The organism is Burkholderia sp. AU31652, assembly GCF_002223155.1.
Lineage (GTDB): Bacteria > Pseudomonadota > Gammaproteobacteria > Burkholderiales > Burkholderiaceae > Burkholderia.
The window spans coordinates 1,648,094-1,763,436 of the sequence record NZ_NKFG01000005.1; the positions used below are offsets into that span (position 1 = coordinate 1,648,094).

General features: G+C 67.0%; 84 protein-coding genes and 2 riboswitches (2 of these 86 running past the window's edge). Of the genes, 56 read left to right on the forward strand and 28 right to left on the reverse strand.

All coding sequences use genetic code 11. The features are described 5' to 3' along the window. Window positions 1–1,855, forward strand: the 3' portion of a protein-coding gene (locus tag CFB40_RS24975; protein WP_089432678.1) for an ATP-dependent DNA helicase. The gene continues 446 nt to the left of window position 1, outside the view; only the last 1,855 of its 2,301 coding nucleotides appear in the window; its start codon lies off the left edge, out of view; the stop codon is at window positions 1,853–1,855. Window positions 1,856–1,915: 60 nt separating this feature from the next. Here CFB40_RS24975 and CFB40_RS24980 read toward each other — a convergent pair whose 3' ends face one another. Further along, window positions 1,916–2,686 carry an IclR family transcriptional regulator domain-containing protein gene (locus CFB40_RS24980; RefSeq protein WP_089427504.1) on the reverse strand — a complete coding sequence of 257 codons (771 nt, stop codon included), beginning with the start codon at window positions 2,684–2,686 and terminating at the stop codon, window positions 1,916–1,918. Window positions 2,687–2,982: 296 nt separating this feature from the next. On the opposite strand from CFB40_RS24980, the gene CFB40_RS24985 reads away from it, so the two are divergent. Next, on the forward strand, window positions 2,983–3,594 hold the full coding sequence (locus tag CFB40_RS24985; RefSeq protein WP_089432679.1) for a hypothetical protein: 612 nt from the start codon (window positions 2,983–2,985) through the stop codon (window positions 3,592–3,594). An 87-nt stretch (window positions 3,595–3,681) separates the two neighbouring features. Here the strand turns inward: CFB40_RS24985 and CFB40_RS24990 are convergent, their stop codons facing one another. Together CFB40_RS24990 and shiA are read right to left on the reverse strand one after the other, a co-directional pair. Beyond that, window positions 3,682–4,983, reverse strand: a complete 1,302-nt coding sequence (locus CFB40_RS24990) for a UDP-N-acetylglucosamine 1-carboxyvinyltransferase (RefSeq protein ID WP_089432680.1) — start codon at window positions 4,981–4,983, stop codon at window positions 3,682–3,684. A gap of 217 nt (window positions 4,984–5,200) precedes the next feature. Then, a complete protein-coding gene (shiA, locus tag CFB40_RS24995) occupies window positions 5,201–6,508 on the reverse strand; it encodes a shikimate transporter (RefSeq protein ID WP_089427502.1) in 1,308 nt (435 codons plus the stop codon). Window positions 6,509–6,864: 356 nt separating this feature from the next. Between shiA and CFB40_RS25005 the strand changes: the two genes are divergently transcribed. Beyond that, window positions 6,865–7,992 carry a 4-hydroxyphenylpyruvate dioxygenase family protein gene (locus CFB40_RS25005; RefSeq protein WP_089427501.1) on the forward strand — a complete coding sequence of 376 codons (1,128 nt, stop codon included), beginning with the start codon at window positions 6,865–6,867 and terminating at the stop codon, window positions 7,990–7,992. Between the two features lie 60 nt (window positions 7,993–8,052). Here the strand turns inward: CFB40_RS25005 and CFB40_RS25010 are convergent, their stop codons facing one another. After that, on the reverse strand, window positions 8,053–9,288 hold the full coding sequence (locus CFB40_RS25010) for an NADH:flavin oxidoreductase (protein ID WP_089427500.1): 1,236 nt from the start codon (window positions 9,286–9,288) through the stop codon (window positions 8,053–8,055). A gap of 217 nt (window positions 9,289–9,505) precedes the next feature. Between CFB40_RS25010 and CFB40_RS25015 the strand changes: the two genes are divergently transcribed. Then, window positions 9,506–10,735, forward strand: a complete 1,230-nt coding sequence (locus CFB40_RS25015; RefSeq protein WP_089432681.1) for a DUF2252 family protein — start codon at window positions 9,506–9,508, stop codon at window positions 10,733–10,735. A 26-nt stretch (window positions 10,736–10,761) separates the two neighbouring features. On the opposite strand, the gene CFB40_RS25020 is transcribed toward CFB40_RS25015, so the two are convergent. The 4 genes from CFB40_RS25020 to CFB40_RS25035 all read right to left on the reverse strand — a co-directional run bounded on the left by CFB40_RS25020 (window position 10,762) and on the right by CFB40_RS25035 (window position 14,745). Further along, a complete protein-coding gene (locus tag CFB40_RS25020) occupies window positions 10,762–12,102 on the reverse strand; it encodes a type II toxin-antitoxin system HipA family toxin (protein ID WP_089432682.1) in 1,341 nt (446 codons plus the stop codon). A 2-nt stretch (window positions 12,103–12,104) separates the two neighbouring features. After that, window positions 12,105–12,533: a helix-turn-helix domain-containing protein gene (locus CFB40_RS25025; RefSeq protein ID WP_089427498.1), complete on the reverse strand. Its 429-nt coding sequence runs from the start codon at window positions 12,531–12,533 to the stop codon at window positions 12,105–12,107. Between the two features lie 152 nt (window positions 12,534–12,685). Next, on the reverse strand, window positions 12,686–13,810 hold the full coding sequence (gene ribBA, locus CFB40_RS25030) for a bifunctional 3,4-dihydroxy-2-butanone-4-phosphate synthase/GTP cyclohydrolase II (protein WP_089427497.1): 1,125 nt from the start codon (window positions 13,808–13,810) through the stop codon (window positions 12,686–12,688). After that, window positions 13,807–14,745, reverse strand: a complete 939-nt coding sequence (locus tag CFB40_RS25035; protein ID WP_089432683.1) for an alpha/beta hydrolase — start codon at window positions 14,743–14,745, stop codon at window positions 13,807–13,809. The genes ribBA and CFB40_RS25035 overlap by 4 nt, the downstream gene beginning before the upstream one ends. 281 nt (window positions 14,746–15,026) lie before the next feature. On the opposite strand from CFB40_RS25035, the gene CFB40_RS25040 reads away from it, so the two are divergent. Continuing rightward, window positions 15,027–16,217, forward strand: coding sequence for a helix-turn-helix transcriptional regulator (locus CFB40_RS25040; protein WP_069251570.1), 1,191 nt, complete (start codon window positions 15,027–15,029; stop codon window positions 16,215–16,217). 199 nt (window positions 16,218–16,416) lie between these two features. On the opposite strand, the gene CFB40_RS25045 is transcribed toward CFB40_RS25040, so the two are convergent. Together CFB40_RS25045 and CFB40_RS25050 are read right to left on the reverse strand one after the other, a co-directional pair. After that, window positions 16,417–17,082 (reverse strand): cation diffusion facilitator family transporter, encoded by a 666-nt coding sequence (locus CFB40_RS25045; RefSeq protein WP_089432684.1) that lies wholly within the window; start codon window positions 17,080–17,082, stop codon window positions 16,417–16,419. Between the two features lie 288 nt (window positions 17,083–17,370). Next, complete coding sequence (locus tag CFB40_RS25050; protein WP_089433310.1) at window positions 17,371–18,555, reverse strand: thiolase family protein; 1,185 nt, start codon at window positions 18,553–18,555, stop codon at window positions 17,371–17,373. A 254-nt stretch (window positions 18,556–18,809) separates the two neighbouring features. On the opposite strand from CFB40_RS25050, the gene CFB40_RS25055 reads away from it, so the two are divergent. Continuing rightward, complete coding sequence (locus tag CFB40_RS25055) at window positions 18,810–19,004, forward strand: hypothetical protein (RefSeq protein WP_089432685.1); 195 nt, start codon at window positions 18,810–18,812, stop codon at window positions 19,002–19,004. A gap of 69 nt (window positions 19,005–19,073) precedes the next feature. Further along, complete coding sequence (locus tag CFB40_RS25060; protein WP_089427493.1) at window positions 19,074–20,096, forward strand: DNA-binding protein; 1,023 nt, start codon at window positions 19,074–19,076, stop codon at window positions 20,094–20,096. A gap of 116 nt (window positions 20,097–20,212) precedes the next feature. Here the strand turns inward: CFB40_RS25060 and CFB40_RS25065 are convergent, their stop codons facing one another. Continuing rightward, on the reverse strand, window positions 20,213–21,784 hold the full coding sequence (locus CFB40_RS25065; protein WP_089432686.1) for a hypothetical protein: 1,572 nt from the start codon (window positions 21,782–21,784) through the stop codon (window positions 20,213–20,215). A gap of 306 nt (window positions 21,785–22,090) precedes the next feature. Between CFB40_RS25065 and CFB40_RS25070 the strand changes: the two genes are divergently transcribed. The 7 genes from CFB40_RS25070 (at window position 22,091) to CFB40_RS25100 (ending at window position 30,130) form a co-directional block, all read left to right on the forward strand. Continuing rightward, window positions 22,091–22,711, forward strand: coding sequence for a TetR/AcrR family transcriptional regulator (locus CFB40_RS25070; protein WP_089427491.1), 621 nt, complete (start codon window positions 22,091–22,093; stop codon window positions 22,709–22,711). Window positions 22,712–22,945: 234 nt separating this feature from the next. Beyond that, entirely contained in the window at window positions 22,946–24,004 is a 1,059-nt protein-coding gene (locus CFB40_RS25075; RefSeq protein ID WP_089427490.1) for an NADP-dependent oxidoreductase, read from the forward strand. Window positions 24,005–24,104: 100 nt separating this feature from the next. Then, a complete protein-coding gene (locus CFB40_RS25080) occupies window positions 24,105–24,404 on the forward strand; it encodes a putative quinol monooxygenase (protein ID WP_089427489.1) in 300 nt (99 codons plus the stop codon). Window positions 24,405–24,538: 134 nt separating this feature from the next. Continuing rightward, window positions 24,539–24,994 carry a (2Fe-2S)-binding protein gene (locus CFB40_RS25085; RefSeq protein ID WP_089432687.1) on the forward strand — a complete coding sequence of 152 codons (456 nt, stop codon included), beginning with the start codon at window positions 24,539–24,541 and terminating at the stop codon, window positions 24,992–24,994. A gap of 1 nt (window position 24,995) precedes the next feature. Continuing rightward, window positions 24,996–27,218 (forward strand): xanthine dehydrogenase family protein molybdopterin-binding subunit, encoded by a 2,223-nt coding sequence (locus CFB40_RS25090; RefSeq protein WP_089432688.1) that lies wholly within the window; start codon window positions 24,996–24,998, stop codon window positions 27,216–27,218. A 15-nt stretch (window positions 27,219–27,233) separates the two neighbouring features. After that, on the forward strand, window positions 27,234–28,532 hold the full coding sequence (locus CFB40_RS25095) for a c-type cytochrome (protein WP_089427486.1): 1,299 nt from the start codon (window positions 27,234–27,236) through the stop codon (window positions 28,530–28,532). A gap of 152 nt (window positions 28,533–28,684) precedes the next feature. Beyond that, on the forward strand, window positions 28,685–30,130 hold the full coding sequence (locus CFB40_RS25100; protein ID WP_089427485.1) for an NAD-dependent succinate-semialdehyde dehydrogenase: 1,446 nt from the start codon (window positions 28,685–28,687) through the stop codon (window positions 30,128–30,130). 15 nt (window positions 30,131–30,145) lie between these two features. On the opposite strand, the gene CFB40_RS25105 is transcribed toward CFB40_RS25100, so the two are convergent. Further along, window positions 30,146–31,669: an OmpA family protein gene (locus CFB40_RS25105; protein ID WP_089432689.1), complete on the reverse strand. Its 1,524-nt coding sequence runs from the start codon at window positions 31,667–31,669 to the stop codon at window positions 30,146–30,148. Between the two features lie 401 nt (window positions 31,670–32,070). On the opposite strand from CFB40_RS25105, the gene CFB40_RS25110 reads away from it, so the two are divergent. Further along, window positions 32,071–33,549 (forward strand): sensor domain-containing diguanylate cyclase, encoded by a 1,479-nt coding sequence (locus CFB40_RS25110; RefSeq protein ID WP_089432690.1) that lies wholly within the window; start codon window positions 32,071–32,073, stop codon window positions 33,547–33,549. Between the two features lie 54 nt (window positions 33,550–33,603). Here the strand turns inward: CFB40_RS25110 and tagH are convergent, their stop codons facing one another. Together tagH and CFB40_RS25120 are read right to left on the reverse strand one after the other, a co-directional pair. Beyond that, window positions 33,604–35,067 (reverse strand): type VI secretion system-associated FHA domain protein TagH, encoded by a 1,464-nt coding sequence (tagH, locus tag CFB40_RS25115; protein ID WP_089432691.1) that lies wholly within the window; start codon window positions 35,065–35,067, stop codon window positions 33,604–33,606. 44 nt (window positions 35,068–35,111) lie between these two features. Further along, window positions 35,112–35,498 (reverse strand): TssQ family T6SS-associated lipoprotein, encoded by a 387-nt coding sequence (locus CFB40_RS25120; RefSeq protein ID WP_089427481.1) that lies wholly within the window; start codon window positions 35,496–35,498, stop codon window positions 35,112–35,114. A gap of 629 nt (window positions 35,499–36,127) precedes the next feature. On the opposite strand from CFB40_RS25120, the gene tssJ reads away from it, so the two are divergent. The 21 genes from tssJ to CFB40_RS25225 all read left to right on the forward strand — a co-directional run bounded on the left by tssJ (window position 36,128) and on the right by CFB40_RS25225 (window position 71,625). Further along, complete coding sequence (gene tssJ, locus CFB40_RS25125) at window positions 36,128–36,643, forward strand: type VI secretion system lipoprotein TssJ (RefSeq protein ID WP_089427480.1); 516 nt, start codon at window positions 36,128–36,130, stop codon at window positions 36,641–36,643. After that, complete coding sequence (gene tssK / locus CFB40_RS25130) at window positions 36,640–38,052, forward strand: type VI secretion system baseplate subunit TssK (protein ID WP_089432692.1); 1,413 nt, start codon at window positions 36,640–36,642, stop codon at window positions 38,050–38,052. Before tssJ ends, tssK begins: the two co-directional genes overlap by 4 nt. Window positions 38,053–38,067: 15 nt before the next feature. Further along, complete coding sequence (locus CFB40_RS25135) at window positions 38,068–39,390, forward strand: DotU family type VI secretion system protein (protein ID WP_089427478.1); 1,323 nt, start codon at window positions 38,068–38,070, stop codon at window positions 39,388–39,390. A gap of 2 nt (window positions 39,391–39,392) precedes the next feature. Then, window positions 39,393–43,019: a type VI secretion system membrane subunit TssM gene (gene tssM / locus CFB40_RS25140; protein WP_089432693.1), complete on the forward strand. Its 3,627-nt coding sequence runs from the start codon at window positions 39,393–39,395 to the stop codon at window positions 43,017–43,019. Then, window positions 43,001–43,696 carry a type VI secretion system-associated protein TagF gene (tagF, locus tag CFB40_RS25145; RefSeq protein ID WP_089432694.1) on the forward strand — a complete coding sequence of 232 codons (696 nt, stop codon included), beginning with the start codon at window positions 43,001–43,003 and terminating at the stop codon, window positions 43,694–43,696. Before tssM ends, tagF begins: the two co-directional genes overlap by 19 nt. Window positions 43,697–43,779: 83 nt before the next feature. Beyond that, entirely contained in the window at window positions 43,780–46,143 is a 2,364-nt protein-coding gene (locus tag CFB40_RS25150; protein ID WP_089432695.1) for a serine/threonine protein kinase, read from the forward strand. Continuing rightward, window positions 46,130–47,245 carry a type VI secretion system protein TssA gene (gene tssA / locus CFB40_RS25155; RefSeq protein WP_089432696.1) on the forward strand — a complete coding sequence of 372 codons (1,116 nt, stop codon included), beginning with the start codon at window positions 46,130–46,132 and terminating at the stop codon, window positions 47,243–47,245. The genes CFB40_RS25150 and tssA overlap by 14 nt, the downstream gene beginning before the upstream one ends. 73 nt (window positions 47,246–47,318) lie before the next feature. Then, window positions 47,319–47,873 carry a type VI secretion system contractile sheath small subunit gene (gene tssB, locus CFB40_RS25160; protein ID WP_089429096.1) on the forward strand — a complete coding sequence of 185 codons (555 nt, stop codon included), beginning with the start codon at window positions 47,319–47,321 and terminating at the stop codon, window positions 47,871–47,873. Further along, the gene (tssC, locus tag CFB40_RS25165) at window positions 47,866–49,374 is read left to right on the forward strand and encodes a type VI secretion system contractile sheath large subunit (protein ID WP_046547841.1); all 1,509 of its coding nucleotides are present in this window, start codon (window positions 47,866–47,868) and stop codon (window positions 49,372–49,374) included. The genes tssB and tssC overlap by 8 nt, the downstream gene beginning before the upstream one ends. Window positions 49,375–49,445: 71 nt before the next feature. Continuing rightward, window positions 49,446–49,937: an Hcp family type VI secretion system effector gene (locus CFB40_RS25170; RefSeq protein WP_027791618.1), complete on the forward strand. Its 492-nt coding sequence runs from the start codon at window positions 49,446–49,448 to the stop codon at window positions 49,935–49,937. Window positions 49,938–49,953: 16 nt separating this feature from the next. Next, the gene (tssE, locus tag CFB40_RS25175; protein WP_089429095.1) at window positions 49,954–50,511 is read left to right on the forward strand and encodes a type VI secretion system baseplate subunit TssE; all 558 of its coding nucleotides are present in this window, start codon (window positions 49,954–49,956) and stop codon (window positions 50,509–50,511) included. Window positions 50,512–50,515: 4 nt separating this feature from the next. Beyond that, on the forward strand, window positions 50,516–52,387 hold the full coding sequence (gene tssF / locus CFB40_RS25180) for a type VI secretion system baseplate subunit TssF (RefSeq protein ID WP_089432697.1): 1,872 nt from the start codon (window positions 50,516–50,518) through the stop codon (window positions 52,385–52,387). Further along, the gene (gene tssG / locus CFB40_RS25185; protein WP_089432698.1) at window positions 52,384–53,487 is read left to right on the forward strand and encodes a type VI secretion system baseplate subunit TssG; all 1,104 of its coding nucleotides are present in this window, start codon (window positions 52,384–52,386) and stop codon (window positions 53,485–53,487) included. The genes tssF and tssG overlap by 4 nt, the downstream gene beginning before the upstream one ends. A 12-nt stretch (window positions 53,488–53,499) precedes the next feature. Continuing rightward, entirely contained in the window at window positions 53,500–56,157 is a 2,658-nt protein-coding gene (gene tssH / locus CFB40_RS25190; protein ID WP_089432699.1) for a type VI secretion system ATPase TssH, read from the forward strand. Continuing rightward, window positions 56,154–58,427, forward strand: coding sequence for a type VI secretion system Vgr family protein (tssI, locus tag CFB40_RS25195; RefSeq protein WP_089432700.1), 2,274 nt, complete (start codon window positions 56,154–56,156; stop codon window positions 58,425–58,427). Before tssH ends, tssI begins: the two co-directional genes overlap by 4 nt. A gap of 55 nt (window positions 58,428–58,482) precedes the next feature. After that, window positions 58,483–59,106 (forward strand): hypothetical protein, encoded by a 624-nt coding sequence (locus tag CFB40_RS25200; protein WP_089432701.1) that lies wholly within the window; start codon window positions 58,483–58,485, stop codon window positions 59,104–59,106. A 17-nt stretch (window positions 59,107–59,123) separates the two neighbouring features. Then, window positions 59,124–60,422, forward strand: coding sequence for a tetratricopeptide repeat protein (locus tag CFB40_RS25205; RefSeq protein WP_089432702.1), 1,299 nt, complete (start codon window positions 59,124–59,126; stop codon window positions 60,420–60,422). Further along, the gene (locus tag CFB40_RS25210) at window positions 60,419–64,918 is read left to right on the forward strand and encodes an RHS repeat-associated core domain-containing protein (RefSeq protein WP_089432703.1); all 4,500 of its coding nucleotides are present in this window, start codon (window positions 60,419–60,421) and stop codon (window positions 64,916–64,918) included. Before CFB40_RS25205 ends, CFB40_RS25210 begins: the two co-directional genes overlap by 4 nt. Before the next feature lie 117 nt (window positions 64,919–65,035). Next, window positions 65,036–69,544, forward strand: a complete 4,509-nt coding sequence (locus CFB40_RS25215; RefSeq protein ID WP_089432704.1) for an RHS repeat-associated core domain-containing protein — start codon at window positions 65,036–65,038, stop codon at window positions 69,542–69,544. 13 nt (window positions 69,545–69,557) lie between these two features. Next, window positions 69,558–69,968, forward strand: a complete 411-nt coding sequence (locus tag CFB40_RS25220) for a toxin-antitoxin system YwqK family antitoxin (protein ID WP_089427467.1) — start codon at window positions 69,558–69,560, stop codon at window positions 69,966–69,968. Window positions 69,969–70,209: 241 nt separating this feature from the next. Then, window positions 70,210–71,625, forward strand: a complete 1,416-nt coding sequence (locus tag CFB40_RS25225; RefSeq protein WP_089434293.1) for an ISNCY family transposase — start codon at window positions 70,210–70,212, stop codon at window positions 71,623–71,625. Between the two features lie 297 nt (window positions 71,626–71,922). Here CFB40_RS25225 and CFB40_RS25230 read toward each other — a convergent pair whose 3' ends face one another. Next, window positions 71,923–73,383: an efflux transporter outer membrane subunit gene (locus tag CFB40_RS25230; RefSeq protein ID WP_089432705.1), complete on the reverse strand. Its 1,461-nt coding sequence runs from the start codon at window positions 73,381–73,383 to the stop codon at window positions 71,923–71,925. A 77-nt stretch (window positions 73,384–73,460) separates the two neighbouring features. Here CFB40_RS25230 and CFB40_RS25235 point away from each other — a divergent pair, with 77 nt between their 5' ends. The 4 genes from CFB40_RS25235 (at window position 73,461) to CFB40_RS25250 (ending at window position 79,260) form a co-directional block, all read left to right on the forward strand. Next, window positions 73,461–74,078: a TetR/AcrR family transcriptional regulator gene (locus CFB40_RS25235; protein WP_089432706.1), complete on the forward strand. Its 618-nt coding sequence runs from the start codon at window positions 73,461–73,463 to the stop codon at window positions 74,076–74,078. 82 nt (window positions 74,079–74,160) lie between these two features. After that, the gene (locus tag CFB40_RS25240; RefSeq protein ID WP_089432707.1) at window positions 74,161–75,279 is read left to right on the forward strand and encodes an efflux RND transporter periplasmic adaptor subunit; all 1,119 of its coding nucleotides are present in this window, start codon (window positions 74,161–74,163) and stop codon (window positions 75,277–75,279) included. Continuing rightward, window positions 75,276–78,416 (forward strand): efflux RND transporter permease subunit, encoded by a 3,141-nt coding sequence (locus CFB40_RS25245; protein ID WP_089432708.1) that lies wholly within the window; start codon window positions 75,276–75,278, stop codon window positions 78,414–78,416. The genes CFB40_RS25240 and CFB40_RS25245 overlap by 4 nt, the downstream gene beginning before the upstream one ends. Window positions 78,417–78,453: 37 nt before the next feature. Then, on the forward strand, window positions 78,454–79,260 hold the full coding sequence (locus tag CFB40_RS25250; RefSeq protein WP_089433311.1) for an oxidoreductase: 807 nt from the start codon (window positions 78,454–78,456) through the stop codon (window positions 79,258–79,260). Window positions 79,261–79,547: 287 nt separating this feature from the next. Here the strand turns inward: CFB40_RS25250 and CFB40_RS25255 are convergent, their stop codons facing one another. Next, a complete protein-coding gene (locus CFB40_RS25255) occupies window positions 79,548–80,522 on the reverse strand; it encodes an NAD(P)H-dependent flavin oxidoreductase (protein WP_089432709.1) in 975 nt (324 codons plus the stop codon). A 335-nt stretch (window positions 80,523–80,857) separates the two neighbouring features. Between CFB40_RS25255 and CFB40_RS25260 the strand changes: the two genes are divergently transcribed. Both CFB40_RS25260 and CFB40_RS25265 read left to right on the forward strand, forming a co-directional pair. Further along, a complete protein-coding gene (locus CFB40_RS25260; protein ID WP_089432710.1) occupies window positions 80,858–81,853 on the forward strand; it encodes a GlxA family transcriptional regulator in 996 nt (331 codons plus the stop codon). Between the two features lie 214 nt (window positions 81,854–82,067). Next, window positions 82,068–82,523, forward strand: a complete 456-nt coding sequence (locus tag CFB40_RS25265) for a VOC family protein (protein WP_089427460.1) — start codon at window positions 82,068–82,070, stop codon at window positions 82,521–82,523. A gap of 117 nt (window positions 82,524–82,640) precedes the next feature. Here the strand turns inward: CFB40_RS25265 and CFB40_RS25270 are convergent, their stop codons facing one another. From CFB40_RS25270 to CFB40_RS25295, 6 genes are all read right to left on the reverse strand, one after another. Continuing rightward, window positions 82,641–83,549, reverse strand: coding sequence for an ABC transporter ATP-binding protein (locus CFB40_RS25270; protein ID WP_089427459.1), 909 nt, complete (start codon window positions 83,547–83,549; stop codon window positions 82,641–82,643). Between the two features lie 45 nt (window positions 83,550–83,594). After that, entirely contained in the window at window positions 83,595–84,569 is a 975-nt protein-coding gene (locus tag CFB40_RS25275; RefSeq protein ID WP_089432711.1) for an ABC transporter permease, read from the reverse strand. Window positions 84,570–84,633: 64 nt separating this feature from the next. Beyond that, a complete protein-coding gene (gene atzF, locus CFB40_RS25280; RefSeq protein ID WP_089432712.1) occupies window positions 84,634–86,541 on the reverse strand; it encodes an allophanate hydrolase in 1,908 nt (635 codons plus the stop codon). Beyond that, window positions 86,538–90,131, reverse strand: a complete 3,594-nt coding sequence (gene uca, locus CFB40_RS25285) for an urea carboxylase (RefSeq protein ID WP_089432713.1) — start codon at window positions 90,129–90,131, stop codon at window positions 86,538–86,540. The genes atzF and uca overlap by 4 nt, the downstream gene beginning before the upstream one ends. A 151-nt stretch (window positions 90,132–90,282) precedes the next feature. After that, window positions 90,283–90,939 carry an urea amidolyase associated protein UAAP2 gene (locus tag CFB40_RS25290; protein ID WP_039357735.1) on the reverse strand — a complete coding sequence of 219 codons (657 nt, stop codon included), beginning with the start codon at window positions 90,937–90,939 and terminating at the stop codon, window positions 90,283–90,285. A gap of 13 nt (window positions 90,940–90,952) precedes the next feature. Further along, the gene (locus CFB40_RS25295; RefSeq protein ID WP_089427455.1) at window positions 90,953–91,708 is read right to left on the reverse strand and encodes an urea amidolyase associated protein UAAP1; all 756 of its coding nucleotides are present in this window, start codon (window positions 91,706–91,708) and stop codon (window positions 90,953–90,955) included. A gap of 57 nt (window positions 91,709–91,765) precedes the next feature. Beyond that, window positions 91,766–91,899, reverse strand: a riboswitch (guanidine-I (ykkC/yxkD leader). Window positions 91,900–92,331: 432 nt separating this feature from the next. Further along, window positions 92,332–92,453: riboswitch (guanidine-I (ykkC/yxkD leader) on the forward strand. 137 nt (window positions 92,454–92,590) lie between these two features. On the opposite strand from CFB40_RS25295, the gene CFB40_RS25305 reads away from it, so the two are divergent. The 3 genes from CFB40_RS25305 (at window position 92,591) to pal (ending at window position 95,967) form a co-directional block, all read left to right on the forward strand. Next, window positions 92,591–93,613, forward strand: a complete 1,023-nt coding sequence (locus CFB40_RS25305; protein WP_089427453.1) for an ABC transporter substrate-binding protein — start codon at window positions 92,591–92,593, stop codon at window positions 93,611–93,613. A 233-nt stretch (window positions 93,614–93,846) separates the two neighbouring features. Further along, the gene (locus tag CFB40_RS25310; protein ID WP_373452687.1) at window positions 93,847–95,058 is read left to right on the forward strand and encodes a porin; all 1,212 of its coding nucleotides are present in this window, start codon (window positions 93,847–93,849) and stop codon (window positions 95,056–95,058) included. Between the two features lie 417 nt (window positions 95,059–95,475). Then, entirely contained in the window at window positions 95,476–95,967 is a 492-nt protein-coding gene (gene pal / locus CFB40_RS25320; RefSeq protein ID WP_089432715.1) for a peptidoglycan-associated lipoprotein Pal, read from the forward strand. A 145-nt stretch (window positions 95,968–96,112) separates the two neighbouring features. Here the strand turns inward: pal and CFB40_RS25325 are convergent, their stop codons facing one another. Continuing rightward, window positions 96,113–96,577, reverse strand: coding sequence for a hypothetical protein (locus tag CFB40_RS25325; RefSeq protein ID WP_089427450.1), 465 nt, complete (start codon window positions 96,575–96,577; stop codon window positions 96,113–96,115). 210 nt (window positions 96,578–96,787) lie between these two features. Between CFB40_RS25325 and CFB40_RS38790 the strand changes: the two genes are divergently transcribed. Beyond that, window positions 96,788–96,952 (forward strand): hypothetical protein, encoded by a 165-nt coding sequence (locus CFB40_RS38790; protein ID WP_179255092.1) that lies wholly within the window; start codon window positions 96,788–96,790, stop codon window positions 96,950–96,952. An 89-nt stretch (window positions 96,953–97,041) separates the two neighbouring features. On the opposite strand, the gene CFB40_RS25330 is transcribed toward CFB40_RS38790, so the two are convergent. The 3 genes from CFB40_RS25330 to CFB40_RS25340 are packed head-to-tail and all read right to left on the reverse strand — an operon-like array spanning window position 97,042 to window position 101,872. Further along, window positions 97,042–98,301 carry a cytochrome c gene (locus CFB40_RS25330; protein WP_089432716.1) on the reverse strand — a complete coding sequence of 420 codons (1,260 nt, stop codon included), beginning with the start codon at window positions 98,299–98,301 and terminating at the stop codon, window positions 97,042–97,044. Continuing rightward, complete coding sequence (locus CFB40_RS25335) at window positions 98,298–98,999, reverse strand: (2Fe-2S)-binding protein (RefSeq protein WP_089427448.1); 702 nt, start codon at window positions 98,997–98,999, stop codon at window positions 98,298–98,300. The genes CFB40_RS25330 and CFB40_RS25335 overlap by 4 nt, the downstream gene beginning before the upstream one ends. Beyond that, window positions 98,996–101,872: a xanthine dehydrogenase family protein molybdopterin-binding subunit gene (locus tag CFB40_RS25340; RefSeq protein WP_089432717.1), complete on the reverse strand. Its 2,877-nt coding sequence runs from the start codon at window positions 101,870–101,872 to the stop codon at window positions 98,996–98,998. The genes CFB40_RS25335 and CFB40_RS25340 overlap by 4 nt, the downstream gene beginning before the upstream one ends. Before the next feature lie 498 nt (window positions 101,873–102,370). Between CFB40_RS25340 and CFB40_RS25345 the strand changes: the two genes are divergently transcribed. From CFB40_RS25345 to CFB40_RS25390, 10 genes are all read left to right on the forward strand, one after another. Then, on the forward strand, window positions 102,371–103,921 hold the full coding sequence (locus tag CFB40_RS25345) for a sensor domain-containing diguanylate cyclase (protein WP_089427446.1): 1,551 nt from the start codon (window positions 102,371–102,373) through the stop codon (window positions 103,919–103,921). Between the two features lie 244 nt (window positions 103,922–104,165). Next, on the forward strand, window positions 104,166–104,441 hold the full coding sequence (locus CFB40_RS25350) for a hypothetical protein (protein WP_089427445.1): 276 nt from the start codon (window positions 104,166–104,168) through the stop codon (window positions 104,439–104,441). Between the two features lie 257 nt (window positions 104,442–104,698). Beyond that, complete coding sequence (locus CFB40_RS25355; protein WP_089432718.1) at window positions 104,699–105,739, forward strand: succinylglutamate desuccinylase/aspartoacylase family protein; 1,041 nt, start codon at window positions 104,699–104,701, stop codon at window positions 105,737–105,739. Next, on the forward strand, window positions 105,740–106,135 hold the full coding sequence (locus CFB40_RS25360; protein WP_089432719.1) for a type II TA system antitoxin MqsA family protein: 396 nt from the start codon (window positions 105,740–105,742) through the stop codon (window positions 106,133–106,135). A 316-nt stretch (window positions 106,136–106,451) separates the two neighbouring features. Further along, window positions 106,452–107,012: a GNAT family N-acetyltransferase gene (locus CFB40_RS25365; RefSeq protein ID WP_089427441.1), complete on the forward strand. Its 561-nt coding sequence runs from the start codon at window positions 106,452–106,454 to the stop codon at window positions 107,010–107,012. Between the two features lie 54 nt (window positions 107,013–107,066). After that, window positions 107,067–108,014, forward strand: coding sequence for an ABC transporter substrate-binding protein (locus tag CFB40_RS25370; protein ID WP_089427440.1), 948 nt, complete (start codon window positions 107,067–107,069; stop codon window positions 108,012–108,014). A 63-nt stretch (window positions 108,015–108,077) separates the two neighbouring features. After that, entirely contained in the window at window positions 108,078–109,127 is a 1,050-nt protein-coding gene (locus tag CFB40_RS25375; protein WP_089432720.1) for an LLM class flavin-dependent oxidoreductase, read from the forward strand. Between the two features lie 7 nt (window positions 109,128–109,134). Continuing rightward, on the forward strand, window positions 109,135–110,487 hold the full coding sequence (locus CFB40_RS25380; RefSeq protein WP_089427438.1) for an LLM class flavin-dependent oxidoreductase: 1,353 nt from the start codon (window positions 109,135–109,137) through the stop codon (window positions 110,485–110,487). Window positions 110,488–110,551: 64 nt separating this feature from the next. Then, window positions 110,552–112,342 (forward strand): amino acid ABC transporter permease/ATP-binding protein, encoded by a 1,791-nt coding sequence (locus CFB40_RS39420; protein WP_089427437.1) that lies wholly within the window; start codon window positions 110,552–110,554, stop codon window positions 112,340–112,342. Between the two features lie 34 nt (window positions 112,343–112,376). Beyond that, complete coding sequence (locus CFB40_RS25390; protein ID WP_089432721.1) at window positions 112,377–113,312, forward strand: ABC transporter substrate-binding protein; 936 nt, start codon at window positions 112,377–112,379, stop codon at window positions 113,310–113,312. 98 nt (window positions 113,313–113,410) lie between these two features. Here the strand turns inward: CFB40_RS25390 and CFB40_RS25395 are convergent, their stop codons facing one another. Beyond that, window positions 113,411–114,505: an LLM class flavin-dependent oxidoreductase gene (locus CFB40_RS25395; protein ID WP_089432722.1), complete on the reverse strand. Its 1,095-nt coding sequence runs from the start codon at window positions 114,503–114,505 to the stop codon at window positions 113,411–113,413. A gap of 52 nt (window positions 114,506–114,557) precedes the next feature. Beyond that, a protein-coding gene (locus CFB40_RS25400; RefSeq protein ID WP_174974265.1) for an ABC transporter substrate-binding protein crosses the window boundary here: on the reverse strand, window positions 114,558–115,343 show its 3' portion. The gene runs 180 nt beyond the window's last position; 786 of the gene's 966 nt are visible here — the last part of the coding sequence; the start codon falls outside the window, past its right edge; the stop codon is at window positions 114,558–114,560.

The window sequence follows — 115,343 nt, forward strand, 5'->3', positions numbered from 1 at the left end:
CGAGCAGTGCGCGTGCTTCGTCGGCTGGGCCGAGCGCGAGACGGCCCATCGGGCGGCGCGCGATGCGGCGCTGCGCGCGCTGGCGTTTCCGCACGGCCGGTTCCGCAGCGGCCAGCGCGAGCTGGCGGTGGCCGTCTATCGCGCGGCACGCGACGAGCGGTGCCTGATGGCGCAGGCGCCGACCGGCATCGGCAAGACGCTCGGCACCGTGTTTCCGCTGCTGAAGGCCTGCGGCGAGGGCGAGCTCGATCATGTGTACTTCCTGACCGCGAAGACACCCGGCCGCGCGCTCGCACTCGAGGCGGCGACGACGCTCGGCGTCGGCACGCCCGTGCTGCCGCTGCGCGTGCTGGAACTCGTCGCGCGCGACAAGGCGTGCGAGCATCCGGACAGCGCATGCCACGGCGAATCGTGTCCGCTCGCGAAAGGCTTCTACGACCGGCTGCCGGCCGCGCGCGATGCGGCCATCGAGGCCGGGCTGCTCGACCGCGACACGGTGCGCGCGGCCGCGCTCGCGCACGACGTCTGCCCGTACTACCTGTCGCAGGAGCTCGCGCGCTGGTCCGACATGGTGATCGGCGACTACAACTACTACTACGACGGCAGCGCGATGCTGCACACGCTCGCGCAGCAGAACCAGTGGCGCGTCGGCGTGCTCGTCGACGAAGCGCACAACCTGCTCGATCGCGCGAGGAAGATGTACAGCGCATCGCTCGACCCGTTCGCGTTCGCGGCGGCGCGCGAGGTTGCGCCCGCGGCACTGCGCAAGGCGTTCGACCGGCTCGCCCGCGCCTGGGGCTCGGTCAGTCGCGCGCAGGCCGAGCGCTATGCCGCGTATCCGGAGATTCCGGGCCCGATCGTGTCGGCCGTGCAGAACCTCGTTGCGGCAATCGGTGAACACCTGGCCGACGCGCCGCGCGCGAACGGCGATGCACTGCTGCGGTTTCATTTCGAGGCGATCCAGTTCGGCGTGCTGGCCGAAGCGTTCGACAGCGCGTCGATCTTCGACGCGACGCTGCACGGCGAACCGATGCCGCGCCAGCCGGCGCTGGACGGCGTGGCGTCGGCCGGCCGCCGGCGCCGCGTCCAGTCGACGCTGTGCGTGCGCAACGTGATTCCGGCCGGCTTTCTCGCGCCGCGCTACGAAGCCGCGTGCGCGACCGTGCTGTTCTCGGGCACGCTGAGCCCGTTTCATTTCTATCGCGACACGCTCGGGTTGCCCGGCGACACGGGCTGGCTCGACGTCGACGGGCCGTTCCGCGCCGAGCAACTGACGGTGCGCGTCGCGAGCCACGTGTCGACGCGCTGGCGCGACCGCGACCGTTCGCTCGAACCGATCGCCGACCTGATCGCCGCGCAATACGCGACACGGCCCGGCAACTACCTCGGCTTCCTAAGCAGCTTCGACTACCTGGGGCGCGTGGTCGCGCTGATGCAGACGCGGCATCCGGACGTGCCCGTCTGGGCGCAGGCGCCCGGCATGGCGGAAAGCGAGCGCGACGCCTTTCTCGCCCGCTTCGACGCAGGCGGGCGCGGCGTCGGCTTCGCGGTGCTGGGCGGCGCGTTCTCGGAAGGCGTGGACCTGGTCGGCGAGCGGCTGATCGGCGCGTTCATCGCGACGCTCGGGTTGCCGCAGGTCAACGACGTCAACGAGCAGATGCGGCGTGCGATGGACGCGCGCTTCGGCAACGGCTACGACTACATGTACCTGTACCCGGGCTTGCAGAAAGTCGTGCAGGCGGCAGGGCGCGTGATCCGCACCGAGCACGACGAAGGCGTCGTGCACCTGATCGACGACCGTTACCGGCGGCGCGAAGTGCGCGATCTGCTGCCGCGGTGGTGGCGGATCGGGTGACGGTGACGATGACGCTGCGCGGCCCGTTCCGGCGCACGGCTTCCCCGTCTCCGCGCCTCGCTACAGCACGTTGAGCATCGCGAGCGCGGCTTCCTGCAGATGCGGCAGGACGCGCCGCACGGCCGCGTCGGTCGTCTCCGCGCCGATCGGCATGTTCGTGCTCAGCGCGGCGACCACTTCACCATGACGGTTCTTCAGCGGCACCGCGATTCCGCGCACGCCGACCTGCAATTGCTGTTCGATCGCCGCGAAACCGGCGTCGCGTGCCTGGTCGACCTGTTCGAGCAGGCGCGCCTTGTTGGTGATCGTGTGCGGCGTGAACGGCGGCAGTTCGGTGTCGTCGAGCCACGCGCGCACGGCTTCGCGATCCGGATGATGGGCGAGCAGCACGACGCCGGGCGACGTCAGCGGCGCCGGCACGCGCGCGCCGAGCACGAAGCCGGTCGTCATCACGCGCGACACGCCGTTGCGCGCGATGAACACGAGTTCCCAGTCGTCGAGCACGCTCACGTACGCCGACTCGTTCAGCGACGCGCTCAATTGCTGCAGATAGGGCTGGACCGTGCGCGGCAGGCGGGCCGAATCGAAGTACGACCAGCCGACCCGCAGCACGCGCGGCGTGAGACCGTACAGCTTGCCGTCGGTGTACACGTAGCCGAGTGATTCGAGCGTCAGCAGGTAGCGCCGCGCGGCCGTGCGCGTGAGGCCGGTGCGCGCGGCGGCCTGGGTGGGCGTCATGCGCGCATGCTGGCTGTCGAATGCCTCGAGGATCGCCAGGCCTTTTTCGAGGCCGGCAATCCAGTCGCGTCGGTCGAGTTCGGGCTTTTTCATCGTCGTGATCAGGCGTCGGAATGCGCGGTCATCGCGCGTGAATGGGCGATTATCGCGCAGTTCTGATCTCCACGACGCTTGATCAGGGCTCGTTTCATTCGACGGTGGATGCGTGCTCCAGGCCCGGAACATGACCGTCGACGACAATCGGCACCACGCCGAACTATTGGGCCAGCCTGACTTGCGCAACCTGTGTGGAAGACATGCCGCAGGCTTTGCCGCTGTTCCGCAGCATCGCAGGCACGATTACGCTGGCGAAGCCGCGCTAGAATCGGCGCCTCGACTGGAACAGAACAATGACAATTCGCGAATCCGTATTGGCCGTGCTCGTCGCGGCCGTGCCGCTGCTTGCCGCGGCGAATCCTTCGTCCGGAACACTCCTCCCGAAGCCGACCGCCGACATCCGCGCGTGGCCGCGCATGACGTCACCGAAATTCGGCTGCTACGTCGAAACGTCCTTCGGCTACCGTGACAAGCGCTTCAATTGCGCGCTGAAGCAGTACCGGAACACCGGCGACGCGTGCAAGAACACGAAGGCCTACTACGAGGGCCCGGCGTTCCCCGACCGGCTCGCGGCCAGCGTGCATCCGCTCGCGACGAAGGTCGATCTCGACTGGGAGCAAGGCAGGCTGCAGATGGTCACCGTCACGCTGAAGGGGACGTGGAACGAAGCGGACGTGCGCAAGGCGTTCGGGCTGCCGCGCGCGGAAGGAAGCAAGCTGACCGAAGCGGAGTTGCGCTCGGAGCCGGGCAACCTGATGGACACGAGCGTCCAGTACCCGTCGTCTCCACTCGATGAAAGCCTGGCGAAACGCCCGAGCAACCCCGCGCGCGGCACGACGGCCGTGATGCTTTACGGGTTCGACCACATGGGCGGCGGCGATGTCGATTGCGGAGGAGGCGAGTAACGCGGGAAGGCGCGGCCGGCGCAGGTGCCGGCCGGGTGGGGAGGATGGTACGGCTGTTCGCAGCGCTTGCGCCGTACCGTCAGGGCTTTACTCGCTGCTCGTCCACTCGACGTTCGCGCCGACCGAGCGCAGGTTCTCGACGAAGTGCGGGTGTGCGCGGCGGATCGGCAGCGCGTTCATGATTTCCGAGCGGCCTTCGATGCTCGCGGCCACCATCAGCAGCGCGATCGCGACACGGATGATGTACGGGCTCTCGACGCGCGCCGGCGTCAGTTGCAGCCCGCCGAACGTGATCAGCCGGTGCGGATCGGACAGCAGCACGTGCGCGCCGAACTTCGACAGTTCGCCGGACCAGCCGAGCGCGCCGTCGTACACCTTGTTCCAGAACATCGCGCTGCCTTCCGCACGCACGCCGAGCGCGATGAAGATCGGCAGCAGGTCGACCGGCAGGTACGGCCACGGCGCGGCTTCGACCTTGGTGAGGATGTTCTGCGTGAACGGCCGGCGCACGCGCAGCGGGCCGTCGCGCTCCGCGCGCGACCAGCCGTCGCGGTGCGTGACGTTGACGCCGAACTTCGCGAACGTGCGGTCGATCAGCGGGAAATGTTCGGGCGAAGAGTTGCGCACCGTGATGTCGCCGCCGGTGATCGCACCGAGCGCGAGGAACGTCGCGATCTCGTGGAAATCCTCGGCGAAGCGGAACTCGCCGCCGCCGAGCTTGCGGCCGCCCGTCACGCACAGCCGCGACGTGCCGATGCCCTCGATCGCGACGCCGATCATCGCGAGGAACTGGCAGAACTCCTGCACGTGCGGCTCGGACGCGGCGTTCATCAGCGTCGACGTGCCGTTGGCGGCCGTCGCGCACAGCGCGAAGTTCTCGGTGGTCGTGACCGACGCGTAGTCGAGCCAGTGGTCGTTGGCCGTCAGCGGGCCGTCGGTGCGGACGATCAGCGAATCGGGCGTGCGCTCGATGTGCGCGCCGAAGCGCTCGAACACCTCGACGTGCGGATCGATCTCGCGCACGCCGAGCGTGCAGCCCTTCACGTCGTTCTCGAGGCGCGCGACGCCGAAGCGCGCGAGCAGCGGCGGGATCAGCATGATCGACGAGCGCATCGCTTCCGGCAGCCGGTGGACGGCCGGATCGAATTTCGTGTTGCGATGGTGGAGTTCGAGCAGGCCCGTCGTGAAGTCGACCGACACGTCGCTGCCGAGCGTGCGGAAGATGTCGAGGATCTTGCGCACGTCGGTGATGTCCGGCACGCCGATGAGGCGCAGCGGCTGATCGGTCAACAGGGTGGCGCACAGAATCGGCAGGACGGCGTTCTTGTTCGCGGACGGCTTGATGTCCCCGCGCAGCGGAGTGCCGCCGTGGACGATGAGATTCGACATGATATGGGGGCGTATCGGTGACTGACGTAGGCCCATATGATGCCATTGGTCGGCGGGCGGCGTGGCATGTTCAGCGGGGAAAAGGGCGAATCGACGCGTGTAACTGACAGTGTTTGACGTCGTGCGCTCGAACGCGAGGCCGTGGCACCATTGCAGGTCATCGTCGAGCCACGCGGGATGGCCGGCCGCGCATCGGGCCGGCCATCCGGTCAGGGTGTTACTGCGCCGCCCGCATCCGCGCGGCGACCACCAGCGAGATCAGGCAGCCCACCGCAAGATAACCGGCGACGAGGTGCCACGAGCCGCCGGCCATGCTGACGAGGCCGACCGCGATGAACGGCGTGAACCCGCCGCCGACCACGCTCGCGAACTGGTAGCCGACGCCCGCGCCGCTATAGCGGTATTCGGCGCCGAACAGCTCGGTGAACAGCGGCTGCTGGACGCTCACGACCATGTCGTGCGCGGCATTCGCGAGCAGGATCGAGAAGATCACGATCCACGCGATCGAGCGCGCTTCCAGCGCGACGAAGAACGGCACCGCGGACGCCAGGCCGATCAGCGCGCCGATCAGGTAGATGCGGCGCAGGCCGTAGCGGTCGGCCAGCCACGCGAAGCACGGAATCGTCACACAGCTCACCGCGCCCACCAGCAAGCCGATGTTCAGGAACAGGTCGCGCGACATGCCGAGGTTCGTCGTCGAATAGCTGAGCGCGAACGCGGTGACGATATACATCGTGAACAGTTCAGCGAGGCGCAGCGCGATGATCAGCAGGAATGCCTTCGGATGGCGCGTGAGCGCTTCCAGCACCGGCAGGCGCAGCTTGCGGTTGCCGTGTTCGACCTTCTCGACGAACTCCTGCGATTCGTCCATGTTCTTGCGCACCCACAGCCCGATCAGCACGAGCACGATGCTGAACACGAACGGCAGGCGCCAGCCCCACGACTTGAATGCGGCCTCGCCGAGCGTGTGGCTCAGGATCGACACGATGCCCGTGGCCAGCACGAGGCCGACGCCGTAGCCGACCTGCACGCCGCTGCTGTAGAACGCCTTCTTCTGCTTCGGCGCGCTTTCGACGGCCATCAGCGCCGCGCCGCCCCATTCGCCGCCGACCGCGAAACCCTGGATCGCGCGCATCAGCACCAGCAGCACGGGCGCCCACCAGCCGATCGTCGAGAACGCCGGCAGCAGGCCGATCGCGACCGTCGACAGCCCCATCAGCATCACGGTCAGCACCAGCATCCGCTTGCGGCCGAGCCGGTCGCCGTAGTGGCCGAACACGACGCCGCCGAGCGGCCGGAACAGGAAGCCGACGCCGAAGGTCGCGAACGCCGCGAGCGTGCCCATCGTCGGGCTGACTTTCGGGAAGAACTCGGAATTGAATACCAGCGCGGCGACGATCCCGTACAGCAGGAAGTCGTACCAGTCGACGACGGCGCCGACGAAGCTGCCGATCGCGGCCTTGCGGGCCTGGCTGCGCGCGCGGGCGCCGGCTGCGGCGTCGAGGGTGTCGAAGGTTGGGGTCATGGCGATGTCTCCTGGCACGGCGCATCGTGGAATCGTGGCGGCGCCGCGTCCGATGCTGCATTGAAGTCGATGAGTGAACGGAGAATAGGGCGCGCGCCGCATGGCGGCAATTGGCCAATCGGACAGAGTGCGCGATTATCGTTCAAATCCGTGCGATTATCGAACGCTTTCCGGGTTTGCACTAGGCGGCGTGACGATATCCCGTTTGGCCAGGGTGTGCCGCCGTGAACGAACTGGTTAAAATTGGCAGCATTGAAAACTCGCCCGTTCGGGGCGGACGCGCGGTCGCCACCCTGGCCGCGCATCCCGCACGCAACGAGCGCCATCCCCATCGACGCATGCCCCCGGAGACTGGAATGCCCGGCACTTCCCACCCCCTGTCCAGCGATACGCCGCCCGTTGCCGATCCGGTTGCCAATCCGCTTGGGATGGCCGGCCTCGAGTTCGTCGAATTCGCGGCGCCCGTGCCGGAAGCGCTTGCGCAGCGCTTCGAGCAGCTCGGCTTCAAGGCGATCGCGCGGCACGTCAGCAAGAACGTCACGCTGTACCGGCAAGGGCAGATGCACTTCCTGATCAACGCCGAGCCCGATTCGTTCGCCGCGCGCTACGCGGAGGAATACGGGATGGGCGTCTGCGCGATCGGGCTGCGCGTGGCCAGCGCCCGGCGCGCGTTCGAGCGGGCGATCGAGCTCGGCGCGTGGGCGTTCGAGGGCGAGAAGGTCGGCGTCGGCGAGCTGAAGATTCCGGCGATCCAGGGCATCGGCGATTCGCACCTCTATTTCGTCGACCGCTGGCGCGGGCGTGACGGCCAGCGCGGCGGCGTCGGCGATATTTCGATCTTCGACATCGATTTCCGGCCGATCGACATCGCAACCGCACATACCGATCTCGACTGCGTGGGTGTTGGGCTGCAGCAGGTCGATCATTTCACGCAGACCGTCGGCGCGGGGCGCATGCAGGAGTGGCTGGATTTCTACCACGACCTGCTGCATTTTCGCGAGATCCACGAAATCGATGCGCACTGGCATGTGTCCGAGGAATCGCGCGTGATGGTGTCGCCGTGCGGCGCGGTGCGGATTCCGGTCTATGAGGAAGGCACGCGGCGCACCGAGCTGATGCATGCGTACCTGCCCGACCACCCCGGTGAAGGCGTGCAGCACGTCGCGCTGGCCACCGACGACATCCTGTCCTGCGTCGATGCGCTGCGGGCGAACGGCGTCGAATTCGTCGAGCCGCCGGCCCGCTATTACGACGAGGTCGACGCACGGCTGCCGGGGCACGGCGTCGACCTCGACGCGCTGCGCCGCCGCGCGGTGCTGGTCGACGGCGAGATCGGCAGCGACGGCGTGCCGCGCCTGTTCTTCCAGACCTTCGTCAAGCGCCGGCCCGGCGAGATCTTCTTCGAAATCGTGCAGCGCAAGGGGCACCACGGGTTCGGGGAAGGGAATCTCGCCGCGCTCGCCCGCGCACGCGACGCCGGCTGAGCGGCCGCGGCGCCCGCATCAGGCATCGGGTGTCGGGCATCACGCGTTACACGTCAAACCTCAGATGCCGGCGGCCGGCACGCGGTTCGGCGCGGGGTCGTTCGGCTCGCGCAGCACGCACGCGGTGCCGCCCGGCGTGTACATCGACACGACACAACGGTTGCACGACGTGCAGCCCGACTGCGCGAGCCGGCCGTCGCGCAGCCCGTTGACGAAATCCGGCTCGAACACGAGCGCGCGTGCGAGCGCCACCGCGTCGAACCCTTCGCGCATCGCCCGCTCGACGTTCTCGCGCGAACGTACGCCGCCGAGGTAAGCGAGCGGCATCCTGACGGCCGCGCGCACCTTCCTCGAGTGTTCGAGGAAATACATCTCCCGAAACGCGCCCATCTTCGGCTCGGTGAGCTTCTGCAACGCCATTGCCGCGCGCACGATCGCGTTGTCGGCATTCGCGCGCGCCTCGCCGGGCAACGGGCTGCCGAACAGCTGCCACACCGATTCGACGTTCATCCCGCCGCTGAGCACGAGCAGGTGCGCGCCTTCGGCTTCGAGCCGCCGCGCGACTTCGCAAGCGTCGTCGGCGGTTCCGCCGCCGCGCACGCCTTCGGTCACGCCGATCTTGCAGACGACGGCGAGGTCGCGGCCCACCGCATCGAGCACGCGGCGCAGCACCTCGACCGGGAACGCGGCACGCCGCGCCGCGTCGCCGCCATACGCGTCGCGGCGGCGGTTGTACAGCGGCGACAGGAACTGGCTGAGCAGATAGCCGTGCCCCATGTGGATCTCGACTGCATCGAAGCCGGCGTCGCGCGCATGGCGTGCGGCCTGCGCGAATTCGTCGGCGATGGTCGACATCTGGTCGTGCGTCATCGCCTGCTTCAGGAAGCGGCCACTCATCACGCCGACCTTGTTGAAGCCGCCCGACGCGCTCAATGGCCGCTTGGTCGACAGCGACGGCAGGAACGTGAAGCAGCCGCCATGCGTGATCTGCGCGGATGCGGCGGCACCGTGGCGATGGACGGCGTCGGTCAACGCGCGGAACTGGCGGACCGTCGGCGCGTCGAGCCGCGCCTGGTCGACGAACGTGCGGCCGTCGTCGCTGATCGCGCAGTACGCGACGGTCGTCAGCGCGGCGCCGCCTTCGGCGATGCGTTCGTGAAAACGGACGAGCGCGCGCGATGGCACACCGTTCGGCGTCATGCCCTCGTTGGTCGCGGACTTGATCAGGCGGTTGCGCAGCGTCAGCGGGCCGATCTGCAGCGGGTTGAACGCGAGGGACAATTCGGTGGGTTCCATGTCGGGGAGACGTCGGGAATGGGTTCGACGGTCATTGTGCGCAACCCGCGCCGGCGCACATCGTCCAGGTGGATGGCCCCGATCCGGCCGAACGAAGCATGAGACGGCAGGCCGGGGAGCGGACATTGGCGACGCTGCCGGTTTGCAGAAAGGCATCGATCAATGGCATCGTGACGAAGCCGCATGCCGCACACGACAGGAACATCCGGAGAACCGAATGAGCAACCAGTCACAGCCGAAGCAGAAACACAAGCAGAAGCGCATGCCGAAACCCGCCGGGCGCCAGGCGATCCTGACCGAACAGCGCCGCCGGAAGATGGCGCGCTCACCTCACGCGTACGTGCGCGGCAATACGGCGCGTTTCTACGAATGGCTCGTCGAGACCAACGGCAGCGCACTGCCGCACGGGCCGTCGATCTGGATCTGTGGCGACTGCCATACCGGCAATCTCGGCCCGGTCGCGAACAGCGAAGGGAAGGTCGACGTGCAGATCCGGGATCTCGACCAGACGGTCGTTGGCAATCCCGTTCACGACCTGATCCGCCTCGGGCTGTCGCTGGCGACGGCCGCGCGCGGGTCCGCACTGGCGGGCCTGACGATCGTGCACATGATGGAGGCGATGACGGCGGGTTATGCGTCGGCATTCGGCAGCCGCCACGCGAAGCTGCCCCAACGCCCCGAACCCGTGCACCTCGTGATGAAGCAGGCCATGCGCCGCTCGTGGCGGCAACTCGCGATCGAACGGATCGAAGGGCTCGCGCCGACGATTCCGCTTGGCCGTCGCTTCTGGCCGCTGAGTGCGAAGGAATCCCGCGCGATCGGCAAGCTGTTCAGCGACGATGCGATCGCGACACTCGCAACGAGCCTCAAGGGCCGCAAGGACGGAGGCAAGGTCGACGTGCTCGACGCGGCGTACTGGGTGAAAGGCTGCAGTTCGCTTGGACGACTGCGCTACGCGGTGCTGCTCGACATCGACGGCGACGTGCGCGACGGCGACGACCTGTGTCTGATGGACATCAAGGAGGGCGTGACAGCCGCTGCACCGCGCGACGAAACGGCCACGATGCCGCGCGACAACGCCGAGCGCGTCGTGGAAGGCGCACGGCATCTGTCGCCGGCCCTCGGCGAGCGGATGCGGGCCGCGCGCCTGCTCGATCGCGCGGTCGTGATCCGCGAACTGCTGCCACAGGACCTGAAGCTCGACATCGATCTGCTCGCCGAGGACGATGCGCGTGACGTCGCGCGCTATCTCGGTGCGGCGGTCGGCGCCGCCCACGCGCGCCAGATGGACAAGCCGACACGCACGGCATGGCGCACCGAACTCGGCCGCAACCGCGCGAAGACGATCGACGCACCGATGTGGCTGTGGAACAGCATCGTCCAGCTCGTGAGCAGCCATGAAGCGGGGTATCTGGAGCATTGCCGGCGCTTCGCCGCCGGCGAGTAGCGTGTCGCCGCGGGCGACGGCCGAGGCTACCCGGTCGCGCCCAGCTTGAGGCTCTGCCGACGCATGCCGTCGAAGATTGCATCCGCCACGTCCGCCGGAAACTCCGCCGGGATCTGCGCTGCAGCCTCGGCGATCGCGGGTTCCGTGCGCGCGACGACGGCTGCCATCGCGGCGTGCACGTCATCTTCGGTCAGGCCGACACGCCGGCCCTGCGCGATCCAGTGGCGCGGCTGGATCTCGCCGATCACGTAGTGCCGGTTATTCCCGCACACGGCCATCGCGAGCCGCGCGCGGCGCGGCGGAAGCTGGTTGCGGCGCGTGCCGATGATCGGATGCGCGGACAGCACGTCGTACAGCGGCGTGCTGCGGTAGGTGTTGCCGGGCAAATGCGCGATGCTGAAGTTCTTCGCGTGGCCGTCGATCGCCGCCAGCACCCAGAACACGAGCTGCGTGACGAAGAAATTCATCCGGTCGCGCGCAGCGTCGGCCGAATGCGCGAGGATGCCCATGATCGTCTCGATGCCGGGGCCGCCGTCGGATTCGTATTTCGCGCCTGCGGGCGTGCCGGTCGCCTGGCACATGTCCTCCTGCGGCAATCGCAGGATCCATGTGCGGTCGCGCGATGGACGCCGGTCGAAGCGCTCGACGATCAGCGCTTTCTGGTCATCGAACCGGCCGATCTCGCACGGTGCGACCGGCAGGCCGTACGCGGCGACGAGCGTCGAGCACAGCCATTCGTTTTCGACGGACGTCCGCATGTCGGCCTGCATGTTCCCGACACGTCCGAGCGGCAGCTTGAAGATGTGCGTCGTCGGCGTGCTGCCCAATGGTCGCAGCCAGCGGTTTCCGTGACGCAGCAACGCGGTCTTTTCCTGCGCGCCGGCAATCGACAGGCTCAGGTCGCCTTCCAGCTCCGCGCGGCCGGGCAGCGGCGTGGCGGTCGCGTGGCGCAGCACGTCGGCGACGGCCGCGTCGTCAAGCGTCATGCCGTCGATCGCCTCGAGATCGACGGGCGTCTCACCGGCCGGCAGCATCTGAATCGCGCCGACGCAATCGCGGCCGATCGACGCGAGCAGTTCGAACGGCGCCGTCGAGCGGAGCCCGTAACGCTGCGCGATGCGACGGCGGATCGGCTCGCTGTCCGGCAGCAGGTTGTCGAAGTAATCGGCGACGATCGCGCCCTGGTGCGGCTGGTTGCCGGGCGTGAAGGGCAACGACAGCGACAGCGACAGCGGCCGCCCCTGTGGATCGTCGAGCCATTCAGGCAGGTAGACGAGGCGCTCGACGCCGCGCCGGACTTCCCAGTAGCCGACCGGAATGCCATTCATCCACAGGTCGAGCCGGTCGTGGCGGACACGCGTGGCCATCGTCACCAGTCCTCCCGCTTCGCAACCCTGGGCTTGCCGGGTGCTGCGTCAGTGGGCCGTTTGCGCTTGGCGCCGGTTGCGGGTTTGGCTGGATTTTTGGCGGGCGTGGTGCCGCGGGACGTTTCCTGCTTGCGTTTGCTCGAAGCCGGTTTCCGAACCGCCGGCGTGGCATCGGGCACAGGCACGGGATCCGCCGATGCCGCCGACACGTCCTGCTTGCCCAGTGCGAGTGTCATGTGAACGCCGAGCGCGTTCAGCACTTTGAAGAGCCGCTCGATGCTGACCGCCGACGGGTTGGCCTCGAGCTGCGCGTAGGATTGTTGCGTGACGCCCAGACGGGCGGCCAATTGCGCCTGCGTGAGGCCCGCGGCTTTCCGGAAGCCGACGAGTATCGGCCGCAGTTGGGTCAGGGTCTGGACAGGAAAGGACATCGGGCGCTCCGCAGGATGACAAGCGATCGTTTGTAATCGAAAAATACAGCCTATAGCATGTATTATCAAAATACAAACCAAAGACTGTATCCACCAAAAACAAGCGATAGCCTGTCAGGCGTAAAGCCGACCCGCCATCCTGCGTCAACGCCTCACGCCGCCCGCAGCGGATTCGCCTGCACGCTCCGCGCGCTTTCCGGATCGTCGTCGCCGAGCGGAATGAACGCCATGATCTCGAGGTCGTGACCCGACAGCGCCGGCAGCCGGAACGGGCTCGACAGCACGTTCAGCCGCCGCACGCCAAGCTCGCGCAGGATCTGCGAGCCGATCCCCGTCACGCGTCCGTCGCGGCGCGCATGGCTGGTCGGCATTCGCATCGCGTCGCCACGCATGTCGCAGTCGAGCAGCACCGCGACCCCGCAGCCGGCCGCGTCGATTCGTTGCAGCGCGGCGTGCAGCGGCCACGAGTGCGCGGACGGCTCCGCATCGAGCAGGTCGAGCAGCGAATGGCATTCGTGCACGCGCGTCAGCACCGGCGTCGACGGATCGGGCTCGCCGCGCACGAGCGCGAGATGCGGCGCGCCGTGCACGGTGTCGCGATACTCGATCGCGCGGAATCGTCCCCACGGCGTATGCAGCGGCCGCTCGCCGACGCGTTCGACGAGCGATTCGTGTTCGCGCCGGTAATGGATCAGGTCGGCGATCGTGCCGATCTTCAGCCCATGCTGCGCGGCAAACGCCTTCAGCTCGGGCAGCCGCGCCATCGTGCCGTCGTCGTTCATCACCTCGCAGATCACCGACGCGGGCGTGAGCCCCGCGAGCGCGGCGAGATCGCAGCCGGCCTCGGTGTGCCCCGCACGCACGAGCACGCCGCCGGGGCGCGCGGCGATCGGGAACACGTGGCCGGGCTGCACGAGATCGTCCGGGCGGGCGCCGGCCCGCACCGCCGCCCGGATCGTGTGTGCGCGATCGGCCGCCGAAATGCCGGTCGTCACGCCTTCGGCCGCCTCGATGCTGACGGTGAACGCGGTGCCGAACGGCGTGCCGTTGTGATCGGCCATCGGCGGCAGCTTCAGCTGCTCACAGCGCTCGGCGGTCAGCGTGAGGCAGATCAGCCCACGCCCGAAGCGCGCCATGAAATTGATCGCGTCCGGCGTCACGTGATCGGCCGCGATCACGAGATCGCCTTCGTTCTCGCGATCCTCTTCGTCGACGAGCAGGACCATCCGGCCCGCCCGCAGTTCGTCGACGATCTCCAGCGTGCCGGCGAGCGTCATCGTGCCTCCGTCAAATCGAACGCGCGGCGCAGCGCATCGGCGCCGAAGGTCAGCACGCGGTCGGCTGCATCGATCGCGCCGAGCATGCTCGCGAAACCATGAAGCTGGCCCGGCCAGCGCACGAGCGTCACCGGGGTGCCGGCCTGCGCGAGGCGCAGCGCATAGGCTTCGGCCTCGTCGCGCAGCGGATCGAATTCGGCGCTGACGATCGTCGCCGGCGCCACGCCTGCGACGTCCGGCGCGGCGAGCGGGCTCGCGAGCGGCGACGCGCGATCGGCGCCGTCGTCGAAATAGTGGCGCTTGAACCAGCGCATCGCGTCCGCCGTCAGGAAATAGCCGTTGCCGAGCGTTTCGTACGACGGATGCTCGGTCGCGCAATCGACGACTGGATACAGCAGCAACTGGTGCGCGATCGCGATGCCCGAGCCGCGCAACTGCAGCGCGGCGACCGCCGCGAGATTGCCGCCGGCGCTGTCGCCGGCCACGGCGATCGCCCCGGCGCGCGCGCCGAGATCGCGCGCACTGGCGGCGGCCCACCGCACCGCGTCGCATGCGTCGTGCGCGGCCGCCGGGAAGCGTGCCTCGGGCGCAAGCCGGTAGTCGACCGACAGCACGAGCGTGCGCGCCCGGGTGGCGAGGCTGCGGCACAGGTTCGCATGCGTATCGATCCCGCACGACACGAAGCCGCCGCCGTGGAAGAACACGGTCAGCGGCAACGGCCCATCAGCGGCGGGCCGATACAGCCGTGCGGACAACTGACGGCCCGACAGCGGAATCCGCCAGTCCTCTTCGGCGGCGACGGCATCGCCCGGGGCGAACGCGCCGCCGGCGGCAAGGCTCGCGCGATACGCGGGAACGGTCAGTTGCGCGAAATCGATCGCGGGTGCCTGGGCGAACGCGGCGAGCAGCGCCTGCGCCTGTGGGTCGAGCGGCATGGGGACTCCTGTCTGAATCGGATGCGTTTTGAATCAGGTAAACCCGTGTCGCGGTTTTCCCTGAGTCCGCGCCGGACGCTTGCCGGCACGGCCTGACGGGCATTCCAGCGCAGCGGGCAGGGCGCCACATCATCCGATCGGACGATGGTTCGTTCGCACGGATGGCCAATTCTCACCATTCAGTGAATCTCCCGATGACGCCGGAATTTAGACGCGTCTTAATCATGGCGGCGCGGTTGGGTCGCGCCGGAAACATGTCGTATGGAGGATGGAGCGTGCTGATGGAGACGAGATGGGCTCCGCAAGAGAGCCAGGCAACCAGTGACGAGGCCGACATCGGCGTCGCGGATTTCAGCGAACTGATGGCGCGCATCTACCAGGGGCCGCTGGAGACGCCGCCGTGGGCCGGCGCGCTCGAACTGGTCCGCCGCTGGCTGCAGGCGAACTACGTGACGCTGATCCTGCGCGCGGCCGCCAGCGACCGCCGCGCGCCGCTGTCCGTGCACGCGTCGGAATTCGGCCCGGTGGTGCCGGGCGACGGCGAGGCGTCGTACAACAACTACTACTATTCGCTCGACCCGTTCGTCGGCCTGCCGGCCGATCGGGTGGTTACGGTCGACGACGTGTTCGGCGACACGGGCTGGCTGTCGAGCGAGCTGTACAAGCAGTTCCTGAAGCCGCAGGACGTGCGCTATATCCTCGGCGCCGACCTGCGCACGGCATCGGGCGTCGAGTGCCGCTTCCGCGTGTGCCGCAACCATGCGTCGAAGCAGTTTTCCGCGCGCGACAAGGCGATCTGCGCGCTGCTGCTGCCGCACCTGAAACGCGCGGTGGAATTGCATTCGCGGCTCGACACGGCCGAGGTCGAGCGCTCGATCTATGCGAATGCGATCAACCGGATGCAGATCGGCACGATCACGCTCGACGAGAACGGCACGATCATCGACCTGAACAGCGTGGCCGACGAGATCCTCAAGCAGAACAACGGTCTGACGATTGCGCGCGGCACGATCGAGGCGACCGATGCGCAGGAGAACCGCACGCTGAAACGGCTGATCCGCCATGCGGTGATGGGGCACCACGGCACGGCCGCGGCGACCGTCGAGGCGATGCCGATCACGCGCAGCTTCGACAAGCCGCGCCTCGGGCTGCTGGTGCGCACGGTGCTGCTGTCCGACTGGTCGGAGGACAACAAGCGGCGGCCGGCCGTCACGCTGTTCCTGCGTGATCCCGACCGCAAGCCGCAGGGCGCGCAGGAGATCATCCGCAAGCTGTTCGACCTGACGCCCGCCGAGACGTCGCTCGCGCTGCTGCTGACGAACGGGCTGACGCTCGAGGAAGCCGCGGAGGAATCGGGGATCAGCAAGAACACGGCGCGTACGCACCTGCGCGCGATCTTCTCGAAGACGGGTGTCACGCGCCAGGCGACGCTCGTGCGGATTCTGCTCGGGAGCGTCGTGCCGCTCGGGTAAGCGACCATCAAGGTCGATCCATCGGAACCGGCCGCATTCGTCGGGCGATACATCGACTTCGGTCAACGCGTCGCGTATAGCACGATGATGGCGGCGACCTCATGCAAAAGAGGCTCGCACCGCGCGAGCCTCTTCTTCATTCATCGCCGCAGATAGCGACTACTGTGCCGCTCGCGATGCGGGACGATGCCCGCTGCGTTCACGAGCCGCGCGTCGACCGATCCGCCCATGCCGTGAGCGCCGGCCACTGCGCGCAACCACGTCGGATGAAACCGACACCCGTGCGGATCACGAGTGCGCCGATCGCCAGCGCGGCCAGATCGTCGAGACGACCGAAGCCAACCAGTGCCGCGCTCATCGCGAGCGCCGCCAGCAGCGACGACAGCGCATCGGTCCGCACATGCCAGCCGCTCGCCTCGAGCAGCGCGGAGCCGGTTTCGCGCGCCTTGCGCAGCATCCAGTGCGACAGCGCGGCCTTGCCGGCGAGCGTGACGGCGACGAGTGAGAGCGTCGCCGCGCCCGGCTGCACGACGGGCGGCGTCGCGAACCGGTTCGTTGCATGCCAGATCATCTGCGCGCCGGTTATGACGAGCAACGCGCCGAGGCCCGCGAGCGCGAGCGGTTCATAGGTCGGGCGCCGCTCCGGCGGCAGGCGTGCGTCGAGCCGGCACGCGACGAGAATCAGCGCATCGGCGGCGAGATCGATCGCCGCGTGGACGACGTCCGCGAGCAGCCCCGACGAATGCGCGGACCACGCCGCGGCCGTCTCGACGGCGAGCAGCAGCAGGTTGATCGCGAGGCTGACGGCGAGGGCGCGGGACGTGGCCGCATAAACATGGGGCGTGGCGCGCGACGTGCGCTGCATGGCGGATTCGTCTGTCGAAAGCGTGGGTCAGCCCCGAACGCTACCGGTCGACGGTGGCAGATCGGTGACACGGGGGCAATCGCCGAATCCGTGCGCGATGCGTACGGAAGCCTCCGGGCCGCCCGCCGACTTGGCGCGGTGCGCGCCGAGCAGGTGACTGGCTGCACCGTGACTCGGGAAGCCCGCGCCGCGAGCCGCATCGCCCGCGGCTTTTCCCTTTCGTCCGAATCGTCGATGCGCCGATGCGCCGATGCGCCGATGCGCCGATGCGCCGGCGTCAGCGTCGACTCAAAGCGCCTCGATCGCCAGCGCGATGCCCTGGCCGCCGCCTATGCACAGCGTGACGACGCCGCGCTTGATGCCGTCGCGCCGCATCGAATGGATCAGGCGAGTCGTCAGCACCGCGCCCGTTGCGCCAATCGCATGGCCGTGCGCAATCGCGCCGCCTTCGACGTTGACGATCTCCTCGGCGATGCCGAGCTGGCCCGCCACCGCGATCGGCACGACCGCAAACGCTTCGTTGATCTCGAAGCGCTCGACGTCGGCCAGCGTCCAGCCCGCCCGCTGCAGCGCGATCCTGACGGCCGGCACGGGGCCGAGCCCGAACATGCCGGGTTCGACGGCAGCAACGCCGAATGCAACCAGCCGCGCACTCGGCGCAATCCCGTGCGCGTCGGCGAATGCGCGATCCGCGACCAGCATCGCCGCCGCGCCGCTGTTCAGGCCCGGTGCATTGCCCGCGGTAATCGTGCCGTCCGGGCGGAACGCGGGCTTCAGCTTCGCGAGCGCTTCGAGCGTCGTGTCGGGGCGCGGCGTCTCGTCGCGCGCAAACGCGACGCGCGTCTTGCGCTGCAGGACATCGACCGGCACGAGCTCGGCGTCGAACTTGCCGTCCGCCAGCGCGGTGGAAAAGCGCTGCTGCGAGCGGAGCGCCCAGCGATCCTGGCGATCGCGCGAGATGTCGAGCTGGCTCGCGAGATCCTCGGTATGCCAACCCGAATGCTGGTCGGAAAACGCATCGACGAGGCCGTCGCGCAGCATGCTGTCGCGGATCGGCGCGTCGCCCATCCGGTAACCCGAGCGTGCGCCGTCGAGCAGGTACGGCGCACGCTCCATGCTTTCCATGCCGCCGGCAATCGCCGCATTCGCGTAGCCCAGCAGGATTTCCTGCGCGGCGTTGACGACCGCCTGCGCGCCGGAGCCGCAGACGCGGTTGACCGTGAGCGCCGGCACCTTGACCGGCAGGCCCGCGGCGATGGCGGCCTGCCGGGCCGGATTCATCTTGTTGCCGGCCTGGATCACGTTGCCCAGCACGACCGCGTCGATCGCCGCGCCGTCGAGGCCGCTGCGCCGCAAGGTTTCGCGGATGGCGATCGCGCCGAGCTCGGTGGCCGGCGTGTCCTTCAGGGATCCGTTGAACGTACCGATCGGTGTCCGGACGGGGTGGCAGATGACGACTTCGCGTGTGCTCATGATGCATTCCTGGATCGCGTTGCAAGTTGCGCGGACGAGTCGGTGGCGAACGAGGGCGCGCCGCGCCATTCGCGTCGCCGGTTCGATTGCGCCGTGACGCCGGCAGGAACGCCGGCGCGGTGCAATGCGGCCGCCTCCGATGACCGGATCACGCGCCGCTCTTGAGGGAACGGTATCTATGCATATGCATACTGTCAACGGGGGCTTTGCGTAGGAGATTGAGGAGCGGGGTACGTCATCGGGGAGAAGGGCGCATGACGATGCGCACGTCGCGGCCGGCGGTCGGCTTTCGATCTCTCAGCGTTGATGACGGTTTTTGCGCCGATTGCAGAGGCGTTTTGGTGTGCGGGCGGGTGGGGATGGAATTGGAGCGACGTGTCGTGCTCGGCGATTTCGTACGCGATGCCGACTTCGTCGATATCGACATTATAGAAATAATGTCAAATTAAAAGGCGCGGTTAATTGGATATTTAACGGTTTACGTTATATTATTGACGAAATCACCAGCCCAACCCGCCATGTCCGATCTCGCCGCCGACGAATCCCGCCTGACCGCCGAAATCGAGCGTCTCAAGGCCGACTTCCCGAAAACCCGCGAGCTGTATCGCGAAGCCTGCGCGCTGCTGTTCTTCCGCTTCGGCATCACGCCCACTGCGAACCGCCTGTACCAGCTCGTCCGCAAGGGCAGCATGAGCACGCCGACGGCCGTCCTCGGCGAGTTCTGGGCCGAGCTGCGGGAAAAGAGTCGCGTGCGCATCGAGCATCCCGATCTGCCGGCCGATCTGCAGGCGGCCGCCGGCGAACTGGTGGCGGCGCTGTGGAATCGATCGAGCGCCGACGCGGCCGGCGCGCTCGACGCATTGCGCGCGGAGGTCGAGGCCGAGCGGGTAGCAGCGAAGGCGGAAGTCGCGGCATTGCAGGCCGAACTGGCCCGCACCGAAACCGCGCTGGAGCAACGCACGGCCGCGCTGCTGGCCGCGCAGGTGCGCATTCAGGAACTGGAACAGGCGAGGGCGGCGGACGACGCATCGCGGCAAGCGCTGCAAGCGGACATCGAACGCCTCACGGCCGACAACGCGGAAGGCGACCGCGCACTTGCGCAGGCGCGGGCGGATTTCACCACCCAGCTCGACCGGCTGCGCGACGACGCCGGCCGGGCCGAGGAGCGCTTGCGCGCGTCGGAGAAGCGGGCGCTTCAGGAGATCGATCGCGAGCGGCTCGCGGCCGCGCGGCTGCAGAAGGAACTCGAGGCAGCGGCATTGCGCATGGAGCAGCGCGATGCGCAACAGCGCAAGGAAATGGCCGCACTGCAGGCGCAGCTCGGCGACGCGCTGCATCGATGCGGCGTGCTTCAAGGGCAGCTCGACGGCGCGCTGGCGACCGATGCGGCACGGAGCAAGGAGCTCGATGCGCTGCGGCGCGAAATGACAGCGCTCTCGCGCCGGTCGGCGCTGCGTGGCGCCAAGGCTGCGCCAGCCGCACAACGGGACGAGCGGAGGGCGCGCACGCGAAAGCGCGCGGACGAAGCGCCGTCTCGTTGAAGTAGAAACCGCAAGCGTGCGTCAGCCGAAGGCGACGCACGCCGAAAGCCTGAAGCGGCAAGGCAAGCGACCGAGCCCCTCACACCCCCGATCGCCCGCCCATCCCCCGATACCGATCAACTCGACACATACCGCGACGGCAACGCCGGCGCATCCGCCGGAATCGTGACGAGCGACGTATTGAGCCAGCCCTGCGGCGACCCATTCGACTGCGCATAGGCGCCGACGTACGGCATCATCCGCGTCGTCTGATAGACCTGCGGCGTCCACCCGGCGGGCGCGAGGAAGATCGACGTCGCACGCTTCTCGCTATACGCGGACGCCCCATACGTCGAGATGTTCCACAGCGTCTGCTGATACGTCGCATAGTCGGCGTTGTGCCGCGAACCGCCGGCCTGCCAGCCTTCGAGCTGGATGAACGTGTTGTACGTGCCGGCGCCCGCGAGCAGGTTGTTCACCGTGCGCCCGTACAGGAACGACAGGATCAGCCCGCAGTTCGCCGGCGCGAAATCACTGCCGACGCTCAGGTAATAGCGGCCCGTCGTGTTCAACACCGATGCGTAGTGCGAGTTGCCGATGTCCGTCGACGTCGTCAGCCCGCTCGCGCCCATGAAGCTGTCGAACGCCTGCATCGTGACGCCCGCCGGCAGGTCGCTCGTCGCGCTGATCGCGACGATGTGCGAGCCGGCCGCCAGCAGCGTCAGGAACGCGGACAGCGTGCTCGTATTCCAGTTGCCCTGCGCATCGACGAACGGAAACGCGCGATAGCCCGTCAGCGCGAACACCGCCGGATCGGAGCCGGCCTGCCACGTGATCTGCGGCACCCACATCGTCAGCGGGCCGGCGTTCGACGCGCCGGATACGTACTGTTTCAGCGCGTCGACGAGTTGCGCATCGGCAGCGGGCAGCACGCCATAGGCCGCGCCGCTCTGCCAGCGCCGCACCCATTGCGCGACGAAGGCCGCCAGTTGGCCGCCGGTGAAGTCGGCGGGCGGCACGTAGCCGAGCGGGCCGGTGCCTTGGTACGCGGACTGGATGGCCGCGGCCGTGCGCACGTTGCTGCCGAACATGCTGTTCGCGAAATCCTGGCAGTTGTTGGCCGGCGGCGTCGCGAGCTGCGCGAGCGGGACGACCCACGCGCCGTTCGCGGTCGGGACGCCGCGATACAGCGTGAGATTCGCGACCGAGTCGTGACCGGGAAACGTGGCGGCGTCGGCGCCCGACACGTAGCCGGCGGACGGCGTGACGCTGACGGTGGTCGGCTGCGACCCGAACGGATGCGTGTACGAAATGGCAAACGATGCGTCGCCGCCGGCGAGGCTGAACGATCCCGTGCAGTCACCCCAGCTGTTCGACGCACTGACGGCGGTCGATTGCCCGGTGGCGACCTGCGCTTGCGACGCCTGCGGCAGCGAGCCGCTCTGGCTCGCCGCGTTGCCGTACGCGAGCGTCGTCGACGGGATCGCATTGACGACGTTGATCGTGATCGAGCGGTCGGCGATGCCGTAGCTGCGCGCGGATGCATCCGCGGCGCCGGCGGCGGCGAACGACGACGCGGACGTCGGGTTGCCGTCGCCGCCGCAGGCAGCCAGCGAGCCGACGAGCGGCGACAGGGTCAGCGCGGCGCCGCGCTGGATGAAGCGCCGGCGGTTCGGCTCGGACGGGCGTTCGGGTTTCGAAGCAGTCATGGGCGTTCCTGGTCACGGGTTCGGGAGGCGACAACGACGATCCGGCGCATTGCACACGTGTGCAATGCCGGTCGAAACGGCTCGATCACCGGCACATGCGCCGCGCGTATTTATGCGGGAGATCGATGAAACGCCTGCGACGAAACCGAGTCGGGCGTGTGACGCCGCGCGCTCGGCGGAGCGGGAAGGAGGGAGGCATGCCGGCGCGACGTTTGGGCGCCGGGCGGGGATCGGGTAAAGTGCCGCTCAACATGCCGGCTCGACGTTACTAGACGACCGGTCTAATCGTTGCTAACATACGCCATCATGAATGCATCTTCGGGCGCGGAAGTCCGCCAGCACATCCTGAATATCGCCAAGCCGATCATGCTCCACAAGGGGTTTTCGGCGGTCGGCCTGAACGAGATTCTCGCTGCGGCGGGCATCCCGAAGGGCTCGTTCTACCATTACTTCGGCTCGAAAGAGGCATTCGGCGAAGCGCTGCTCGAATCGTATTTCGACGGCTATCTCGCGCACCTCGACAATCTGTTCAAGCATCAGGCCGGCACGGGCGCCGAGCGCCTGATGACGTACTGGCGCAACTGGCTGCACACGCAATGCGCGGACGATCCGGAAGGCAAGTGCCTCGCGGTGAAGCTCGGCGCGGAGGTGTCGGACCTGTCGGAAGCGATGCGCGCGGTGCTGCGGAACGGCACGAGCCAGATCATCGAGCGGCTCGCGGGCGGCATCGAGGCCGGGCTGGCCGACGGTTCGCTGAGCGGGGTCGCCGATCCGTCGCATACGGCCGCGATCCTGTACGAGCTGTGGCTGGGCGCGACGCTGCTGGAAAAGATTCACCGCAATCGCAAGCCGCTCGAAAGGGCGATGGTCGAAACGCGGCGCATGCTGAACCTGCCGCCGCTCGAGCCGGGCGACGTGCAGTCATAACCCGGGCGCGCATCGGCGCGCCTTGTTTTTACCCTGATACTAGACGACTGGTCTACTCAACACCGCATGACGAACGTGCCACGCCGCGTTACGCTGTCCCGATTGATTCAACCGCATGCACGCAGCCGCGCCGGCCTGAGCGCCGATGCAGCCGCCCGCGTGCGTCTCCCGCTGGTCCATCCCTGATCCGATCGTGCCCACGAAGCACGTCCATTCCTGTTGACGGAGGCTCACATGCCGCAAAGCAAAACCGCTAATCGCCAGATCATCCTGAATTCGCGCCCGGTCGGCGCGCCGACACCGGGCAACTTCCGCACCGAATCCGGTGACGTGCCGACGCCCGGCGCCGGCCAGGTGCTGCTGCGCACGGTCTGGTTGTCGCTCGACCCGTACATGCGCGGCCGGATGAGCGACGCACCGTCCTATGCGCCACCGGCCGAACTCGGCCAGCCGATGGTCGGCGGCACCGTCAGCCAGGTCGTCTCGTCGAACCTGCCGGCGTTCCGCGAAGGCGACCTGGTGGTCGCAGGCGCCGGCTGGCAGGACTATGCGTTGTCCGACGGCAGCGGCCTGATTCCGCTCGGCCGCGACTTCGCCCATCCGTCGTACGCGCTCGGCGTGCTCGGCATGCCGGGCTTCACCGCCTATACCGGACTGCTGACGATCGGCGAGCCGAAGGCCGGTGAAACCGTGGTCGTCGCGGCGGCGAGCGGTGCGGTCGGCGCGGTGGTCGGCCAGATCGCCAAACTGAAGGGCTGCCGCGTGGTCGGCGTCGCGGGCGGCGCCGACAAGTGCGCGTACGTGACCGATACGCTCGGTTTCGACGTGTGCGTCGACCACCGCGATCCGGCGTTCGCCGCGAAGCTGAAGGAAGCGTGCCCGAACGGCATCGACATCTATTTCGAGAACGTCGGCGGGGCCGTGTTCGACGCGGTGTGGCCGCTGCTCAACGACCATGCGCGCGTGCCGGTGTGCGGGATCATCGCGCACTACAACGACGCGGCTTACGACGACAAGGCCGTGTCGACCGGCCGCGACCGCGTGCCGGCACTGATGGGCACGATCCTGCGCAAGCGCATCCGGATGCAGGGTTTCATCATCATGGATCACTATGCCACCGGCTACGCGACGTTCATGAAGGACATGAGCGAATGGGTCGCGCAGGGCAAGGTGAAGACGCGCGAGGACGTCGTCCCCGATCTCGCCGATGCGCCGGAAGCGCTGATCGGCCTGCTGGCCGGCAAGAACTTCGGCAAGGTCGTCGTGCGCGTGGGCCCGGACGAACTGGCCTGACGCCTCCGCACGGCGACACACAACGGCTGCACGCCGGCGTCACGCGACGCCGGCTTGTGGCATGCTCGATTCCGCTATCGACGACTAGGAGAGTGACAAGATGGCGCTTCACGTGATGGCTTCCCTGTTCCTGAAACCCGAACACGCGGCGGCCGCCGAGGCCGAGCTGCGCAGCATGGTCGCGAAGACACGCACCGAGCCGGGCAACCGGCGCTACGACCTGTTCCGCGAACAGGACGGCTCGCCGAACCTGCACCTGTACGAGATCTACGACGACCAGGCCGCCTTCGACGCGCACCTCGCGAGCCCGCATTTCGGCGAATTCCGCGCGAAGTCGGCCGACTGGTTCACCGCGCCGCCGGTCATCAAGGTGCTGTCGGGCATCGACGTCGCCGAGTAACCCGCCGTACGCCCGTCGCGGCTCGCGCCCACCCGGGCCGCACGGCACCCGCCGCACTGCACGCGGCGGCGATGACAACACCAGGCGGCGCATCGTTCGCGCCGCTTCCCCAATACACCGGCCCCGGAGGCTGAATGATCACCCTCAACATCAACGGCGAAACCCGCTCGGTCGACGCCCCCGACGACATGCCCTTGCTCTGGGTGCTGCGCGACGTCGTCGGTCTCACCGGCACGAAATTCGGCTGCGGGATCGCGCAGTGCGGCGCGTGCACGGTGCATCTCGACGGCGTCGCCGCGCGCTCGTGCGTGCTGCCGGTCGCGGCGGTCGCCGGCCGCAAGATCACGACGATCGAAGCCGTCGGCGCGACGCCGGCCGGCCACAAGGTCCAGCAGGCATGGCGCGCGCTCGACGTCGTCCAGTGCGGTTACTGCCAGTCGGGGCAGGTGATGGCCGCCACCGCGCTGATCGCGTCGAACCCGAACCCGAGCGACGCCGACATCGATGCGGCGATGGCCGGCAACATCTGCCGCTGCGGCACGTACAACCGGATTCGCGCGGCCGTGAAGCAAGCCGCCAAGGAGGCCTGACATGTCACGAGGACTGATCGAAGCCGGTCGGGCCGGCGCGGGCGTGTCGCGCCGTTCGTTCCTCAAGCTCGGCATGTCGCTGGGCGCGGCGGCCGGCGGCGGATTGCTGCTCGGCTTCAGCATGCCGGCCGCGGGTGACGATGCGCGTCGTTCGGTGATCGGCGGCGACGCCGCCGAGCCGGCTCAACCGGGCGTGTTCGCACCGAACGCGTTCGTGCAGATCGACCGCGCCGGCAAGGTCACGCTGGTGATGCCGAAGGTCGAGATGGGGCAGGGCGTCTATACGGCGCTGCCGATGCTGATCGCGGAGGAACTCGAAGTGCCGCTGTCGAGCGTGACGCTCGATCATGCGCCGCCGAACGAGAAGCTGTTCCTCGATCCGCTGCTCGGCGGCCAGCTCACCGGCGGCTCGACGTCGGTACGCTATGCGTGGGAGCCGCTGCGGCGTGCCGGCGCCACCGCGCGCACGCTGCTGGTCGCGGCCGCCGCGAAGCAATGGAACGTCGATCCGGCAGCCTGCCGCGCCGCGAACGGCGAAGTGCAGCATCCGCCGAGCGGCCGGCGCGCGTCGTACGGCCAGCTTGCCGATGCTGCGGCGAAGCTGCCGGTGCCGAAGGACGTCGCGCTGAAGCAGCCGGCGGATTTCAAGCTGATCGGCACGCCCGCGAAGCGGCTCGATTCGCCGGAGAAGGTCGACGGCACCGCGCAGTTCGGGCTCGACGTGCGCCTGCCCGGCATGCTGGTCGCGGTGATCGTGAACAGCCCGGTGTTCGGCGGCACGGTCGCGAGCGTCGACGACACGGCCGCGAGGAAGATCCCCGGCGTGCGCCAGGTCGTGCGCGTCGACAACGCGGTGGCGGTGGTCGGCGATCACACGTGGGCCGCGAAGCGCGGCGCGTCGGCGCTGGTCGTGAAGTGGAACGAGGGCGCGGGCGCGAAAGTCTCGACGAAGGATCTGTTCGCGGATCTCGCGCAGGCGGCGGCGAACGGCAAGGGCGCGGTCGCACGCAAGGACGGCGACGTCGACAAGGCCTTCGCGAATGCGAAGACGCGCGTCGACGCCGTCTACGAGCAGCCGTTGCTCGCCCACGCGACGATGGAACCGGTGAACTGCACGGTGCACGTGCGCGGCGACGGCTGCGAGATCTGGGTCGGCACGCAGGTGCCGACGCGGGCGCGCGATACCGTGCAGCAGCTCACGGGCCTCGCGCCCGACCGGATCGTCGTGCACAACCACCTGCTCGGCGGCGGCTTCGGCCGGCGGCTCGAGACGGACATGATCGGCCAGGCCGTGAAGGTCGGCAAACAGGTCAACGCGCCGGTGAAGGTAGTCTGGACGCGCGAGGAAGACGTGCAGCACGACATGTACCGGCCGTGCTACTACGACAGGATCTCGGCCGGCCTCGATGCGAACGGCAAGCCGGTCGCGTGGCAGCACCGGATCGTCGGCTCGTCGATCATGGCGCGCTTCGCGCCGCCGGCGTTCCAGCACGGCGTCGATCCCGATGCGGTCGAGGTCGCGGCCGAACTGCCGTACGACCTGCCGAACCAGCTGGTCGACTACGTGCGCCAGGAGCCGCGCCACGTGCCGACCGCGTTCTGGCGCGGCGTCGGCCCGACGCGCGGCACGTTCGTGGTCGAGAGCTTCATCGACGAACTGGCCGCGCAGACCAAGACCGACCCGGTGCAATACCGCCGCGCGCTGCTCGGCAAGACGCCGCGCGCGCTCAACGTGCTCGACGTCGCGACGAAGGCGGCCGGCTGGGGCGGCCCGGCGCTGCCGACGGGGCAGGGGCGCGGCGTCTCGGTGATGCACGCGTTCGGCAGCTTCTTCTCGATCGTCGTCGACGTCGCGGTGGATAACGGCGAAGTGCTCGTGAAGCGTGTCGTGTGCGCGGTCGACTGCGGCATGGTCGTCAACCCGAACACGGTCGAGGCGCAGGTGCAGGGCGGCATCATCTTCGGGATTACCGGCGCGCTGTATGGCGAAATCACGATCGAGGAGGGCCGCGTCGTGCAGAGCAACTTCACCGACTATCGGATGCTGCGGATCAACGAGACGCCGCCGATCGAGGTGCATCTCGTGAAAAGCGGCGAGGCGCCGGGCGGGATCGGCGAGCCGGGTACGGCCGCGACCGCCGCTGCGGTGGCGAACGCGATCTTCGCGGCAACCGGCAAGCGGCTGCGCAAGCTGCCGGTCGGCGACCAGCTGAAGACGGTTTGAGGGGAGGAGACGACCATGCAAAACCTCACCCTGAAGATGCTCGGCACGTCGTTGCTCACCGTGTCTGCACTGCTGGCCGGCACGGCCGCGCACGCCGCGCAGGCGGCGCCGGCCGACAGCGCGCTCGTCGCGCGCGGCGCGTATCTCGCGAAAGCGGGCGACTGCGTCGCGTGCCACACCGCGCCGCGCGGCACGCCGTTCGCCGGCGGCCTGAAGATGGTCACGCCGATGGGCGCGATCTACACGACCAACATCACGCCCGACCCGGACACGGGCATCGGCGGCTATACCGAAGCCGACTTCGCCAGCGCGTTGCGCAAGGGCGTCGCGAAGGACGGTCACAACCTGTATCCGGCGATGCCGTACCCGTCGTACGCGAAGCTGAAGGACGACGACGTGAAGGCGCTGTATGCGTACTTCATGCACGGCGTCGAACCGGTGAAGCAGGCGAACCGGCCGTCCGACATCCCGTGGCCGCTCAACATGCGCTGGCCGCTCGCGTTGTGGAACAAGGTGTTCCTCGACACGACGCCTTACGCCGACAAGCCGGCGAAAGACGCGATGTGGAACCGCGGCGCGTATCTCGTGCAGGGGCTCGGGCACTGCGGGTCGTGCCACACGCCGCGCGGCGTCGGCTTCCAGGAGAAGGCGCTCGACGAAGGCGGCACGGCGTTCCTGTCGGGCGCGCCGATCGACAACTGGTTCGCGTCGAACCTGACCGGCGAGCCCAACACGGGGCTCGGCCGCTGGAACGAGGCCGAGGTCGCGCAGTTCCTGAAGACCGGCGCGAATCGGCACGCGACCGCGTTCGGCTCGATGGTGAGCGTGATCAACCACAGCACGCAGGCGCTCTCCGATGACGATCTGGCGGCGATTTCGCGTTACCTGAAATCGCTGCCGGCCGCAGGCGGCACGGGCGCGCCGCCGTACAGCTACGATCCGAAGGCGACGCAGGTCGCGCTGGGCCGGCCGGCGACCGATCCGGGCGCGAAGGTGTATAACGCTTACTGCCTGCATTGCCACGGCGCGGACGGGCGCGGCTACGCGCCGCTGCTCGCGCCGCTCGCCGGCAATCCGAACGTGCTCGAAACCGATGCATCGTCGCTGATCAACGTGACGCTGAACGGCAGCGACACGCTCGTGATCGGTGGCGTGCCGTCCGCGTATCCGATGCCGGCGTTCTCGAACCAGTTGAACGACCGGCAGATCGCCGACGTGCTGACGTTCATGCGCGCCGGCTGGAACAACGGCGCGCCGGCCGTGCAGGCGGCGGACGTCGCGAAACTCCGCAAGGCGACGGCGGCCGCGCGCTGAGCGCGGCCCCATGCGGAACGAGGGCGGGCCGGCGTGCCCGCCGTCACTGCCGCCGGGTGCGTGCCTGCCCCGGCGGCGTGGCTTTTTCTGTCAACCGGCGCGCGGCCGTTCGCGGCAGCGCGCGTTTATCGACGCAATGTAGGGGTGTCTGGATGGCTAACGTGACTTATACGGATACGCAACTGCTGATCGACGGCGAGTGGGTCGACGCCGCGAGCGGCAAGACGATCGACGTCGTGAACCCGGCGACCGGCAAGCCGATCGGCAAGGTGGCCCACGCGGGCATCGCCGATCTCGACCGTGCGCTCGCCGCCGCGCAACGCGGCTTCGAAGCCTGGCGCAAGGTGCCCGCGCACGAGCGCGCGGCGACGATGCGCAAGGCGGCCGCGCTGGTGCGTGAGCGCGCCGACGCGATCGCGCAGCTGATGACGCAGGAGCAGGGCAAGCCGCTCACCGAAGCGCGCGTCGAAGTGCTGTCGGCGGCGGACATCATCGAATGGTTCGCGGACGAAGGCCGCCGCGTGTACGGCCGGATCGTGCCGCCGCGCAACCTCGGCGCACAGCAGACGGTCGTGAAGGAGCCGGTCGGCCCGGTCGCCGCCTTCACGCCGTGGAATTTCCCGGTCAACCAGGTCGTGCGCAAGCTGAGCGCCGCACTGGCCACCGGCTGCTCGTTCCTCGTGAAAGCGCCGGAAGAAACCCCCGCCTCGCCGGCCGCGCTGCTGCGCGCCTTCGTCGACGCGGGCGTGCCGGCCGGCGTGATCGGCCTCGTGTACGGCGATCCGGCTGAGATCTCGTCGTACCTGATTCCGCACCCGGTGATCCGCAAGGTCACGTTCACGGGTTCGACGCCGGTCGGCAAGCAGCTCGCCGCGATGGCGGGCCTGCACATGAAGCGCGCGACGATGGAGCTGGGCGGGCACGCGCCGGTGATCGTCGCCGAGGACGCCGACGTCGCGCTCGCGGTGAAGGCGGCCGGCGGCGCGAAGTTCCGCAACGCGGGGCAGGTCTGCATCTCGCCGACGCGCTTCCTCGTGCACAACAGCATCCGCGACGAATTCACGCGCGCGCTGGTCAAGCATGCGGAAGGGTTGAAGGTCGGCAACGGCCTCGAGGAAGGCACGACGCTCGGCGCGCTCGCGAACCCGCGCCGGCTGACCGCGATGGCGTCGGTCATCGACAACGCGCGCAAGGTCGGCGCGAGCATCGAAACCGGCGGCGAGCGGATCGGCTCGGAAGGCAACTTCTTCGCGCCGACCGTGATCGCGAACGTGCCGCTCGAAGCGGACGTGTTCAACAACGAGCCGTTCGGCCCGGTCGCCGCAATTCGCGGTTTCGACAAGCTCGAGGATGCGATCGCGGAAGCGAACCGTCTGCCGTTCGGTCTCGCCGGCTACGCGTTCACACGTTCGTTCGCGAACGTGCACCTGCTCACGCAGCGCCTCGAAGTCGGGATGCTGTGGATCAACCAGCCGGCGACGCCGTGGCCGGAAATGCCGTTCGGCGGCGTGAAGGACTCGGGCTACGGGTCGGAAGGCGGGCCGGAAGCGCTCGAGCCGTACCTCGTCACGAAGTCGGTGACCGTGATGGCCGTGTAAAGAAGGGCGGCTCGGCTAGTCCGTGCCGCTCTTGCCCCCTCCGCGAGCGTAGGTCACGCGAATTTCCACACGACGATTCGGCGCGTTACATTGTTCGACCTCGTAACGCGTTCCGGTCGTCTCTGACGGGCATTTGACCTTCGGCTCGCGGCTACCTGCACCAGTCGAGATGATCTCGACATCTTGATTGGCAATTAACCGACGCAACACCGTCGCAACTGCACTGGCACGCAATTCCGACAATCGCTGGTTGTCTCCAAGCGTTTCTGCGAGTGGTCCAGTGATGTGTCGGGCATCGCTATGCCCGCGTACGACGATGCGCCTTGGTGTGCCCGATGCCTCGATCGCGGACATCACGCTTTTCAATTGTGTCTGGGCAAGCGAGGTCAACTCGAAGCTCCCAGTCTTGAATAGCATGTCGTTTGCTAGATCGAAGCACGGATTAATCGGTGGCTTCGCGCTAACCACTCGCATTGCTCCCGTATCGAGGCGCAATGTCGCGTAGCGGATAGCGCGACGGTCGTTACCGAACGATACATTTTCCTTCGGCTCAAGCACACTGAAGGACACGAAGGAAGTATTTCCAACGCCTGTCCACAAAACATCTGCGCCGTGAATGAGCAGCCGTCCCCCCTCGATGCGGCGGCAATCCAGTATTGGATGGCCAACGACGTCCGAAATACGTTCGATCGTGCCCCGTTCGGATTCGTTTACTTCAATGCTGACGTCGGGAATACGAATTCCCAGCCTTTCGAAAACTAGATTCATCAGAGGCTGTGGGCCGCCGAAGAGGAGCACGATACCGAGTGGAATTATCGCGACAAATAGCCAGCGGACCCACGCTGGCGGCCGCGAATGTTTATCGTTGAGTGTTGAGAAGCCCAGTCGCTCGGCTGGAAGGCCTGTGATGACCAACGCGATAAAACCAGCAAGGAAGAATGCAATCAACAGCCTCGCCAACGACACATCGTGATAGACCCACGCAAGCAGGACCATCACCGCAAACATCATCACCGACATGAACAGGTACGCGCCGCCTTGGACTTCACGCGGCATCGAATATTCCGCAGCACCGGATGCCTTACGCCTCTCCTGCACCTGCTTTCGACTCTTCCGGAATTTCGTCAATACTGCCCATCGGAATCTCGCAAATTTCTTGATTTTTCTTTGGGATACTAGCTTTCTGAGTGACGGCCAGTTGGCTGCAGAAATAGTTCTAGGCGGACGGTTATATACGCGTTCCAAAAAACTTATCAAATGAACAAACCATATCGAAGAAATGGCACCGTACATCAACAGCACGACATAGACGAAACCAAAAGCAATTGCCACGAAAACAAAGAAAACGACTTCCCCAGGCGTCAATCCAGAAGGGAAGAATTTGATGTTGAACAAGTATCCGAGAGTAATTAGCGCCCCCGCGGCCGCTGCAATCTTGTAGGAAAACGATGCTAAATTGCTGATTGATTCGACGCGTTTTGCAAGAAGGTCGGCGCGCTCGGCTTCGCTGGCCGCGTCCGCGTGATTGTTTGTCGACATGACGTTATTTTTCTATTGCATGAAATGGAACGACTGGTTTGCCCGCAAAACAGTCAGGCCTTGTCTTGATTTTTGCAAGACAACGTCATTGAGATAAATCGATCAAGGGCCGTTGTCAACGCCCACGTGCTGTCTGGCGGCGATGTTCATCTAGCTTTCCCGCCGACCGTACATTCGAACGTCAACCGGACGACAATTTCAATATCCGCACCATTCCCATCCCATTGTTTCAATTCCGTCATCGGCAACGACATACGCCGCGCCCCTAAGCTCACGCCGTCAGCCAACTGGCAAGTACGGACTGCCCCTCGTACCCGGATGTCACACTTTTTGGTATAGCTTATTCAGAAGAAACCATAACAACCGGTGCGTCAGCGTCGGCCCAACCTGAGAGGACACGGATGCATCCGCGGTCGGCAGCGCCGTACTACGTTGTGCTGGCGGGGCCCTTGATAGCGTGCGCGCTGATGGGCCTCTGCGTGTTGCAGTTGTTTCAGAGCCGTCACGACGCGCTCGACCGCGCACGCGAGACGTCGCGAAATCTGGCGCTCGTCGCCGAGCGCGACATCGAGCGCAATATCGAGCTGTACGGCCTGTCACTGGAGGCAGTGATCCAGGGCCTCCAGCGGCAGGACGTCATGGCGGCCACGCCGGCCCTGCGGCGCGCCGTCCTGTTCGATCATGCAATGACCGCGCAATTTCTCGGTTCGATGCTCGTGCTGGATTCGGCCGGCAACATCATCCTCGATTCGGCGAACGACGTGCCGCGACAAGGCAATTTCGGCGACCGCAAATACTTTACGGTTCACCGGGACAATCCGAACGCCGGGCTTTACATCAGCGATCCGTTTGCGTCCCGCCTGCGCGGCGGCTCGCTCAGCGTGGCACTGACGCGCCGCGTGTCGAATCCGGACGGCTCGTTCGGCGGCATTGCGCTGATCGCGGTCAATCTCGAGTATTTCCATACGCTGTTCGCCGGCCTCGCGCTCGGCTCGCACGGCGCGATCTCGCTGGTCGGCCGGGACGGCATCATGTTCATGCGCCAGCCGTACGACGTGCGCACCATCGGCCGCGACATCAGCAAGGCGGCGACGTTTCGCCACTTCATGACGGCGCCGGAAGGCTCGTTCATCGAGACCTCGACGATCGACCACGTGCGCCGCCTGTACTACTTCAAGACGCTGCCGCACCTGCCGCTGATCATCATGGTCGCCGAGGCGGAGCAGGACATCTACGCGGCGTGGCGGCGGCGCGCGATCACGATCGGCGCGCTGGTGGCGACCTTCGGTGTGGCGTTCATCGTGCTGTCCTTTTTGCTGGGCACCCAGCTGCGGCGCAGGATGCGGGCCGAATCCGAGCTGGTGATGCTCGCGCGCACCGACGGCCTCACCGGGCTCAACAATCGCCGCTCGTTCGGGGAAGTGCTGGATCTCGAATGGCGCCGCGCACGCCGTGCCCGCTCGGTGTTTTCGCTGCTGTTCGTCGACGTCGACCGCTTCAAGGCCTTCAACGACAAGTATGGTCACCAGGCCGGCGACGACGCGCTGGCGGCGGTTGCGCGATGCATCGGCGAGAACATCCGGCGTCCCGCGGACACCGCCGCCCGCTATGGCGGCGAGGAATTCGTCGTGATCCTGCCCGATACGCCGGCCACGGGCGCGACCGAGATCGCCGAACGGATTCGCGCGGCCATCGACGGGCTCGCGATCGAACATGCGGAAAGCGAATTCGGGCGCGTCACCGCGAGCATCGGCGTGGCAAGCTGGGCCCCCGGGCAGGAAGGGGAAGTCGAGTCGGTGATCAAGGCGGCCGACGAGGCGCTGTACCACGCGAAGGAAACGGGGCGAAACAAGGTGGCCTCGCATGAAACGGGCACCTGACACCGCCGCCGGCACGCACCGCCCGCCACCGACGGCGGGCGTGCCGTTCGACGTTCAATGCCGGCCGCTGCCGCGATAGCTTTCCACTTCCGCGTCGTACGCCGCCAGAAACGCCTTGCCGAACACCGACGCGAAATCGTCCTCGATCGCGAACACCGTGTCGCGATGGGTCGCCGCGTAGCGATCCCACATCCTCGCCTTGTACAGCACCGGCACGCGCTTCTCGTACCAGCGCATCGCGTCGTCGCGCTCGCGCAGCCGTTGCGGCGAAAAGCGCGTCAGCAGATCCATCAACGCGGCGCGCATGCCAGCCACCATGCCGATCTGGTGCGCATGCAGATCCTGGAATGCGTCGCTGACCGCGCTCTGCGGCGACATGAAACCCGGCAGCGGCAGCCCGAACATCTGCCGCAGCACGGCGCCGCCGTCCGGCAGCAGCTTCAGCGGGTTGTTCTCGCGATCGAGCAGCATCGTCATGTGCGCCTTCACCTCGCGCTTCAGGATGCTGCGCGACGACAGCAGCTCGACCGTGCCGTTCGCGAACAGCGCCAGCAACTGCCCCGCGATGTACAGCTGCTCGGCCGACCACTGATGCGACTCGGCGGCCGTATCGAGCCCCGCGCCTTCGAAGAACGCGCTCAGCAGTTCATCGGGCGTCGGCGGGCGCGTGGCATGCGGCGCCGGTTCGTCGGCCGGCTGCGCATGCGTATCGGCCGCGCGCGCGGCAGCGGGCTGCACCCGCACGTGTTGCGTCCACTCGGGCGCATGGTCGGCCTGGGTCGCGGACGACGCTTCGCGTTCCGTGTGGCCGCGATCGGCATGCGATGCCGTGCCTGACGTGCCTGACGTGCCGATATCGCCCGACGGCTGCGCGAACAGGTCGAGCGGATCGATCGACAGCTGGTGCAGGTCGCGCTGTGAAGGGGCGGGCGGTACGGTTTGCGCCGCGCGGTTCGCGGGCTGCGCGGCATCCGGCCGTGCAGGGCCACCTGGTCGTGTACCGGTGTCCGCCGCCTTGCCGCGTGGCGCGAGACGATCCTGCAGAAGCCCCCACAGCCGGTTGCCGGCGCCTTTCGTATCGATCCGCGAAGACGATGCAGGCGAGGGCGCCGCCGACGTTCGCGCCTGCGACGGCGGATCGACGTGCACGCCGGTATCGGTCGCCATGTCGATGACCGGGGCGTCGTCGCCGTGGCCGCCGTCGTCACGTTCGGCGCGCAGCACGTACGGCCCGATGCGAATGATGTCGCCGGTATTGAGCGGGCGCTCCTGCGCATAGCCGACCGGCTCGCGATTCACCTCGATCGTCGAGACGCTGCTCAGGTTCTTCAGCAGGCACGCGTCGTCGCCAACCTGCAGCAGCGCCTGCAGGCGAGATATCTGCCGCGTGTCGTCGCGCAACACGAGATGGTTGTCGCTGGCCCGGCCGATGGTGCCGCCGGGCGGATGAAACACGACGGCGTCGTAGGAGTCGTTTTCGACCGGCTCGCCGGCATGTTCGATCACGATCAGTTGCATGTCATACGTCGCTCGGTGAAGCGCTCGCGTGGAAACCGGTTCGTTCAGGATGACGACGCATGCCTGCGGCGCGCGAATTCGAACGCGGGCCCCCAGATCGGATGCCCCTTCTCGGCAGGGGACAAGTCGAAGCGCGGGTTGAGGTCGAGAAGTTTCGAGAACTCGGCGCGGCACGGCGTGATGCGGTTCGTCACGCAATAGCTGAACGCGAGGAGCTTGTGCGCGGCCACCTGCGTGTCGGTGTCGGCGCCGTCGATCTCCTTCGCATGGCTCAGCAATGCGATCGTGCGCCCGTAGTCGCCGCTGTCGTATGCGGCGCGCGCGCTGTCGACCGTCGCGCGTGCAGCCGACTGTGTCGGGGACGTACTGCACCCGCCGGCCCCCAGCAACCATGCGCCGAGGAAAAGAACGAGCGATGAACGACCTTTCATTATTGAAATTAAAGATTGGCGTAATTGGAAGGTGGCACACAAGCGCTGTTGGATTCTAGTGCCAATCATCGGCACCCAACCAGCTGTTACGTTTTGTTTCATTTCGCCAATCCGTTTCCCCCTGAATGCAGAATCGACTACGAATTTCAGTGCTTGTGAAACCGGAAAAACGGCCTATAGTTCGCTGTGTTTTTCGGATTCGTCAGTTGTTTGGTCAGCGCACGTCAATGCACTAAAAACAGGGCATCCGTTCGTGCGAAACGAATAGCCTGGCACACCACCAGCGTCGCGAGCGTCCCTTGCCCGGCGGCCGGCCGGCGTACGTCCTGCGCCCATCCGACAGGTGTCCACGCCATAGAACCGGGCCGCCCAGGCGCACCGGTCGGGTTAACTTTTGCCATTAATTTACCAATCTCAATTCAATTGCCCATCATCTCGCCAAAGAGATTTTCAAAAACCCCGATTGATATGACCCGGCTTTTTACAAGAACAATTTGCCGACACGGATCGCAATGGATGGATATGCAGGTTACACAATTACCGATCAATTAATTGTCCCTTTTTCAATCAGATCATCCGGTTTCGAAGTCGAAAACCGGCGCGCGGCTATTGGGTGGCGAGGGTGGCATATGCAATGGCGGTCGAGCAGTTTCATCGTATGGGGATGCGTGATGCTGTTGCCGGGGTGCGGTGCGACGGAGCACGCCGCGGCGGTGCCGTATGCGATCACGGTTGACGTTGCGCCGGACGTCAACCCGGACATGAACCGCAAGCCCTCGCCGATCGTGCTGAAGGTGTTCCAGCTCCGCGCGGCGTCGTCGTTCGACAGCGCCGATTTCTTCTCGCTGCAGGACAAGCCGGAAAACGTGCTCGGCGCGGACCTGCTCGGCACCGACCGCGTGATCCTGCGGCCGGGCGAGTCGCGCACGCTGCGCTATCGCGGCAACGTCGAGGCCGGTGCGATCGGCGTGGTCGCCGAATACCGGATGCTCGACAAGAACCGCTGGCGGCTAACGGTGCCGCTGCCGCGCGCGAAGCAGCTCAATCTCTACAAGTTCTGGCAGACGTCGCCGGGCGAGCTGAAGCTGTCGATCGCCGTCCGCAATGGCGGCGTCGCGCTGAACGATGCGAAGGGGCGCCCATGACCGAACCGACGATGTCCGCGACGCCGGTCGCGGCGCTCCGCCAGCGGGTGGTGTGGACCGAGGGGATGTTCCTGCGGCCGCAGCATTTCCAGCAGCTCGAACGGCACTGGGAGCGCTACGTCGCGCTGCGCTGCCTGCCGCTGCAAGGCTTCTACTGGGGCTTCGACACGCTGGAACTCGATCGCGAGCAACTGGCGCTCGGCAAGGTCGCGCTGCGCACCGCGTCGGGCGTGATGCGCGACGGCACGCCGTTCGACCTGTCCCATCCGGACGATCTCCCCGAGCCGCTCGACGTGCCGGCCAATGCGAAGGACCAGCTCGTCGTGCTCGCGCTACCGCTGTGGCGCGGCGGCGGCGAGGAGGTGTCGTTCGGTGCGGGCGCGGGCGGCAGCCATGCCGCGAACGGCGTGAATAGCGCGAACGGCAGCGCCGACGTCGCGCGCTACGTCGTCCGCGAATACGAAGTGGCCGACGCGAACGCGGTCGCACTCGGCCCCGCGCTGCTGCAGACGGGCCGCCTGAACGTGCGGCTGATGCTCGAAGCCGAGCTGACCGGCGACTGGCACGCGCTCGGCGTCGCACGGATCGTCGAGCGGCGCACCGACGCGCGGCTGCTCGTCGACGACGGCTACATTCCGCCGCGCCTCGTCGCGCAGCACGACACCGTGCTGCTGGCGTATGCGCGCGAGCTGCACGGGCTGCTCACGCAACGCAGCGAAGCGCTCGCGGCACGGCTGTCGGAGCCCGGGCGCGGCGGCGTGTCGGAAGTCGCGGATTTCCTGCTGCTGCAGCTCGTGAACCGCTATCTCGCGCTGACCTGGCACGCGCAGCAGCACGTGTCGACGCACCCGGAGGCGCTGTTCTGCGACTGGCTGAAGCTCGCCTGCGACCTGAGCACGTTCACGGCGGCCGGCCGGCGCCCGCAGTCGCTTGCGGTCTACGTCCACGACGACCTGCGCACGAGCTTCGCGGAGCTGATGACCGAGCTGCGCCGGTCGCTGTCGACGGTACTCGAGCAGAACGCGATCCAGATCGAGCTGCGCGATGCGGGCAACGGCATCCGCGTCGCGACGCTGGCCGACCCGGCGCTGCGCGACACGGCCGGCTTCGTGCTCGCGGTGCGCGCGGACGTGCCGGCCGACAGCCTGCGTGCACGGTTTCCCGCGCAGGCGAAGCTCGGGCCGGTCGAGCGGATCCGCGATCTCGTGCAGCTGCAGCTGCCGGGCATCACGATGCGCCAGTTGCCGGTCGCGCCACGGCAGATCCCGTATCACGCGGGCCATACGTACTTCGAGATCGACAAGGGCAGCGACCTGTGGAAGCAGCTGGCGCGCTCCGGCGGTCTCGCTTTCCATTTCGCCGGCGAATTCCCTGGGCTCTCGATGGAGTTCTGGGCGATACGCGGGTAAGGGCGGGGCGACGCGATGAATTCCTCCTCCGAATCGATCTCCCCCGGCGCCGGCGGATTCGTGCCGCCGAATCCGGGCGGCATGCATCCGGCCGCGGCGGGCACGGCCGGCCCGACCGCGACGCAGCCGCGCCCGGGGCGCTGGGCCGCGAGCGGCACGAACCCGCTCGTCGCCGCGGCGAATCCGTTGCTCAACCTGGTGCCGCAGATCCGCTCGACCGTCCATCACCCGAATCCCGCGTGGCTGCGCGAGCACCTGGTCGTCGAGATCCGGCAGTTCGAGGCGCGGGCGCAGGAGGCCGGCGTGCCGTCGGAAGCGATCATCGGCGCGCGCTACTGCCTGTGCACGGCGCTCGACGAGGCCGCCGCGCTGACGCCGTGGGGCGGCAGCGTGTGGTCGTCGCACAGCCTGCTCGTGTCGTTCCACAACGAGACGTGGGGCGGCGAGAAATTCTTCCACCTGCTCGAACGCCTGTCGCAGCAGCCGCGCCAGCATCTCGACCTGCTCGAGCTGCTGTATTTCTGTCTCGCGCTCGGTTTCGAGGGCCGCTATCGCGTACTCGACAACGGCCATGCGCAGCTCGACGCGCTGCGCCACCAGCTCGCGCTGACGATCCGCTCGGTGCGCGGCGAATTCGAACCGGCGTTGTCGCCGCACTGGCGCGACGTCGTCACGCGCGACGTCGCGCGCCGCTTCGGCGTGCCGCTGTGGGTGTGCGTGGCGCTCGCGCTGCTGATCGGCTTCGGCGTGTTCGTCGGGCTGCGGATCGCGCTCGCCGGGCATTCGGATCGGCTGTTCGCGTCGATCGATGCGCTGCACGTGCCGAAACTGCAGCCCGCGCAGGCGCCGCCGCGCCCGGCGCAGGCACCGCGCATCGCGAAGTTCCTGGAACCGGAGATCGCGGCCGGCCTCGTGGCGGTGCGCGACCAGGCCGACCGCAGCGTGATCGTGCTGCGCGGCGACGGGGTGTTCAAGTCCGGCTCGACGTCGGTGATCGACCGTTACGTGCCGGTGCTCGCGCGCGTGGCCGATGCGCTGAACAAGGTGCCCGGCAACGTGCGCGTGACCGGCTATACCGACGACACGCCCGTGCATACGGCGCGCTTCGCATCGAACTGGGACCTGTCGCGCGAACGCGCGGAAGCCGTGCGCGGGATGATCGCCGCGCGGCTCGACCATCCGGAACGGCTCGCCGCGGAAGGGCGCGGCACGCTCGATCCGGTCGCGCCGAACGATTCGCCGGCGAACCGCGCACTGAACCGGCGCGTCGAGATCACGCTGCTGCCGGCGCCCGGCAGTGCCGCCGTCGGCGCGAGCGCCACGCAGGGAGCCAACTGACCATGAACCAGGCTGTCGCGCGTTTCGTCCGGCCGTTGCCGTCGCGGGAGATCTGGACCTTCGCCGGTCTCGTCGTGCTCGCGTGCTTCGTATGGCTCGCGGGGCCGCTGTTCGCGTTCGCCGAGGTCCGGCCGCTCGAAAGCGGCTGGGCGCGCGGGCTCACGATCGCGGTGCTGTTCATCGCGTGGGGCGCACGCGTCGCGTGGCGCAGCTGGCGCGCCGGCCGCCTCAACGCGCAGTTGCTGAACCAGCTGCGCGAGGCCGCGCCCGGGCCGACTGTCGCCGACGATCCGGCGAAAGCGCAGCTCGACGAGTTGCGCAGCCGCTTCGACGAAGCCGCGACGCTGCTGAAGAAGGTGCGCTTCGGGCAGGCCGACACCGCGCGCAAAGGCTTGCCGCGCTGGTTCGACCGGATGTCGCGCCAGTATCTGTATCAGCTGCCGTGGTACGTGTTCATCGGCGCGCCGGGCTCGGGCAAGACCACCGCGCTCGTGAATTCCGGGCTCAGCTTTCCACTTGCCGAGCAGTTCGGCCGCGCGGCGATCCGCGGCGTGGGCGGCACGCGGCATTGCGACTGGTGGTTCACGAACGACGCGGTGCTGATCGACACGGCCGGCCGCTATACGACGCACGAGGGCAACCGCGCGCTCGACGAGGCCGAATGGAAAGGCTTCGTCGACCTGCTGAAGAAATACCGCACACGCCAGCCGCTGAACGGCGCGATGCTGACGATCAGCGTGGCCGACCTGCTCGGCGCGTCGGAGGCCGAACGCACGCAGCACGCGATGGTGCTGCGCAAGCGGCTGCTCGAACTGCGCGCGCAGCTCGGCATCCGCTTTCCCGTGTACCTGCTCGTGACGAAGGCCGACCTGCTCGCGGGCTTCGCCGAGTATTTCAGCAGCTACGGCCGCGCGGAATGCGCGCAGGTGTGGGGCTTCACGTTCCCGCTCGCGCAGAGCGAGGCGCCGGGCTTCGACCTGCGCGCGGCATTCGACCGCGAGTACCGGCTGCTGCACCAGCGGCTGAACGACGGGCTGCCCGAGCTGCTCGCCGCGCAGACCGACGCGCGCCAGCGCGAGATGACGTACCTGCTGCCGCAGCAGATCGCCGACCTGCAGGACATGCTCGGCCAGTTCGTCGCCGAGGTGTTTTCCGTGTCGAGCTACGAGCCGATGCCGATGCTGCGCGGCGTCTACCTGACGAGCGGCACGCAGGAGGGCACCGCGTTCGATCGCGTGATGAGCGGCATCAAGCGCTTCCTGAAGATCGAGGGCGTGCCGCCGGTCGCGCAGGTCGGCTCGACCGGGCGCAGCTTCTTCCTGAAGTCGCTGCTGCAGGAGCACATCTTCCGCGAAGCCGCGCTCGCCGGCAGCGACCTGCGCTGGCACCAGAAGCGGCGCGTGCTGCAGATCGCCGGCTACGTACTGCTCGCGCTGGCGTGCGTGGCCGTGCTGTTTGCGTGGCTGCGCAGCTATTCGAACAACCGCGCGTATCTCGACCAGATCGGCGCGCGTGTGCCGGCCGTCGATGCGCAGATCGCCGGCGCGAAATTCTCCGATGCGGCCGACGTCGCGCGCCTGCTGCCCGTGCTCGACGCGCTCGGCAACCTCGCGAATGCGGGCGGCGTCGACCTGCAGCATCCGCCGCTCGCGTATCGGTGGGGGCTGTTCCAGGGCGAGAAGATCGACGAAGCCGTCGACGCCGTGTACCGGCGCGCGCTCGAAGACGTGCTGCTGCCGATCGCCGCGAGCCGGATGGAGGCCGCGCTGCGCGACGCACGGCCCGACGAGACCGAGTATGCGTATGCGGCGCTGAAGGCGTACCTGATGCTGTACGACAGCGCGCACTACGATCCCGCGTTCGTGCAGGCCGTCGTCGACCTCGAGATGGAACGCGCGCTGCCGCCCGATTTCTCGCCGGCCGAACGCTCCGCGCTGCGTGCGCATCTCGCTGCGCTGTTCGGCAACCGGGTCGCGGTGTCGCCGTATCCGATGAACGAGCGGCTCGTGGCCGACGTGCGCGACCGGCTGCGCCAGGTGCCGTTCTCGCAGCGGCTGTACCGGCAGATGACGATGACGCTGCGGCCGGCCACGGCCGCGTTCGACTTCAGCGTCGCGCGGGCGGTCGGCCCCGACGCATCGCTGGTGTTCCGCCGCCAGAGCGGCAAGCCGCTGTCGGAAGGCGTGCCGGGGCTCTACACGCGCAACGGCTATCGCAACGTGTTCGCGCCGCGCCTGGCCGGCGAGGTCGAAGCGTACGGGCGCGAGGAGGTGTGGGTGCTGAACCTCGGGCTGTCCGAGATTCCCGGCCCGAACGACGCGGCGGCGTGGGCGCGCGATATCCGCCAGCTCTACCTGAACGACTACCTGAAGATCTGGGACGACTATCTCGCCGACATCAAGCTGCAGCGCACCGCGACGCTCGCACAGAGCATCCAGGTGGCGCGCGCGCTGTCGTCCGCCGATTCGCCGCTCACGCGACTGATGGTGGCGCTCGCACGGGACACCGCGCTCGGCGACGCACCGGGCGGGGCGCGCAATCTCGCGGCGCGCGCACAGGACAAGGTCGACGAGGCGCGCAGCTCGCTGTCGCAGATCTTCGCGGGCCAGGCCAGCAATTCGAGTGCGTCCGCGGCGGCGCCCGCGAGCGCCGAGCAGATCGTCGACAGCCACTTCGCCGGGCTGCGTGCGTTCGCGCCGGGCAGCGGCGACCAGGCGTCGGCATTCAACGACGTGCTGAAGTCGATCGACGCGCTGTACACGTACCTGACGGCCACCGACGACGCGCTGAGGAGCGGCGCGCAGCCGCCGCCGTCCGATGCGCCCGCGAAGCTGCGCGCGCAGGCCGGCCGCCTGCCGACACCATTCCGCGAAGTGCTCGACGACCTGTCGAACGTCGCGAACGGCAGCGTGGCGACCGTCGAGCAGCGCAGCGTCGCGACGCGGGCCGGCGCGAACGTCGGCGACTTCTGCCGGCAGGCGATCGCGGGCCGCTATCCGTTCGCGCGCGGCGCGGCGCGCGACGTCGCGCCGGCGGATTTCGCGCAGATGTTCGCGCCCGGCGGCCTGATGGACGACTTCTTCCAGAAGAACCTGCAGTCGATCGTCGATACGACGTCGCACCCGTGGCGCTTCGCGAACCGCAATGCGGACGCCGATCCGTCGGCCGCCGCGATGCTGGCGTCGTTCGAGAAGGCGGCGGTGATCCGCGACGTCTACTTCGGCGGCGGCGCGCGCACCGCACAACTGAAGGTGCAGATCCAGCCGCTCGAAATGGACCCGTCGATCACGGAGATGGTGCTCGACGTCGACGGGCAGATCGTCCGCTACGCGCACGGCCCGCTCGTGCAGAGCGCGGTGAACTGGCCGGGCCCGCGCGGCAGCAACCAGGTGCGGCTGCAGGTGTCCGGGCAGGCCGGCGCGACCGAAGGCTTCTCGACCGACGGGCCGTGGGCGCTGCACCGGCTGTTCGACCGCGCGGGGGTGTCCGCCGGGCGCGGTTCCGACCAGATGATTGCGCGGTTCACGGTCGACGGCAAACCGATCGTGCTGCAAGTGAATGCGGGCAGTGTCCGCAACCCGTTCAGGCTGCCCCAGATGGAGTCCTTTACATGCCCGCCGAAGCCATGAGCCCGACACCGCCGTTCACGCGTACCGACGGCGATGCGCCGGCCTGGTACGGGAAGATTCCCGGCGCCGGCGACTTCGTGAACAGCCGGCTGCCGCATGCGCTCGCGCTGTGGTGGGAGCGCTGGCTCCAGCAGGGCATGGCCGCGATGCGCCAGCGCGGCGCGGACGAGATCGAGCGCCACTACACAGTCGCGCCGGTCTGGAATTTCCTGATTCCGGCGGGCGCGGGCGCGTCGTGCGTGCAGCCGGGCTGCCTCGCGCCGAGCTGCGACCGGGTGGGGCGCTACTACCCGGTGATCGTCACGCTGCCGATGCTCGCCGCCGATTACTGGAACGGGCTGCCGGATGCCGCCGACACGTTCTACTGGCAGGTCGGCCAGGCGCTGCTCGACACGATCCGCCATGCCCGTGCGCCCGGCGATCTCGAGCAGATGCTGGCGCGTGTGCGGCTCACGCAGCGCGACGACACGTACGCCGACATCGTCGACGGCATGCCGGCGCCGCCGCCGGAACGGCCGGCCCCGGCCGCGTGGCCCGGGCTGTCCGGTTACTTCGATCCGCACGGCGGCACGAGTTTCTGGTGGACCAACCGCGCGGACGGATCGCCGCTGCGCACGCATGCGCATACGGGCACGCCCGACAACGCGCTGTTCCTGACGCTGTTCGGCGGCAGCTAGCGGCCCCCGGCTGACCGACGGCGGGCCGCCGGGCGCGGCGGGTGCGGCGAGTGGAAAGGACGCGGTTTCGAGAGGTGGTGGAGATGAAGGACGCTGGATCGAGAGACAACGAGCACGACACGGCGACACGCGGCGACGCATCCGAATTCACGGTGCGGCCGCTGCCGCTCGGCCATCGCCTGGGCGAACTGCAGCTCGACGAGGTGCTGGGCATCGGCGGCTTCGGGATCGTCTATCGCGCATTCGACCGCACGTTGCGGCGCGCGGTCGCGATCAAGGAATACATGCCGTCGATGCTGGCCACGCGCGGCGGCGACTACACGGTGTCGCTACGCTCCGAGCGGTTCGCGCAGGCCTTCGACGCCGGCCGCGGCGCGTTCCTCAACGAAGCGCGCCTGCTCGCGCAATTCGACCATCCGGGGCTCGTCAAGGTCCTGCATTTCTGGGAAAGCCACGGCACCGCGTACATGGTGATGCCGTTCTACGAAGGGCGCACGCTCAAGCAGCTGCTCGACGGCGGGATGCGGATCAGCGAGACGCAGTTGCGCAATATCGTCGGCGCGCTGCTCGGCGCGCTCGACACGCTGCATCGCGCGCAGTGCTTCCATCGCGACGTCGCGCTCGACAACGTGCTGATCCGCCCGAACGGCAGCGCGATCCTGCTCGACTTCGGCGCGGCGCGCAAACGGATCGGCGACCTGGTCGACGACGGCGCGATGATGATCAAGCCCGGCTACGCGCCGATCGAGCAGTACACCGACGATCCCGCGTTCAGCCAGGGGCCGTGGACCGACCTCTATGCGCTCGGCGCGGTGATGCACGCGATGATCACCGGCGAGCTGCCGCCCGCGGCCGTCGTGCGCAGCATCAAGGACACGTACCGGCCGCTCGCGTCGCGCGAACTGCCCGCCGGCGAGGTGTACAGCCCGGCCTTTCTCGCGGCGGTCGATCATGCGCTGCAGTTGCGGATTCCGGATCGGCCGGAATCGGTCGCGGCGTTCGCGGCGGAGCTCGGGTTGCGGGACGTCGGGACGGGTGGCGGATATGGCGCGGCGGTCGTGCCGCCGGTGGGTGATGCAGGCAGGAGCGGGGAAGGGAAGGGTGAGGCTTCGGCTGCGTCCGGTACGGCGTCGGCTGTTGGCGCGGCTTCGATCGGCGCGGGCGGGACCGCTTCGGGCAACGCTGCGGCGGATGGGCGGGCGTCGACAGCCGGTGGTGCAGATCATGTGTCTACACCCACGCACACGGCATCCGCAGCGCCTGGCGTGTCCGGCGCCAAGCCGGCGGCCGATATGCGTTCGACGTCCCAAACCGTCGCGCAAGGCGCCGCCGTTGCGGCTGCGGGCTCGCTGGCAGCGTCTGCTGCATCGCATGCGTCTCAATCGCCTGCGAAACCGGTTGAAAAGCCGGTCGAATCCGAAACGGCGAACGGAAACGTCGAACGCGCGCAAGAAGCGTCTGCTGCACGAACTGACACACACGACGCAGCCGGTACGCGATCCCCAACGACCGACACCGGCGTCGGTCCACGTGGTGCGGCGGGTTCCGGGAATGCGAACGCATCCGCGACTGCCGGCACCGCTGGTTTGAGCGCACCGCATCCCGCCGCATCGGCGTCGGCCTCGTCATCGAGTGGCGCATCCGGGCCGACCGGCGCCCAACGCGACCACGCTCCGCCTGGATCGCGCAACCGCCGGGTGCCGGTCTACGTCGGCAGCGCACTCGTTGCGTTGATCGCCGTCGGCCTCGCGGCGACTTATCTGTCGCGTCCCGCCCGCGTCGCCGACGAGGCCGCGCCGGCCGCCAGCCAGCCGCAGGCCGGCACGTCACCGCCCGCGAGCACGCCGGGCGCCACGCTGGCCCAGCAAGGGCCGACACCGACCGTCGTGCCGCCGTCGAGCCTCCCGGCCGGATCGTCCGCGCAGGTTCCACCGCCCCCCGTCGTCGCCGCACCGGCCAGCGCGCCTGCCGTCGAAGCCGCCACGCCCGCGCCGCAGGTTGCGACCACCGTCACGAACCCGGCCCCGTCGCCGTCGGGCTCCAGCTCGGGCATCGCGCCCGCCGGCAGCCTCGATTCGTCGGAACGCGTCGTCAACGTGCCGCCGTCGGAAGCGGCCGCCACACCGGCGACCGCGCCGACACCCGCACCGAAGGCGCCGTCGGAGGCCGAGACTGCTGTCGCCGCCGTCACCGCGCCAACGGCCGAGTCGCAGCCGCGTCCGCCGAAGGCGCAGGAAACCGTGCAGGTGCGTTTCAACGTGCGGCCCTGGGGCGACATCTACGTGAACGGCGCGCGGCGCGGTGCGAGCCCGCCGCTGCGCTCCGTATCGCTGACGCCGGGCGTCTACGTGATCGAGATCCGCAACGGCTCGCTGCCGCCGTTGCACCGCACCGTGGCGATCGACTTCGGCAGCAAACCGGTCAACATCGACTATGCATTCGAATGACGTCAGCCAGGCGGCGCTGGCCGCCGCCGCACATGCCACGGTGCCGCCCGGCCTGCCGGCGACCCCGCGCGCCGACCTGATCGGCCAACTGCTCGCGGACGTCGCGCCCGATGCGCCGTGCGGCGCGAACCTCGAATACGACGCCGAGTTCCTGCAACTGCAGGAGCGCGCGACGCCGCGTGCCGAGCAGCAATACGGCGACACCGTGATCCCGGCCGAGGCGCCCGACTGGCGGGCGGTCGAGCGGCTCGCGCTGGCGCTGTCGGCGCGCACGAAGGATCTGCGCGTCATCGCCTGTCTCGCGCGAAGCTGGACCGAGCAACACGGTATTCCCGGCTACGCGGACGCGCTTGCGCTCGTCGCGAACCTGCTCGAACGCCGCTGGGACGACCTGCATCCGCGGCTCGACGCGGACGGCGAACCGGACCCGACATTGCGGATGAACGCGCTCGCCGAGATAGCCGGCGCGCACGACTGCGCGCGCGCGGCGCGGCGCCAGCCGCTGTTCGACGGCGGCCCGAGCGTGCGCGACGCGGAACGGCTGCTCGACGGCCGCGACGACACCGGCAGCCCCGTGGCGGGCAGCCGCGAAAGCCTGCTGGCTGCGCTGACGGCCGCGCGCAGCGACGGCACGACGCCGCTCGACGCGGCGCGCGCGGCACTGCACGCACTGGAGGCGATCCGCGCGGACGTGACGGACAGGCTGGGCCGCGAATGGGCGCCCGACGAAGGCGACGCCGAGAAGGCGCTGCAACGGATCGTGCGCGAAGTGCCGCTGCCCGAGCCGCAACCGGTGTCGCCCGACATGCAGCAGGCCGCGCCCGGCGACACGGCGCCGCCAGGCGTTGCCGCAACCGCGCCGGCGGCACGACCGAACGCGCACGCCTGGCGCGATGCCGAGGTCACGAGCCGCGACGACGTGCGCATCGGTCTCGACAAGATGTGCCGCTATTTCGAGCAACACGAGCCGAGCCATCCGGCGCCGCTGCTGCTGCGGCGCGCGCAACGGCTGCTCGCGCTCGACTTCTACGAAATCATCCGCGATCTCGCGCCGGAGAGCCTGCCGAAGCTGGATCTGCTGAGCGGCGAGCGGAGCGAATGAAACGAGCGAGCGCCGCCGCGATGTGGGCGCTGACGACCAACTGCGCAACCTGATCGATGTGAAGGAGTGGACGATGACGGACAGAACCAAGGCGGCAGGCAGCGGACAGAAGTTCATCGCGCGCAATCGGGCGCCGCGCGTGCAGATCGAGTACGACGTCGAGACCTACGGCGCCGAACGCAAGGTGCAGTTGCCGTTCGTGATGGGCGTGATTTCCGACCTGGCGGGCAAGCGTGCCGAGCCGTTGCCGGACTTGCCGGAGCGCAAGTTCCTCGAGATCGACGTCGACAACTTCGACGAGCGGATGAAATCGATCGCGCCGCGTGTCGCGTTCCAGGTGCCGAACACGCTGACGGGCGAAGGGATGCTCAACGTCGACATGACGTTCGAGCAGATCGACGATTTCTCGCCGGCCGCGATCGCGCGCAACGTCGACGCGCTGCGCCGGCTGCTCGAGGCGCGCACCGAGCTGTCGAACCTGCTGTCGTACATGGACGGCAAGCATGGCGCCGAGCAGCTGATCGAGCGCGCGATCAACGACCCCGACCTGCTGAAGACGCTCGTGCGCAACCCGCACGAGCCCGCGCAGGGCGGCGACGCGACCCAACCGGAGGCCCGCGATGAATGATCCCGTCCAATCCCGTGCGGACACGCGCGACGCCGCGCAACCGGCCGTCGCGCACGACGAATTCGCCGCGCTGCTGCAGAAGGAGTTCAAGCCGAAGACGGCCGAGGCGCGCGAGTCGGTCGAGCGCGCGGTGCGCACGCTCGCGCAGCAGGCGCTCGAACACACGGTCGGCATGACGACCGATGCGTACGGCAGCGTGAAGCAGATCATCGCGGAGATCGACCGCAAGCTGTCCGAGCAGATCAACCAGATCCTGCATCACAACGAGTTCCAGACGCTCGAAGGCGCGTGGCGCGGGCTGCATTACCTCGTCACGCACACCGAGACCGACGAGCTGCTGAAGATCAAGGCGCTGCCGGCGTCGCGCAACGAGGTCGCGCGGATGCTGAAGCGCTACAAGGGCGTCGCGTGGGATCAGAGCCCGCTGTTCCGCAAGATCTACGAAGAGGAATACGGGCAATTCGGCGGCGAGCCGTTCGGCTGCCTGGTCGGCGATTTCCATTTCAACCACAGCCCGCCGGACGTCGAGATGCTCGGCGAGCTGTCGAAGATCGCGGCGGCCGCGCACGCGCCGTTCATCGCCGGTGCATCGCCGGAGCTGATGCAGATGGATTCGTGGCAGGAGCTGTCGAACCCGCGCGACCTGACGAAGATCTTCCAGAACACCGAATACGCGGCGTGGCGCAGCCTGCGGCAGTCGGAGGATTCGCGCTACATCGGCCTCGCGATGCCGCGCTTTCTCGCGCGGCTGCCGTACGGCGCGCGCACCAACCCGGTCGACGAATTCGACTTCGAGGAAGACACCGACGCCGCGAACCACGACCGCTACACGTGGGCGAACTCGGCGTATGCGATGGCCGCGAACATCAACCGCTCGTTCAAGCAGTTCGGCTGGTGTTCGTCGATCCGCGGCGTCGAATCGGGCGGGGCGGTCGAAGGGCTGCCGAGCCACACGTTCCCGACCGACGACGGCGGCGTCGACCAGAAATGCCCGACCGAGATCGCGATCAGCGACCGCCGCGAGGCCGAGCTCGCGAAGAACGGCTTCATGCCGTTCGTGCACCGGAAGAACTCGGATTTCGCGGCGTTCATCGGCGCGCAGTCGCTGTACCAGCCGGCCGAGTACCACGATCCCGACGCGACCGCGAACGCGCGGCTGTCCGGCCGCCTGCCGTACCTGTTCGCGTGCTGCCGCTTCGCGCATTACCTGAAGTGCATCGTGCGCGACAAGATCGGCTCGTTCCGCGAACGCGACGACATGGAGCGCTGGCTGAACGACTGGATCATGAACTACGTCGACGGCGACCCCATCAACTCGTCGCAGGAAACCAAGGCGCGCAAGCCGCTCGCGGCCGCGCAGGTGGTGGTCGACGAGGTCGAGGACAACCCCGGCTACTACACGTCGAAATTCTTCCTGCGGCCGCACTACCAGCTCGAAGGGCTCACGGTGTCGCTGCGGCTCATCTCGCGGCTGCCGACCGCGAAGGCGGCCAACGAGTGAGCAGCGCAGCAAGCAACGATCGGCATTCAACGCGGCATTCATCCTGACATCGCACTGAAACGGAGACGGCAATGGGCGTGGCAATGTTTATGAAGGTGGACGGCGTGACCGGCGAATCGGCGGACGCGCAGCACAAGGGCTGGACCGACATCCAGTCGTTCACGTGGGGCGCGAGCCAGCCGGGCGCGATGGCGAGCGGCAGCGGCGGCAACGCGGGGAAGGCGAGCTTCAACGATCTCGTCGTCGCCGCGTACATGGACAAGGGCGCGCCCGCGATCATCAAGAACTGCGCGAACGGCAAGCACCTTTCCTCGGTCGAGATCTCCGCGTGCAAGACGGGCGGCACGCAGGTCGAGTTCATGCGCGTGACGCTGCAGGAGGTGCTCGTCACGTCCGCGCAGGTCGCGGGCATCGATCCGGGCGACGTCGCCGACCGGCTGATGATGCACTACGGCTTCCAGGCCGCGAAGGTGAAGAAGCAGTACTGGCAGCAGAACGACAACGGCGGCAAGGGCGCGGAGGTGACCGTCGGCTGGAACATCAAGGAAAACACCGAGATGTGACGGCGCGGAGATGACGATGGACGACCCGCGAACCCGCGACGGCCGCGACAGCCGGGAAGGCAGCCTGCGCGACCGGCTCCAGCCCGCGCTGCTCGACCGGCTCACCGACGACACGCCGCAGCGCGCCGCCGAAGCGCCCGGCGCGCAATGGATCGGCACCGAACGCCTGCGTGCGGCCGTGCTGCGCGATCTCGCGTGGCTGCTCAACACGCGCAACGCCGAGGACGGCTTCGTCGACTGGTCGGCGTTCACGCACGCGCAGGCGTCGGTGCTCAACTACGGGATGCGGCCGCTCGTGGGCAAGCCGATGTCGGGCGTCGAGCGGATGTCGGTCGAGGCGTCGATCCGCGACGCGATCCTCCGCTTCGAGCCGCGTATCGCGCCCGACAGCGTCGAAGTGCGCAGCGTGATCGACGCGGCCGGCGGCCGCGCCGGCGAACGGCGCCACAACGTGTTGCTGTTCGAGATTCGCGGCACGCTGTGGTCGATCCCGCATCCGCTCGAATTCGTGCTGCGCTCCGACCTCGATCTCGAGACGGGCGCGATGTCGCTGCAATCGGTGGCGGGGGCCTGACGCGATGGATACGCGCCTGCTCGACTACTACAACCGCGAACTCGCGTACCTGCGCGAGCTCGGCGGCGAATTCGCACAGCAGTTCCCGAAAGTGGCCGCGCGGCTGCGGCTCAATGAATCGGGGCCGCCCGATCCGTACGTCGAGCGGTTGCTCGAAGGCTTCAGCTTCCTCACCGCGCGCGTGCAGCTCAAGATGGACGCCGAGTTTCCGCGCTTCACGCAGGCGCTCCTCGATGCCGTTTATCCCGGCTATATCGCGCCGCTGCCGTCGATGGCGATCGTGCGGTTCGCGCCGCTGCTGAACGAAGGCAGCCTGGCGCAAGGCTGGCGGCTGCCGGCCGGCACCGCGCTGCGCGCGCTCCCGGCCGCATCCGAGCAGACCGCTTGCGAATTCCGCACCGCGCACGACCTGACGCTGTGGCCGCTCGAACTGACCGATGCGACCGTCACCGGTGCGCCGTCGTGGCTGCCGCGCGGCGCGTTCGCCGCGCGGCAGGACGTGCGCGGCGCGCTGCGCATCCGGTTGGAGGCGCGCGGCGGTGCCAAACTGTCCCAGATGCCGCTCGACCGGCTGACGTTTCATCTGGCCGGCCCCGAGCGCGACGCGCTTCACTTGCTCGAACTGATCGCCGCGCATGCGCTCGGTGTCGTGTGCCACGATCCGGCGCAGCCGCCGCGCTGGCTGCATACGCTCGATGCCGACGCGATCGTTCACGAGGGCTTCGATCCCGCGCAGGCGATCCTGCCCGACGACTGCCGCAGCTTCCACGGCTACCGGCTGCTGCGCGAGTATTTCGCGTTTCCGGCGCGTTTCCTGTTCTTCAGCATCGGCGGGCTGCGCGCGGCGCTCGCACGCGCGACCGGCGGCGCGTTCGAACTGACCGTGCTGTTCGATCGCCACGATGCGGCGCTCGAGGCGGCCGTCAGCGCGAAACACCTCGCGCTGAACTGCACGCCGGCCGTGAACCTGTTCGCGCGCCGCGCCGATCGCATTCCGCTGCAGCCGGGCGCGCGCGAGCACCATGTCGTCGTCGATCGCAGCCGGCCGCTCGACTATGAGGTCTATGCGGTGCAGCGGCTCGCGAGCGAGCAGCGCGACGATGGCCAGTCGCGCGAATTCCGGCCGTTTCATGCGTCGTTCGCGAGCGACGACGGCAATCACGGCGCTTACTACACGGTGCGGCGCGAACCGAGGCTGGTCTCTTCTCAGGCACGTGCGAACGGCACGCGCACCGGCTACGTCGGCAGCGAGACCTACGTGTCGCTCGTCGACAGCCAGTGCGCGCCGTACGACGAAACGATGCGTTACCTGGCGGCCGATACCCTGTGCACGAATCGCGATCTCGTGCTGCTGCAGCCACCGGGCGATGCGAACACGTTCACGCTGCGCGTGTCGGCCCCGGTCGAGAACATCGTCGCGATCCGCGGCCCGTCGCGGCCGCGCCCGCCGATTGCCGATGCGCAAACCGCGTGGCGGCTGATCCGTCATCTCGGGCTCGCACGCCACACGCTGACCGATCTCGACGACGAAGAGGGCGCGCACGCGCTGCGCGAACTGCTTGGCCTGCATGCCGACCCGGCCGATGCCGCGATGCGCAGGCAGATCGACGGCGTGCTGCGCGTGGCGTTCTCGCCGGTGTTCCGCCGGCTGCCGGCGTCCGGCCCGCTGATGTTCGGACGCGGCGTGCAGGTCGACGTGACCGTCGACGATCATGCGTTCTCCGGCGACAGTCCGTTCCTGCTCGGCGCGGTGCTCGAACAGTTCTTCGCGCGGCACGTGTCGATCAACGCGTTCGCCGAATGCGTGCTGACCAGTGCGCAGCGCGGCACGCTCGCGCACTGGCCGGCGCGCATCGGCAGGCGGCCCGCGATATGAAGCGCGACATGTCTCCGGCTACCGGGCCGGCTGCCGAAGCCGCACGCCGCGACGCGTGGTGGGCACGCCTGCGCGCCGCGCCGCACGGCTACGACCTGTTCCAGTCGCTGCGCTGGCTCGATGCGCTGTCGCCCGGCCGCGCGCCGCTCGGCCATGCGACGCGGCCGCGCGACGAGCCGGTGCGGCTCGGGCAGCAACCGTCGCTCGCGTTCGCGGCGTCGATGCTGGCCGGCGTGAGCGACGACGGCAGCGGCATGCCGCCGCGCATCGCGATCCACGGGTTCGGGCTGTTCGGCCCGAACGGGCCGCTGCCGACGCACCTGACCGAATACGCGCACGAACGCGCCGCGCAGCACGACGATCCGACGTTCGCCGCGTTCGCCGACCTGTTCCATCACCGGCTGATCCTGCTGTTCTACCGCGCCTGGGCCGACGCGCAGCCGACGGTGAGCCTCGATCGCCCGCAGCGCGCACGGTTCGACGGTTATGTCGCGAGCCTGATCGGCCGGGCGGCGCATGGCGACAAGCCGGCCGCGAAAGCCGACATCCACGCCGACGCCGACACGCTCGCGCCGCATGCGCGCTATTTCCACGCGGGCCATCTCGTGCGGCACACGCGCAACCCGGAAGGGCTCGTGCAGATCCTGCGCCGGCATTTCGGTGTCGAGGCGCGCATCGTCGAGCACGTGCCGCAGTGGGTCGCGATCGAACGTTCGCAGCGCTGCACGATCCGCGCGACGCGGCCGACGTTGCGGGTCGGCGCCGTCGCGCTCGGTGTGGCCGTGCGCGATGCGCAGTCGCGCTTCCGGATCGTGCTCGGCCCGCTGTCGCTCGACGCGTACCGCCGTTTCCTGCCGGGCGGCCCGCATGCGCGGCAGCTCGCGCAATGGGTGCGCGAATACGTCGGCATCGAGTTCGACTGGGACGTGCAGCTCGAACTGGCGGCCGACGCGGTGCCGGCGATCGCGCTCGGCGCGCCGCAGGGCATCGGCCGCACCGCGTGGCTCGGGCAACGGCTCGATCCGGGCCCCGCGCGCGACCTCGTCGTCCGCTACGACGTGCGGCGCGGCGGCGCCCCCCTTCATCGCGAAACCGCTTAAACGGGAACCGTCATGTCCGATATCGGCCGCGCCAACCTGTTCGGAAAGCTGAATCCGTTCCTCTACGAGACGCTCGAGCAGGCGACCGGCTTCTGCCGGCTGCGCGGCAATCCGTATGTCGAGCTTGCGCACTGGTTCAAGCAGATGCTGCAGCGGCCCGACGGCGACCTGCAGCGCGTGCTGCGCCACTTCGGCGTGGACGGCGCCGCGATCGACCGCGGGCTCGTTACCGCGCTCGACAAGCTGCCGCGCGGCGCGGGCTCGGTGTCGGACCTGTCCGTGCACATCGACGATGCGGTCGAGCGCGCGTGGGTCTACGCGACGTTGAAGTACGACGCGACGCGCATTCGCGGCGCGGTGCTGCTGCTCGCGATCCTGAAGACACCGCAGTTGCGCAACGTGTTGCTGGCGATCACGCGCGAATTCGAGCGCATCGTGCCGGACGTGCTCGCCGACGAACTCGCGTCGATCGTCGAAGGCTCGCCCGAAGCGCCAGCGGCCGGGCAGGCGGCGCAGGGCGGCGACATGACGATGCGCGGCGCGACCGCCGCCGCCGGCTCGGCGCTCACGCGCTTCGCCGTCGACCTGACCGCCCGCGCGCGGGCCGGCGAGATCGATCCGGTGATCGGACGCGATCCGGAGATTCGCCAGATCGTCGACATCCTGCTGCGACGCCGGCAGAACAACCCGCTGCTGGTCGGCGAGGCCGGCGTCGGCAAGACGGCGGTCGCGGAAGGCTTCGCGCTGCGGATTGCCGCCGGCGACGTGCCGCCGTCGCTGCGGGACGTCGCGCTGTACCTGCTCGACATCGGGCTGCTGCAGGCCGGCGCGAGCGTGAAGGGTGAATTCGAGAGCCGGCTGCGCGGCGTGATCGACGAAGCGATGTCGTCCGAGCGGCCGGCGATCCTGTTCATCGACGAAGTCCACACGCTCGTCGGCGCGGGCGGGGCCGCCGGCACCGGCGACGCCGCGAACCTGCTGAAGCCCGCGCTCGCCCGCGGCCTGCTGCGCACGATCGGCGCGACCACGTGGTCCGAGTACAAGCAGTACATCGAGAAGGACCCGGCGCTGACGCGACGCTTCCAGCTCGTGCACGTCCATGAACCGGAGGAAGCGGCCGCGCTGACGATGCTGCGCGGGTTGGCCGGGAAGCTCGAGGCCCACCACCGCGTGCTCGTGCTCGACGATGCGCTGGAGGCCGCCGTCACGCTGTCGCACCGTTACATTCCCGCCCGCCAGTTGCCGGACAAGGCGATCAGCCTGCTCGATACGGCCTGCGCGCGCGTCGCCGTCAGCCAGCACGCGGTACCCGCGCCGATCGAAGATGCACGCCGCCGCATCGACAGCCTGCGCGTCGAACAGGAGCGGATCGGGCGCGAATGCGCGCTCGGCACCGGTGATACGGCGCGGCGCGACGCGATCGAGCACGACATTGCTACCGCCCGAACCGAACTCGACCGGCTCGACACACGCTGGCAAACCGAACGCGACGCATTGACCGCGATCGTCGATGCCCGTGCGCTGCTGCTCGACGACGATCCGTCCCACGCACTCGATGCGGATGCACGAGCCGCGGCGCAAAACCGTCTCTCGGCTGCCCAGCAGGCGCTGGCCGACCTGCAAGGCGATGCGCCGCTCGTGCTGCCCGCCGTCGACCCACACGCGGTGGCCGCCGTCGTGGCCGACTGGACCGGCATTCCGCTCGGCCGCATGGTCCGCGACGAAACGCAGGCCGTGCTGAAGCTCGCCGATACGCTCGGCGAGCGCGTCGTCGGCCAGCAGCACGCGGTCGAGCTGATTGCCGAGCGCATCCAGACCGCGCGCGCCAAGCTCGACGATCCGAAGAAGCCGCATGGCGTGTTCCTGCTGTGCGGGCCGTCCGGCGTCGGCAAGACGGAGACCGCGCTCGCGCTGGCCGACACGCTGTACGGCGGCGAACACAACGCGATCACGATCAACATGAGCGAATTCCAGGAGGCGCATACGGTGTCGACACTGAAGGGCGCGCCGCCCGGCTACGTGGGCTACGGGCAGGGCGGCGTGCTCACCGAAGCGGTGCGCCGCCGCCCGTACAGCGTCGTGCTGCTCGACGAGATCGAGAAGGCGCACCGCGACGTGCACGAGATTTTCTTCCAGGTATTCGACAAGGGCTGGATGGAGGACGGCGAGGGGCGCGACATCGATTTCCGCCACACCGTGATCCTGCTGACGTCGAACGTCGGTGCCGATCGCGTGATGCAGCTGTGCCGCGACCCCGAGCGCCTGCCCGACACGCAGACGCTCGCCGATGCGCTGCGCGCGCCGCTGCTCGACGTGTTTCCTGCCGCGCTGCTCGGGCGGTTGACCGTCGTGCCGTACTACCCGCTCACCGACGCGACGCTCGCGCGGATCGTCGCATTGCAGTTGCGGCGGATCGAGCAGCGGATCGACGCGCACCACGGCATCCGGCTGCGCTGCACCGAAGCGGCGACCGCGCTGGTCGTCGAGCGTTGCCGGACGATCGAATCCGGCGGCCGGATGGTCGACGCGATCCTCACGCACACCGTGATGCCGCGCATCGGCCGCGCGATCCTGCAGGCCACGCTCGAGGGCCGCACGCTGTCGTCGATCGAGCTGAGCGCCGCCGACGGCGAATTCACGTACCGGTTCGACGAGGAGGAAACGACTTGAATCGCGTATTCACACTCGACAGCCCGCACGGCGACGGCCTCAAGTTCCATACGCTCGACGGCAGCGACGAGCTCGGCCGCCTGTTCGAATTCCGGATCGAGGCGCTCGCCGACAGTCACAGCCTGTCGCTGAAGGACATGCTCGGCAAGCCCGTGACGGTCCGGATCGAACAGCAGGACCGGTCGACCCGCTACCTGAACGGGATCGTTGCGCGCGCATCGCTTTCCGGCCGGCGCGCCGAGCGCTACTACGGCTACGAGCTGATCGTGCGCCCATGGCTTTGGCTCGCGACGCGCCGCTCCGATTGCCGGATCTTCCAGAACAAGACCGTGCCCGAGATCGTGCAGGAGGTGCTGTCGACGTACGGCTTTCCGATCGAGAACCACCTCGCCGAATCGTATGTGCCGCGCGACTATTGCGTGCAGTACAACGAGACCGATGCCGCGTTCGTGTCGCGGCTGATGGAGTTCGAGGGGATCTACTTCTGGTTCCGGCATGCGGAGGACACGCATACGCTGATGCTCGGCGACGCGATGTCGTCGCATACCGTGCTGCCCGGCTACGAGACGATTCCGTACATCGCGCGCGACCGCACCGCGATCGCCGACGAGGAGCATATCGACGGCTGGCTGCCCGCGCAGGCGGTGAGCGTCGGCCGGCACCAGACCACCGACTATGACTATACGAAGCCGCGCGCCGATCTTTCGTCGCAGAAAGTCGATCCGCGTGGGCACGATCACGACAGTTTCGCTTCGTTCGAGTGGCCGGGGGGGTATCGCGACGATGCGCCCGGTGCGCATTACAGCCGCGTGCGGCTCGAGGAACAGCAGGCGGAACATGAACGGGCGAGCGCCGATACCGATGTGCGCGGTGTCGCGCCCGGTTATCTGTTCACGCTCGAACATTGCCCGCGGGCGGACCAGAACCGCGAATACCTGATCGTGCGCTGCCAGTACCGCTTTCAGGAGAACGCGTATGCGAGCGACCAGGGCGCGGAGGCCGTCGTGCATCAGACGATGATGCTCGCGCAGCCGTCGAGCCTGCCTTACCGGTCGCCGCGCGAGACGCCGCGGCCGCGCACCAACGGGCCGCAGACGGCCACCGTCGTCGGGCCGCCGGGGGAGGAAATCTGGACCGACCAGTACGGGCGCGTGAAGCTGCAGTTCCGCTGGGATCGATACGGGCAGAGCAACCAGGATTCGTCGTGCTGGGTGCGGGTGTCGAGTCCGTGGGCCGGGGGTGGGTTCGGGGGCGTGCAGATTCCGCGGGTGGGTGATGAGGTCGTCGTGGATTTTCTCAATGGCGATCCGGATGAGCCGATCGTCACCGGGCGGGTTTTCAACGGCGAGAAGATGCCGCCGTGGGGGCTGCCGGGCAGTGCGACGCAGAGCGGGCTGTTGTCGCGGTCGTCGCCGGGTGGAACGACCGACCACGCCAATGCGTTCCGGTTCGAGGACAAGAAGGGCGCCGAGCAACTGTGGATGCACGCAGAAAGGAATTTCGATGCGGAGACGGAACTCGATCATTCGCTTTCCGTCGGGAACAACCATACGCATACGGTCGGGAACGACGAAACGATGCAGGTGAAGAACAACCGGCAACGGAGCGTGGGGCAGAACGAGACGGTGAATATCGGGCAGAACCGGGTCGCGCAGATTGGGGCGAACGAGACGCATGGGGTGACGGGGAATCGCAGCGTGTCGGTCGATGGCAACAGTTCGCATACCGTGACCAAGGGGAATCACAACCTGGCGGTGATCGCCGGCACGCACGACGTCTTCGTCGAGGGAAACAGCACGCATGTCGTCGGTACCGGATCGTATGCGACGAAGGTCAATGCCGGAAACCATTCCGTGGACGTTAACAAAGTCGCTTCATTGGCGGCCGGCCAATACATCGACATGGGTTCAGGAAAGAGTGGCGTGTCGATCAACAAGGACAACGTCGGCGTCTCCATCGGCGGAACCGGAGGCGATACCGGTGTCGGGATCAGCGGCCAGGGTGGCGGTGTGGCCATCGCCGGATACGGCAAGGGCGTCAACATTGCGGGCTACGCACCTGGCGTGACGATTTACGGCGAGAACGATCTCAATCTTTCCGGCAAGTCGACGGCAAATCTTCAGGCACCGACGGTCAACATCGACAACGGCAAGGCCAGTTGCACCGTCAACGTCAATGCGACGAGGATCGTTCTGGCGACCGGTGGCGGCTCGATCACGCTCGACGGATCGGGCGTGACGATCCAGGGGACGATTGCCCACATCAATTGATTTCGACCGGCGCCTGCCGGTCACACGATTGCATTCGAAGCATGGGAGACATTCGATGGACAACGAATCGGATCAGGTGATGGTCGACGAAGCCCTCGAAGCCGAAACAGTCGAGGCGTTGCGCCGGTTGTTCGCCAACGATGCGACGCCGGAGCGTACACCGCCCGACGAACGTCGCGAATCGTCGACGATGATCGGCGAAGTGACCGATACGCATCATCCCGACGCGATGGGGCTCATTCGTGTGAAGTGGGTTTTGCAGGACGACACCACGTGCGAACGCTGGCTCGAATGCGTGGACGGCATCAAGCCCCACATCGGCGATCGCGTGCTGCTGCAATCTCCTGCGAACTGGCCCGAGTACCTGATCGCCGGTCTTCTCACGCGCAAAGGGCACGGTGAGCCGGTCGAACCAGCGGTCGAACCCGCGATGGCACTTTCGCTTGAAACCGACAAGTGCGTGCAGATCGCGGATGCATCTGGCTGTCCGCTGCTGCAGGTGCGTGCTTCTCCGGATGGGCCGGTCGTGACGCTGCTGAACCGGAACGTGAATATCGAAGTCGCCGGCAAGCTGCGGCTGAGCGCGCAGACCCTCGAACTGGAGGGCGGGCGAGGCGGTGTCGATATCCGGACCGAAGCGGACACCGTCGTGCGCAGCCGTTACGTTCGCCTGAACTGAGAAGGCGGCCTGACGTCATGCATCGTGAATTCTCCGCCATCGAATCGTCGCTCGAAGCGTTCATCGATCAGCCCGATGATCCCACGCTGTTGATCGAGGCAACCGACAACGACCTCGTGCCGGTTCTCAAGATGATGCAGTCGCTCGACGAACGACTCGGCGATGCCGTTTTCCTGAATTTTCCGTTTCCTTGCGACTCTGCCGACGCGTATCTGCAGACGTGCATGGAAGCACTTGCACGTCAGATCGACGACGCAAGCAGCGCACGCATTGAACGTGGCGAAACAAGCTGGCCACCGTTGCCGCTGACCTGCACCGACCCGAGGCGTGCGCCGGCGGCACGGCTGCGCGATGCCGTCACGCATGTTCACACGCTGATGCCGGAAGGCACCAAGGTCGTATGGGCATGGTTGCCGTCACCGATGGGCGATTTCGGCGGCTTTGCAAAGCTGGTGCTGCAATGCCTGGCGCTGAACGGCTTTGAAGAGTGGATGGAAGGGCATCGGTTCTGCATCCGCGACGACCGGAAGCATCCGTGCCTGATTCCGCTCGCTCGCGAGAAGAAGGCCGAGCACGTGCTGATCTTGCCGGTAGATTTCTCGTCCGAAAAAGCGACCCGTCATCTGGTCGACATCGCGAACGACGCGGTGCATCCGATCGAGCAGCGCATGGGGGCCCTGCTGCAAATCGCAGGGATCGATCTTGCGCAGGGCCGATTGCCCGAAGCGCAGCGCAAGTACTACGCGCTCTTTTCCTTCCACGCCGAGCGCAAGGATGCGACAGGCTGCGCAGTGGCATTGCACGGCCTCGGCGATGTAGCGTTGCGCCACGGGTCGCCGCGCGATGCGAAGGACTGGTACATGCGCGCGCTGCCGGCTGCGCTCGATGGTCGGAACCTGCTGGTCGTGCTGAATGCGCTGATGGCCACGGGTAGCTGTTGCAACACGCTCGGCGAGCATGCGAAGGCGGCGACTTATTTTGATCTCGCGAGCGGTGCCGCCGGCAGGCTGATGCTCGTGCATACGAAGATCGAGGCGATGGAGAAAGGCGGTGTCGCGCTGCTGGCATGTGGCCAGGCGGCGGAAGCCGCGAAAAGCTGGATTGCCGCGAAGGGATTGTGCGAAAAGTTCGGCTGCGAACGACAGCGCATTTCCCTCCTCGATCGACTCGTTTCGCTCTACGGGAACGCCGGCCTGAAAACCGAGGCGAGGGCGTATGAGCTGGAGAAGGATCCGCTTTACATGACTCGCCTCCGTGGAGTGGTCGCGCCGACGGTACACGATGCGATGGCCGGGTACGAACGGGCGCGCCAATGAGTGACTTTGAAACCCGGCTGACGCGCGCATCGGCGCCTGCGGAGAGCCATGCATCGCAATCCGAGTCGAAGGCCGACACCGCGTGCGATTCGCTGCTCGGTACGGTCAAGTCGACGTTCGATCCGTTCAAGGAGACCTTCTCGTCGGAAGGCGGCACGCTTCACCACGTCAGCGAAGCCGTGAACTCGCTCGCGTCGTTGCAGGGCATGCCGTCGCAGTTACTCAACACCGGCATTGCGCAGATCCCGCTGCTCGACAAGATGCCGGGGATGCCGGCGGCCACCATCGGTGTTCCGCATCTCGGTACGCCGCATGCGCATAGTCATCCGCCAAGCAGCGGTTTTCCGTTGCCGAGCGTCGGGGCGACGATCGGTAGCGGATGTTTGAGCGTGCTGATTGGGGGGATTCCTGCGGCACGCGTGCTGGATATCGGTATCGCGCCGACGTGCGGCGGGATAACGCCTTTCTTCGATATTCAGACTGGATCGAGCAATACCTTCATCGGCGGGATGCGTGCTGCTCGCATGGGAATCGACATGACTCGGCATTGCAATCCGATGGGGCATGTCGGGCACTCGGGTGGCGAAGCGGCGAGCGCTGCGGAGAAAGGCGAGGAGGTGGCGAGCGAGGCGGCCCAGGTGTCTGGTCGGGCGAAGTTGCTGGGGCGGGCAGGGAAGGCATGGTCGGTCGGGAACGCGGCGGTCGGGCCAGCGTCGGGGGCGGCGACTGCTGCCGATGACGCGTCGCAAGGGGAGATTGCGGCAGCCGCGATGATGGCCGCGCAGACAGCGGCCGATCTCGCGTTCATGGCGCTCAGCAACCTGATGGGCAAGGATCCCGGTATCGAGCCGAGTATGGGGGCGCTGCTCGCTGGGGATCCGACGGTACTGATCGGCGGGTTTCCGCTGCCGGACTCGCAGATGATGTGGCATGCGGCAAAGCACGGGATCGGGAAAAACGTCGAACCGAAATTACAGAAACTGCCACAAGAGTTGAAGTGCGAGTTTCGAGGCGAACCAATTAATCCGGTAACGGGAGACGTCCGGAACGATTTCATCGATTACAAGACCGATGAGGTCGCTCCGTTCATATGGGGGCGTCATTACAACAGCAGTCGGCGCGACCGCGATGGTCCGCTGGGATATGGATTCCGACATGCATGGCAGCATGAACTACGGTTGCTGCGCACGCGAGCCATTTACACCGATCCGCAGGGAACTGAATATACCTTCAGCAGGCACGCAGATGGAAGTTACGACGGCTACGCTCAAGGATATGAACTCAAGCAGTTCGACAATCGGCGGGTCATCGTATCGCACGATGTCGAAGGTAGTGCAAGCTTCGACCTGACCGGCGAAGCTGACCGGACCGCACGCTGCATCAGCTACATGCGTGATGGTGTACATAGCAAACTGCACTGGCGTGCCGACAAGTACCTCTGGAAGATTGTTCAGTCGGACAGGTCCGGCCACGTCTGCCGGACAGCCGGGTTTCAGTACGACCACCATGGACGAATGGTGACAGTCGTGCTGACGGACCGGAATGGAGTCAATGCCCGGATTTGCGGATATGCATACGATGCGTACGGTTGCCTGATTAGTTACCACAATGCGCTGAATGCTGTATCGACCTATGAGTACGATATACAGCGTAGAGCAGTGGTGCTCACCGATGCCAACGGCTATTCATTTTTCTACCGCTACGACAGCCAAGGCCGCTGCTTGGAAGGCTTCGGACAGGACGGGATGTGGCACGTTCAGTTTCAGTACCACCCGGGCCGGACGATTGTCATCGAAGGGGATGGCGGACGGTGGACAATTGTTTACAACGACGTCGGAACGATTATCCGGGTTGTCGATCCGTATGGCGGCGCAACCGCGTATATGCTCGACGCAGATGGACGCATCATGGGGGAGATCGATTCCGGTGATCGCCCCTTGTATTGGCTTTACGACGAGCGAGGGCGTAATACCGGTCGGCTGGATCGATGGGGGAATCGGTGGCCGATCAAAGACGAGGCGCCGATTCTGCCAAACCCGCTAATTCGAAGCATTCCCGAAACGCACCTCGAACAGCAGCATGGCAACGTCGATCTTGAAAACATGGTCGAAATGCTGCTTCTGCCGCCTGACGTCACACACATTTCCGGTCAGATGTTCTCTTGCGATATGTCCCAGTCGCTTACGCAATGTGACGCCGCCGGACGAGTCGTCGTCAGATCAACGGACAGTGGCCAACTGGAATACATTGAACATGATGCTGATGGAAACGTCGTTCGCGAACGCGATGCAGACGGACGCGATTATCGATATGGGATCTATTCGTGGGGACTGCGGAAAAGCGAACTTGACCCACTTGGTAACACGGTATCCTACACGCATAATCCGAAACTCGAGATTTCTTCAATCATTGATGCAAATGGCAACCGAAGTACCTACACATACGATTTAAAGAATCGAATTACGAGTGTTACGCGGCATGGTCTAATTCGCGAAACCTACACGTACGACGTCGGCGACCGATTGATTGAAAAGAGAAATGGCGGCGGCGAAATATTGTTGCGTTTCGAAGTGGGGGAGAATGGCCTGTACAGCAGGTGCCATCTCGCAGACGGGGATACACACATCTACGAACACGACTTACGCGGCAATTTCACAAGTGCATCAACCAACAGATTCGATGTCAAGCTGTTGTGGGACGAAGGAGGACGCCGTATATCAGATAAACGCAACGGCTTGGGAGTCGAACACGTTCACGTGGACGGACGACTTATAAGTACGACGTACTTGGGGCGCTATGTCGTACGGTACAAGGACGACGCGGATCGTGCGATCTTGATCCACACACCCGATGGTAGCGTCCATCGCTTTCAACGCGCAAAGAATCGAACGGTCCTGTTCGAACTCGGAAATGGCACGCGGATTCTGTATGGATACGATGCGGAAGAACGATGTATCGGGCGCATCACGTGGAGGCAGGAAAAAACGAACCCAATCTTCAGCACGCGATACAAATACAGTGGCACCGGTGAATTGCGATGGATATGTGATACGGTAAAAGGCGAAACTCAATATCGGTATGACAATGCCCACCGGCTTATTGCCGAATCCTTGAACGGCTGGCCTGTCAGGCATTTCTCCTATGACGCAGCAGGGAATCCTCTTTGTACAGAGCGTCACAAGTGGATTCGCTATGACGAGGGTAACCAACTTGCGATATCCGCAGCCGGAACATACCGGTACAACGAGCGCAATCATCTTGCCGAGGAAACATGCGAGGATCGCAGCGTGAAATATCATTACAACAGCATGGATCTGCTGGTGAGTGTGACATGGAGTGACAGGACTGAAGTTTGGAGTGCTGCGTACGATGGCTTGTGTCGGAGAGTAGTGAAAGAATTTGGCAAAAATCGTACCGAATACTACTGGGATGGAGACAGGCTCGCTGCAGAAATAGCAGCAAACGGGCAATTCCGGATCTACGTGTACGTGAACGAAACTGCAATGTTGCCATTTATGTTCGTCGACTACCCTGGTGCTGGCGCTCCTCCCGAAATCGGACAACCATACTTTGTTTTTAGCAATCAAGTGGGATTGCCAGAGTGGATCGAGAATGACAATCGCAAGACAGTCTGGAGCGCGAAGAGCATCGATCCTTATGGAACGATTCATGTCGCCGACGGTAACTCCATAGAGTATGACCTACGTTGGCCGGGGCATTGGATGGATCAGGAAACCGGCTTGCATTACAACCGGTTCCGATCGTATAGCCCGGCACTCGGGCAATATCTTCAATCTGATCCCATGGGGCAGGCCGGAGCAATTAACGTCTACGCATACCCCAAAAATCCACTCACCCTGGTCGACATAATGGGGTTGCATGCCAGATATAGCGGCCCCGGACAAGGTAATGGAAAGAAAAAAAACAAGCATGATCCAACCGGGCCAAAACAAGAGGCGGCAGTAGGGAAAAATTCCCCCGAACCCCAGGAGCCGGAATACACCGAAGGCTGTGTTGATTGGGAACACATTTTTTCTGGGGAGTATGACAATAACGGAAAGCTTCACGGAGGACACCACGTCCAGTCCTTCACGGACAAGCATTCGCGCGCGAAAGTGAAGCCAGCAAAAGACGAGATTCCGGTGCCAGGTCAACCATATAAGGCAGAAATTACATATCCGGGAAGAGAAACAGCTATCAAAGATATGTTCCCAGAAAGCTGGGGAGAGCCGGAAATAAAATCCCAGGTTCTCTCTGCTCTAAACGGACCGGACATGGAAATTGAAAAAAATACGTCGAGCAATCAAAATGACGGACGCGATGTCAGGAAATTTACGGCAAAAGCTCCTCCGCCTTCCAAATTAACTATAGTTGGATATATTGACGTAAATAAACCAAAAGGTGACAAAAAACGGATCGGCACGGCGCACCCTGTCTCACCGCCCGGCATGCCTGCACGAGGAGCAAAGTCCGGAAAAGCCACGAAGCGGCGATGACTGCCATTGGGTGCCGTCGATTTGGATACGGAGTTCAGTTGAGCCGCTCACACTCCGCATCAATTTCGCCTCGGGCTGTCGTTATCGCCGTGTTCTCGACGTTAACTGTACATAGCAATGATTGAATCCGAAAACCGCTTGACGCGTGCATCGGAGTCGTCCGAGAGTCATGCAACGCAATCGGAGTCGAAGACCGACACCGCCTGCGATTCGCTGCTCGGCACGGTCAAGTCGACGTTCGATCCATTCAAGGAGACGTTTTCGTCAGAAGGCGGAACGCTTCACCATGTCAGCGAGGCCGTGAATTCGCTTGCATCGCTGCAAGGCATGCCGTCGCAGTTGCTCAACACCGGCATCGCGCAGATCCCGCTGCTCGACAAGATGCCAGGGATGCCTGCGGCCACCATCGGTGTTCCGCATCTCGGGACACCGCATGCGCATAGTCATCCGCCGAGCAGCGGCTTTCCGTTGCCGAGCGTCGGGGCAACCATAGGCAGTGGATGTTTGAGCGTGCTGATTGGGGGGATTCCTGCGGCACGCGTGCTGGATATCGGTATTGCGCCCACGTGTGGCGGGATAACGCCTTTCTTCGATATTCAGACTGGATCGAGCAACACGTTCATCGGCGGAATGCGTGCTGCGCGCATGGGAATCGACATGACGCGCCACTGCAATCCGATGGGGCATGTCGGGCACTCGGGTGGTGAAGCGGCGAGCGCTGCGGAGAAAGGCGAGGAGGTGGCGAGCGAGGCTGCCCAAGTGACCAGCAGGGCGAAGACGTTGGGACGGGCAGGGAAGGCATGGTCGGTTGGTAACGCCGCGGTCGGGCCAGCGTCCGGGGTAGCGACTGCTGCCGATGACGCATCGCAAGGAGAAATCGCAGCAGCAGCGATGATGGCCGCACAAACTGCGGCCGATCTCGCGTTCATGGCGCTCAGCAACCTGATGGGCAAGGATCCCGGTATCGAGCCAAGTATGGGGACGCTGCTCGCTGGGGATCCGACGGTACTGATCGGCGGATTTCCGCTGCCGGACTCGCAGATGATGTGGCACGGGGCGAAGCACGGGATCGGGAAGAAGGTCAAGGCACGGGTTGCGAACAGACAGAAAGAAGTCAGCCCGTGCACCGACGGACATCCCGTCGATGTTGTCAGGGGTACGGCGGAAAACGAATTCATCGATTACAAAACGCGAGAGGCGCCTGCATTCAAGTGGGAGCGCTACTACTGCAGCGGCTGGCACAAACAAGACAGTCCGATTGGCTTTGGTTTTCGACACGTTTTCCAACACGAGTTGCGTCTTCTGCGAACGCGCGCCATTTATGTCGATGCGCGCAACCGGGAGCATCCATTTCCTCGGAACGGCGCCGGTCGTTATGAAGGATGCGTTGCCGGTTATGAACTGGAGCAGTGCGATGAACGCCGCTTCGTGATCCGTCATACGCGGCTCGGAAAAATGACTTTCGAGCTCACGGATAAAGACGTTCATGTTGCCCGGCTCGTGAATCATGTCAAACCGGAATTCGGATTCAGGCTTGTGTATGACGAAAGCGGCTCACTGATACACATCATCCAGGAAGCCGGACGCGGCCACCATCGACGGACGATTGAAATTCACTACAACGATTCCGGTCATGTCTCGGCGATTTACGTCACACCGCCGCAGGGGAAGAGGCAGTGCATTGCTCACTATCATTACAACGCATACGGATGCCTGGAGGTAGCGACCGATCCGCTCGGCGCGGAAATGTCTTACGGCTATGACACCCGCGGAAGAATGACCCGAGAGACGGATGCGAACGGTTACTCGTTCCACTACAAGTACGACGACGAGAGCCGATGTATCGAAAGCAGGGGACAGGACGGATTGTGGCATGTCGCGCTCGAGTACCAACCGGGCCGCACCGTAGTGACGCGTGCCGACGGAGGCAAGTGGTCTTTCCTGTACGACCGATCGCGTACGGTGACACGGATCATCGACCCGTATGGCGGAACGACCGAGCGCGTAACCGGTGGCGACGGTCGAATTCTGTGCGAGATTGATTCCGGTGGACGCACGATGCGCTGGCTTTACGACCAGCGCGGAGCAAACACCGGGCGGCTGGATCGCTGGGGAAACAGTTGGCCTACGAGGGAAGAAGTGCCAGCCTTGCCAAATCCCCTGACGCATCGGGTTCCCGCCACACCGATGGGACTGTTGTATGGCTGGGTTCGACCATCCGAAATGGCAGATCGATTACTCCTGCCACTGGAGATCGACAGCTTTTCAACAACGGTTTTTCCAGTCGCACGTGTTACATCATCGCCGACCGAGCAGTGCGATCCAGCCGGGCACATCGTCAGCCGCACTGACATGTACGGACATACAGAGCGCCTTCAATACGATGCTGCGGGGAATCTCGTGCGACTGCGAGACAGAGACGGGCGCGAATATCGTTACAACGTCACGTCCTGGAACTTGCGTGAAAGCGAGACAGGACCGGCGGGCAATGCAGTCAGGTACAGGTATACAGCCAAGGAGGAGGTCGCTGCGATAGTCGACGCGAATGGCAATGAGAGCGCCTACCGCTACGATTTCAAAGGTCGAATTCAAAGCGTAACGCGGCACGGTGTATTGCGCGAAACCTATAAATATGACACCGGCGATCGATTGATCGAAAAGCGGGATGGATCCGGCAATCTACTGCTCCATTTTGAGATTGGCGACAATGGCCTGCACAGCAAGCGAGTGCTATCGAGTGGTGCCACACATTTCTACCAGTACGATTCGCGCGCGAATATTACCAAGGCCTCGACGAACAGGTTCGACGTCAAATTAACCTATGACTCACAGGGCCGGCGCACTTCGGATAAACGCGATGGCTTGGGTGTCGAACACGGTTACGTCAAAAAATCGCTAGCCAGTACCACCTATCTTGATCGATATACCGTTCGTTATGAATCTGTCGGTCATGGCGAAATACTCATTCATACGCCAGTGGGCGGTAGCCACCGTCTTGTGCGTTCACGCGATGGACAGGTCCTGCTATGCCTGGGCAACGGCACAAATATCCTCTATACCTTCGACGCGAACGGTTGGTGTATCGGACGAACCAGGTGGGTCTCCGATCAACCTGAGTCCGTTCATTGTGTGACGTATGCATACAGTGCAACGGGGGAACTGCGGAGCGCAACCGATAGCGCAACGGGCACAACCGAGTATCAATACGATGCCGCGCACCGCTTGATTGGCGAAACTCGCGACGGATTTCCCACGCGGCGCTTCCAGTATGACGCGGGGGGGAATCTTCTGTCATCGCCGACATGTGCGTGGATGCGCTATACCGAGGGCAACCGACTCTCGGCAGCGGCGACGAGCATATTTCGCTATACCGACCGAAATCATCTTGCCGAAAACATTACCGGCGATGACCGTCGTACTGTCTACCGCTATGACAGCATGGACTTGCTGGTAGCGGTCGATTGGAGCGATCAACAAAATTCCTGGACCGCAGAATATGACGGACTGTGTCGCCGCATCTACAAGTCCATCGGTGAACAGCGCACTGACTTCTTTTGGGACGATGACCGCCTTGTAGCCGAGAGAAGGCCCGACGGGCGCCTGCGACTTTACGTATACCCAAGCGAAACGGCCTATGTCCCGTTCATGCTCATCGACTACGAATCAGCGGATGCTGAGCCGGGTAGCGGAATCGCATATTTTCTGCAACACAATCAGGTTGGACTGCCCGACCTGATCACGAACCAGGAGCGTGGTGTCGTCTGGAAACCCGACGATATCGATCCATACGGCGCCATTTCCGTATCGAGCGAAAGCTTGATCGACTACGATCTCCGCTTTCCGGGTCACTACCATGATGTCGAAACCGGCATACATTCCAATCGGTTTCGGTCGTACAGCCCGACACTCGGGCGCTATCTGCAGTCGGATCCCGCCGGTCAGGCCGGTGGCATCAATTTATATGCGTATACGGCAAATCCGGTTGTCCGGGTGGACGTTCTGGGGTTGGCGGAAAGTGGTTGCGGATCCAGCCTCGGCGAAGAAGTCGCAGACAACAAGAAAAAGGGTTCGGAGACCGAGAAAGCACACGACGCGCCCGCGCACGGCGAGCACGACCTTGACGAACTTCGGCAAGAGCTTGGGGCGCTCGCACAAGCCGCCTGGCAGAAGATGAAAGATGCCAATGCTCGAGGTGATCGAACGGTCACTCTTGACGACGGGACTGTCTTGAAGACCGGTGACACGACGATGGGGCCGTGTCTTTCTGTTGTGAAGGATTTGACAACGGGCGCCATCTACTATGGACAGAACACCGGGAAGCGCCCGCGCGGGTTGCGTTCACCGCTCAAGGAGCAGACCGAGAAAGTCGCGATCGCCAACGAGGAAAAAAGCCCTTCCCCATATCCGAACAATCCTGGGTGGACGCGAAACAAAGGCATCCCGGGTTCGCACTCCGAAGTGCAGGCGGCCAACCAGGCGTTGGAGGCACGGCCTGGTGCCCAACTGAATGAGTTGGCTGTCTATAATGTTCGCACGGAAATGGACAAGGCAGACGCTGGCGAGCCTATGCCTCGATGCGACAACTGCAAGCCAATTACTGACGGCATTATTGCTCTAACCGACTAAGAGGTACTTTCTGATGCAACGCATTCTTTCCAGTCAACTCGAGTATCCCGGAGATGGTCTCTATTATCTCGATGGCGAGCCTTTTTCCGGCGTTTCTTATACGCTCAGAGATGGATGGGAAAAATCGGAAACGGAAATCCGCCAGGGCTTGCAGTGGGGGACGACGAAAGAGTGGTACGAACCGGGACGGCCGATGCGAGAAGCGACGTTCTTCAAGGGCGTACTCCATGGACGTGCACGTGAATGGCACAAGAATGGCCAGCTTGCCGAGGACGGCGAATACGAATATGGGATCACCCTGTGGGAGAAAAGCTGGGATGAGCGCGGCACACTCCTGGACGACTTCCGGTTGAGCGAGGATGACGAGGATTTTCAGGTCCTGCAGGAGTATCGCGCCCTGTATCGGAAAGACAGTTCCGCCTAGGTGGCCTACAGGAAAGGAGGTCGCCGCGACCAGACCGCTGTGGCGACTGTCCACGTTCGGACGTGAGCAACAAGCCTTGGAAGTGACCGTCCGTGTCGACACAATATTTGACATAACGTGAATTATCGACATGCCTGGTTGTAGCAGCCATATCCTAATGTCGTGTTCTGGCTATTTACAGATGTCGTGTTTTTGACTGCTGGCATGCTGGACGGCTCGTTGAGCGAGCGCGGAGCCGACCATGCAGCCAGCCGGATTGGTGACACTGACGATGCGAGAGCTTGATCGACTCAAGGTAATCCAGGCCGTGGTGGACACGGGCCTGAAGCCCGGACGTGCGGCCGAACGGCTGGGACTGAGCGTGCGACAGGTGGAAAGGCTGGTCATCCGATATCGAGAGCATGGATCTAGCGGCGTTGCTTCGGGCCGTCGTGGCCGGCCAGGCAACCGCAAGCTCGACGAAGGACTAGCGTTACGCGCCTTGACCACTATTCGAGAGCGTTACGCCGATTTCGGGCCGACGTTGGCCTGCGAGAAGCTGTGGGAATGCCATGGCATTCGGCTGGCCAAGGAAACGGTCAGGAAGCTGATGACGGATGCCGGGCTCTGGATTCCGCGCCGGCAGCGTCCGCCGAAGGTCTACCAGCCGCGAGCGCGCCGGGCGTGTCTGGGTGAACTGATCCAGATCGATGGTTGCGATCATCGGTGGTTCGAGGAACGGGCGCCGGCCTGCACGCTGCTGGTGTACGTGGACGACGCGACGAGCCGGCTGATGATGCTGCACTTCACGCAGACCGAGTCGACGTTCAGCTACTTCGAGGCCACGCGAGCGTATCTGGAGCGCCATGGCAAGCCGGTGGCGTTTTACAGCGACAAGTACAGCGTGTTCCGCAATACGAGCGCCAGCAAGACAGGCCAAAGCGTGACGCACTTCGGTCGGGCGATGTACGAGCTGAACATTGACACGTTCTGCGCGAACAGCAGCTCGGCCAAGGGACGTGTCGAGCGAGCGCACTTGACGCTGCAGGATCGGTTCCTCAAGGAGTTGAGACTGCGCGGCATCAGCACGGTGGCCGACGCGAACGCTTACGCGCCCTCCTTCATGGCCATGTATAACGAGCGCTTCGCGAAGCCACCGAAGAGCGGCTTTGATGCGCATCGACCGCTGCGGTCCGACGAGGATCTGGATCTGCTGCTGACCTGGCGCGAGACACGCCGGGTCACGAAGGCGCTGACGGTGCAGTACGACCGGGTGCTCTATCTGCTGGACGATACGCCGGGGAATCGGGCGTGGATACATCGTGACATCGAGGTGTGGGAGTACCCGGACGGACGCATCGAGCTTCGGGCGGCTGGCCAGCTACTGTCGGCACAATCCTACGATCGGCTGGCCGAGGTGGATCAAGGCGCGATCGTGGATCACAAGCGCCTGAGCCATGCGTTGCAGGTGGCACAAGCGTTTCAGGCGCAGCGCGACAGCCGGCGGATCGGCACTGCGCCGTCGCGAACGCATCGGGGGCTGCCGGTGCGGGCAAATGAAGCGCAACCCGGCACGAAGAAACCTCGCCGGTTCACGGTGACTGACATGGAAGCCGCGATTCTGGAAGTTGCGTCAAAAGCAGAAACTGAGCGGCGGTCTGCCAAGGCCCGCGGGTGAGCGTAAGCGCCCTGCTGCTTCAGGCTCGGCGCTTCAACGCTGAAGGACGGAAAGGCCGATGAAACATGCGACATCTGTATTTAGCTGGCGCTACGACATCTGAATCCGGGTATGACATTTGGTTGTAGCGGCTAGATTGAAATGTCCGCTTTCGGGCCGCGTAAGCTGTTCGGCCGCCGGGTGTCCGGCGCCGGAGGCTGCGATGGCTGCAACGGAGCGGATCACGATGACGATGCGCGAGCTGGACCGATTCAAGGTCATTCAGGACGTGGCAAGCCATCGGCACGTACAACCGCGCTATCGACTCGCAACGGCTTCGGACGCCGCCCCTTGCCATCCACCACCGAGCGCCTTGAACGCAGCCACCGACGCCCGAGCCGCTTCGGTTTTCGCCTGCACGCGCTCGTCCGATGCGCGCAGCAGGCTTTCGTCCGCCTGCAACACCTCGATCAGGCTGACGACGCCCTTCTGGTACGCAGCGAACGACGCAGCCCGTGCGCGGCCGAGCGAATCCACGCCGTCGGCGAGAACCGCCGCCTGCTCGTCGCGCCTGACGAGCGCGGAGAACGCGTTCTCGACGTCCTCGGTGGCGTGCAGCGCCGCGAGCCGATACGCAGCCAGCATTTCGGCATCCTGCCCTTTGGCCTGCGCGATCTGCGCATTGATGCGCCCGAAGTCGAACAAACGCCAGCGCAGGCCGAGCACGCCGGCAGCCTGGTTCGCGCCGCCGGCAAACAGGTTGCCCGCGCCCATCGTCGTCGCGCTGCCGATCAGCCCGCTCAGCGAGAACTTCGGGTAATACTCGGCAATGGCCACGCCGATGCGCGCGTTCGACGCCGCGAGGCGCCGCTCGGCGACGATCAGGTCGGGCCGCCGCCTGAGGAGTTCGCCGGGCGTTCCCGTCGCCGCGATCCGCGGTGCGACCGGCACCTCGCCGCCGTCGAGCAATTCCGCGCGATACGTACCGGGTTGCGAGCCGAGCATCACGTCGAGCGCATTCATCGCCGTGTCCAGCGCCGCTTCGAGTACCGGCACCGTCGCGCGGACCTGAGCGAGCGCACCTTCGGCCTGCCTGACCTGAAGCTCCGCCGCGAGCCCCTTTCCATACAGCAGATTGATGGTCGACAACAGATCCTGTTCGGTCTGCACCTGATGCCGCGCGACCTTCAGCCGGCCCTGCAACCCGCGAATCGTGATGTAGATGTCCGCCGTCTGCGCGGCCACGGCAAGGCGCGTGGCGACCGCCGCCGCCTCGGAGGCCTGATAGTCGGCGAGCGCCGCCTCCCGCCCGCGGCGCAACCCGCCGAACACATCCAGTTCCCAGCTCGCGGTGAAATCGGCCTCGTAGTCGTTGCCGTGACGGTCGAAACCGGGCGTCGAGTTCAGCACGCGCCCCAACGGCGTTTCGACCGACTGGTAGACGCGCGCGGCTTGACCGGTCACAGTGCCCGAAGGCAACAGCGCTGCATTGGCCGCACCGAGCCCGGCACGCGCTTGCGTGACGCGTGCCGCGGCCTGCGCGAGATCGAGGTTCTGCGCGAGCGCAAGCGTGACGAACCGGGTCAACTGCGGATCGCCGAAGCCCGTCCACCACGTCGCGAGTTCCGCTTCGGCCACCGCGTGCCGCTGCTCCACGGCGCGCTGGCCCTGGAAGCGCTGCGGCATGGCGATGTCCGGCCGCACGTAGTCGGGACCGACGGCGCATCCCGTCGACAGGAGCGCGGCAAGCACCGCGGCAACGATGGGTTTCGGTAGCATGACGGTTTTAGCCAAGATCAGATGGTGACTATAATACCAAATAGTCACTCGTTGTCCATCCTTGCCAGCCGCAACCCATGAAAGAAAACACCGCTTCCCCGGCTCCCGCGCGCGGCCCGGCCGATCACGACGTGCGGGACCAGATCGTGGCGGCCGCCACCGAGCACTTCAGCCGGTACGGCTATGAAAAGACGACCGTGTCCGACCTCGCGAAGGCCATCGGTTTCTCGAAGGCCTATATCTACAAGTTCTTCGAGTCGAAACAGGCGATCGGCGAGATGATCTGTGCGAACTGCCTGCATGAAATCGAAACCGACGTGCGCACCGCCGTCGCCGAAGCGGAACGACCCACCGAAAAGCTGCGGCGCATGTTCAAGGTCTTTACCGAAGCGAGCCTGCGGCTGTTCTTCCGCGACCGCAAGCTGTACGACATCGCCGCGTCGGCCGCCACCGGCAACTGGCAGTCGGTGCAGGCCTATGAGGCGCGCGTGCAGCAACTGCTGCAGGAGGTGCTGCAGGCGGGCCGGCAAAGCGGCGAGTTCGAGCGCAAGACGCCGCTGGACGAAACCGCGACGGCGATCTACCTCGTGATGCGGCCATACCTGAATCCGCTGCTGCTGCAATACAACCTCGACACGACCGATGCCGCGCCCGCGCAGTTGTCGAGCCTGGTGCTCCGCAGCCTCGCCCCGTGAATCGATACCTATTGTGACCATTGACTCTTTTGGTCACTATATACACAATGAAAGCCCCGATCACTTCGTCTGTGGGTCTTTCATGGTTCGGCGTCGCTCCGCTCTCCTCGCAGTCGCTTCCGCACTGCCCCTCGCGCTAGCCGCCTGCAGCGGAAAAGCGCCTTCCGATCCGCGCACGGAGGCGCCGCTCGTGCGTACCGCCATCGTTCAGGCAGCCGCGCCCGCGTCCCGCTCGTTTACCGGCACCGTCGCCGCACGCGTGCAGAGCGATCTCGGGTTCCGGGTGTCCGGCAAGGTGCTGGAGCGGCTCGTCGATACCGGACAAACCGTCCGGCGCGGCCAGCCGCTGATGCGGATCGATCCCGTCGACCTGAAGCTCGCGGCACGCGCACGCGACGAAGCCGTGGCCGCGGCACGGGCACGCGCGCGGCAGACCGCCGAGGACGAAGCGCGCTACCGCGACCTGCGCGGCACCGGCGCGATATCGGCATCGGCCTATGACCAGGTCAAGGCAGCGGCCGATACCGCGAAAGCCCAGCTGAGCGCCGCCGAGGCCGATGCCGGCGTCGCACGCAATGCGACCGGCTATGCGCAACTCGTCGCGGACGGCGACGGCGTCGTGATGGACACGCTCGCGGAGCCCGGCCAGGTCGTGAGCGCCGGCCAGCCGGTCGTGCGGCTCGCGCACGCCGGCAACCGGGAAGCCGTGATCCAGTTGCCGGAAACCCTGCGCCCCGCGGTCGGCTCCGTGGCGCAGGCCGAGTTGTTCGGCAAGCCGGGCTTGCGTGTCCCCGCGACGCTGCGGCAGCTCTCCGATACCGCGGATGCGCGAACGCGCACGTTCGAAGCGCGCTACGTGCTGCAGGGCGCGCTGGCCGCTGCGCCGCTGGGCGCGACCGTCACGATCCGCCTACCGGACGACGCACGCGCGACGCCGCAAGCCGGCCTGCAGGTGCCGATCGGCGCGCTGCTGGACGGAGGCAAAGGGCCCGGCGTATGGGTCGTCGCAGGCGATCCGGCCAAGGTGGGATGGCGGCCGGTCACGGTCGAGCATGTGGATGACGACAGCGCACGCGTGTCGGGCGCACTCAAGCAAGGCGACCGGGTCGTCGCGCTCGGCGCGCAGTTGCTGCATGACGGCGATGCGGTCCGCGTGGCCGCGCAGGCCGCCACGCTCGCGAGCGAAGGAGCACGGCCGTGAGCGAGCGCCGCTTCAACCTGTCGGCGCTCGCGGTACGCGAGCGCGCGATCACGCTGTTCCTGATCTGCCTGATTTCGCTTGCGGGGCTCGTGTCGTTCTTCAAGCTGGGCCGCGCGGAAGACCCGGCCTTCACCGTCAAGGTGATGACCATCGTCACCGCATGGCCGGGCGCGACCGCGCAGGAAATGCACGACCAGGTGGCCGAAAAGATCGAAAAGCGCATGCAGGAGCTGCGCTGGTACGACCGCAGCGAAACCTACACGCGCCCCGGCCTCGCGTTCACGACGCTGACGTTGCTCGACAGCACGCCGCCGTCCGAGGTGCAGGAGCAGTTCTATCAGGCGCGCAAGAAGATCGGCGACGTGGCGAACGATCTGCCGGCCGGCGTGATCGGCCCGCTGGTCAACGACGAATACGCGGACGTCACGTTCGCGCTGTTCGCGCTGAAGGCCAAGGGCGAACCGCAGCGCCTGCTGGTGCGCGATGCGGAGACGCAGCGCCAGCGGCTGCTGCATGTGCCCGGCGTGAAGAAGGTCGACATCATCGGCGAACAGGCCGAGCGCATCTACGTGCAGCTGTCGCACGACCGGCTCGCGACGCTCGGCGTGAGCCCGCAGGACGTGTTCGCCGCCCTCAACGGCCAGAATGCGCTGACGCCGGCCGGCTCCGTCGAGACGCGCGGGCCGGAGATCTTCATTCGCGTGGAAGGCGCATTCGACAAGCTGCAGAAGATTCGCGACACGCCGATCGTCGCGCAGGGCCGCACGCTGAAACTGTCGGACATCGCGACCGTCGAGCGCGGCTACGAAGACCCGTCGACGTTCATGATCCGCAACAACGGCGAACCCGCGCTGCTGCTCGGCGTCGTGATGCGCGACGGCTGGAACGGGCTCGACCTCGGCCGCGCGCTGGACCGGGAAGTCGGCGCGATCAACGCCGCGCTGCCGCTCGGCATGAGCCTGACCAAGGTCACCGACCAGTCCGTAAACATCAGCTCGGCCGTCGACGAGTTCATGGTCAAGTTCTTCGCCGCGCTGCTCGTCGTGATGCTGGTGAGCTTCGTCAGCATGGGGTGGCGCGTGGGCCTCGTGGTCGCCGCGGCCGTGCCGCTGACGCTGGCCGTGGTGTTCGTCGTGATGGCCGCCACCGGCAAGAACTTCGACCGCATCACGCTCGGCTCGCTGATCCTCGCGCTCGGGCTGCTGGTCGACGACGCGATCATCGCGATCGAAATGATGGTCGTGAAGATGGAGGAAGGCTACGACCGCGTGGCCGCGTCGGCGTATGCGTGGAGCCATACGGCCGCGCCGATGCTGGCCGGCACGCTGGTCACCGCGGTCGGCTTCATGCCGAACGGCTTCGCGCGCTCCACCGCGGGCGAATACACCAGCAACATGTTCTGGATCGTCGGGATCGCGCTGATCGCCTCATGGGTCGTCGCCGTCGCGTTCACGCCGTACCTCGGCGTGAAGATGCTGCCGAACTTCAAGAAGTTCGAAGGCGGTCACGATGCGATCTACGACACGCCCCGCTACAACCGCTTCCGGCAACTGCTGACGCGCGTGATCGCCCGCAAATGGCTCGTCGCCGGGTCGGTCGTCGCCCTCTTCGTGCTCGCGATTCTCGGCATGGCGGTCGTCAAGAAGCAGTTTTTCCCGATCTCCGATCGCCCCGAGGTGCTGGTCGAGGTGCAGATGCCGTACGGCACGTCGATTTCGCAAACGAGCGCCGCCACGTCGAAGGTCGAGGCGTGGCTCGCGAAGCAGAAGGAAGCGAGGATCGTCACCGCGTACGTCGGCCAGGGCGCGCCGCGTTTTTATCTGGCGATGGGGCCGGAACTGCCCGATCCGTCGTTCGCGAAGATCGTGATCCGCACCGATAGCCAGGACGAGCGCGACGCGTTGAAGGCGCGCCTGCGGCGGGCCATCGCCGACGGCCTCGCGCCCGAAGCGCGCGTGCGCGTGACGCAGCTCGTGTTCGGCCCGTATTCGCCGTTCCCGGTGGCCTACCGGATCACGGGCCCCGATCCGGACACGCTGCGCGGCATCGCGACCGATGTCGAGCGCGTGATGAACGGCAGCCCGATGATGCGCACGGTCAATGCGGACTGGGGCACGCGCGCGCCGACGCTGCACTTCACGTTGCAGCAGGACCGCCTGCAGGCAGTCGGGTTGACGTCCAGCGCGGTCGCGCAGCAGCTGCAGTTCCTGCTGACCGGGGTGCCCGTCACCGCGGTGCGCGAGGATATCCGGACCGTACAGGTGATCGCACGCTCGGGCGGCGACGCGCGGCTCGACCCGGCACGGCTCGACGACTTCACGCTCGCCGGCGCGAACGGCCAGCGCATCCCGCTGTCGCAGGTCGGCAAGGTCGACGTGCGGATGGAAGAGCCGATCATGCGCTGGCGCGATCGCGTGCCGACGCTCACGGTGCGCGGCGACATCGCCGAAGGCTTGCAGCCGCCGGACGTGTCGGCTGCGATCACGCAGCAGCTTCAGCCGATCATCGCCGCGCTGCCGAGCGGCTATCGAATCGAGGAAGCCGGCTCCATCGAGGAATCCGGCAAGGCCACGAAGGCGATGCTGCCGCTGTTCCCGATCATGCTGGCGGTCACGCTCGTGATCATCATCTTCCAGGTGCGCTCGATCTCCGCGATGGTGATGGTGTTCATGACGAGCCCGCTCGGCCTGATCGGCGTGGTGCCCACGCTGATCCTGTTCCGGCAGCCGTTCGGCATCAATGCGCTGGTCGGCCTCATCGCGCTGTCGGGGATCCTGATGCGCAACACGCTGATCCTGATCGGCCAGATTCACCAGAACGAACAGGCGGGGCTGGATCCGTTCCACGCGGTTGTCGAAGCGACCGTGCAGCGGGCGCGCCCGGTGATTCTCACCGCGATGGCGGCCGTGCTCGCGTTCATTCCGCTCACGCATTCGGTGTTCTGGGGCACGCTCGCGTACACGCTGATCGGCGGCACGTTCGCCGGGACGATCCTCACGCTGATGTTCCTGCCGGCGATGTATGCGATCTGGTTCAGGATCCGGCCCGGTCAGTCCGCCGCCGCCCGCCACGACGGCCATGAACCGGCATCGCCGGGCGAGCCCGCACTTCAGCCCGCGCTCGACGCGCGCGATTGATTACGCCGATCCATTCACCGTATCGAAGGAAGCAGCCATGTCGAATTCCACCGTTGTCGTCGTGACCGGCGTGTCGTCGGGCATCGGGCGCGTTGCCGCGGAACGATTCGCCAAACGCGGGTGCCGCGTGTTCGGCACCGTGCGCAGCATTGCGCGAACGGCGCCCGTCGCCGGCGTCGAGTTGATCGAGATGGACGTGCGTGACGACGCGTCCGTTCGATCCGGATTCCAGACGATCATCGATCGCGCCGCGCGTATCGACGTGCTCGTGAACAATGCGGGCATGAGCCTGATCGGCGCGGTGGAGGAAACGTCGGTGGACGAGGCAGCGGCCCTGTTCGACACCAACGTATTCAGCCTCCTGCGTACAACCCATGCGGTGCTTCCGCACATGCGGGCCCGACGGCGCGGCCGGATCGTCAATGTCAGCTCGGTGCTCGGCTTCCTGCCGGCGCCTTATATGGGACTCTATTCGGCATCCAAGCATGCGGTGGAGGGTCTGACCGAATCGCTGGATCACGAACTGCGCCAGTTCGGCGTTCGCGCGACGCTGGTCGAACCGTCGTTTACACGGACCAGCCTGGACGTCAATGCGCCGCAGGCCGGCGCGCCGATCGCCGAGTACGACCGCGAGCGAACGCTTGCGTCGCGCGCCGTCGCCGACAGCGTGAAAGCCGCGCCGCACCCCGACGGGGTGGTCGCCACCATCGTCGACGCAGCGCTCGGCGCATGGCGAATGCGACACACGCCGGCCGGCGAGGCGTCGCTGTTGCGCAAGTTGCGGCGCTTCATGCCGGCCGGCCCCGTCGATTCGAGCCTGCGGAAAAAATTCCGGCTCACGTGACGCTGTCGGCGACGAAACGGTTCTGATGCGATCAGCGATATCGCCATGGTCAGGTTGTGATGCTTTGGATTCGCGGTATATCTGGGTGCAGCCGTCATCACCGTCTTGAGCGTCGCCACGCTCGCGACTCGCGCTCGGCCCACGGATCGAGTGCTCAGGTTGACTTTCGTCGACAGCCACACGCATCGGGGTTTTGCAACCAAAGACGGCCGTTCACCACTGAAGGTCGACCACGGCTGCAAATTCACGCTCGCCAAGCGGCTGCCGGAATTCGGGCAGCCTGCAGCTCAAACCGCGATATGTGCCAGCCGACTGCGGATGATCTCCGTCGCCTCGCTCACGATGCGATCGACGAGTTCCTTCACGGTCGGGATATCGCGAATCAAGCCGACGACCAGGCCGCACGACCAGGCGCCCGCGTCGAGTGCGCCCTCCTTCATGATGCGCGGATACACGCCGGCGACCTCTTCGACGATATCGTCGAACCGGATATCGGCGCCGAGCGTGCGTTCCTTTTCGAGGATGCGATCGACCGCGGCATTGCGCAGCACGCGTTCGGTATTGCGCAACGGACGCATGACCAGGCGCGTGTCCAGTTCGGTCGCCGCGACCAGCGCCTGCTTCACGTTCTCGTGCACCGGCGCCTCGCGGGTCGCGATGAAGCGCGTCCCCATGTTGATGCCGTCCGCGCCCAGCGAAAGTGCCGCCACCAGCGAGCGCCCGTCCGCCATGCCGCCGGAGGCCACGAACGGAATCCTGAGCTCGTCGGCAGCGCGCGGCAGCAGGATGAAGTTCGGAATGTCGTCCTCGCCCGGATGGCCACCGCATTCGAATCCATCGACGCTCACCGCATCGCAGCCAATGGCCTCGGCCTTGAGCGCATGGCGAACCGACGTGCACTTGTGGATCACCTTGACATGCGCGTCCTTGAGCGCGGGCAGGTAGGGCTGCGGGTTGTTGCCGGCCGTTTCGACGATCTTGACGCCGCCTTCGACGATCGCCCGGATATAGCCGGGATAGTCGGGGGACGTGACGGTCGGCAGGAAGGTGAGGTTCACGCCGAACGGCTTGTCGGTCATCTCGCGGCAGCGCCGGATTTCGGCAGCCAGATCCGCCGGCGACCGCTGGGTCAGGCCGGTAATGATGCCGAGGCCGCCGGCGTTGGAGACGGCCGCCGCCAGCTCCGCGTACCCGACGTGATGCATGCCGCCCTGGATGATCGGATAGTCGATGCCGAAGAGTTCGGTGATCCTGGTTTTCATGATGTTTTCGGTTCAGGTTGAGACGAAGGCGCCTTCGCATGCCGGGAACGCGCGGCGACCGCGACGCGCGCTGCCGTACGGCCGAATCGCCGGTGCGAAACCGATGGAAACCCACGCGGCCAGGCAACGGAGGCGCCCGAGCTTCCCGGGCGCCGGCCTCGTTCGCCTTCGCGCGGCCCGGACAGCATGCGATGCCGCCCCATTTGCACGGCCGCCCGCGTCGACGATCGGGTCGCCGCCCGACGCTGGCGCCAGCGGGCACCGACAGTTTCCTCGCAGTACGGATTGCCGTACATTGGCTAAACTGACACATTACATGCGATATCCGACACACCATGCCCCGCGCCGCCATCCTTGCGTACGACGATTGCTACGCGTCCAGCCTGGGCGGGTTCGCCGACATCCTTCAGATTGCGAACGCGCATGTGCGGCGACAGCGAGGCGACGGCAATGCACAGTTCGAGTGGCGGTTCGTCTCTCCGACCGGGGCGCCCGTCATGGCAAGCAACGGGCTACAGCTGAACACGGAGCCGATCCGGCCGCACGAGCAATTCGACGTGGTCTTCATTCCCAGTGCGCACTATGCGAGCGGCAAGGCGTTCGACCAGTTGCTGGCACGACAATCCGCCGCATGCGACTGGCTGGTTTCGCAATGGCACGCCGGCGCGTACCTGGCGGCAAACTGCACCGGCACGTTCGTGCTGGCCAACACCGGCCTTCTGGACGGACGGCCCGCGACGACCACGTGGTGGCTGGCAGACGCGTTTCGCAGCCGGTTTCCCCGGGTCGACCTTCAGCTGGAACCGGTCGTCACCGAAGCGGACCGGCTGATCTGTGCGGGCGCGTCAGCGTCTTACCTGCTGCAGACCATCCATGTCATCGAGCGTTTCTCCGGGGCGGTGATTGCCGCGCAGTGCGCCAAGACGATGCTGATCGACGTCAGCCAGACGAAGCAATTGCCGTATCTCCCGTTGCTGACGGAGAAGACGCATGGCGATTCGCTGGTTCACCGCGCGCAGCATTGGCTGCAGAAGCACATGACGAAGGACGTGAAGATGTCGGCGATGGCGCAGGACCTCGGCGTGAGCGAGCGCACGATCATCCGCCGCTTCAAGGCCACGCTGAATCAGTCTCCATTGCGGTATTTGCAGAGCCTGCGCATCGAAGCCGCGCGCGCTTTGCTGGAGACCGGCGATCTCAGCCTCGAGCGGATCACGGCCCAGGTGGGGTATAGCGACACGAGCTCGTTCTGCCGACTGTTCAAGGAGAAGGTCGGACTGAGCCCGGGAGCGTATCGGGATCGCTTTCGGCCTGCGGCGGAATCGCGATGACGACCGGCCGGTAGAGGGCGGAGACCGTCCGCCTGCCAGGCGTCGCCGCCGCATCACCGCCCTTCCCCCACTCGCGATTTTCGTCTGTAGAATCAGCGTGTTAGCCGTTCACCACACGACAAAATCCTCGGCCACCGCCCCAGTGGACTCAATCCCCGCCCCGCGAGGCCCGACAGGATCGGCCGACACCCACACCCCCGAACCGGAGGGCACCATGGCGATTCACGAAGTGTTTCCCTATTTGCGCGCCAGGCGTGCGGACGACGCCATCGCGTTCTATGCGAAAGCGTTCGGCGCGCAGGAGAAATTCCGTCTCGTCGAGCCGTCGGGACGCATCGGCCACGCGGAATTGCAGCTCGGGCCATGCACGCTGATGATCTCGGACGAGTTCCCCGAATACGATATCTTCGCGCTCGACCCGGACGGCAAGGCGCCGATGTCGCTTCACCTGCACGTCGACGACGCCGACGCGACGATCGCCGCCGCGATCGCGGCCGGCGCGCAGCTGACACGCGCGATCCAGGACCAGTTCTACGGCGAGCGTTCCGGCAAGATTCGCGACCCGTTCGGCTACGATTGGCTGATCGGGCATACGATCGAAGCGGTCGAACCCGATGAAATGCAGCGGCGTTATACGGCGCTGCTGTCCGGCGATCAGCCGAAAACCTGAACGGCGCACCGCGCGCCGGCCGTTCGGGCCGCGTATCGCCGTGGCGATGTCGCGACGGCGCTGGCGATCGCCCGCGCCTAGACGCGTGGCGAACCGTCCGCCCGTTTTCATCACGGCTTACTCGACGTTGTCCGACACATCCGTCATGCGGATCATGTGCGGCCTCACGCCGTCGTCGATGGCCACCGCCTCCTTCGGATGGATCAGCGCCTCGAGCCGCGCCTTCGTCGCGATGAACTCGGGCGTATTGACCTGCGCATAGTCGCGCGGCCGTGGCACGGGCACCTCGATCAGTTCCTGCACCGCCCCCGGGTTCGCCTTCAGCACGAGAATCCGGTCTGCCAGAAAGATCGCCTCGTCGAGATCGTGCGTGATGAACAGGATCGTCACGTCGATGTTGCGCCAGATGTCGAGCAGGTGCGTCTGCATCCGCGCCCGCGTCTGCGCGTCGAGCGCGCCGAACGGCTCGTCCATCAGCAGGATGCGCGGCCGGTTCGCGAGCGCGCGGGCAATCGCCACGCGCTGCTTCATCCCGCCCGACAACTGGTGCGGATAGACATCCGCGAAACGCGTCAGCCCGACCAGATCGAGCCACTGCAGCGCTTCGCGCTCGGCCTGGCCGCTGCTGCTGCCGTTCATCCGGAGTCCGAACATCACGTTCTTCTTCACGGTGAGCCACGGAAACAGCGTATAGCCCTGGAACACCATCCCGCGATCGGCGCCCGGCCCCTGCACGGGCTTGCCGTCGAGCAGCACCTCGCCGCTCGTCTGTGCGTCGAGCCCGGCCAGGATGCGGATCAGCGTCGACTTGCCGCAGCCGGACGGGCCGATCACGCACACGAATTCGCGCCGGTAGGTACGGAAACTGATGTCGTCAAGTGCGGTGCACTCGCCCTGCGGTGTCGCGAAACGCTTGCCGACATGACGCACGTCGAGTATCACGTCGCGGGTTTTCAGGCGCGCGAAGCGCTCGCGCACTGCGTCGGACTGCATCAGGTAATCGGGAACGGCTTGCGGGTTCTGCATGATGGTCTCCGCGGAAATCGGTCGATGGGTGGGCGTCAACGGGCGTCACGCGTTCAGCGTGCGATCCCACGGAAACAGCCGGCGGCCGAGCAGCCCGAGCACGATGTCGGTGCCGAGGCCGATGATCCCGATCATCAGGATCGCCGCATACACGTTGTCGAAATGCTGGTAGCGCGCCTGCTGGCTGATGTACCAGGTGATGCCCGAGCTCGTGCCGACGAGTTCGGCGACGATCAGGTAGGTCCACGCCCAGCCGAGCAGGATGCGCTGGTCGCGATACAGGTCCGGCAGCACGCCGGGAATCACGACGTGCGTGAGCAGCTTCAGCTTCTTCGTGCCGAGTGTCATCGCGGCCTCGAACAGCCCGTACTCGAGCTTGCGCGTCGTGTTCGCGATGATCAGCACCTGCTGGAACAGCGTCCCGATCACGATGATGGCGACCTTCGGCGCATCGTAGATGCCGAGGATCGCGACCATCAGCGCGCCGAACGCCGGTGCGGGCAGGTAGCGGAAGAACTCCAGGAACGGCTCCTGCAGCCGCGCGAGCACGCTGAAGGTGCCGCAGACGATGCCGAGCGGCACGCCGATCGCGGACGAGATCACGAAGCCCCAGAAGATGATCCGGATGCTGTGCCACAGGCTCTCGTGCAGCCACACGCCGTCGCGGGATGCCGGCGGGGTCGTGAACGCCGTGTAGAACGCGCGCAGCACCTGGTGCGGCGCGGGCAGGTACACCGGGTTCGCGCGCACGCCTTCGGGCACGGCCGCGTGGGTCGCTCGCGCGTGGGCGAGTTCGTCGTCGAACACGTCGCGATCGATCTGCATGCCGGTCTGGAAATAGTCGACGCCGCCCGGATTCGTGACGCGCATTTGCGGATGCCAGATGAACGGCACATAGCTGATCAGGCACCAGACGGCGAATGGCAGCAGGAAGGACGCCACGCCGAGCGTCCATTTTCCGCGGGTCGTCAGCTCGCGGCGCACGGCAAGCCATCCGGTCGTGTTGCGGGTCATTGGCATGAAAATCTCCGTATCGTTTCAGGTGCCGGTCGCGCGCATGCCGGAGCGCCGCGCGACCGGACGTTCATTGCGATGCGCCTGCGCCGGTCGCGGCGCTCGCACGGTAGGCACGCCAGCCGCCGAAGTGCGTGATGTCCTGCGCGCCGGCCAGCGCCGCGCTTTCGCACAGGAAACCCTGGACCCGAGCGCCGTCCGCGAGCGCCAGCGTGCCGATGCCGAGCGGGCCGCCAATGCCGGCGACGAAGCTGCCGTAAGCGTCGACCGGCATCTCCCAGAGCTCGACCGCGATCGACGCGCCGCCGTCCGGCACACGCACGAGGCCCGGCTTGGCGACGCCGCCGGATGCCGCCGCGGACAGCGCGTAGAGACGATAGGCGGGCGCCGTCGTCGTCGCGGCGACGAAATGCCCGCCTCGCTGGGTGAGCTGCCCGTTGAGCGGCTCACCGCGCAGATGCGCGCCGACGACAGCCACGCGCACGACGCCGGATGACGCGCCGGGCACCGGTGCTGTTGTTGCACCCGTGTCGCCGGCGACGTCCGTCTGCAGGCCGCCACCCTCGCCGCGGCCACGTTCCTCCGCGTCACCCCACGCCTGCGCAAGATCGAGCAGCCGCGCGTCGTCGTGCGCGCGCCCGACGAACGTGATGCCGAACGGCAGCCCGGCATGCCGCCCGGTTTCGCAGCGACCGGCGGGCACCGCGATCGCCGACAGGTCGAGCAGGTTGACGAAGTTCGTGTAGTACCCAAAACGCGAATTGACGCCGATCGGGTCGGCTTCGAGTTCGCCGATGGTCGCTGTCGTCGCCGAAGTCGGCATGACGATCGCGTCCAGTCCGTCCCATGCGCGGCCGGCCTCGACGCGCAGCGTCGCGAGCGTGTCGAACGCGGCGAACGCATCGGCCGCGCTGAAGCGCGCCGCGCCACCGACGATTGCGCGAATCACCGGATGTAGCGCGTCCGGTTCCCGCGCGGCGAACGCGCCGATCGCGGCGAGCCGTTCGGCGACCCACGGGCCTTCGTACAGCAGCCGCGCGGCAGCCAGGAACGCGCTGAAATCGATCTCGACGATCCGCGCCCCGGTCGCACGCAAGCGTTCGAGCGCGGCGCACCACGCCGCGCCATACGACTCGTCACCGAAGAATTGCAGCTGATCGGCGCGCGGCGTGCCGAAGCGCAACTGCCCGAACGGTCGCGCCGGTTGCGCGCGGAGCCCGTCCGCGCCCAGCAGCGGTTGCCATACGCGTCCGTACGGATCGCCGTCGGTCACGCCGTGCGCGGCGGCGAACACCGTGCGCGCGTCGGCCGCCGACTGCGCGAACACCGACACGCAATCGAGCGACCGGCAGGCCGGCACGACACCGAGCGTGCTCAATACGCCCTTGGTCGGCTTGAGCCCGACGAGCCCGTGGAACGCGGCCGGCACGCGCCCGGAGCCGGCCGTGTCGGTACCCAGCGAGAACGACGCGACGCCGAGCGCCACGGCCACCGCCGACCCGGAGCTCGACCCGCCCGATGCATAGCGCGGATCGAGCGCATTGCGGCACGCGCCATACGGCGAGCGCTGGCCCGACAACCCGGTCGCGAACTGGTCCAGGTTGGTCTTGCCGATCGGGATCGCGCCGGCCGAGATCAGCCGCTCGACGACGGGCGCGCTGCGCGCCGGCGTGTACGCGTAGGCCGGGCAGGCTGCCGTCGTCGGGATGCCGGCGAGGTCGATGTTGTCCTTGATCGCGAACGGCACGCCGTACAGCGGCAATGACGCGAGCTCGCGCCCGGCCAGCGCGTCGGCGTAGGCCGTCATCTCGCCATGCGTCAGCGGCCGGATCCACGCATGATGCGGATCGCCCGCGGCGAAATGCGCGGCGATCGCGTCAACGAGCGCGTGCGGCGTCAGGTCGCCCGCCGCATAGCGTGCACGCAGCGCGGCGATCGAGCTGGCGCCCGGCAGGATCGAACGTTCCGTCGTGCTCATGCGACCTCCTCGGCGGCGCCCGCCTTCATCACCATCAGCCGCTGGCCGGCCACCACCGCCGCGCCCGGCGCGCAATCGATCGTCTCGATTGTGCCGTCTTCCGTCGCCGTCACCGCGACCTCCATCTTCATCGACTCGACGATCGCGACGACCTGCCCTTCGGTCACGCGCTCACCGGCTTCGACCAGCACCTTCCATACGCTGCCCGACACGTCCGCGGCAATCGCGCGCTGCGTGTCGGCGAGCGCGCCGGCCTCCCGCGCGGCATCCGCGTCGCCCTGCACCGCGTCGCCGACGTATTCGGCATGCCCAGCTACCCGCCACCGTTCGCGCTCCGCTTCGAACGCCGTTTGCTGCGATGTCTTGAACGCGGCGATCGAATCGGCCTCGTCGCGCAGGAAACGGTTGTATGCACCGAGGTCGAACACCGATTCCTCGATCTTCAGCCCGGCGCGCCCCGCGACGAAATCCGCGCGCAGTTCCGCCAGTTCCGCCTCGCTGACTTCGTAGAAGCGAATCTCGTCGAAGAAGCGCAGCAGCCACGGCTTGCCGGCTTCGAACTCGCGGGTGGTGCGGTGGCGGTTCCACATCTGGACGGTGCGGCCGACAAACTGGTACCCGCCCGGCCCCTCCATCCCGTACACGCACAGATACGCGCCGCCGATGCCGACCGCGTTCTCCGGCGTCCAGGTGCGCGCGGGGTTGTATTTCGTGGTGACGAGCCGGTGGCGCGGATCGATCGGCGTCGCGACCGGCGCACCGAGGTACACGTCGCCGAGCCCCAACACGAGATAACGCGCGTCGAACACGATGCGCTTCACGTCGTCGATGCTGGCCAGGCCGTTGATCCGCCTGATGAACTCGATATTGCTCGGGCACCACGGCGCGTCGGGCCGCACCGACTGCATGTAGCGCTCGATCGCGACCCGCGTCGACGGGTCGTCCCACGACAGCGGCAGATGCACGATGCGGTTCGGCACGCGCATGTCGGCGACTTCCGGCAGTTCGCGCTCGGCCGCCTGCAGATGCGCGAGCAGCGTGTCGAGCGGCAAGGTCCGCGCGTCGAACTGCACCTGCAGCGAACGGATGCCCGGCGTCAGGTCGAGCATGCCGGGCAGACGGTGCGCGTCGAGCCAGCACATCAGCGCATGCACGCGAAAACGCAGGTTCAGGTCGAGCACGAGCGGCCCGTATTCCACCAGCACGTTGCGGTCGCCCGAGCGCCGGTAGACGACGCCGAGGCCGCCGCCGGCCGCCGGGTCGCGATGCAGCACGCAGTCGTCCGGCACGCCGGTGGGTGCCGGACGCGCAACCACCGTGTCGGCGGAAAGCTTGGTCGACACACGGGCGCGCACGAACTGCACCGTATCGCCCGGCCGCAGTTGCCCGAGCTTCCACAACTCGTCATGCACGACCGTCACCGGACACACGAAGCCGCCGAGGCTCGGGCCGTCCGGGCCCAGGATCACCGGCATGTCGCCGGTGAAATCGACCGCGCCGATCGCGTACGCGTTGTCGTGGATGTTCGACGGATGCAGGCCGGCTTCGCCGCCGTCCGCGCGTGCCCACTGCGGCTTCGGGCCGATCAGCCGGATGCCGGTGCGGCTGGAGTTGTAATGGACCGTCCACTGCGTGCCGTACAGCATCGCGATGTCGTCCGGCGTGAAGAAATCCGGCGCACCGTGCGGGCCGTCGAGCACGCCGAGGGTCCACGCGTGCGTCAGCGCGGGGATGTCCGCGGCGGCCAGCGTGGCGCCCGCGTCGCCGCGCCCGGCTGCCGCATCCAGATGCAGCACGTCGCCCTTGCGCAGCGCCCGCCCCGCATGGCCACCGAACTGGCCGAGCGTGAAAGTCGCCTTGCTGCCGAGATAGTCGGGCACCTGCAGCCCGCCTTTCACGGCCAGGCACGCGCGCACGCCGGCGCCCGTCACGCCGCCCAGCTTCAGCACCGCGCCGGGTCGCGCACGCAGCACCTGCCAGAACGGCGCAGGTGCGCCATCGAGCGATGCCGCGAGCGGTGCGCCGCCGAGCACGAAGAGCGTGTCGGCGTTGAAGCGCAGCGTCGCGCCGACCATCGTGAATTCCAGCCCCGCCGCGTCGCGCGCGTTGCCGAGCAGCGTGTTCGCGAGCGCGAACGCGCGATCGTCCATCGGCCCGGACGGCGGCACGCCGACGTTCCAGTAGCCGACGCGCCCCGGCGCCTGCTGCACGGTGGTCTGCACGCCGCCGTCGAGCACGTCGATCGTGTGCGGCGCGAACGCGAAGCGCGACAGGAAGGCGGTCGTCGACGCGCCGCGCGCGAACGTGTCCGAACCGGCAATCGCGCGCAGATAGTCGAGGTTGGTTTCGATGCCGTACAGTTCCGTGCGCGCCAGTGCGCGCTGCAGCGCGGCCAGCGCGTCGCGGCGCGTCTCGCCATGCACGATCAGCTTCGCGAGCAGCGGATCGTAATACGCGCTGATCTCGGTGCCCGCCTCGATCCATCCGTCGACGCGCACGTCGTCCGGAAACGCAACGTGCGTCAGCAGTCCCGCGCTCGGCAGGAACTGCTTGTGCGGATCCTCCGCATAGAGCCGCACCTGGATGCTCGCGCCGCGCGGTGCAACGGCGAGCGTGTCGAGCGGCGGCAGGTCGCCCTCCGCCTGCTGGATCATCCATTCCACGAGATCGATGCCCGTCACCGCCTCGGTCACGCAATGCTCGACCTGCAGCCGCGTGTTCACCTCGAGGAAATAGAACTGGCGCGTCGTCGCGTCGAACACGAACTCGACCGTGCCGGCCGACGCATAGCCGACCGCACGGGCAAGCCGCACCGCGCTCGCGTGCAACGCGGCACGCTCTTCAGCGGTCAGGCCCGGTGCAGGCGTTTCCTCGATCACTTTCTGGTTGCGGCGCTGCACCGAGCAATCGCGCTCGCCGAGCGCGATCGCATCGCCACGGCCGTCGCCGAAGATCTGCACTTCGATGTGCCGCGCGTGCTCGACGAACTTCTCGAGATACACGCCCGCATGCGCGAAGTTCGCGGCGCCGAGCCGCACGACGGAATCGAACGCCGCTTCGAGCTGCGCGGCGTCGCGACACAGGGACATGCCGATCCCGCCGCCGCCCGCGGTGCTTTTCAGCATCACCGGATAGCCGATTGCGTCGGCTTCCGCGAGCGCCGTCCGTGCATCGTCGAGCAGGCCCGTGCCCGGCAGCAGCGCGACGCCCTGCGCGGCGGCGAGTTCGCGCGCGGTGTGCTTGAGCCCGAACGCGCGCATCTGGTCGCCGCGCGGCCCGATGAAGCGCAGGCCCGCGGCTTCGCATGCGTCGGCGAAACCGGCGTGCTCGGACAGGAAGCCGTAGCCGGGATGCACGGCTTGCGCGCCCGTCTCGCGTGCGGCGGCGAGAATCGCCGCGACGTTCAGGTAGCTGTCCGCCGCCGGCGCGGGGCCGACCCGCACGGCTTCGTCGGCGAGCGCCACATGGCGCGCATCGCGATCGGCGTCGGAGTAGATCGCGACTGACGCGATTCCGAGCCGCTTCAGCGTGCGGATCACGCGGCACGCGATTTCGCCGCGGTTCGCGACGAGGACTTTCGTGAATCTCATGTTGCCTCCCGCCGGGCCGCCCCAAGGGGCGTAGCGGGGAATTCGCGGAGCATCGCTCCGCGCCCGCGCAGCCGGCCGGCTTTGCAAAGCCGGCCGTGGACGGCAACCGCCCCCTTGGGGGGCAGCGAACAATAGTGAGCGTGGGGGTCGTTCATTCAGCCTCCCAGATCGTGAGGCGCACCGGCGTCGGGTTGTACCCGTTGCACGGATTGTTGAGCTGCGGGCAGTTCGAGATCAGCACCGTGACGTCCATCTCCGCGCGCATCTCGACGTACTTGCCCGGTGCGGAAATGCCGTCCTCGAAGGTCAGCCCGCCGAGCGGCGTGACGGGCACGTTCATGAAGAAGTTGACGTTGCCGACCAGGTCGCGCTTGGTGAGCCGCGCGCCCGCGCCGCACGTGCAGTGCGTGATCGCGTTGAGGAAGCTGTCGCGGCAGTTGTGCATGTGCCGCTTGTCGAGCGCATAGCGCACGGTGTTGCTCTCGGCCGCGCACGCGCCGCCGAGCGTGTCGTGGCGGCCGCAGGTATCGGCGACGATCGTCACCATCGGGTTGCCCCGGCTCGACAGCAGCACGCTGCCCGCGCTCAGGTACAGGTTGCGCTGGGCGCGGATGGTGTCCTGCGCGCTGTAGCGCTCCTCGGGGTCGTCGGACCGGTAGAACAGCGTGTCGACGGCCTGGTTGCCTTCGAGGTCGAGGATGCGGAAGACCTGCCCGCGCTTCAGGTCGTGCAGCCACGGTTCGCCCGCGTTCAATGTGGTGTCGTGAATGGCATCGCGCGGGTCGAGACGGCTTTCGATGATCGGCATGGCTCGGCGCTCCTTACGCAAACAGGCGATCGGTGTTGGCGAAGCCGCGCACGTTCTCGGCGCACGCGCGGCGGCACGGGTCGTCTTCGGGCGCGGCCCCGTCTGCCGGATACGCGCGGTACGCGATCAGCTTCACGGCCTTCGGCGCGTAGTCGGGGTGCGGATCGAGCGGATGCGGCGCGGTCGAGAACGCCGCCAGCGTGTTCATCTCGAAGCGCAGGTCGACGGTGCTGCCGGCCGGCGAATGTCCGGCGACGAAATCGAGCGCGCCGTCGTCGCGCGTGTCGAGCTTGCTGAAGAAATTGACGTTCGCGACGAGGTCGCGCGCCGACAGCCCGTATTTCGCGAGTTCGAGCACGAGGCTGTCCCGGCCATTGCGGATCATCGCGTTGCGATCGGCCTGGTAAGACGTCGTGCCGTACTTGTGCGCGAACAGCCGCGCATCGCCGACGCCGCCGAGTGGGTCGTGCCAGCCGAGCGTGTCGGCCGTGATCGACGCGATCACACGCCCCATGTCGGTGTACAGCGCATGGCCGCGGGTGAGATGCGCGGTGTGCTGCGCCTTCAGCGTGTCGGCCATGTTGTAGCGTTCGAGCGGATCTTCCTGGCGATGAAACACGGCGGAAAGATTCGCACCGCCGTCGACATCGACGACACGCAGCGCGAGACCGCGGCGCAGGATGCCGGACCAATGGGTTCCGGCGGGAATGAGCGTTTCCCACACGACGTGTGGCGGCGGGGCAAGGACGGCTTGGGGGCGCGGCGACATGGCGGCTCCGTGGTCGGTTGGACAAAAGGCGTGAGAGGGCGACCGAACGACATCGCGACCTCCCGGGCTTTTATCCCTCCGTGGAGCCTCGCCGTTTCCTCGAAGCGAGGAGAAGACAAGACCGGATTGCTCTCGGACCAGCCATCGCGCGGCGCGAACGCCGCACGACCGGAACCCTAGCGATCCTGAAGATGATGCAAATTGCTTCGCACCTCTCGGGCACGGAATAAGCGAGTTGCGTGCCAGCGTGCGAGGAATCGCCGTGCCACGCGGCTTTCCGGCGTGCGCGCGCTGACGGACACCGCACCGGATGCGGATCGCCGCCCTCGCGGCGGGCGTGCCGCGCACCATGCGAACGCGCGGCCGCACCGGCGCAGTGCGCGCCGAGCCGGCCTGCACGACACGACCGGTGATGGCATGGGCATTGCTCGATGCATGCACCTTCACTCGATACGCGACACCTCATGAACAAGCTCGACCTGCTCCGGCGCGCGCTGAGCGCGCTCTTCTCCGCCCGCTTCATCGAACTGCAGCGCAGGTCGCGCCGCCCCTGAGCCGCCCCGCCGCGTGCCGTTGGCACGCTTCTCGCTCGGCATGACGCCGAGAGGTGCGGCGGCGTCGCATCTTAGGGGTGCTAGGGTTCCGGTTCATCGAACGTCTGGTCCGAGAGCAGCCCGGCGCGGGTGCGTCCGATCGCGAGACCGGACGCGCACGCGCTACACGGCGGGACAAAAGCCCGGGAGATTGGCGATGGCAACGGCCGTCGCGCCTCTCCGTGGCCGCTTCATTCGTTCCGCATCCGCAGGAACCGGCCACGCGGCCGGACCGCGCACGAGCACGGTCCGTATCGACGATCCCGATCCCGGTCTCCTGGAGAAAACGATGACCCGCCCCGCCCTGGTGCTCCGCCGCCTGCTGTCCCGCCGTTCCGTCCGTCACGCCTTGGGCGCCGCCGCCGCGGCCGCCACGCTCCTCATGACGCCCGCCGCGCACGCGGCAGCGCCGCTCAAGATCGGCTACAGCGACTGGCCCGGCTGGGTCGCGTTCCAGGTCGCACTCGACAAAGGCTGGTTCAAGGAAGCCGGTGTCGACGTCGATTTCGAATGGTTCGATTACTCGGCATCGCTCGACGCGTTTTCGGCAGGCAAGCTCGACGCGGTCGCGGCGACGAACGGCGACGCGCTCGTCACGGGCTCGGCCGGCGCGAAGAACGTGATGATCCTGCTCACCGACTATTCCGCCGGCAACGACATGATCGTCGCCAAGCCGCCGCTGCGCAGCGTCGAGGCGCTGAAGGGCAAGAAGGTCGGCGTCGAACTCGGCCTCGTCGATCACCTGCTGCTCGAAACCGCGCTGCAGAAGCACGGGCTGAAGGACGGCGACGTGACGCTCGTGAATGCGAAAACCAACGAACTGCCCCAAGTGCTCGGCTCGTCGACGGACATCGCCGCGGTGGCCGCCTGGCAGCCGAACGCGGGCGAGGCGTTGAAGCGCGCACCGGGCGCACGTGCGATCTTCACGTCGGCGGACGCGCCGGGGCTGATCTACGACGCGATCACGGTCGCGCCGGCCAGCCTCGCCGCGCGCCGCGCCGACTGGGCCAAGGTGATCAAGGTCTGGTACCGCTGCGTCGCCTACATCAACGATCCGAAAACGCAGGCCGACGCGGTCCGGATCATGTCCGCACGCGTCGGGCTTGCGCCGGAGCAATACCTCCCGCTGCTGAAGGGGACGCACCTGCTCGACGAAGCCGCCGCGAAGCGCGCGTTCCGCAAGGGCGACGGGCTCGACTCGATCTACGGCTCGACGCGCAACGCGAATGCGTTCAACGTGCGCAACGGCGTATACAAGCAGTCGCAGGACATCGACGCGTATATCGATCCGCGCCTCGTGATGCCGCATTGACGGGCGCGGGGCCGGGCTTCGTGCGCCGGCCCCTCGCGCACACTCCCCCCACATCGCGGTCGCGTCAATACGCGGCCGCCGCTTGACCCTCTCTGCGCCCCCACTTCGCCGCGATTCCACGCGATTTTGCAGAGGACCTTTCCTGTGCAACGCCTTAATCGACCGCCATACGATCTCCAATAATGGCCGCTCGATCCGCCGGCCGCCGGGCCGGAAAAACGATAAAAACTCCTATGCATTCCTACAAGATGAACCAGCACGCCAGCACTCGACTCGCGGGGACCGCCATTGCCACCTGCCTGACCGCCCTCGCGTCAGGCGGAGTACACGCACAGAGCAGCGTGACGCTGTACGGCCTGATCGACACGTCGATCACCTACGCGACCAACCAGCGCACGCACGGCGCCGGCTCGCCGGGCAGCGGTGCCGTCGCGATAACGAGCGGCGCACTGAACGCGTCGCGCTGGGGGCTGCGCGGCCGCGAGGATCTGGGCGGCGGGACGGCCGCGGTCTTCACGCTCGAGAACGGCTTCTCGGGCACCACCGGCGCACTGTCGCAGAAAGGCGTCGACCTGTTCGGCCGCCAGGCATGGATCGGCCTGAGCTCGAAAACGGCCGGCACGCTCACGTTCGGCCGCCAGTACGACCTGATCCTCGATTTCGTGACGCCGCTCGGCGCGTCCGGCCCCGGCTGGGGCGGCAACCTCGCGGTGCATCCGTACGACAACGACGATTCGAACCGCAACCTCCGCATCAACCACGCGGTGAAGTACACGAGCCCGACGTACCGCGGGCTGACGTTCGGCGCGATGTTCGGGTTCTCGAACACGGCCGGACAGTTCTCCAATAACGCGGCATGGAGCGCGGGCGTGTCGTACGCGAACGGGCCGCTGAAGCTCGGCGCCGGCTACCTGAAGATCAGCCGCGACCGCAATGCGCCGAACCCGAACGGCGCGCTCAGCACGGTCGACGGCTCGGCGACGATCACCGGCGGCAACCAGCAGATCTGGGCCGCGGCCGGCCGCTATGCATTCGGGCCGCATTCGGTCGGCGCCGCGTGGTCGCACTCGACCACCGACGGCGTGACGGGCGTGCTCCAGGGCGGCGGCATCGCGCCGCTGAAGGGCGAATCGCTGGTGTTCGACAACTTCTCGATCGACGGGCGCTACGTCGTCACGCGGGCGTTGAGCCTCTCGGCCGCCTACACGTACACGATGGGCCGCTTCGACACGCGCACCGGCCAGACGCGCCCGAAATGGAACCAGGTCGTGGCGCAGGCCGACTATGCGCTGTCGAAGCGCACCGATGCGTATCTCGAAGGCGTCTACCAGAGCGTGAGCGGCGGCAACGGCCATCCCGCATTCAACGCGACCGTCTGGACGCTGACGCCGTCGGCGAACAGCAACCAGGTCGTCGTCGCACTGGGGCTGCGGCACAAGTTCTGACGATGCAAGACGGAGCGGTGCAGCGCAACGCAACGCAACGCGGCTGCGCCGACGGACGTATCAGGCAAGCGTGCCAGCACCGCCCGATCGTCATGCCCCGAACCGAAAAGGCCGCGCCCGTGCGCGGTCTTTTCACTGTGACGGCGCCCGCACGGCAGCAAGAATGCCGCCCGGACTGTCGCATCGGCGCAAAAAAATGCGGAGAAACTGGTCACGCTGTGACATTTTTCCTAATCTGTTTGCAGCGACGCCGAGATTTGGCGTTCCGGTCGCGACACTCTTTCATATGGCGCACCACCGGCTTACGAACGTGCTTCACGTCGTGCGTGCCGGGCCTTTCGCGCCATGCCGGCCGGATACGGGCGTGCCGGTCGCACGCCCCACGCGTTCAACGCAGTCAACCGCTGGAGACGAACGATGAGCAAAACGAACCGATTTGCGGTCCTGGCAACCTTCGCGCTGCTGGCCGGTTGCCACCATGCGGCGAAGACGCCCGAGAATGCCGGCACGGCGCCGACACCCTCGAGCGAAGCCGTCGCAACGGTGACGGCCGACGATCTCGATAATCCGAACAGCCCGCTCGCGAAGCGCAGCATCTACTTCGATTTCGACCAGTACTCCGTCAAGCCCGAATTCCAGTCGCTGCTGCAGGCGCATGCCGACTACCTGCGCAGCCATCCGGCGCGGCACGTGCTGATCCAGGGCAACACCGACGAACGCGGCACGTCCGAATACAACCTCGCGCTCGGCCAACGCCGCTCGCAGGCCGTGATGAGCGGGCTCGAAACGCTCGGTGTGCCGGCCACGCAACTCGAGGCGGTCAGCCTCGGCAAGGAAAAGCCGGTTGCGCTCGGCCACGACGAGGATTCCTGGGCGCAGAATCGCCGCGCCGATCTCGTCTATCGTTGATTGCGGGCCGCCGCGACGGCGGCCTCCGCTTCAGGCACAGCATGGCAGCCCGCAGGCCGCAGAAGCGGCTGCGCGGCGCCGCCTGATTCGTACGATGCGCGCAAGCGATCGACACGCAGGCGACCGATCACATACCGCTTCGCGTTCAACGCCGACGTTCGAGCCGGCGATGCAGCCAGTGCGACATCAGCGCCGACGCCACGATCGCATTGAGCGTGGCGCCCGCCGTGAGGGAGCGGGACGTGTCGCTCTTCGCCAGGCCATTCACGATTTCGACGAAGCCGAGCGCCGCGCCAGCACCGACCACCATCCCCAGCAGCACGAACCAGCGCCGCCGGATTCGCGTGCCGATCGCACCCATGATGCCGCCTGCCACGGCCGCCGGCAGGAAAAAGCCCAGCAGGAACGACCCGAAGAAGATGATCGGCACCATGCCGGCGCTGACATTGAGTCGCTCCCACGACGGGCCGTCGAGCAACGACCCCATGACCAGCGTCACGGCCGGCCAGACGAGCGAGGTGACCAGCGGGCCGCCGACGGCAAACGACACGCAGCCGAGCACGACGGAATGGGACGGACGCGACGTCGGACGTTCAACGGTGGCACTCATGTTTTTGTCGTCGGAATCGGAATGGCGGCGTGCCGGAGTGTACCAAGGCGTCGCGCGACGGCGCCGATCCAGCCCTTTCTCGCTCGATCATCGACAAAAAATCATGGAATAAGCGGCCCGCCCGAAACGTTTCATGTTCCGTCAGCACGCAGACGCGCGGTTCAAGCGAACCGGCCTTTCCAGCGTCCCGCGCGTGGCAAGGAGGCGGACATGAAATCGGCAAGGTGGGCCGCGGCGCTGATCGCCGCGCTGGTGCTCGTGCTGTCGGCGGGATGCATGTCATCGGGGAGTGGCCCTGCGCAGGGACCGGGCATGAGCCGGTATGGCGGTAGCGGCTCGGGAGGCAGCGGAGGCGGAGGCGGCAGCGGCTACTGAAGCGCCGCCGAAAAAAATCGGACGACGCGTCGCGCGCGAGCACCGGAAACCGGCTGACTCCCGCGCGACGCCCCGCCCTGCGGCACGACTTAACGCATGGCCTTCACGTCGGCCGGCGTGACGCTCGCGGGCTGGCCGCCCCACGTCGCACGCAGGTAGTTCGCGAGCTGCGCGAGTTCGTCGTCGCTCAGCGTGTGCGCGAAACCGGGCATCGGCTGCAGGTTCTCGAACCCGGCAAACTTCTGCTCGCCGATGCCGTCGAGCATCGCGACCAGCAGGTTGCGCGGGTCGCCCTGGCGCACCGTCGAATTGCCGTTCATCGGCACCGCCACGTGCGGCTTGCCTTCACCGTTGAAGCCGTGGCAACCCGCGCAGACCGCGAGATACACCGAGCGGCCGGCCGCGAGCTGCGCGGCGTCGGCCGACACCGGCTTCACCGGTTGCGGCGCGGGCGGCGTATCGCCCAGCAGGTACACGGACAGCGAGCGCAGGTCGTCCTTCGTCATGGTCTGGGTGCTCAGGTGCACGACCGGGTACATCTCGCCGAACGCCGAGCCTTGCGGCGCGATGCCGACGCCGAAGAACGTCTGCAGGTCGGCGCCCGTCCAGCCGCGCGCGGCGAGGCCGGCCGGCGTGATGTCGGGCGCGGCCACGCGGCCGAGCGCGGCGCCGGCGAACGGCTTCGCGCTGTCGAGCTGGCCCGTGAACGCGCGCGGCGTATGGCATTCCGCGCAATGGCCGAGCGCACCCGCCAGATAGCGGCCGCGCTGCCAGTCGGCGGACTGGCCGGTCGACGCATCGGGCAGGCTGTCCTTCAGGAACACCATGTCCCAGAAGACCATCCCGAAACGCAGGTTGTACGGGAACTTCAGCTCGTGCTCGCGGTTTTCCAGGGCGACCGGCTTGACGGTCTTCAGGTACGCGTACATCGCGTCGGAATCGGCGCGCGTGAGCTGACGGTACGACGTGTACGGCATCGACGGATACAGGCGCTTGCCCGGCGCCTTGCCGTCATGCAGCGCGGCGTAGAAATCGTCCGCGCTCCAGCTGCCGATCCCGTGATCCTTGTCGGGCGTGATGTTCGAGCCGTAGAACGTGCCGAACGGCGATTCGAGGGGCGCGCCGCCGGCGAACGGTGCGCCGTCCTTCGCGGTGTGGCACGCCGCGCAGTCTGCGGCCTTGACGAGGTAGCGGCCGCGCGCGATCGGGTCGGCACCCGGTGCGCCGGAAGCCGCGTTCGAGGCCGGTGCGTCGTGGCCGCCGCATGCGGCGAGCAGCAGCGCGCAGGCGGCCGCGAGCGCGGGCAAGCCCGCAGCCCGCGCGACACGATGAGCGAATGTGCGTTTCATGCGGCGTCCTTCACGAGTCCCGGCGTCGTCAGCACCACGTCCTTGACGGCTTCGTAGTAGCGGACATAGCCCGTGCAGCGGCAGAGGTGCGCATCGAGCGCCTCGGTGATCGTGCGCTCGACGTCGGCCTTCGCGATCGGCTCGCGCTTCAGGCGTTCGATCAGCACGGTCGCCGCGTTGACGAAGCCCGGCGTGCAGTAGCCGCACTGGAAGCTGAAGTGCTCGAGGAACTTCTGCTGGATCGGCGACAGCTCGACCACTTCGCCCGCTTCGTTGCGCTTCGCGTGGCCTTCGATCGTGCGGATCGAGCGGCCGTGGAAGAAGTGCGCGCCGGTGATGCAGGTGCGCATTTCCTCGCTCGTGCCGTCCGGCTTGTCGACGATCACGACGCACGCGTGGCAGATGCCCTGCCCGCAGCCGAGCCGCGAACCGGTGAGGCCCGCGTATTCGTGCAGGAACTCGATCATCATCAGCCCTTCCGGCACCTGCATCGGGCCGACGGACTTGCCGTTGATATTGATCGACAGCGGTTTCGACTGGAACCGGACGAGCGGACGCTCGACGGCAGCCGGTGCCGAAGCCGGCACGGCCGCGGCCGGGGCCGATGCCGGTGCGGCCGAAGCCGCGCTCGGCGCGGAAGCGCCGGTCGCAGCGGCGCTGGCGCTCGCGGCCGTAGCCGCGGTTTGGGCGGTCGTCATGCGAGCACCTCCTGAATCTTTTGCGGGGTCACCGGCAGGTCGGTGAAACGATGGCCGATCGCGTGCGCGATGCCGTTCACGATCGCGCCGACGACGGGAATCATCACCACTTCGGCGACGCCCTTCGGCGGATCGGTCTCGGACAGCGGCGGCAGCACGTCGCCCGTCTGCGTCCACACGGCGACGTCGGACGCGCGCGGCAGCTGGTAGCGGTTGAAGTTCCACGTGCCGTTGCCGGGGCCGTCTTCATAGAGCGGCAGGTACTCGTGCAGCGCGTGGCCGATCCCCATCGCGAGACCACCCTGCAACTGGCCCGACACGAGCTGCGGCGAAATCTGGTTGCCGCATTCCATGATCGAGTGGTGCGTGAGCAGCTCGACCTTGCCGGTCGCTTCGTGCACGGCCAGCTCGACCAGCGTGCCGACTGCCGTGTAGTACGTGACGGCCGCGTTGTTGCGGCTCGTCGGCGGAATGAACACGCGCTTGCGATCCAGCACGCAGTAGCCGTTCGCGGTCGGCGCCAGCGTGCCGCGCATCGTGGTCGCGCCGGCCGGTGCGGCGGTGCCGGGCACCGGGCCGTTGTCGCCCGTCTTCGGCGCGCCGACACGCAGCGACAGCCCGTCGATCGGCAGGCGCTCGACCGTCCCGCCCACTTCGAATTCGGCGTCGGTCCACTGCCAGCGGTTGAACACGTGCACGACGGCGCCGGTCGGCAGGCCGAGCGCATGGGCCTGCTTCGCGAGCTGCTCGAACGACAGCGGCTCGAGGCCGTCGGCGGTCAGCTTGCCGTCGACCCAGCGCGCGTCCTCGATGCGGATCGTGTACGGCGCGGCCTGGCCGCCGCCGAGGCCGCGCGTCCAGATCGACATCGCCGCCGGCCACAGGCCGTAGCGGAACACCGCGCGCGCGGCTTCGCGCGTGCTGTGCGTGAAGTAGTACGCGGAGTTCGTCGCGCTCGACGGCGACGCATAGCTCGGCGACCAGCGCGGGTTCGCGCTCAGGCGATCCTGGTCGGCCTGCGACATGAGGTACGGATCGCCGCTGGTCTCGACCGGCAGGTCCGGCCATTCGGTCACGGCCACGCGCACGTCAGTTGCCGGACGGCCCAGCCATTTCGCGACCGCGACGGCCTGCGACGTCGACATCCCGGTGCCGATCTCGGCCGCCGTGTGCTGCAGCGAGACCTTGCCGTTCTCGTCGAATTCGACCTTCGCGAACGACGCTTCCGCGCCCGTGCCGAAATCCTTCTGCACGCACGCGAAGCCGACGCCGTAGCGCTTGCCCGGATGCGCGGCCTCGTATTCGGCCTTGCGCGCGGCGCGGCGCGTCCACAGCGGATGCTGCTTCGAGCGCTCGAGCACCTCGTCGACGCGCAGCGCGCCGGCGGGAATCGCCCCCTGCGTGTTCTTCATCCCCGAGCGCAGCGCGTTGCGCAGGCGGAAATCGATCGGGTCGATGTTCAGCTGCGCGGCGATCTCGTCGACCGCCATCTCGGTCGCCGCCATGCTCTGCAGCGTGCCGTAGCCGCGTGCGGAACCGGCATCGATCGCGCGCGACGCGATCGCGACCGCGGCCAGGTCGCTCTTCGGGAAGTAATAGATCGATTGCGCGGCCGTCGCGCCCACCATCGCCACCGACGGCGAGAAGTTCGAGCGCCCGCCGCCGTTCGCCTCGAAGTCGCCCTTGAACGACTGCAGCAGGCCCGTGTTGCGGTCCACCGCGATCCGGTAGTGCATCTTGAACGCGTGCCGCTTCAGCGACGTCTGGAACTGCTCGTAGCGGTCGTTCGCGAAACGCACCGGGCGGCCGTCCGCGTACAGCGCGCAGACGAGGCCGTAGAACGGCACGTTGAAGTGATCCTTGGAACCGTAGCCGACCGTGTAGCACGGATGCACGAACAGCTTCTTCACCGGGAAGCGGCACTTCGCGACCATCGCGGCCGCGTTCTCCGCCACTTCGAGCGGCGACTGGGTCGGCACGACGAGATGCAGCGACTGCGTCGCAGTGTCGTACCAGCAGTTCGCGTTGTCCGGTTCGAGCGCGGACGTGTCGACCGACTGCGTGTTGTACTCGCGGTCGAACACGAGCCAGTCGGCTGACGGATGGTCGAGCTCGCTGGCGATCTGCCCGGCGAGGAACATGCCCTGCTCGTCGAGCTTGCCGTGCTCCTTGCCGTCCGGCCACACCGGCAGGTGCTTGCGCATCATGCTCGGGAAGATCGGCGCGTCCTTCAGGCTCGAATAGACGTCGTCGTCATAGGCCGTCTTGCCGCCCACGCGCACGTAGCGGAAGGTGCCCCACGGATCGCGCTCGAGCGGGCCCGTGACCGCGCCGTAGCGGATCACGTCGTCGCGGAACTTGAGCGCGTTCTTCGCGAAGCGGAAGCGCGCGAAGTCGTGATAGATGAGGATCGCGACCGCATGGCCGAGATACGCGGGCGTCTTGCCGGCCGGCAGCAGCATGTCGTCGCCGTAGAACGTCGGGAACGCGACGCCGTCGCGCACGAGATCGTCGGCCGTGACCACGCGGTCCGGCTTCAGGTCGTCGCCGAGCAGCGACAGGTCGAAGCCTTCGTAGGTGCGGTCGGCCTGCGTGACGCGCAGGATCAGCGCATGCGACTGCTGCTGCGGCCAGTGCGGCATGTCGGCAGCGCGCACGTCCCGGGCGAACACTTTCGAGCCGGTGACCTTCGCGATGCCGTCGATGCGGAATTGGGGGATGCCGGTGACGCTATCCCATTTGACGGGGGTGAGGAGTTTTTCTTCGAAGAGCGCCGCGAATGCGCGGCTGCCCAGGGGCGCGACATACACCGCGACACCCGCCAGCACGCTGGCTTTCAGAAAACCCCGCCGTGACAGGCCGTGGTTTTTCATTGGGGGAACCTCCTGATGCGGCTCGGACGGCGATCGGGTGTCGCGACGTTCGGAGCGGCGCGCATTCTGGCATTGTTTTAGATATATCGCCTATAGTATTTCTCGCATGAAATACTTATTGAATTTCTTATAACGGTATTCAGCCGGGCTGCGGCAGCCGGTCGCGGGTAGCAATTCGACCGCGTCGCGCGCCCGTTTGCAGCGGCCCGCCGTGCACGGTGACCGGTCTCCTGCGGGTCGCCGAGCTGCATTCCGTTCGCCACGATGCTGCCCCGGCGCCGGCGAATGCGCAAGCCATTCGCGGGCGTGGTTTACGACGAGTGGCCGGCGCGGCGAGCGGTGCCGCTGGCCTCCCCGGGCATCCACCCGGGCTATCCGCGCCGCCCGTGTTTCATGGTAATGTCGTGCGCATCCGGCCTGGCCGGGCGCCCGCCATGTGCCGTGCGGGCGCCGCCAGCCATCGCGACATCACGCGACATCGTGTCGAGGTTAACAACCATGGCAGTCAGGGCATCTCTCCTGCACTCCGTTCTCGCCACTCCCCCCTCCGGCAACCACCGTGTGACGGCCGCGCTGCGCCCGTCGATGCTCGTTACGCTGTTCGAAGACGTCCGACCGATGGCGCTCTCCGGGCTCGCGAGCGGCTTCGTCGCGGCCGTCGCGCTGATCCGGCTGCAGCAGCTGTGGTGCCTCGCGTGGCTGATCGCCGACGTCGGCCTCCTCATCACGCGGCTCTCGATCGCGCGCGCGTACACCGTTCAACGCAACGCCGGCGACGACCGTGCCGAATACTGGGCGTTGCGCTATGCGCCCGTGTCGCTCGTCGCGTGCTTCGTGCTCGGCCTCGGCGTGATGGGCTGCGTGCAGGCCGTCGACGTCGAGCTCGGCACGCTGTCGGTGATGGTCGCGGGCGGCGTGTTCGGCGGAATCGCGTCGCGCAATTCGGCGCTGCCGCGGCTCGCGATGATGCAGGTCGCGCTCGGCGTGCTGCCGATCGGCGTCGGTGCGCTGCTGGCCCACCGGTCGGGCGCGTGGCTGCTGCTGCCGCCGCTCGCGATCTATCTCGCCGCGATGCGCACGGTCGTCCAGCGTCACTATCGCGTGCTCGTCGCGCTGATCGCCGCGCGCCAGCGCAACGCCGAACTCGTCGCGCGCTTCGACGCCGCGCTCACTTACATGCCGCACGGCCTGTGCATGATCGACGGCGAGCGCCGCGTGATCGTCGCGAACCGGCGCACCGCGCAACTGTTCGGCTCGCCGCGCGAAATCATGCTCGATACGCCGTTGCCCGCCGTCGTCGCGGCGCTCGGCGCGAACGACGCGACCGATCCCGGCGGCGCCATTCTCGCCGCGCAGTGCGAACTCTGGCTGGCCTGCGACGAACCCGCGCCGCTCGACGTCGTGCTCGCCGACGGCCGCCAGCTCGAACTGACGCGCCACCGCGTGCCCGACGGCAACGCGGTGATCATCGTCGAGGATGTCACCGCGCGGCGCCGGACCGAGCAGCACATCCGGCATCTCGCGCGGCACGATGCGCTGACGGGCTTGCCGAACCGTCATGAACTGCATGCCGAGCTCAAGCGGATGCTCGCGCGCCGGCCGCGTGCGCCGGGCCCCGCGCTCGCCGTCATGTATCTCGACCTCGACGGCTTCAAGGCGATCAACGACCGGTTCGGTCACCAGGCCGGTGACGACGTGCTCACGCAGGTCGCCGTGCGGCTCGGCAAGACGCTGTCGTCCGGCGAGTTGGCGGCCCGCATCGGCGGCGACGAGTTCGTGGTCGCGATCGACGATACGACGATGCACACGTGCTCGCTCCTCGCCGCGCGCATCATCCGGCAGATCTCGGCGCCGTACACGCTGTCGATCGGCGAGACCGTGAGCCTCGGGATCAGCATCGGCATCGCGCTCGACGACGGGCACGGCTCTCCCGACGAACTGATCCGGCAGGCCGACAGCGCGCTGTACGACGCGAAGTCCGCAGGCAAGGGCATCTATCGTTTCTATTCGAGCGGCAGCAGCCGGGTCACGCCGGTCACCGCGAGCTGACCCGGCTGCGCCACCCGCTTTCCCCCGCCTCCGCCTCCTCCCGACGATTCAATTCCGCAACGCTTTGCGTGGCCGCACGTGTCGTCGCGCGTTCGCGTGTCACGTGACGTGTTCCGTAACATCGCCGCCCGCCACCCGTCACGTTGGCTGCAGAAGCCGGCACGATCGACGCAGCGCAAGGCGTTTCAAGCCTGGCACTCTTATTGCTCCCTGTCAGGGAAACAGGTTGTCAGGGAGACCCAACATGAATACCGTCGAAGTCCTCAGTCGCAGCGAAACCATCGACGCACTGGACGTGATCGACGGCGAATCGCTGATCCGCCGGCTCGTGTCCGAAAGCCGCATGCCGGCCGCCCGCGAGGCCCGATGCGTCGACAATCCGCCGCTGACGCTGTACGGCGCATTTCGCCAGGGCATCGCCGATCACGGCGCACGCCGCGGGAATCCGTATCGCGCCGGCAGCCGTTTCTGGGCGCTGTGGGAAGAAGGACGTCTCGAAGCTGAAACATCGGGCCGGTAACGCGGTTGCGCGCGCCGGCCCTGTCGCGGCAAGGGGCCGGCGCGAAACATCCCGCCCGAATGCAGCCGGCCGACCTGCCGGCATGCGTTCATCGCTGCAACATCGCACGGGGCCTCGCGTATCGGCTGTGCAACGCGCCGTACCCATGATCCATGCGCGTGCCGGTTGATGGTGTTCGGCGTTGCACGCGTCGGGCCCGGCGCGCGGCGGTCGTTTCCCGATAAGATGGCGAATTCCGTTCATCGAACGATGCCGCCATGACCGCCTCTTCCTCGCACCGCAATCCCATCCACTGCGAAATCGATCTCGACGCACAAGGCAAGCACGCGGGCTACCTGCGGCTGCCGCATTCCGTCCACCGCTCGGCGTACGGCTGGCTGCCGATCCCGATCGCGTCGATCCGCAACGGCGACGGCCCGGTCGCGCTCGTGATGGCCGGCAATCACGGCGACGAGTACGAAGGCCAGATCATCGTGTCGCAACTGATGCGCGAGATCGAGCCCGAGATGGTCAGCGGGCAGCTGATCCTGCTGCCGATGGCGAATTTCCCGGCGGCGGATGCCGGCCTGCGCGTGTCGCCGCTCGACGAAGGCAACCTGAACCGCAGTTTCCCCGGTGATCCGACCGGCACGCCGACGCAGATGATCGCCCACTACATCGAGCACGCGCTTCTGTCGCGCGCGGAGTATCTGGTCGACCTGCACTCGGGCGGCAGCTCGCTGCTGTACCAGGGCGGCAACATGCTCGCGATCGATCCGCTCGACGCCGACGAAGCCGCGAAGCTCAACGGGCTGCTGGTCGCGTTCGGGCTGGACAATGCGCTGCTGCACGCGCCGAATCCCGTGCATTCGGCGTCGGCCGCGCGCCGGCAGGGCGCGATCTCGATCGTGACCGAACTCGGTGGCGCGGGCATGGCCGATCCGTCGCTGATCCGGATGGGCCGCCACGGGCTGCTGCACTACCTCGGCCATATCGGCCTGCTGCACGGCGCGCTCGTGCCCGATGCGCCACCCACCGTCACGCGCTTCATGCGCGTCGACGGCGAGCGCCACTTCGTCTACGCGTACGAGCGCGGGCTGTACGAGCCGCTCGTCGAACTCGGCGACCAGGTGAAGGCCGGGCAGCCGGCCGCGTGGGTGCATTTCCCCGATACGCCGCTGCGCGAGCCGGTGCTGCACCGCTTCAAGGGCGACGGCGAAGTGGTGTGCAAGCGCGTGCCCGCGCAGGTGCAGCGCGGCGATTGCCTGTTTCAGCTGGCGGAGTTGTCGGCGCCGCCGAGCATCGGCCAGACGGCCTAAATCCGGACCTGCGGTGCCGCCAGGCTGGTCCGCGATACGCGAGACATCTCTTATACGTACAAGGGCCGGTCGACTGTCGTTCGCGATATCACCGGCGATTTCTGTCCGGCCTGCGGGGAATCGGTGCTGGATCTCGACGAGGCGACCCGTCTCGGCGAAGCGATCACCGAATTCAACAAGCAGGTGAACGCCACCCTCGTCGACCCGCAGTACATCGCGAAGGTGCGCAAGAAGCTGAAGCTGGACCAGCGCGAGGCGGCCGAGCTCTTCGGCGGCGGCGTCAATGCGTTCTCCCGTTACGAGACAGGCAAGACGAATCCGCCGCTTGCCCTCGTGAAATTGCTGAAGCTCCTGGATCGTCACCCCGATCTGCTCGCCGAAGTTCGCGCGGCATAGGCGCTCGCGCTTCAGGATCGCGCATGCGTCCGGCACACGCCTCGACGCATGCGCGATCCCCCGTCACCCCACCCCACTCCCGCTGCAAGCCTTCTGACGCTTCCCGCGAAATCCTTATCGAAATTGCTTCGTTCGCCTTTGCCGGCCGCGCCGCTAACGTGTTCAAAACGGCGGCGGCCCGCCACCCGCATCCCAGCAGGACACGCACCGGCCGCCGCCATCACGACAACCGCGTCGCGATAACGGAACAGACCGGACGGGCCGCGTGCCCGCACCCCGCCAGGAACGTCCGCATCGCGCGCCCTTCGCGATGCCCATGGCCACGACCGACCGCATCATCGACACGACGCCGCTCGACGTCCGCGCGCAACCGCTGATCGACGCGCTGATCGACGAGTATTCGACCCGTTACCACGCGTATCGGCCCGACAGCCACGCGTCCGCCCGCGAAGAACTCGCACGCTACCCGGCCGAAGTGTTCGCGCCGCCCGAAGGCGCGTTCGTGCTGCTGCTGCGCGACGGCGAAACGATCGGCGGCGGCGCGTTCAAGCGCTACGACGCGCAGACCGCCGAGCTCAAACGCATCTGGACCCGCTCGGACCTGCGCCGCCAGGGCCTCGCCCGCGTGATCGTCGACGCGCTCGAACTGCGCGCCGCGCAGCAAGGCTATCGCCGCATCTACCTGACCACCGGTTTTCGCCAGCCCGAAGCATGGGCGCTGTACGACCGCACCGGCTATACGCGGCTGTTCGATGCGTCGATCGACCCCGAAGCGTATTTCCACCTGCGGTTCGGCAAGGATCTCGCCGATCCGTCGCGCACGTCGACGCTGGCCGACCTGTGGGCGCCCGTGCCCGAACCGGTGCTGTCGCGCTGACCGCGACGGCCCCCGCTTCCCTCCGATTTCCGCTTGCCACCCCAGGACGCTTTCATGCAACGAGCCGTACCGCTTTCTTCCCGTGCCGTGCGCACGCTGGCCGCCGCGCTGATCGGCCTGACCGCGTTCGCCGCAGCCGCGGCCGCCGCCACGTTCGACCTGAGCCCCGAGCAGCGCGGCCGCCCGCGCGGCGTGGCCGATGCGGCCGTCGAGCGCGCGGTGCCCGCGTCGTTCAAGTTCGCCGAACCCGGCACGCTGACGATCGGCGTTGCGCCGAGCCTGCCGCCGATCAGCTCGTATGCGACCGACGCGCGCACGGTGATCGGCTTCGACGCCGACGTCGGCCAGCTCGTGTCCGACAGCCTCGGCCGCAAGCTGAAGATCGTCGCGCTCGCGTGGGCCGACTGGCCGCTCGCCCTCGAATCCGGGAAAGTCGACGCGGTGATCTCGAACGTCACCGTCACCGAGGAGCGCAAGCAGAAGTTCGATTTCTCGACCTACCGCAAGGATCAGGTCGGCTTCTACGTGCGCAACGACAGCAAGATCCAGGCGATCCGCGAGCCGAAGGACGTCGCGGGGCTGCGCGTCGTGACCGACGCCGGCACCAACCAGGAAAAGATCCTGCTCGCGTGGGATCGCGAGAACGTCGCGCACGGGCTGAAACCCGTGCAGATCCAGTACTACGACGACCAGGCGATGCGCATCGTCGCCGTGCAGTCGGGCCGCGCCGATGCGGTGTTCAGCGTGAACTCGGTGCTCGCGTACCAGAGCGCGCAGCAAGGCAAGACGCGCCTCGTCGGCGCGATCAGCGGCGGCTGGCCGCGTACGGCCGACATCGCGATCGCGACGCGCCGCGGCAGCGGGCTCGCCGATCCGCTGACCGTCGCGCTGAACGGGCTGATCAAGAACGGCCGCTACCAGCAGGTGCTCGACCGCTGGAACCTCGCCTCGGAAGCGATCGACCAGTCGCGCACGAATCCGCCGGGGCTGCCGAAGAGCTGAACGCCGCGCACGCTCACCGTCCCTTCACGCTTACGCCACGCTCACGCAGGAACGCCGCCCACCATGTCTTATTCGCTTTCGTTGCTGGACAAGAGTCCGATCGCCGACGGCGCAAACGCCGCCGACGCGCTGCGCTTCACCACGACGCTCGCGCAGCGCGCCGAACAGCTCGGCTACGAGCGCTTCTGGGTCGCCGAACATCACGGCACGCCGGCCTTTGCAAGCTCGGCGCCGGAGATCGTCGTCGCGCACCTGCTCGCGCACACGTCGCGCATCCGCGTCGGCTCGGGCGGCGTGATGCTGCAGCACTACAGCCCGTTCAAGGTCGCCGAGACCTTCAAGGTGCTGGCCGCGCTCGCGCCGGGTCGCGTCGATCTCGGCATCGGCAAGGCGCCCGGCGGGTTGCCGCTGACCACGCGCGCGCTGCAGTGGTTCCACGACAAGGCGCGCAAGCCGGACTTCGCGGGCCAGCTTGCGGAGCTCGACGCGTTTCTCGGCTGGGGCGTCGCCGAGGATCACCCGCTCGCCGGTGCCGTCGCGCTGCCCATGCCGCCGCAGGCGCCCGAACGCATCCTGCTCGGCGGCTCGCCGGACAGCGGCGCGCTCGCCGCGCGCAACGGCTGGCGCTTCTGCTATGCGGGGCACTTCAACGGCGACGACGCGAACCTCGAACGCTCGCTCGACGCGTACCGCAGCGCGGGCGGCACCCGGCCGCTGGTCGCGCTGTACGCGGTGGCCGCGCCCACGCGCGACGCGGCCGAGCAGCTGATCGGGCCGCTGAAGATCTTCAAGCTGCAGTTCGCGGGCGGCCAGAGTTTCAATCTCGCCAGCGCGCAGGCGGCCGCCGAATTCGCGCGGCAGAGCGGCGCGTCCGACTACCGGATCGACGAGTTGCGCCCGACGGTGCTGGCCGATACGCCCGAGCGCATCCACCGCGCGCTCGATGCGCTGAGCCGGCGGCTCGACGTCGATGCGTTCGTGATCGATTCGCCGGTGACCGACTACGCGGCGCGGCTCGCATCGGCCGAATGGCTCGGCGGCGCGCTGTCGGCCACGCCGTTGCAGGCGGCCCTCGCGGCCGACCGCTCCCTCTCCCCTGACCAGAACATGTGACGCTCCCATGACGACCCGACGATCGATTCCCTTCGGCCTGATGCTGCAAGGCGCAGGCAGCCACATGAACGCATGGCGGCACCCGAGCAACCCGCCGGACGCGAGCATCAACCTCGACTTCGCGATCGGCATCGCGCGCAAGGCGGAAGCCGCCGGCATCGCGTTCGCGTTCGTCGCGGACGGCCTCTACATCAACGAGAAGTCGATCCCGCACTTCCTGAACCGCTTCGAGCCGCTCACCGTGCTGTCGGCGCTCGCGGTCGCGACGAAGAAGATCGGGCTCGCGGGCACGATCTCGACGTCGTACAGCGAGCCGTTCACGGTCGCGCGCCAGCTCGCGTCGCTCGACGCGATCAGCGGCGGGCGCGCGGGCTGGAACGTCGTGACGACGCCGCTCGAAGGCACCGCGAAGAATTTCGGCAAGGCGCATCCCGATCACGAACTGCGCTACGAGATCGCCGACGAATACCTCGACGTCGTGCAGGGCCTGTGGGACAGCTGGGACGACGACGCCTTCGTGCGCGACCGCGCAACGGGCCGCTTCTTCGACCGCGACAAGCTCCACACGCTCGACCACCACGGCCGCTTCTTCCAGGTCGCGGGCCCGCTCAACATCCAGCGCTCGCCGCAGGGGCAGCCGGTGATCTTCCAGGCCGGTTCGTCGGACACCGGCATCGGCCTCGCGGGCAAGTATGCGGATGCGGTGTTCACGCATTCGCCGTCGCTCGACGAAACGGCCGCGTTCACGCGGCGCGTGAAGCAGAGCGCGATCGAGCACGGCCGGCAAGGCAGCGACGTGAAGATCTTCCCCGGCATCGGGCCGATCGTCGGCCGCACGGCGGCCGAGGCCGAGGACAAATACCAGGCGATCCGCAACCTGCTGACGATCGACGAGGCGCTCGCGTATCTCGGCCGCTATTTCGATCACCACGATTTCACGCAGTACGCGCTCGATGCGCCGTTCCCGGAACTCGGCGAGCTCGGCCGCAACAGCTTCCGCTCGACCACCGACCGGATCAAGGCCGACGCGAAACAGAAAGGCCTGTCGCTGCGCGAGACGGCGCTGGCGGTCGCCACGCCGCGCCCGAACTTCATCGGCACGGCCGAGCATGTCGCCGACGAGCTGATCCGCTGGCACGACGCCGGCGCCGGCGACGGCTTCATCCTCGGCTTCGCGGTGCAGGCGCAGGGCGTCGAGGATTTCGTCGAACTCGTGATTCCGGTGCTCGAGGCACGCGGGCGCTACAGCCGCGACCTGCCCGGTGCGACGCTGCGCGACCACCTCGGGCTGCCGCGCAAGGCCAGCCGCCATGCGGCGCCCGGCGCGCCGCACGAAACGGCGGCCGAAGCGCACGCCTGACACCCGCCGCCGCGCCGCCCGTGCACGGCGCGCCCGCCCGACCGATTCGAGGATTTCCACCGACATGAGCGACACGACCCACCTCGGCGGCGCGCTGCCGCCGCTCTCTTCCCCCGGCGCGCGCGACGCCGGCACGCGTTTCCGGATCGTGCCCGCGCGCCACCGGTCGCGCACGGCCGGCACCGTGCTCGCCGTCGCGCTGATCGCGATCGTCCTGCATTCGATTCTCGGCAACCCGCAATGGGGCTGGCCGGTGTTCGCCGAATGGTTCCTGTCGCCGCCCGTGCTGTCGGGGCTCGCGCGCACGCTGGTGCTGACGCTGCTCGGCGCGGTGTTCGGCCTCGTGCTCGGCGCGTTCGTCGCGCTGGCCCGGCTGTCGCGTTCGCGGCTGCTGTCGGCGAGCGCGTGGACCTTCGTGTGGCTGTTCCGCTCGATTCCGCTGATCGTGCTGCTGCTGATCCTGAACAACCTCGGCTACCTGTACGAGCATGTGCGGCTCGGCGTGCCGTTCACCGACATCGTCTGGTTCGACACGCCGACGACCGACCTGATCAGCCCGTTCCTCGCGGCCGTGCTCGGCCTCACGCTCCACCACGCGGCGTTTTCCGCGGAGGTGATTCGCGGCGGCATTCTCGCGGTCGACCAGGGCCAGCTCGAGGCGGCCGCCGCGCTCGGGCTGCCGCGCGGCCGCCAGACCACGCGGATCGTGCTGCCGCAGGCGATGCGCGCGATCCTGCCGACCGCGTTCAACGACCTGATCATGCTCGCGAAAGGCACGTCGATGGTCTACGTGCTCGCGATGCCCGAGCTGTTCTATACGGTGCAGGTGATCTATCGCCGCAATCTCGAAGTGATTCCGCTGCTGATGGTCGCCACCGTCTGGTACCTGATCATCCTGACCGTGCTGTCGGCCATCCAGGTGCAGGTCGAGCGGCACTATGCGCGCGGGGCGCTGCGCAACCCGCCGCCGTCCGTCATCACGTTCGCGCTCGCGCGCCTCGGCGCACTGTGGCGGCGTGTCACGTCCCGTCACGCGGCATCGGTCGCGCAGGCTCACGGCGACAGCGACGCGGCGACCGCCGTCGCACCGCGCGCCGGCGGCGAAGTGGCCGTGCATGGCGTGTCGAAGCAGTTCGGCATGCAGCGCGTGCTCGACAACGTGTCGTTCGTCGCGCCGCGCGGCAGCGTGACCGCGATCGTCGGGCCATCGGGCTCGGGCAAGTCGACGCTGCTGCGCACGATCAACCATCTCGAACGCGTCGACGACGGCTTCATCGACATCGACGGCGAACTGATCGGCTATCGCCGCGACGGCGACGTGCTCTACGAACTGAAGGAGCGCGACGTGCTGACGCGGCGCACGGCCGTCGGGATGGTGTTCCAGAACTTCAACCTGTTCCCGCACCTGACCGTGCTCGAGAACCTGGTCGAAGCGCCGGTCGTCGTCGGCGGCATCACGCGCGACGCCGCCGAACGCATCGCCCGCACGCTGCTCGCGCGCGTCGGCCTCGCGGACAAGGCCGATGCGTACCCGCGCCAGTTGTCCGGCGGCCAGCAGCAGCGCGTCGCGATCGCGCGGGCGCTCGCGCTGCGCCCGAAGGTGCTGCTGTTCGACGAACCGACGTCGGCGCTCGATCCCGAGCTCGTCAACGAGGTGCTCGACGTGATCAAGGAACTCGCGCGTTCGGGCACGACGCTCGTGATCGTCACGCACGAGATCGGCTTCGCGCGCGAAGTCGCGGACAACGTGCTGTTCATGGAGCGCGGGCGCATCGTCGAAGCCGGGCCGCCGGCCGTCGTGCTCGACGCGCCGTCGCATCCGCGCACGCGCGCGTTCCTGTCGCGGGTGCTGTGATGCGCACCGCTCACGACCTGCGAGGTGCCGCACGATGACCGACCGACGCCAGTTCATGACCGCGGCGCTGGTCGCGGCAGCGGGCAGCCTTCCATGGCACGCGGTGCAGGCAGCCGCCGCGACCGCGGATCTCGATCCGCGCCAGGCCGGCCGCCCGCGCGCGCAACCCGACGACGCGGCGATCCGTGCGGCAGCCGGCTACCGCTGGGTACGCGACGGCGCGTTCACGGTCGCGATTTCACCGCACGCACCGCCCGTGTCGACCTACGCGACCGACGCGCGCACCGTGGTCGGCGCCGACCCCGACTATGCGCAGCTCGTCGCCGACGCGCTCGGCCGCACGCTCGTGCTGCTGCCGATCGCGTGGGCCGACTGGCCGCTCGGGCTGACGTCCGGCAAGTACGACGCGGTGATCTCGAACGTCGGCGTGACCGAGAAGCGCAAGGAGAAATACGATTTCACGACCTACCGGCTCGGGTTGCACGGCTTCTACGTGCGTACCGGCAGCCCGATCGCGAAGCTCGCCGAGCCGAAGGACATCGCCGGCCTGCGCATCATCACCGGCGCGGGGACGAGCCAGGAGCGCATCCTGCTCGAGTGGAACAAGCGCAACGAGGCGCAGGGGCTGAAACCGGCCGAGCTGCTCTATTTCGACGACGATGCGGCGTCGCGCGTCGCGCTGCTGTCGGGTCGCGCCGATGCGGAGCTGAACCCGAACGCGTCGCTCGCGTACGAGGCCGCGCGCACCGGCAAGATCCGCCGCGTCGGCGTCGTCAATGCGGGCTGGCCGGCCAACGCCGACGTGGCGATCGCGACGCGGCGCGGCAGCGGGCTCGCGCCCGCGCTGACGCTTGCGACGAACGCGCTGATCGGCAGCGGCCGCTACGGGCAGGCGCTCGTGCGCTGGGGTTTGCAGAGTGAGGCGATTGCGCGTGCGGAGACCAATCCGCCGGGGCTGCCGTCGTTTTGACGGCGTCGATGGGGCGATGCCCGACATGACATCGCCCCGGCACATTGCACGATGGCAATGCCGGGGCGCGTCGAAGCAACATCGCTGGCTGTAGAAGCCTACGCCGTCACCGCCGCGTGATACCGGTCGAGTTCCGCGACCTGCGCATGAATCGCCGGAATCAGCTCGCGCCCGTAATCGAGCGCGTCGTCCAGCGGATCGAACCCGCGAATCAGGAACGTCGACACGCCGAGCCGGTAATACGCGCCGAGCGCCCGCGCGACCTGTTCGGGCGTGCCGACCAGCGCGGTCGAATTCCAGCGTGCGCCGGTCAGGTTGGCGACACCCATCCACAGCCGCTCGTCGAGCACGTCGCCCTGCGCGGCCGCCGCCATCAGCCGTTGCGAACCGGCATTCTGGGGCGCATGGCCGGCGATCGGCTGGCCGTTCGCGAGCCGCGCCGCGCGCACGCGTTCGCGGATCGCCTCGGCCTTCTCCCATGCGGCCGCCTCGGTGTCGGCCACGATCGGCCGGAACGACACGCTGATGCGCGGCGCACGCCCGAACGGCGCGGCGGCTTCGCGCACGCGTGCGATCTGCTCGCGCACCGACGCGAGCGGCTCACCCCATGTCATGTAGACATCGGCATGCTCGCCCGCGACCGCCAGCGCAGCCGGCGACGACCCGCCGAAATAGATCGGCACGTGCGGCCGCTGCGCGCCCTTCACGAGCGGCGACGCACCGCGCAGCCGGTAGAACGCACCGTCATGGTCGACCGGCGCGTCGGCCTGCCAGATCCGTTTCAGCACGTCGAGATATTCGCCGGTGCGTCGGTAGCGCGCATCGTGCGGCACGAAATCGCCGTCGCGCTGCAGGTCGGCATCGTCGCCGCCCGACACGACGTTCAGCGCCAGCCGGCCGCCGCTGAACACGTCGAGCGTCGCGATCTGCCGCGCGGCGGCCGACGGCACGATCACGCCCGGCCGGTGCGCGAGCAGGATGCGGATACGTTCGGTCGCGGCAGCCGCGAACGACGCGACGATGAAGCCGTCCGCCGCGTTGCTGAAATGGCCGACCAGGATCTGGTCGAAGCCGGCGGCCTCGTGCGCCTGCGCGAAGCGGCGCACGTAGTCGGGCTGGACGGCCGCGCCGCCCGGTACGTCGACCTCCGCGCCCGGTGTCGCGGTGATCATGCCGATGATGTCGACTGGCATGTCGGGATGTCCTTGGGGTGCTCGATTGGAAATCGTGGACGGGATGGCCCGCTTACTGCGCAGCGGCCGTCTTCTGCGCCGGCGCCGCGAACGCGCCCGCATACGAGCGGTCGAGCAGCTTCGACGTGTCGTACGCGGCCGGAATCACGCCGGCCTTGTACAGGAAGTCGGCCGTGTTCTGCGCGTCCTTCGCGGCCGTCTCGTCGACCGGGCCGACGCGCTGCTTCGCGTTGTTGAGCCAGCGGTACGCGACATCGGGTTCGAGCTTCGCGCGCTTCGCCCACAGATCCGCGTACTCGCGCGGATGGTTGTCGACCCACTGGCGCGCGGCGACGACGCGCCGCAGGAAATCGGTGATCTCGGCGCGCTTGCCCGAGGCAGCCTGCTCGTTCGCGGCGACGAAGCTCAGCGCCGGCATCAGCCCCTGCGCGGTCGTCACCGGTCGCGCACCTTGCCGCAACGCGAGCGTGCTGACGAACGGCTCCCACAGCGACACGGCGTCGACCGAGCCGTTCGCGAGCGCGTTGGTCGCATCGATCGGCATCAGGTACGCGTACTTGACCGAATCGGCGCGCAAGCCCGCGTGTTCGAGCGCGCGCAGCACGAGCTGCTGGCTCCACGCGCCGCGCCATACGGCGATGGTCTTGCCCTGCAGGTCGGCCACGGTGCGCACCGGCGAATTCTTCGGCACGAGAATCGCGACGCCGTCGAGGCTCTGCCGCGACACGGCGACCACCTTCACCGGCGCGCCGCGCGCGGCCAGCGTGAGCAGCGCCGAATCGCCGAGGAAGCCGACGTCGATCGCATTGCCGTTCAGCGATTCGGCGACGGGCGCCGC

What these genes read in the sequence shown, in the direction of transcription:
- CFB40_RS38790 (WP_179255092.1), top strand. Translation starts at nt 96,788, where the DNA reads ATGAAATCGGCAAGGTGGGCCGCGGCGCTGATCGCCGCGCTGGTGCTC.
- CFB40_RS25340 (WP_089432717.1), bottom strand. Translation starts at nt 101,872, where the DNA reads ATGAAAAACCACGGCCTGTCACGGCGGGGTTTTCTGAAAGCCAGCGTG.
- CFB40_RS25020 (WP_089432682.1), bottom strand. Translation starts at nt 12,102, where the DNA reads ATGGCCACGCGTGTCCGCCACGACCGGCTCGACCTGTGGATGAATGGC.
- CFB40_RS25135 (WP_089427478.1), top strand. Translation starts at nt 38,068, where the DNA reads ATGAATTCCTCCTCCGAATCGATCTCCCCCGGCGCCGGCGGATTCGTG.
- CFB40_RS25355 (WP_089432718.1), top strand. Translation starts at nt 104,699, where the DNA reads ATGACCGCCTCTTCCTCGCACCGCAATCCCATCCACTGCGAAATCGAT.
- CFB40_RS39420 (WP_089427437.1), top strand. Translation starts at nt 110,552, where the DNA reads ATGAGCGACACGACCCACCTCGGCGGCGCGCTGCCGCCGCTCTCTTCC.
- CFB40_RS25375 (WP_089432720.1), top strand. Translation starts at nt 108,078, where the DNA reads ATGTCTTATTCGCTTTCGTTGCTGGACAAGAGTCCGATCGCCGACGGC.
- tssA (WP_089432696.1), top strand. Translation starts at nt 46,130, where the DNA reads ATGCATTCGAATGACGTCAGCCAGGCGGCGCTGGCCGCCGCCGCACAT.
- CFB40_RS25295 (WP_089427455.1), bottom strand. Translation starts at nt 91,708, where the DNA reads ATGTCGCCGCGCCCCCAAGCCGTCCTTGCCCCGCCGCCACACGTCGTG.
- pal (WP_089432715.1), top strand. Translation starts at nt 95,476, where the DNA reads ATGAGCAAAACGAACCGATTTGCGGTCCTGGCAACCTTCGCGCTGCTG.
- tssG (WP_089432698.1), top strand. Translation starts at nt 52,384, where the DNA reads ATGAAGCGCGACATGTCTCCGGCTACCGGGCCGGCTGCCGAAGCCGCA.
- CFB40_RS25345 (WP_089427446.1), top strand. Translation starts at nt 102,371, where the DNA reads ATGGCAGTCAGGGCATCTCTCCTGCACTCCGTTCTCGCCACTCCCCCC.
- CFB40_RS25095 (WP_089427486.1), top strand. Translation starts at nt 27,234, where the DNA reads ATGCAAAACCTCACCCTGAAGATGCTCGGCACGTCGTTGCTCACCGTG.
- CFB40_RS25310 (WP_373452687.1), top strand. Translation starts at nt 93,847, where the DNA reads ATGCATTCCTACAAGATGAACCAGCACGCCAGCACTCGACTCGCGGGG.
- tssK (WP_089432692.1), top strand. Translation starts at nt 36,640, where the DNA reads ATGACCGAACCGACGATGTCCGCGACGCCGGTCGCGGCGCTCCGCCAG.
- CFB40_RS25370 (WP_089427440.1), top strand. Translation starts at nt 107,067, where the DNA reads ATGCAACGAGCCGTACCGCTTTCTTCCCGTGCCGTGCGCACGCTGGCC.
- CFB40_RS25305 (WP_089427453.1), top strand. Translation starts at nt 92,591, where the DNA reads ATGACCCGCCCCGCCCTGGTGCTCCGCCGCCTGCTGTCCCGCCGTTCC.
- CFB40_RS25255 (WP_089432709.1), bottom strand. Translation starts at nt 80,522, where the DNA reads ATGAAAACCAGGATCACCGAACTCTTCGGCATCGACTATCCGATCATC.
- CFB40_RS25060 (WP_089427493.1), top strand. Translation starts at nt 19,074, where the DNA reads ATGTCCGATCTCGCCGCCGACGAATCCCGCCTGACCGCCGAAATCGAG.
- CFB40_RS25065 (WP_089432686.1), bottom strand. Translation starts at nt 21,784, where the DNA reads ATGACTGCTTCGAAACCCGAACGCCCGTCCGAGCCGAACCGCCGGCGC.
- tssB (WP_089429096.1), top strand. Translation starts at nt 47,319, where the DNA reads ATGACGGACAGAACCAAGGCGGCAGGCAGCGGACAGAAGTTCATCGCG.
- tssJ (WP_089427480.1), top strand. Translation starts at nt 36,128, where the DNA reads ATGCAATGGCGGTCGAGCAGTTTCATCGTATGGGGATGCGTGATGCTG.
- CFB40_RS25325 (WP_089427450.1), bottom strand. Translation starts at nt 96,577, where the DNA reads ATGAGTGCCACCGTTGAACGTCCGACGTCGCGTCCGTCCCATTCCGTC.
- CFB40_RS25040 (WP_069251570.1), top strand. Translation starts at nt 15,027, where the DNA reads ATGGAGACGAGATGGGCTCCGCAAGAGAGCCAGGCAACCAGTGACGAG.
- CFB40_RS25270 (WP_089427459.1), bottom strand. Translation starts at nt 83,549, where the DNA reads ATGCAGAACCCGCAAGCCGTTCCCGATTACCTGATGCAGTCCGACGCA.
- ribBA (WP_089427497.1), bottom strand. Translation starts at nt 13,810, where the DNA reads ATGACGCTCGCCGGCACGCTGGAGATCGTCGACGAACTGCGGGCGGGC.
- CFB40_RS25290 (WP_039357735.1), bottom strand. Translation starts at nt 90,939, where the DNA reads ATGCCGATCATCGAAAGCCGTCTCGACCCGCGCGATGCCATTCACGAC.
- CFB40_RS25230 (WP_089432705.1), bottom strand. Translation starts at nt 73,383, where the DNA reads ATGCTACCGAAACCCATCGTTGCCGCGGTGCTTGCCGCGCTCCTGTCG.
- CFB40_RS25015 (WP_089432681.1), top strand. Translation starts at nt 9,506, where the DNA reads ATGAGCAACCAGTCACAGCCGAAGCAGAAACACAAGCAGAAGCGCATG.
- CFB40_RS25335 (WP_089427448.1), bottom strand. Translation starts at nt 98,999, where the DNA reads ATGACGACCGCCCAAACCGCGGCTACGGCCGCGAGCGCCAGCGCCGCT.
- tssF (WP_089432697.1), top strand. Translation starts at nt 50,516, where the DNA reads ATGGATACGCGCCTGCTCGACTACTACAACCGCGAACTCGCGTACCTG.
- shiA (WP_089427502.1), bottom strand. Translation starts at nt 6,508, where the DNA reads ATGACCCCAACCTTCGACACCCTCGACGCCGCAGCCGGCGCCCGCGCG.
- CFB40_RS25050 (WP_089433310.1), bottom strand. Translation starts at nt 18,555, where the DNA reads ATGAGCACACGCGAAGTCGTCATCTGCCACCCCGTCCGGACACCGATC.
- CFB40_RS25100 (WP_089427485.1), top strand. Translation starts at nt 28,685, where the DNA reads ATGGCTAACGTGACTTATACGGATACGCAACTGCTGATCGACGGCGAG.
- CFB40_RS24990 (WP_089432680.1), bottom strand. Translation starts at nt 4,983, where the DNA reads ATGTCGAATCTCATCGTCCACGGCGGCACTCCGCTGCGCGGGGACATC.
- CFB40_RS25055 (WP_089432685.1), top strand. Translation starts at nt 18,810, where the DNA reads ATGACGATGCGCACGTCGCGGCCGGCGGTCGGCTTTCGATCTCTCAGC.
- tssC (WP_046547841.1), top strand. Translation starts at nt 47,866, where the DNA reads ATGAATGATCCCGTCCAATCCCGTGCGGACACGCGCGACGCCGCGCAA.
- CFB40_RS25200 (WP_089432701.1), top strand. Translation starts at nt 58,483, where the DNA reads ATGGACAACGAATCGGATCAGGTGATGGTCGACGAAGCCCTCGAAGCC.
- CFB40_RS25275 (WP_089432711.1), bottom strand. Translation starts at nt 84,569, where the DNA reads ATGCCAATGACCCGCAACACGACCGGATGGCTTGCCGTGCGCCGCGAG.
- CFB40_RS25105 (WP_089432689.1), bottom strand. Translation starts at nt 31,669, where the DNA reads ATGTCGACAAACAATCACGCGGACGCGGCCAGCGAAGCCGAGCGCGCC.
- CFB40_RS25070 (WP_089427491.1), top strand. Translation starts at nt 22,091, where the DNA reads ATGAATGCATCTTCGGGCGCGGAAGTCCGCCAGCACATCCTGAATATC.
- CFB40_RS25250 (WP_089433311.1), top strand. Translation starts at nt 78,454, where the DNA reads ATGTCGAATTCCACCGTTGTCGTCGTGACCGGCGTGTCGTCGGGCATC.
- CFB40_RS25075 (WP_089427490.1), top strand. Translation starts at nt 22,946, where the DNA reads ATGCCGCAAAGCAAAACCGCTAATCGCCAGATCATCCTGAATTCGCGC.
- tssH (WP_089432699.1), top strand. Translation starts at nt 53,500, where the DNA reads ATGTCCGATATCGGCCGCGCCAACCTGTTCGGAAAGCTGAATCCGTTC.
- CFB40_RS25035 (WP_089432683.1), bottom strand. Translation starts at nt 14,745, where the DNA reads ATGCCGCTCGACCCACAGGCGCAGGCGCTGCTCGCCGCGTTCGCCCAG.
- tssE (WP_089429095.1), top strand. Translation starts at nt 49,954, where the DNA reads ATGGACGACCCGCGAACCCGCGACGGCCGCGACAGCCGGGAAGGCAGC.
- CFB40_RS25265 (WP_089427460.1), top strand. Translation starts at nt 82,068, where the DNA reads ATGGCGATTCACGAAGTGTTTCCCTATTTGCGCGCCAGGCGTGCGGAC.
- CFB40_RS25205 (WP_089432702.1), top strand. Translation starts at nt 59,124, where the DNA reads ATGCATCGTGAATTCTCCGCCATCGAATCGTCGCTCGAAGCGTTCATC.
- CFB40_RS25150 (WP_089432695.1), top strand. Translation starts at nt 43,780, where the DNA reads ATGAAGGACGCTGGATCGAGAGACAACGAGCACGACACGGCGACACGC.
- CFB40_RS25210 (WP_089432703.1), top strand. Translation starts at nt 60,419, where the DNA reads ATGAGTGACTTTGAAACCCGGCTGACGCGCGCATCGGCGCCTGCGGAG.
- CFB40_RS25080 (WP_089427489.1), top strand. Translation starts at nt 24,105, where the DNA reads ATGGCGCTTCACGTGATGGCTTCCCTGTTCCTGAAACCCGAACACGCG.
- CFB40_RS25235 (WP_089432706.1), top strand. Translation starts at nt 73,461, where the DNA reads ATGAAAGAAAACACCGCTTCCCCGGCTCCCGCGCGCGGCCCGGCCGAT.
- CFB40_RS25365 (WP_089427441.1), top strand. Translation starts at nt 106,452, where the DNA reads ATGGCCACGACCGACCGCATCATCGACACGACGCCGCTCGACGTCCGC.
- atzF (WP_089432712.1), bottom strand. Translation starts at nt 86,541, where the DNA reads ATGAGCACGACGGAACGTTCGATCCTGCCGGGCGCCAGCTCGATCGCC.
- CFB40_RS25220 (WP_089427467.1), top strand. Translation starts at nt 69,558, where the DNA reads ATGCAACGCATTCTTTCCAGTCAACTCGAGTATCCCGGAGATGGTCTC.
- CFB40_RS25010 (WP_089427500.1), bottom strand. Translation starts at nt 9,288, where the DNA reads ATGGAACCCACCGAATTGTCCCTCGCGTTCAACCCGCTGCAGATCGGC.
- CFB40_RS25380 (WP_089427438.1), top strand. Translation starts at nt 109,135, where the DNA reads ATGACGACCCGACGATCGATTCCCTTCGGCCTGATGCTGCAAGGCGCA.
- CFB40_RS25350 (WP_089427445.1), top strand. Translation starts at nt 104,166, where the DNA reads ATGAATACCGTCGAAGTCCTCAGTCGCAGCGAAACCATCGACGCACTG.
- CFB40_RS25045 (WP_089432684.1), bottom strand. Translation starts at nt 17,082, where the DNA reads ATGCAGCGCACGTCGCGCGCCACGCCCCATGTTTATGCGGCCACGTCC.
- CFB40_RS25390 (WP_089432721.1), top strand. Translation starts at nt 112,377, where the DNA reads ATGACCGACCGACGCCAGTTCATGACCGCGGCGCTGGTCGCGGCAGCG.
- CFB40_RS25090 (WP_089432688.1), top strand. Translation starts at nt 24,996, where the DNA reads ATGTCACGAGGACTGATCGAAGCCGGTCGGGCCGGCGCGGGCGTGTCG.
- CFB40_RS24980 (WP_089427504.1), bottom strand. Translation starts at nt 2,686, where the DNA reads ATGAAAAAGCCCGAACTCGACCGACGCGACTGGATTGCCGGCCTCGAA.
- tagH (WP_089432691.1), bottom strand. Translation starts at nt 35,067, where the DNA reads ATGCAACTGATCGTGATCGAACATGCCGGCGAGCCGGTCGAAAACGAC.
- CFB40_RS25120 (WP_089427481.1), bottom strand. Translation starts at nt 35,498, where the DNA reads ATGAAAGGTCGTTCATCGCTCGTTCTTTTCCTCGGCGCATGGTTGCTG.
- CFB40_RS25110 (WP_089432690.1), top strand. Translation starts at nt 32,071, where the DNA reads ATGCATCCGCGGTCGGCAGCGCCGTACTACGTTGTGCTGGCGGGGCCC.
- CFB40_RS25330 (WP_089432716.1), bottom strand. Translation starts at nt 98,301, where the DNA reads ATGAAACGCACATTCGCTCATCGTGTCGCGCGGGCTGCGGGCTTGCCC.
- tagF (WP_089432694.1), top strand. Translation starts at nt 43,001, where the DNA reads ATGCCCGCCGAAGCCATGAGCCCGACACCGCCGTTCACGCGTACCGAC.
- CFB40_RS24985 (WP_089432679.1), top strand. Translation starts at nt 2,983, where the DNA reads ATGACAATTCGCGAATCCGTATTGGCCGTGCTCGTCGCGGCCGTGCCG.
- CFB40_RS25225 (WP_089434293.1), top strand. Translation starts at nt 70,210, where the DNA reads ATGCAGCCAGCCGGATTGGTGACACTGACGATGCGAGAGCTTGATCGA.
- tssM (WP_089432693.1), top strand. Translation starts at nt 39,393, where the DNA reads ATGAACCAGGCTGTCGCGCGTTTCGTCCGGCCGTTGCCGTCGCGGGAG.
- CFB40_RS25085 (WP_089432687.1), top strand. Translation starts at nt 24,539, where the DNA reads ATGATCACCCTCAACATCAACGGCGAAACCCGCTCGGTCGACGCCCCC.
- CFB40_RS25170 (WP_027791618.1), top strand. Translation starts at nt 49,446, where the DNA reads ATGGGCGTGGCAATGTTTATGAAGGTGGACGGCGTGACCGGCGAATCG.
- uca (WP_089432713.1), bottom strand. Translation starts at nt 90,131, where the DNA reads ATGAGATTCACGAAAGTCCTCGTCGCGAACCGCGGCGAAATCGCGTGC.
- CFB40_RS25005 (WP_089427501.1), top strand. Translation starts at nt 6,865, where the DNA reads ATGCCCGGCACTTCCCACCCCCTGTCCAGCGATACGCCGCCCGTTGCC.
- CFB40_RS25025 (WP_089427498.1), bottom strand. Translation starts at nt 12,533, where the DNA reads ATGTCCTTTCCTGTCCAGACCCTGACCCAACTGCGGCCGATACTCGTC.
- CFB40_RS25395 (WP_089432722.1), bottom strand. Translation starts at nt 114,505, where the DNA reads ATGCCAGTCGACATCATCGGCATGATCACCGCGACACCGGGCGCGGAG.
- CFB40_RS25260 (WP_089432710.1), top strand. Translation starts at nt 80,858, where the DNA reads ATGCCCCGCGCCGCCATCCTTGCGTACGACGATTGCTACGCGTCCAGC.
- CFB40_RS25215 (WP_089432704.1), top strand. Translation starts at nt 65,036, where the DNA reads ATGATTGAATCCGAAAACCGCTTGACGCGTGCATCGGAGTCGTCCGAG.
- CFB40_RS25240 (WP_089432707.1), top strand. Translation starts at nt 74,161, where the DNA reads ATGGTTCGGCGTCGCTCCGCTCTCCTCGCAGTCGCTTCCGCACTGCCC.